The following is a 111,028-nucleotide window of genomic DNA, read 5'->3' as shown; positions in this document are numbered from 1 at the left end:
CCATCTGGCTGTTGATGGCAGCCTGGAAGGACACGGCGATACCGGCACCGAAAGCAATGAAGAACAACAGGAGATTCATGAGGAATTGCAGACGAAAAAGCGCAGAATTGTAGCGAAACCGGACGGGCTTGCGAAGCCGTATGGCTAGTCAGACAATATGTCTGCGCATATACTTCGCGTCGTTACGTTCAAAATGTGCCCCATGACGACACCCAGCAATGCGCGCCTGGCCGATCAGCCGATCCGCTGGCCGGTCCTGTTCCTGATGTTCGCCCTGCTCGCGCTGTCGCTGATGATGTGGCGCTGGGGCGGGACGATCGAGGACTCCCAGGCCTACTTCGACACGGCCCGCTATTTCCGCGGCGAGATCGGCATCGCCCAGCTGCGCCCGCCTTTCCCCTACCGCACCCTGGTGCCCGCCATCGCCGCCGCCCTGCCCGGCGACCTGCGCCAGGCGTTTGCCGGCCTGAACTGGCTGTTCATGGCCGCCAGCGCCTGCCTGATGACCGCGGCGGCCCTGCGTGCAGGCCTCGACAGCAAGCGCGCGACCGGCGCCGGCGTCCTGATGCTGGTGGCGCTGCCGACCTTCTGGTACGCCCCTTATCTGCTGGTCGATCCGGGGTCGATCTGCGCCCGCAGCGCCTTCGTGCTGGCGGTGCTGGCGGGCCAGCCCTGGCTGGCCGCCCTCGCCGGCCTGCTCGGCACCGCGGTGCGCGAAGAGAACATCCTGCTGCTGGTCTGGCTGCTCGCCATGCGCCGCATCCCGCTGGCCGGCGGCCTGGCGGCACTGGCCGCGGCCGGCGCCTGGCTGCTGGCGGTGCGCTTCTGGCTGATCCCCGGCCTGCCCGCCTATACCTGGGCGCCGAGCTGGTGGACCGTCAATCACGCGCTGCGCGACGTCCGCTCGCTGGCCTCGATCGCCGGCGCCTGCCTGCCCATCGTGCCGCTCGCGGTCCTCGGCTGGCGCCAGGCGCCGGCGCCGCTCAAGCCGCTGCGCAGCCTGCTGTTCCTGATGGCCCTGCCGCCGCTGTACGCGGCCCTGTGCGTGCGCGTCGAGGGCCGCATCGTGTGGGGCCTCTATCCCTTCCTGATCCCGTTCGCGGCCTCCTACCTGCGCACCCCGCAGGCGGAACCGCAGGCACCCGCCCAGTGAACGGCCCGCCGCTCTCGCGCCCGCTGCTGGTCATGCTGGACGGCGTCCTGGTCCGCTCCGGCCTGCTGTGGGAATGCCTGCTGGCCTTCCTGAAACAGGACCTGCGCCGGATCTGGATGCTGCCGCTCTGGCTGCTGCGCGACCGCGCCCGCTTCGCGCGGCGCCTGTACGCCGCGGCCGCCATCGATGCCGCCACCCTGCCCTACGACCGCGCCCTGCTGGCGCGCCTCGCCGCCGAACGCGCCTCCGGACGCCGCATCGTCCTCGCGGCCGGCGCCAGTCCGCCCTTCGCGCGCCGCGTGGCGGCCCATCTCGGCCTGTTCGACCTGGTGCTGGCGGAAGCGCCGGACCGGCCGGCCGGCGCCCACGATTACGAAATCGTCGATGCCGCCCACGCAGCCACCGGCCGGCTCGGCGGCGCCCTCGTCCTGCTGCGCGCCCTGCGTCCGCGCCAGTGGTTGAAGAACCTGCTGGTCTTCGTGCCGATGCTGGCCGGCCATGAGCTCGGCCTGCCGGCGCTGGCCGCGTCGGCGGTCGCCTTCGCCGCCTTCTCGCTGTGCGCCTCCAGCGCCTACCTGCTGAACGACAGCCTGGACGCCCACGACGACCGCCTGCACCCGACCAAGCACGCCCGTCCGATCGCCTCCGGCGCCCTCGGCATCCCGCTAGCCCTGTGCGCCAGCCTGGCCCTGGCGCTGGCCGGCCTCGGCCTGGCCCTGCTGTTCCACCCGGTGCTGGCCGCCGTCGCCGGCCTCTATTTCGTCAGCACCCTGGCCTACTCGACCTGGCTGAAGCGCCTGATGATGGTCGATATCATCGCGCTGGCGATCCTGTACAGCCTGCGCGTGCTGGGCGGCAGCGCCGCCACCGGCATCGCACCGTCTTTCTGGCTGATCGCCTTTTCCTTCTTCCTCTTCCTGAGCCTGGCGCTGCTGAAGCGCTACAGCGAACTGTTCAACCTGAAGCGCGCGGGGCGCGAAAAGACGCGAGGGCGCGGCTATACCACTGCCGACAAGGCGGCGGTCGGCATCATGGGCATCAACAGCGCCTTCCTGTCGGTCCTGATCGTCCTGCTCTACTTCAATTCGAGCAACGTGATTGCGCTCTACCCGCACCGCACCTGGCTGCTGGCGATCCTGCCGCTGCTGGTGCTGTGGCTCGGGCGCCTGTGGATCCTGGCCTACCGCGGCAAGGTCAACGAGGATCCGGTCCTCTACGTCAGCACCGACCGGACCAGCCTCGTCGTCTTCGCCCTGTGCCTGGCCTGCGCGGTGGCGGCGGCACGATGAAGCGGCACCTGCATTCGCGCCGCCTGTTCCGCCTATCCGCAATCCGGCCCGCCGGCCGTGCAGTTCGTCGCAAAGCGCCCGCGCTCCCCGGCGGGCTTGTCTAAGATGCACCCATCGATCACCGACAACAATAAGCAAGGAGGAAACATGACCCAGACCCCGACTTCGCCGAACCGCCGCCGCCTGCTGGCTGCCTGCGCCCTCGCCCTCGCCGCCGGTACGGCGAGCGTGCCGGCGCTGGCCGAATGGAGCTTCGGCCGCAGCGAACAGGTGCAGGGCAACGGCAAGATCGTGCGCCAGGCGCGCAATATCGGCCACTTCAACGGCCTGGCGATGGCCTTGCCGGGCAATGTGGAGATCCGTACCGGCAACAGCGAAGGCCTCAGCATCGAAACCGACGAGAACCTGCTGCCGCTGATCGAGACCGTGGTCGAGGACGGCACCCTGAAGATCCGCAGCAAGCGCAAGGTCAACATCAAGACCCGCACCCTGAAGATCGTGGTGCAGGCACGCGAGCTGGACCGCCTGGCGCTGGCCGGCTCCGGCGATATCGACGCCGACCGCGTCGCCGGCAAGCGGGTGCGCTTCGACGTCGGCGGCTCGGGCAGCATCAAGGTCGGCAAGGCCGAGGGAGATGCGATCGACGTCAACCTGGGCGGCAGCGGCGACCTGAAGGTGATCGAGGGCGGCGCGCGCAGCCTGTCGGCCTCGATTGGCGGCTCGGGCACCATCGACATGACGCGGGTGCGCGTCGACAAGGCCAGCGTGACCGTGGCCGGTTCCGGCGACGCGACCCTGTGGGTGCGCGACAGCCTGAGCATGACGGTGGCCGGTTCCGGCGACGTCAATTACTACGGCGACCCGCAGGTCAGCAAGTCGGTGGTCGGCTCGGGCGGCGCGCGCCGCCTCGGCGCGGCGCCTCGCTGATCGTAGGGTGGGCACTCTGTGCCCACCCTACGAATTAATGGGCTGGCGGCGCCGTATAGGCCAGCGGCTTCACCGGCACCGACAGCGCGATATTCTCGCGCTTGCCGGCGGCATCCAGCACGGTCAGGGTCAGCGGTACCTGCTCGCCTTCCTTGAGCTGCTGCTTCAGGTCGAACAGCATCAGGTGGTAGCCGCCCGATGCCAGGTTCACCGTCTGGCCGGCCGGCAGGTCGATGGACTCGACCTGGCGCATGCGCATGGTCTGGCCTTCCATCGCCATCTGGTGCAGCTCGACCCGGCCGGCGACCGGACTCTTCACTTCCACCAGCTTCACCGGCTTCGCGGACTTCAGCTGCATGAAGGCGCCGGCCACCTTGGCCTGGGGCACGGTGGCGCGGATCCACGGGTCGCTGACGCTGACCTGGGCCAGCGCCGGCAGGGACACGAGGCTGGCCAGGGCCAGCGCGAGAAGACGTCGGTTCATATTCCGCCTGTTCGATCAATAATTGCGTTCTGAAAGCAGTGTATCGCGTTCGACCTGCACGGTTTCAAGGCCGTCGGTCAGCCATACCTGGCCGTCCTGGATCGTGCACTGCAGCTGCATATTGCGCTTGCACATGCGCTCCAGCGCTGCGGCGCTCTCGGCCGCGATGTTGACGATGGTGATGTTGCGGGCGCGGTCGATCTGCTTCGCCACCTGCTTGAACCAGATGTGGCTGACGGCGCTGTAGCTGTACACCACCACGTGCTCGGCGCGGCCGCTGGCCTTCAGCAGGCGGCGTTCGTCCGGCTGGCCGACCTCGATCCAGGTCTGGATCGCGCCGGTCAGGTCCTTCAGCCACAGGGCCGGCTCCTCGACGTCGAACAGGTCCTTGCCGAAGGTGAGCGCCTCGTCGGCATGCAGGGCGAAGGCGAGCAGGCGGATCATCACCCGCTCGTCGGTCTCGGACGGATGGCGCGCAATGGTGAGCGCGTGCTCCTGGTAGTAATTGCGGTCCATGTCCGCGATGCTCAGGTCTGCCTTGTAGATCGTTGCTTTCAGGGCCATCTGGTTCTTCTGTCTTTCAGTGTAATCAGCTGAAGACGACGGTCTTGTCGCCGTTCAGCAGGATGCGGTGTTCCACGAACCACTTGACCGCGCGCGCCAGCACCACGCTTTCGACGTCGCGCCCGATCGCCGTCAGGGCCTCGACGCTCATCGCGTGGTCGACCCGCTCGACGTCCTGCTCGATGATCGGCCCTTCGTCGAGGTCGCCCGTGACGAAGTGGGCGGTCGCGCCGATCAGCTTGACGCCGCGCCGGTGCGCCTGGGCATACGGGCGCGCGCCCTTGAAGCTCGGCAGGAAGGAGTGGTGAATATTGATCGCCCTCCCCTTCAAGGCTTCGCACAGTCCCGGCGACAGGATCTGCATGTAGCGCGCCAGCACGACCAGGTCGACCTGGTGCCGGTCCAGCAGCTCGATGATGCGGCTTTCCTGCGCCAGCTTGTCGGCTTCGCTGGCACCGGCCTCGAGCGGCAAGTGGTGAAAGGGGATATTGTAACTGGCCGCGAGCTGGTAGAAGTCCATGTGGTTCGAGACGATCGCCGGAATCTCCACCGGCAGCAGGCCGCTGCGGTAGCGGAACAGCAAATCGTTCAGGCAGTGGCCGATCTTCGAGACCATGATCAGCACGCGCGGCTTGCGCGCGGCGTCGTGCAGCTGGCCGGCGGCGCCCAGGTGGGCGCACAGGGCATCGAAGCCGGCGCGCAGGGTGGCTTCCGCGACGTTCGGCTCTTCCAGCGCGAAGTGGATGCGCATGAAGAACAACTTCGATTCCGGGTCGCCGAACTGGTCGGAATCGATGATGTTGCAGCCGTGCTCGGCCAGGAAGCCGGACACGCGCAGGACGATGCCGCGCTGGTCCAGGCAGGACAGGGTCAGGATGAATTCGGGGTGCTTCATGGTCTTGGAAGGTCGTGGAGGATGAGGACGGTCGGAGCATTGTCGCATGAGTTGCAGGATGGGCATGTACGCGACAGCGGGAACGGCGAGTTGGCGCTATAGTTGACAAGTCCACATGTCAAAACAAAGGAGACCCCATGTCCACCCAAACCAACCAGCAGTTCCGCCTGGCCTCCCGCCCCGTCGGCATGCCGGCCGCGGATAACTGGCAGCTCACCGAAGAAGCCCTGGCGCCGCTGGAAGACGGCCAGGTGCGCGTGAAGGTGCTGTACCTGTCGCTCGATCCGGCCATGCGCGGCTGGATGAACGAAGGGAAGTCGTATATCCGCCCGGTGGCGATCGGCGAAGTGATGCGTGCCGGCGCGGTGGGCGTGGTGACGGAAACGCGTTCGCCGCGCTTTTCCGTGGGTGACCACGTCAGCGGCGCCTTCGGCGTGCAGCGCTTCTGGACCGGAGCGGCCGACGACCAGGGCGGCCTGGCGAAGATCGACCCCGGCCTGGCGCCGCTGCCGGCCTGGCTGAACGTGCTCGGCATGCCGGGCATGACCGCCTACTTCGGCCTGCTCGACATCGGCCAGCCGAAAGCCGGCGAGACGGTGCTGGTGTCGGCCGCCGCCGGCGCGGTCGGGGCCACGGTCGGCCAGATCGCGAAGCGCCTGGGCTGCCGCGTGGTGGGCATCGCCGGCGGCGCCGACAAATGCCGCTTCGTGGTCGAGGAACTCGGCTTCGACGCCTGCATCGACTACAAGGAGGGACCGATCGGACCTGGCCTGAAGCAGCATTGCCCGGACGGCGTGGACGTCTATTTCGACAACGTCGGCGGCGAGATCCTGGACGCCGTCCTCACCCGCATCAAGCTGAAGGCGCGCATCGTGATCTGCGGCGCGATCTCGCAGTACAACAACACCACGCCGGTGCGCGGCCCGGCGAACTACCTGTCGCTGCTGGTGAACCGGGCGCGCATGGAGGGCATGGTGGTGTTCGATTTCGCCCATCGCTATCCGGAAGGCGTGGCGCGCCTGGCACAGTGGCTGCGCGAGGGCAGTATCAAGCACCGCGAGCACGTCGTCGAAGGCCTCGAGAACTTCCCGGCCGCCTTGCTGATGCTGTTCGAAGGGAAGAACTTCGGAAAACTGGTGCTGAAGATCGCCGACGCCTGAAACCTCCATTGCCGTCGCCATCGGCCGGAACTATTGCCTCCCCCGCCTCTCTAAACGCACGAGCGCATCCGTGACGCTCGGGTTTGATTGTTCACCGACAGGCACAAGGAGATCGATATGGCGACAAGCAAGGACGGCGGCAAGAGCGCGAGCTCGGGCGGCAACGAGCAGAAAAGCCAGCCTGCCAAGCGCGGTTTCGCTGCGATGGACCAGAACCAGCAGCGCCAAATCGCCAGCAAGGGCGGCCAGGCCGCCCACCAGAAAGGAACGGCGCACGAGTTCGACTCGGAGGAAGCGCGCCGCGCAGGCCAGAAAGGCGGGGAAGTGGTCAGCCGCAACCGCGCCCATATGGCCGACATCGGCCGCAAGGGCGGGGAAAGCCGGCAATCAGCCAACCGCGCCGCCGCCGCCGCCAAGGGGGGCAACCGCCAGGGCGGCAAGGCGGAATAAGATAAGGAAAGCGGCATCGCCAGGCTCCTTACCTGACCAGGGAATGATTGCATCCGCCACGCCGCCGGCACCGGGCGCGGCGATTCCCTTTACCGGTTGATCTCCACCGGCCCATTCTTCACCGATCACGCAAGCGGCTGCGCACTCCGGCGCTCTCATCCTGTGCTAGAGTGCGTAGTCCATGTCCGACCCGAACACCCTCAAATACCTCAAGGCCTATCCCGCCCACCTGCTCGACCAGGTCCACCGCCTGCTGGCCGAAGGCCGCCTGGGCGAGCACCTGTTGCGCCGCTATCCGCAAGCCCACGCGGTACGCACCGACAAGGCCCTCTACGGCTATGTGCAAGACCTGAAGGATGAATACCTGCGCAACGCCGAACCGGTCGCCAAGGTCGGCTTCGACAGCAAGATCGGCATCGTCCAGCAAGCCCTCGGCCTGCACACCGCCATCTCGCGCGTCCAGGGCAGCAAGCTGAAAGCCAAGCACGAGATCCGCATCGGCAGCGTGTTCCGCGATGCGCCGCCCGAGTTCCTGCGCATGATCGTCGTGCACGAGCTGGCCCACCTGAAGGAAAAGCAGCACGACAAGGCCTTCTACAAGCTGTGCTGCTGGATGGAGCCGGATTACCACCAGTTCGAATTCGACTTGCGCCTTTACCTGACCCAGCTGGAACTGGGCGGCGAGCGGCTGTGGGGATGAGGCCCGTCAGGGCCGCCGGGCCAGGATCAGGATGGCGGCGAGGACGCTGAACGCGGCCCCCGCATGAAAGGTCGCGGCCGCTCCGAACCCCTGCCACAGCATCCCGGCGACCACGCTGGCGAACAGCATGGCGATGCCGGACACCAGGTTGAAGAAGCCGAATGCCGTACCTTTCAGATTCGCCGGCGCCGTATGGGCGACCATCACCGCCAGCAAGCCTTGCGTCATCCCCATGTGCAGGCCCCACAGGCTCACGCCGAGCAGCACCGCCGGCCAATGATTGCTCTGCGCAAGGACCAGGTCGGCCAGGACCAGGAAAGCCAGGCCGACGACCAGCAAACGCATGTGGTTCATCGAGTCCGCCAGCTTCCCGAAGGGATAGGCGGACAGCATGTAGACGATGTTCATGGCGACCATCACCAGCGGCACCAGGGCCGGCGCCAATCCGCCCTGCATGGCGCGCAGCACCAGGAAGGCTTCGCTGAACCTCGCCAGGGTGAACACCGCACCGATCGCGACCACCCACCAGTAGGCGCCGGACAGCTTGCGCAGGCTGGCCCGGTTGAGCGGATTGACGCCTTTTGATAGGGCCGCATGCGGCGGTTCCTTCACGCCGCATGCCAGCAACAGCACCGCCAGCGCGCCCGGGATCACGGCAATCCAGAAGATGCGGCGGTAATCATTTGCCCACAAGAACATCAGACCGACGGCGAGCAATGGGCCCATGAATGCGCCGGCCGTGTCGAGCGATTGCCGCAGGCCGAAGGCGGCGCCGCGCGAATCTGGCGGCGTGATGTCCGCCACCAGCGCATCCCTGGGGGCGCCGCGGATGCCCTTGCCGATGCGGTCGACGAAGCGCGCGCCCAGCACGACGTTGGCGGTGGCGGCGATGGCAAAGAAAGGCTTGCTGGCGGCGCCCAGCGCGTAGCCGGCCACGGCCAGCCATTTGCGGTTTCCGAGATAATCGCTGAGGCTGCCCGAGAAGACCTTGACGATGGGAGATGTCGCCTCGGCAATACCTTCGATCAAGCCGACCGTCGCCACGCTGGCGCCGAGGCCGGCGACCAGGAACATCGGCAGCAGGCTGTGGACGATTTCGGACGAGATGTCCATCAGCATGCTGACGAGGCCGAGGATCCAGATCGGGCGAGGGATCCGGCGCAGGGTGGAGAAGCGGCGCCCGCTCATCTGCTCAGGCGCCAGCATTCGCATCCAGCGCAGCGAACGCGGGCGCTTCACGCTTCCTTTGGAATTATCCATCCCACCCCCTGACAGGCTCGATCATGCCGGTGTCGAGCTTCTTGCGCAAGCCGTCGATCAGGAACGCGATCGCACTGCTTTCCACTTCTTCGTTCCAGCCGTAGATCCGCTGTTCCGGCTCGGCGCGCGAAAGGATCACGCCGCGCAATTCGGTCATGCTGATTTCCCACCGTCGGCCCGTGCTGGCCGATGTCGAAAGGTCAAGGCTGGCGCACAACACTTTTCGCTAATCTATCCGTATGGAAATAATTTCCATGCGGAACGCATGATAGGATGTGCTCATCGGCTGCCCCCGCCCCCGGCGCCGATGACGTTCCGGCCCCTACCCTGCCGTTGTCCATCCGGATTCCTGGAGCGGCCATGCCCTACCCGATCACTTCTTCCGAACAAGACCGACTCAAAGCACTCGACTCGCTGCATGTCCTCGACACGCCGGCGGAGCAGCGCTTCGACCGTTTCACGCGCCTGGCCGCGATGACCTTCGGGGTCCCGGCCGCGGCGATCTCGCTGGTCGACGGCACGCGCCAGTGGTTCAAGGCGCGCTGCGGCATCGAAGCATCCGAGACGCCGCGCTCGGTCGCCTTCTGCAGCCATACGGTGGCGCTGGACCAGATGCTGGTGGTCGAGGACGCCGCCGCCGATCCGCGCTTCGCCGCCAATCCGATGGTGACCGGCGCACCGCATATCCGCTTTTACGCCAGCCACCCGCTGCACAGCAATGGCCAGCCGGTCGGCACCCTGTGCATCGCCGACACCGCGCCGCGCGTGTTGACGGACGAGCAGCGCCAGGCCCTGCGCGACCTCGCCGAGCTGGCCGAGGCCGAACTGAACCACGTGAAGACCGTCACTGCCCGCCTGATGGCCGAGCAGGCCCTGAAGTCCCTCAACACCCAGCTCGAACAGCGGGTGGCCGAGCGCACCGCCGAACTCGAAGGCAAGCTGGCCGAACTGTCGCAGGAGATCGCCCACCGCAAGGCGGTCGAGGTCTCGCTGCAGCACAGCGAGGACTGGAACCGCACCATCGTCGCCGCCTCCTGGAGCGGCTTCGTCGGCGCCGATGCCGAAGGCCGCGTCGTCGAATGGAATGCCTCGGCCGAACGGATCTTCGGCTGGACCCGCGCCGATGCCCTCGGCCGCAGCCTGTCCGAGCTGCTGGTGCCGCCCTCGCTGCGCGCGCTGCACGACACGGGCATGCGGCGCTGGCACGCCACCGGCGAAGCGGCGATGCTGGACCGCAAGCTCGAACTGCCGGCGCTGACCGCGAGCGGCCGCCAGATCATGGTCGAAATGACCATCAGCAGCTACGAGTGGAAGGGCAAGCGCTGCGTCGGCGCCTTCATCAACGATATCTCGGAACGTATCCGCACCCGCCAGCAACTGGAGGAAAAGCAGGAGCTGCTGGACGCCGTGCTGGAATCGATCGACGTCGGCGTGGTGCTGTGCGACGCGGTCGGCAACCTGTCGCTGTTCAACCGCGCGGCGCGCGCCATCCTCGGGCGCGACCTGAAGGCGATCGCGCCGGCCGAGTGGGCGCAGCACTATGCACTGTGCCATGCCGACGGCCGCACCCCGCTGGCGATGGACGAGGTGCCGCTGGCGCGCGCCCTGACCGGCGAGACGGTGCGCGACGAGGCCGTCGTCATCGCGCGCACGGACGGTCCGCCGCACACCGTGCTGGTCAGCGGCCGGCCGCTGCGCAGCGCATCCGGCCGTCCGCTGGGCGCGGTGGTGGCGATGAAGGACGTCACCGAAGCGAATGCCTCGCGCGAGCAGCTCGAGACCAACGAGCGCCGCCTGCGCGCCATCACCGAGAACCTGCCGGCCATGATCGGCAAGCTGAATGCGGCCGGCGAATTCGTGTTCCTGAACGGTTATGCCCTCAAGATGTACGGCAAGCGCGCCGACGAGCTGCTCGGGCGCCACGTGTCCAGCGCCTACCGTCCCGAGGACTACGCGATCCTGGTCCCCTGGATCGAACGGGTGGTGGCCGGCGAGCGGGTGTTCTTCGAATACGTGTCCGCCTGCGATGGGCGGGCCCAGCATTTCCAGTGCTGCTTCGTGCCCCAGCGTACCGCGGGCGGCCAGCCGGACGGCTTTTTCGCGATGGCCTTCGACATCACCGAGCGCAAGACCAGTGAGCTGCGCCTGGCCGAGAGCGAGGAAAGGCTGCGCACCATCACCGACAACGTGCCGGTGCTGATCGCCCACCTCGACAGCGAGCGGCGCTACGTGTTCGCCAATGCCGTGCACCAGTCCTGGCTGGGCAAGCCCGCCGGCGAGATCCTCGGCAAGACCATGGAGGAAGCCTTCGGCGCCGACTACCTCGCACCCCAGGCGGCGGCGCTGGAACAGGCCTGGCGCGGCCAGGCCTCGCAATGCGAACACGAGATCGTGCGCAAGAAGCACACGCGGATCGCCCACACGACCTTCCTGCCGCAGCTGCGCGACGGCGCCGTGGCCGGCGTCTACGTGCTGACCACCGACGCCACCGCCTCGCGCCTGCACGAACGCAGCCTGCACGCTCTGGCCCACACCGACACCCTGACCGGCCTGCCGAACCGGCGCCACTTCCAGGCCGCGCTGCAGAACGCGGAACGCGCGCCGCGCCCGGGCCGCGGCACCGCCCTGCTCTACCTGGACGTCGATCACTTCAAGCAGATCAACGACCGCTACGGCCATGCCGTCGGCGACGCCGTGCTGGTCGAGTTCGCGCGCCGCCTGAGCGACGCGGTGCGCAGTTCCGACCTGGTCTCGCGCCTGGCCGGCGACGAATTCACGGTGCTGCTGAACGAGGTGGCCGGCGAGGCCGACGTCGAGCTGGTGGCCCGCAAGATCCTCACGGCGATGCGCGCGCCCTTCGAAGTAGGCACGCTGATCCTGCAGGTCGGTACCTCGATCGGGGCGGCGCTGGCGGAACAGCCGGAGCTCTCGCCGAGCCGCCTGCTCGACGCCGCCGACCGCGCCCTGTACACCGCCAAGGAAGGCGGACGCGACACCTATGCGATGCTGCGCCTCGGCCGCAGCCAGGCCCCGGCCCACGCCTGATCCGGTTCAGGCGGCTCAGGCGGCGGCCAGCCCTTCCCGCCGGCGGCGCCAGGCCAGTCCCGCCTCCAGCGCCGCCAGCACGGCCGTGCTGAAGGCCAGCAGCGGCATCAGCGCGCACAGGCCGATCGCGAGCGCGACGGCGGCCGGCGGCGCCGCACGCCAGGCGCCGGGCAGCAGTGTCGGCAGGCCCGCCAGGCCGGCGCGGCGCCGCTTGAAGAACATCGTCCAGCCCGACACCAGCGAGAACAGCACCCCGGCCGCGAACACGAACAGCAGCACCTGGTTCCAGATGCCCAGTTCGCCGCGGTGGAAGGGAATGCCGACCGCGGTGGCCTTGCCGAAGGCCGTCTGCCGGTCCCAGCCCGCGTAGTACAGCACCTGGCCGTCATAGCTGTTCAGCACCAGGTCGAAACGGCTGGCCGGATGGCGCCTGTCGGCCGAGGACGCGCGCCAGACCCCGTGCGGGCCGCGCGGCGGCGTGAGCAGCGGCGCGACGCCCGGCACCAGGGCGCGGCTGCGGTCCCAGGCCTGCTGGAAGTTCAGCTGGGGCCGGTCCTGGGGCATCGAATGCAGGCGCTCCGGCACCCGCGGCCCGGCCTGGCCGGCCCAGTCGCGCAGGGCGCGCACGTTTTCGCCGGCGTATCTGCTCCAGGTGATGCCGGTCAGGACCATCGCCAGGCTCAGCACGCTCAGCAGGGTGCCGAGGAAGGCATGCCACTGGCGCCAGCCCGCGCGGCCACGCGCCGCGGCACGCGGCAGGCCCGGCTGGCCGGGACGCGGCCACCACAGGACCACGCCGGTCAGCAGCATCACCAGCATCCAGCTGGCCGCCAGCTCGATCATCCAGCGCAGCGACTCGCCCTGCAGCAGGCGCGAATGCAGGCGCCGCGCCCATTCGCTGAAACGGTCCTGGTCGCGCTGGCTGCCGAGCACGGTGGCGCGGTAGGGATCGACGAATACGGTGACGCGATCGCCGCCTTGCGCCGGCCGCACGACCGCCGGCGCCGGCCGGCCATGGCCCGCATGCTCGCCGCCGCCCGCCGCGGGCTTGCCGAAGCCCACCCGCACCGCGTCGTCCGCGGCCGCGGGCGGGGTCACCGCCTGCACCACGAGCCCGGCCGGCGCCGCCCTGCGTGCCGCGTCCACCGCCGCATCGAGGGACAGCCGCGCGCCCTGCGGCGCCACCCGCTCCAGTCCGCCGTACAGGCGCGCTTCGATCTGCGGCGTGAAGACGTAGAGCAGTCCGGTCAGGGTCGCCACCAAAGCGAACGGCGACGCGATCAGCGCCGCCCAGAAGTGGATGCGCCAGAACAGGCTGCGGCGCCGCGCCGCCAGGCTGGGCAAGCGGTGGACACTGTCCTCCATGGTCACAGATCCCATTTCAGCTCCGCCACCCAGGTGCGCTGGGGATAAGGGTGGAAGTTCCAGTATTTGTAGTTGTTCAGGTTGTCGATGCCGAGGGCGGCGGACCACTGCCGGTCGATCCTGTAGGTGAGGCGCAGGTCGGTCGTGAAGTACTTGCTGGCGCCCTGGTAGGCGAAGCCGTTCGGGTCGGAGTTGTCCAGGGTCGAGTACTGGCGCCCGCTGTAGCGCGCCGCCAGCGTGGCCGCCAGCCTGTCGTCGAAGCGCCAGGTCGCCTGGCCGGCCGCGCGCCATTCCGGAATCCGCGGCTGCCACTTGCCGACGCTGGCCGGGAACTTGTCGTTGCGCTCGATCTTCGAATCGGTCCAGGTCAGGCTGGCGTTCAGGTCGAGGCCGCGCAGGCCGACGTCGCTGGCGGCATAGGCAACTTCCAGTCCTTTGGTGGCGATGCGGTCGACGTTCTGCACGTTGGTGACGTTGGGCACCACCAGCACATTGGTCTGCGAGTACAGGGCGTCGCGGGTGCGCTCGCCGAAGGCCGTCAGGCGCAGCTGGCCGGTCTCGAGCTTGCGCTCGGCCGTCAGTTCGCCGGTCCAGGATTTTTCCGGCTTCAGGTTCGGGTCGTTGTTGATCAGGGTGCCGGCCGCGTTGATGCCGCCCTGGTACAGCTCGGACACGGTCGGCATGCGCACCGCGCGTCCCAGCGAGGCCTTCAGCAGCCAATCCTCGCTCGCCTGGAAGGCCAGCGCGGCCTTCGGCGAAAAGTAATCCTCGCGCCGGCTGCCGTGGCTGACGGTGGTGGTGGCGTTCGAGGTCCTGCCCTCGCGCGCCTCCCAGCGCTCGTAGCGCAGGCCCAGCACCGTCTTCCAGCGCGGCGCGAACTTCCAGGTGTCCTGGGCATACAGGCCGTCGATGCTGGTTCGGCCGCTGAAGGCCTGGTTGCGCGCGCCGGGGGCGCCGTTCAGCCAGTCGGCGGTGGCGTTCTCGATGCTGCGCAGCTTGTAGCTTTCCTCCTGCCAGCCGAATTCGGCCACCTGCGCCCCCGCGGCGCCTTCCGGCCGCCATACGCCCTTGGCTGCGAAGGTGTGCCAGCCGGTGCCGTGCTGGTCGACCATGCGCCCCGCCCCGCCGTTCGCGGCGGCCGGCAGGGCCACCGTCGGTGCGCGCAGGCTGTCCTTGTCGTAGTCGTAGAGGCTGGCGGCGACTTCCCAGTCGAAGCTGCCGCGGCTGCTGCTCTTCACGGTCAGGCCGTGCATCAGGTGGCGCAGGCTTTCGTTGGACTGGTTGAAATCGGCCGCTGCCAGCGCATAGGCGCGGCCGCCGATGTTGACCGTGCCGCTGTAGACCGGCTGGCCGGCGCCGTCGCGCAGATAAGACTCGGGACGTCCCTGGGAATCGTTGTCCCACAGCCCGAACACATAGGTGGCGCGCAGGGTCGGCGAAAAATCGTAGGCCAGCTTGGCCTTCAGGTGGTCCTGCACCGTGTGGTAGCGGGTCGCGGCGCCGAGGATCAGCCAGTCGCGCCCGGTGCGGTCCCGGCCTGGCACGGCGCCGCTCACCGGGATCCCCGCCGCGGACTCGGTGGCGGCCGGATAACGGGTCGGGAAGGTCAAGGGCTGGCCGGAGCTAGCGAGGCGGCTGACATCCAGGTACCAGGACCAGCGGCCGGCGCGGTTGCCGAGCGAGATACTGCCCTGCCGGCCATGGTAGGTATCGTCGGTGCCGTACAGCCTGAAGGGCTGGATGGAGGCCGACAACTTGGCATGGGCCTCGAAGCGGGACGGCATCCGCGTCACGTAGTCGACCACGGCGCCCACCGAGTTGCCGCCGTAGGCCGCCGAGAACGGGCCGTACAGCACGTCGACCCGTTCGATCTCTTCCGGGCCGACCATGCCCCAGCGCGGCGCGAAGGTGGCGCCGTTGCCGAGGTAGTTGGAGAGCAGGATGCCGTCCGCGTACACGGCCGAACGGGCGCTGTTGCCGGTGCCCGAGGCGCGCGTGGACAGCACGGCGTGGTTGTAGTCGCCGATGTAGCGCTTGCGTACCAGCAGGCTGGGCAGGTACTTCAGGGCGTCTTCGGCGTCGCTGGCGTTGATGCCGCGCGCGATCTCGTCGCCGGTGATGGTCTCGATCGTGGTCGGGATCTGGGTCGGCAGCGAGGTCGGGTGCTTGCCGGTGATGATGACGGTTCCGAGCTGGCGTTCCTGGCCGGGCCCGTCCTGGGCAAAGGCCGCGGACATGGCGGCGGCCAGCGCCGTCAGGGCCAGCGCCGTGCTTGCATTTTTCATTGTTGTTCCTGTGCTTGACCTGGGGTTGCTTCGGTCGCCCGATGGGGCGCTCGGCACACGTCAAACCACCCGCCCTGCGCGTGAAGCGGGACCGGGGCGTGACGGTGCGGGTCTGGGCCGGCGGCGCAAGGCCGCCGGGGTCAGGCAAGGAAAGGCGGCGCGCGCGGTTGCGCCAGCGACCACGGGAACAGCGGACGCGAGGCCCGATAGTAGAGCGGCGGATAGACATCCCGGCCGCCAAGCGGGGCGAAAACGACATCCATCGGCGGCGGCAGGCCATGGGCGCCGGCATGGGCTGCGCAATAGCCGCAATGGTTCATGTTCTTGTGCAGCTTGCCCGAGGTGGAGTCGTCGGTGCCGGCTGGCGCAAGCACGACCGGCATGCTGGTCATGCCCATCGCGGTGCAGACTTCCATCTCCATCACCAGGGGCGCGCGGGTGGCAGGTTCCATCGCATGCGATACCAGCGGGGCGAACACGTTGAACAGGATGGCCAGGCAGGCGATCCAGGCGATCCGCGCGCGCGTGCGCCAATGCCGTGTCGGGGTATGCATGCCCGAATTATAAATCACCGGCGGGCAAGGATTCGAAACGATTCTCCAAGGTAGTTTAAATCTTGCCCGACGACGGCGCGGACGAGATTAGCGTTGCCCCACATGATGTTTTATGTCCATCGAAAGCGACAGGCATTCCTCTGTCAACTACCATCGGATCGCCTTCCGCAATTACACAGGAAGCATGACCATTGACCGGACAAACACATGCGTCTCCTTGTCGGGCCACCGCTATGCCGTTGACGAACGAGGAGCCAGAGGCGGCAATCACCTTGCCGCCGTGGCTGGTTGCGTCGCCTAGTCGGATAACACCTTTCATCTTCTGCCTCCTAAGCTGGACCGATTGCTCTCGCGGAATTGTTGGATCATCGGTCGCTTATCCACTGCCAGACCGTGTAGCCGTAAGCGGATTTCAGATCGGCCATCGTTTCTCCAGCTTTGTAGAAGCGCCGCGTCGCGCCGGGATCGGTAGACTGCCAAATACCGGCTTTCGGACAGAGTTGTCCGGCTTTTGCCCGTAGTTCTTCATTCGTGTCGACAGTGACATTACGGCCGGATGGGATGAGTGGGTGCCAGGTAGTAGCGACTGCGACTGTTTCAGGACGCGTGACTATCGCACCGCCGCTTTCGCGCTTAAGTTCTTCTACCGTTTTGTCAACTCGAAATGCTGGTTGCATCCGCAATCCTTTGATGGCAAAGGTTAGGCTGTGCTTCTCTAAACCGGTGGTGGGATACCAAACGCCGGTCCATTGCACCTCATCGCCCGTTCGGCAAGAGATTGACCTATCAATCACATATTCCGGCAGCGAATCGGCCAGCTTCGAAAACAACGTATTTTTATATCGACGAAGGTTTGATTCATACGCTTTGACTATGAGGTCTCCTGGAAACCCATCATCATCGTTACTTCGCTCAGGACAATCCAGATTCGGCTGCAAGAAGTATTGTGCACCGACCAAGCCATTATGAAGTGCCCGTGTAATCTGAGTTGCATAAGTTAGCAACCGACTGATCCTAACTTCCTCGAACTCCTTATACTCGACTTCCGTCATCCAGCCGTGCAGGGGCTGCTCCATCATGCCCCGGACATCGCCCCTGACCCAACGTGCGGTATCCCATACCGGTTTATAGTCACCCAGCTTTGCCAACGCCGCACCACGCTTTAAATCACAAGCCAACGCATTGAAAGTATCGAATATCTGGTTGTTCCTGCCAAAATTTTCAGCCCGTCGTGAGATTGCGAGGGTACCAAACCATGCCATTGTATCTTCGCACTCCCGTGCGGCAGCCTCAAAGAATTCGATCGAGGTAAAGAGATTCCAAATAGCGGCTTCTAATTGCAGATCTCGCATGGACTTTTACTCCGTCATGATTTACTGTTTACGACGACGCTGGAACTGTAAGCAGGATTCGCCGGGCTTCCTGCGGTGTATAATCCGTTGCGCCCCAACCAGTTTCGATCGGACCTTTGATGTGTGGGTCAGTAATACGTGCTCTCAATTTCGCGGGGGCCTTTCCGCCGGTCAAATCGGTATATTCCACCCGCCGATCCTCAATACCCGCGCGGTCCTTGATCGACTGCCCGGTTTCACGATCAACCCTTGGCATCGCCTGAACCATTTCATCCCGCCTGTTAGGGAAGAACACGATCTGTTCGCCGCCCCCTTCCAGATAATAGTTGGTTCCCTTTAGCTCTTGACTAGCAGCGGGCCCACGCCAGACCGGCAAGACTTCGCCCACTTTTACTTCATACTCCACGACCCAGCCATTCTGATTCCATTCCGGTTTGACAGCAAATTTGCTTCGCCATTCATCTCTGCTTTTAATTGCCCTGTATTCCTTCTCCGTCATCGAGAAGATACCGGCACCCTCATTAGAAGGATCGACAATGCGGTAGAGCTTTGCCGGCCCTTTGATTGCATCAGCTCGAATTTTTCCTCTTTCTGAAAACGTTCTAACAAGCCAATCTTGAAGCGCTGGGTGCCTCGGATGTTGCTGCATTAAGGCTTTAATTGCATCATCCTCCATGTCCAAGGGCGGATGCATCAAAGGTCCTGTCGTTTTCTTCGCCCACTTCGGCGGTTTCCCATTGATCAGCTTCGCCGAGCCCGATTCCGAAATCGGCGCGATCCAGCCCCGATTAGTCTGGTAGGTCTGCACATGCCACGCCTGGTCATCCAGCCGTTTGGCAACGATCTTCAATACCGTCCGCACTGGCTGGACGAATTCCTGGATTGCGCTGCTCATGGCGCGTCGTTTCGTATCGATCAGCTTGATGAAGTCATCGATACGTTCGCGAATGGTAGCCGGTACGACAGGCCGGATCTTTTGCAACAAGCTCTTCAAATCGTTGCATTTCGCATTCAGCAGACGCCCGAGCATGGCAGGGTTAAGCTTGTCTGATGCGTCGCGAATGGTGGTCGACACAAAACGGTAAATATCAGGCAGCTTTCCATCGGTCGCCCATTTCACTACCCGATTATGCTGTAGATACTCGGTAATTTTCGGGAGGGCGTTGTCGCACGCCCGATGGGCCGCAGCCAATAACTTCTCGACGTTAACAATATCGTCGGCATGCTGGATGATCGGTCTGAGATATACCCAGACAAGGCGCAGCGTACTTTTGACGACTGTGCCAATTTCCGGAACAAACCCGACGATTGTCGTCACGATGAAGAACAAGGTGACCTTATTCGAAGGTTCCTTGCTGAATTGCCGGATGTTCGCACACAGATCGCGCAGGTCGCATACGGTATCGACTACCGGGATCAACGAGACCACCATATCGAATCCGATCTGTCCGGCGGAGCGATCGGCATTGAAGTCGCCTTGTAGCGCGCCCCATATCCATTCCCCCAAACCGATGTCTTCGGGCTTTTCCTGTCCTCGAACTTCATTCAATGCGCCGAGCGTGTCGTTGGTGGCCGCCATTAGTCGCCTCCGCGTTCTTCGGCCATGAGCGGATCGAGTCCGGACAGGAATTTACTTATTTCGGGCCGTGGTGCATCCTTAGCGCCAGGTGCGTTGTGATAGACAACTTTAGTAATGGTATCCGGCAGATTGCGCTCTTCGGCCACGCCGTTTCCGTCGAGAGTACCGCTCTTCTGCTGGCCGTTTGCGAAATGCAAGGTATAGGGCACGCCAACCATTGGCGCCCCTTGGTAGCCGTCGAGGTCGAGCTTCAGCCAATTTATGTGATCGGCTGCAGGGAAAAACGGCAGGTCAGCGTCTTGCCGGGCAGGGCCATCCCATTTGTGCATCCCGGCTTTCACAATGAAATCACCGCCGCAGCCAAGCTCGATCCTGTCGTCCACGAGCTTGATATACGCGCCGCCGCATAACAACGTGAGGCTCTTTTTGGCGGCGATCACGACGTCGCCTTGGCTGGCGGTGATCTTGACATCACGATCGGCAGCAATTCCGATACTCTCCTGCTGGGCCTGGATGTCGACCCTGCCAGTTCTAGCAATGTGTTTTATCCCATCCTGGTGCGCAAACAGCGAAATACCCCTGCCCGCATTGATATTCACACGCTGGCCGGCAAACGCCTGGATGTTCTGTTGCGCCACAATGTTCTGCTGGCAACCGCTGTAACTGACGGAGGATTTTGGTGTGGCGCTGACGAATCCGCCATGTGAATACTGGGCGATCAGCGGAGCACCGCCATTCTCGGCATTGCTCAAGTCATCCGCCAGCTCGCGGTGTGGCGCGAGATCGACCGGCATGGCCTGATGCTGTTCCGCGAACTCACCTAATTCCTGGAGTAGCGCCTGCGAAGCTTCGAGGAGGGCTTGCAAAGGCTCGCGTTCGAGTTGCTTCCCTGCCGCACCAAGCATGGCTTGGGTAGTCAACAGCATCAACCGGGCGGCGCGCACCACAACGGATTGATCACTGCGTAACTCAGCCCCTTCGCCGCGCGCCCGGCCATCGCCATCGCTTCGAGGATGTGTCAGCCAGCCGAGATTCAACTGGCTATGGCCATGCTCCGAGGCCAGTTGCGCGCTGATCTGTCCAGGGGTGTCATCCAACCGAAGCTGGTTGTAACGCATGCCATCGACTTCCTTGCTTTTGATGCCCGCAAGGAAGCGGTTGCCTGGTAGCCCGCCCGTATGGCTGAAGGCCGGCGGAAGAGCAGTGGCGCCGTGCACGCGGCCCACGACAATTGGCTTGTCCGGATCCCCTCCCAGGAAGTCCACAAGCACTTCATCCCCAACGCGTGGCAAGGTAGTGTTGCCCCAGCGGTTGCTCGCCCAATGACTGGCAACACGGATCCAGGCCGAATCCCGATCAGTATCACTGGCGCCGGCGCCATGCATGTGGTCTTGTTCGCGCGTTCCAGGAAAGCGCAGCTTGACACGTCCAAGTTCATCGCAATGCACTTCTTCGCCCGGCGGTCCGACCACGATCGCTGACTGTAAATGCACGGGCGGCAGATCGGTACGCGGATCGAAACCGGGCACAATCGGTATGCCACGGCGAACGCAGGTAAAACGGTTGGTGTATTTGACGTCCCGTTCATCGCTAGCTCGCTCAAGCCCGAAATTGTCAGCGCTCTGGTGCCAGCCATTAGCAGAAAAAAGGCGTTGCGCGCGTTCGTCGATATCCTTGGGCAGGTTGTTTTCTGCTGCCACCAATAGTTCCGTCAGGATGAATTTACGTTCATCGTTCGGATGTGTATCGATTTCGGGATGTCCATCGAGCCGGAACCACTCACCAACGCACAAATCTCGGACACCGCTCTCGCCACAAAAGCACTTGGCCTCGTACTCGTAGCGCTGCATCCGCAATTCTCCCAGTCTTCGGAAGTCGCTGTTGTCATCCCCAAAGTGCGGTGGGTCGATCCAGTAATCCTCAAGACTGAATGCAAACTGGTCGCCGGCTTCGCCTTGCTGCATGGTGGTCGGGACATGCGCGGACATCATTCGGCCTTGAAGGTAGTCCCAGCTTTGGCGAGTGGCGTTACCGGTTTTCAAGGAGCGAACGGCACTCCAGTTAAAAATCCCATCACGAGTTTCGGTTCCTGCATCGCGATGGAAGCGCACGGCTCCCGCACCGTTTCGTGCCAGCGCCTGCGGCGTATCGAACAGAACCAATGTATGGGCAGGTACAGACGAATCGTGGGGTTGGCTCGACTGGCCAGCCCGAAAGAACCAGGCGATGCCTCGGCGCTTCCATAGCCGACGTAGAAAGGCAGCATCCGATTCGTTGTGCTGCATCGCGAACTCACGCGCCGGATATGTTCCAGAAATGCCAGAAACATCGATTTCAAGAGCATTGGCTAGTATGGGGTTAACGTTGCGCCATTCGCTTACCAAAGCCAGGGAAATATCGACTTCATTTCGACAGCGGAAAACGCGTGTATTGGTTGACTGTTCCATCAAGCTCAATGCATCCCGAACGACCAATTGATAGGTTGCCAGGCCACCGTCGCTCTGCCCCGCCGATGCTTGCACTACGACGCCACAGACCGAACGCAACTCGCCACGATCTGTCACGAATTGCAATTCGACCGGAAGTGCGATGAATTCTTTCAGAGGGAGTGCTGCTTCCATGGAAACGCACAGGAGTCGATATTCGATCCCGCCGCAAAGCGTTTCCTTACCGCTTACATGTTTGACGAGTAAAACGTCCTCGAGAACTGAGCTTGGGTGCGCCAGACGTAGGCGAATCGGACGGTGCGCTTGCGTTGGACTGGGAGACAGCCCAGCTTGGCTCAATGAATTCATGTGCATTCTCCCGGTTAAAAGATTCGCACAAGAACTTGCCATGGTAATCATCTGCGCTGCTTGAGGTTGGTCACTACAAACCTCTGGCGAACGCCGGCGAAAGATGTCGTGGGCTAGTGAGCTTTATCATTGCTCCGATGTCGACCATTTGAACCATGCCATCCATCCCTGAGCTCAAAAACTCATGTTGCCTATACGCAACAGATTAATTGATTCCTATGAGCATTAAAAGTTAGCTATCGACTTTCGGTATCCCTACGTATAAAGTCAATCTCGCTGCCTGCTCCGTCCAATATGTAAGTGATGCCGCAACACTCTCCCGGTCGACTCCAGTTGCTCCCCCCTGCACCGCGGCTTTCCCGCCTGCTCGGTCACGCGCTCGAGACCTATATCGCACTGCCGCTGTTCGCGCTGCTGCCGCTGGTCGCGATCTGGATCGCGGCCTTCCACTTCATCGCCGCCGAGCGCGAATCCGCCGTCGCGGAAGCGCGCGAAGCGACCCGCGAACTGGTCGACACCTACGAAGCCCAGATGGTGTACCGCCTGACCGCGATCGACCAGACCCTGAAGGTGCTGAAGTACGCGGCCGAGCAGCACGGTCCCGCGGCCGCCATCGACGAGCTGCGCCGCAAGGGCCTGCTGCCGCCGGCGCTGGTGTTCGTGGTCGGGATCGCCGACCGCGACGGCCGCATCGTCGCCAGCAACCCGGCCATGCGGCCGCTGGACGTCTCGCACGAAACCTTCTTCACGGCCCATCGCGACGGCGACACGGCGGCGCCCTTCGTCAGCCAGACCGTCGGCGACGCCGCCCGGGTCGAGCCGCACCTGCACTTCTCGCGCCGCATCGACGATGCCGCCGGCCGCTTCGCGGGGGTCGCCATCGTGGCGGTCGCCCCGGCCTATTTCACCAGCACCTACGAGCATTCGCGCGAGGGCGAACTGGGGCTGGTCGGCCTGATCGGCAGCGACGGCGTGGCGCGTGCGCTGCGGGTCGGCGACAAGGTCTCGTGGGGCCAGCAGGTGGCGCTCGACAGCATGGCCAGCGACGCCCTCGACCCGCACCCCACCGCGCCCGACGGCGTGACGCGCTATGTCAGCGTGCGCCGCCTGCACGGCTTCCCGCTGGCCGCCGTGATCGGCCTGGCCGAGAGCGAGGAGATGACGGACTACGAACAGCAGCGCGGCAGCTACCTGGTGGCCGCCGTCGCCGCCAGCGCCCTCCTGATAGCCGTGGTCGCCCTGATCAGCGCCTGGTCCTGGCAGCTGTCCAAGGCGCGCCGGCGCGAACGGCGCGCCCAGGAAACCTATGCGGCGGCCTCGGAGGCCAGCCTGGATGCCTTCTTCGTGCTGCGCAGCGTGCGCGATGCGGACGGCAAGGTGGTCGACTTCGTGGTCGAAGAGACCAACACCCGCGCCGAGCAGGTCACCGGCGTCCCCAAGGAACAGCTGCGCGGCCGCCTGATGGGCGAGCTGCTGCCCTTCTACCGCATGAACGGCATGTTCGAGGAACTGGTCTCGGTGGTGGTCGACGGCAAGGCGGTCGAGACCGAGTGGCAGGCCGCCACCTCGCCGGCCGTCGGCCGCTGGCTGCAGCGCCAGATCGTACCGGTCGAAGGCGGCGCGGTCGCCATGGTGCGCGACATCACCGAGCGCAAGCTGGCCGAAGAACGGATCCGCCACCTGGCCCACCACGATGAACTGACCGGCCTTCCGAACCGCAGCCTGATCCGCGACCGCCTCGACCAGGCGGTGCTGAACGCCCAGCGCAACGGCAAGCACCTGGCGCTGGCCTTCGTCGACCTGGACGGCTTCAAGCTGGTCAACGACGGTCTCGGCCACAGCGCCGGCGACGAACTGCTGAAGGAAGTGGGCCGCCGCATGCAGGGCTGCCTGCGCCGCAACGACACCCTGGGCCGCCTGGGCGGCGACGAATTCGTGATCCTGCTGCCGGACGTCTCCGACAACGCGCTGGCGCTCACGCCGGTGCTGGAAAAGATCCGCCAGGCCGTCACCGAGCCGGTGCCGATCGGTGACCAGGCGGTCCAGGTCACTTGCAGCATGGGCGTGGTGATCTACCCGCGCGACGGCGACGATCCCAAGACGCTCATGATGAACGCCGACGCCGCCATGTACCGCGCCAAGGACCTGGGCAGCAACAACTTCCAGTTCTACGCCCGCGAGATGAATGCGAGCGTGGAAGAAAAGCTGATGCTGCTGGAAGGCCTGCGCAAGGCCTTCGATGCGACCCAGGGCGGCGACTCGCCGTCGGTCCCCGCGCCCGCCGGCCGCTTCTTCCTGATGTACCAGCCCAAGGTCGACCTGCGCACCGGCCGCATCTTCGGCGTGGAAGCCCTGATCCGCTGGCGCCATCCCGAGCACGGGATGGTGCCGCCGCCGCGCTTCATCGGCCTGGCCGAGGAATCCGGCCTGATCGTCGCGATCGGCGAATGGGTGCTGCGCACCGCTTGCCGCCAGGCCCAGCTCTGGCGCGCCGCCGGCCTCGCGCCGCTGACGGTGTCGGTCAACGTCTCGGCCCGCCAGTTCGAGGAAAAGCACCTGGTCGAGCGCATCGCCACGGCCCTGCGCGACACCGGCCTGCCGCCCTCCGCGCTGGAAGTGGAAGTCACCGAGAGCCTGCTGATGCGCGACCTGAACCAGGCCGTCGAGCGCATGCGTGCGCTGAAGGAGATGGGTGTCTCGCTGTCGATCGACGACTTCGGCACCGGCTATTCCAGCCTGTCGGCGCTGAAGTCCTTCCCGATCAGCACCCTGAAGATCGACAAGAGCTTCGTGCGCGACCTGGCCCACAGCACGGACGACCAGGCGATTGCGCTGGCCGTGATCTCGCTCGGCCACCGCCTGCAGCTGCGGGTGATCGCCGAAGGCGTGGAAACCGAGGAGCAGCGCGAATTCCTGGCCGCCAACGAATGCGACGAGATGCAGGGCTATCTGTTCTCGCCGCCGGTGCCGGCCGAACGCATCACGGAGATGCTGCTGGCCCAGGTTCGGACGGAGCGCGCCGCATGAACCCGTCGGGATGGTCCCGCGCCCTGTTCGGCGCCGACCCCAAGCTGCGCCGCATGCTGACCTACTGGGGCGCGACGGCGGCGCTGTACGCGGTCTTCGCGGCCATCCTGATCGCGGCCGGCAGCCGCGGCCTGATCGACCGCGGCGCCGCGCTCGGCCTGTCCGCCTTTTCCGCCGGCTGCATCGTCCTGTCCTACCTGCTGGTACGCTTCAGCGCCGGCATCGGGCTGGCGCCGACCGGCGCCGCCGCGCTGCAGGCCGTGTTCGCGATCATCTGCACCATATGGGCGTATTCGATCTTCGGACCGCTGCGCGGCGCCATCCTGATGGGGCTGATGGTGGTGGTGGTGTTCTGCACCTTCGCCCTGCGCCCGCGCCAGACCCTGCTTCTCACCGCCGCCGCCGTGGCCGCCATGGGCGTCACCATGTGGTGGCACCAGGCCCGCGACCCGGTGAACTATCCGCCGCTGGTGGAAGCCGTGACCTTCATGATCCTGGCGGGCTGCTCGATGTCGGTGACCCTGCTGACGGGCGAGGCCAGCAAGCTGCGCGCCCGCCTGAAGGGCAAGAAGGAAGCGCTGGAGCAGGCGCTGGAGACGATCCGCACCCTGGCCACGGTCGACGAGCTGACCGCCCTGTCGAACCGGCGCCACATGAACGAGGTGCTGGCGCAGGAAGAGCGGCGCCACGGCGCGGGCACCGGCGCGCCGGACCGCGGCACCTGCATCGCCCTGCTCGACATCGACTTCTTCAAGCAGATCAACGACCGCTACGGACATGCCACCGGCGACGCGGTGCTGCGCAGCTTCGCGGCCGCCGCCCGCGGCGCGCTGCGCGCGGGCGACGTGCTGTCGCGCTGGGGCGGCGAGGAATTCCTGCTGATGCTGCCCGATAGCGGCGAGCCGGAAGCCCGGGCCGTGGTCGAGCGCATCCGCGCGCGCGTCGGCGCCCTGGCCGTCGAGGGTATGGCGGACGGTCACCGGATCAGTTTTTCGGCGGGCCTGACGGCGCGCCGCGGCGGCGAAGCGCTGGCCGACACCGTCAACCGCGCCGACAAGGCCCTGTACCAGGCCAAGTCCGCGGGGCGCGACCGCGTCGTACTGGCTTAAACGAGTGGCTCGGCGCGCGGCGGCGCCGCTGCTTGAAGACGCGCCACCAGGGCGTCCGGATCGGCGTCCAGCATGATCAGGCCCGCGTGCGCCGGGCGCACGAAGCCCTGCTCCACCATGTGCCCGACGAAGGCCGACAAGCCGTTCCAGAAACCGTTCGCGTTCAGCAGGCCGATCGGCTTGGCGTGGATGCCCAGCTGGGCCCAGGTGACCATCTCGAACAGCTCTTCCAGCGTGCCCATCCCGCCCGGCATGGCGATGAAGCCGTCCGCCAGGTCCGACATCATCGCCTTCCGCTCGTGCATGTCCTTGACCACGAACTGGCGCGTCAGGCCGGTATGGCCGACTTCGCGCTCGAGCAGGGCGCGCGGGATCACGCCGGTGGCTTCGCCTTTCAATCGGAGCACTTCGTCGGCGATCACGCCCATCAGGCCGACCTTGCCGCCGCCGTAGACCAGGCCGATGTTGCGGCTCACCAGCACGCGGGCCAGGCCGCGCGCGGCGTCGGCATACAGGGGGTCGGCGCCGGGCGAGGCGCCGCAGTAGACGGCAATGGCTTTCATGCTTTTCCTTCGGGGGGCAGCTGCTTCAGGTAGTCGTCGGCGAGGCGCTCGAACAGGTCACGGGTCTCGCCGCGCAGGTAGGGGCCGAGCATCGACAGGACCTGGTAGCAGCCGCGCGCGAGGGCGTCGGCGATCGCCTGCTGTTCGCTGTACTTGCGCGGGTTGCGCACGTATTCGTAGGACAGCCAGTAGGTCGCCACCACCACCATATTGGTGGCCATCGCGCCGATCTGGCTGTCGCCGGCTTCCAGCGAGCCTTCGCTGCGCAGGTCTTCGCAGAGCTGGCGCGCGACCTTGATCTTGTGCGCGAGGATGGCCTTGAAGTGCAGTTCCAGCTTGCGGTTGCGCGACAGCAGGTCGTTCAGGTCGCGGTAGAAGAAACGGTAGCGCCAGATCAGCTCGAACATCATGCGCAGGTAGAGCCAGACGTCCTCCAGGTTCGAACGGCGGCCGGCCGGCACGGTCAGCATGCGTCCGATCTCGGCCTCGAACTGGGCGAAGATCGAATTGACGATGTCGTCCTTGTTCCGGAAGTGGTAATACAGGTTCCCCGGAGAGATGTTCATCTCTTCGGCGATCACGGTGGTCGTGATGTTCGGCTCGCCGAATTCGTTGAACAGCCTGAGCGACAATTCGAGAATCCGTTCGCGGGTCCGGCGGGGCGCTTTTTGTTGCATGGAAGACGGCATGGTTGAACTCACCCGCAAGGATAACACCGACCGTCGGCCTCGACCATATCGGCGGGCCGGCCGGTCTTCGTTTCAGCTGCGTGCGCTGCGCTCCCGGAAGGCGATGCGCAGGTCCTCGCGCAGGGCGGCCGCGGCCCAGGGCTTGGCCAGGTGGCGGTCGACCAGGCCGGCGGCGCAGGCGCGGTCGATCGGCTCGCGCTCGGACAGGCCGGACAGGATCAGGCGCACCGTATGCGGATACAGGCGGCTGACCTGGGCCATCAGCTCGGTGCCCTGCATGCCCGGCATGCACTGGTCGGACAGGATCACGTCGACCGGGTGGCGGACCAGCAGGCCCAGCGCCTCCTCGGCCGAGCAGGCGCTGAGGATGCGCCAGGGCTCGCCCTCGAGGCTGTCGACCAGCACTTCGCGCATGAAGGTATCGTCGTCGACCACCAGCAGGGTCGGCAGCGCCGGCGCCGCCGGTGCCGGCGGCAGGAAGGCCTCGACCTCGGCGACGAAGCTGGCCGGTTCGATCGGCTTGCACACATAGCCGTCGAAGCCGGCCGCCAGCACCCGCTCGCGGTCCTGTTCCGGCCGCAGCGTGCTCACCGCCAGCAGCGGGATCGCCGCGCAGCCGGGCTCGCGCTTCAGGGCGCGCGCCACCGCATAGCCATCCATCGAGGGCAGGCGCAGGTCGCACACCACCAGGCCGGGCCGGCCATCCAGCGCCAGCCGCAGGCCTTCGGCGCCGTCGCCGGCCTCGCTCACCGTGTGCCCGGCCTCGCGCAACAGCCATGCCATCAGCTCGCGGGTGGGCGGGTCGTCTTCGACGATGAGGATACGCGCTGGCATGGTGGGCTCCACGGTTCGGCCTTGTCTTTACACGCCTTACTCTAGCACCGGGGCGCGCCGGAAGCCAGTGCCGCCAGCTCGTCCATGACCGCGGCCAGGACGCGCGGATTGCTGCCGAGGGCGACGTGGCCGACGCCGCCGAATTCGATGTTGCGCGCGCCTTCGAGGCGGCTCGATTCCCGCGGCGACACGATGTTGTCGTGGTGGGTGTAGAGCGAGGTGACGAGGGCGCGGCCGGCGGCGTCTTCGCTGGACGCCAGCGCGCGCAGCCAGGCGCTGCCGGGCCGCATCTGGAAGGCATTTTGGCCCGGGCCGAAGCGCGCCAGCGCGGTGCCGTGGTGCGGCGTGCCGAGGGTGATCACGCGCGCCAGCGCCGCGCTGCCGTGGGCGCGCATCCAGGCCCGCGCCACCAGTCCACCCATGCTGTGGGCGACGATCGTCACCTTGTCCGTGCCGGCGGCCGCGCACAGCTCGCGCACCGCGCGTTCGACCAGCGGCACGTAAGCGTCGATGTCGCCGGCCACCGGCTCCAGGTCCACCGTCGCGTGGCTGATGCGGGCGACATCGAGCAGCGGCAGCAGGTGGGCCCAGTAGCCGCTGTTGCAGCCGTAGCCGTGCAGCAGCAGCACCGGCGGCGGGCGGCTGTCCGGGTAGATGCGGGTGGCGGCGCGCGCGCGGGGCACTAACCAGGACGTCACCAGCATGCTGGCGCGGAATTCCTCGGCCAGCAGGCGCAGGCGGGCCCTGGCGCCGAGCCGGAAGGCCGGCGGCGTGGCGCTGGCGAAGTGCGCCGCCATCACGAAGTTGTTCATGTTGATCAGGAGGCGCACCAGCACCACGCTGCCGGCGCCCAGCAGGGCCGCCTGCCATGGCGCCATCCGAAGATAGGCCACGGCGCTCCAGCCGATCAGGAGCGCCGCCGCCAGCTGCACCAGCAGCAGCGCCCGCAGCAGGCGGCGCGCACTCTTCACGCTACCCTCACGCGGCCGCGGGCTGGATCGGGGCCACCGGCTTGCCCGCTGCCGGCGCCGGCGCGGCGACCGGGCGCGCGGCCGGGCGGCCGGTAAGCGACTGCGCCAGCTGGCTCGCCAGGCGCGCGGTGATGCCGTAGATCGACAGCTGCGGATTGGCGCCGATCGAGGTCGGGAACAGCGAACCGTCGTGCACCGAGAGGTTGACCAGGCCGTGGTAACGCCCGTCCTGGCCGGTGACGCCGGCGCGCGGGTCGCCCGCCATCATGCAGCCGCCCATCACGTGCGCCGAGGCCACCCGCGTCAGCTGCGGGCGGTAAGGCAGCGCGGCGATGCCCTGCTTCGCTGCCTGCCACGAGGCGTAACGCGGCGCGGTCTCGTGGGCCACCTGCACGGCAGTGGCACCGGCCGCGAACTGGATCTCGGCCATCGTCAGCAGCGCGCGGCGGGCGCCGTCCCAGACCACCTCGTTCAGCGGGTAGTCGAGCACCGGCGCCCCGCCCGCGCCCAGCTGGACGCTGCCGCCGCGCGAATCCGGGTGGAAGCCGTCGCGCAGCAGGGCCAGCATGCCCTGCAGGTGGGGGAACTGGCGCATCATCTCCGCATGCTGGACGCCGAAGCCGGTCATGGTGGTCGACAGCAGCACCGGGTGCAGCGGCGGCGCCTCCAGCTTGTAGCCGAGCGGGCCGTCGATCGCCTGGGTGCGCAGGAAGTGGTCCGAATACACGGTCTGCGGCGCGCCCGCATAGCCTTCGACGCGCTGCGGGAACGCCGCGGCCGAGATCAGGGTCGGGTGCAGGAAGGTGCGCTTGCCCAGCAGTCCGTTCGGATCCGGCGCCTTCGAGCGCAGCAGCAGCGCCGGCGAGTTGATCGCGCCGCCCGCCAGCACATAGTGTTTCGCGCGCAGGCGCAGCTGGCGGCCGGTGGGCTGGATGCCGGCGGCGTCCAGCAAGCTGCAGTCGAGTGCCGCGATCCTTTCGCCTTCGATCTGGAAGCGCTCGGCGCGGGCGCGCGTGACCAGGGTGGCGCCGTGGTCGAGGGCCGATGGAATGGTCGACACCAGCATCGACTGCTTGGCATTGGTCGGGCAGCCCATGCCGCAGTAGCCGAGGTTCCAGCAGCCGTTGACGTTGCGGCGAATGAAGCCGGTCGGGATGCCGAGCTTGTCGGCGCCGCGCCGCAGCAGGTCGTTGTTCTCGTTCGGCGCGGCTTGCCAGTCGCCGATGTGCAGGCGCGCTTCCATCAGCTCGAACCAGGGCTTGAGGTCCTGTTCGCTGTAGGTGTCGAGGCGATAGCGCTGCTGCCAGAACTTCAGGGTGTCGGGCGGGGTGCGGAAGCTCGAGGTCCAGTTGACCGTGGTCGAGCCGCCGACCGTGCGGCCTTGCAGGATGGTGATCGCCTTGTCCCTGGTCTTGCGGGCGGCCGATTCCTGGTACAGCGTGGGATAGGCGTCGGCTTCGCGCATCTTGAAGTCGCGCGAGGATTTCAGCGCGCCCTCTTCCACGATGATCACGGACAGCCCGCTGAGTGCAAGGATCTCGGCCGTCACGCCGCCGCCGGCGCCGCTGCCGACGATGACGACGTCGGCGTCGAGCGTGCGGTCGGCATCGGGGCGGGCGCCGTCGACGATCTTCCAGCCGCGCGCCAGGCCGGCTTCGTATGGATCGGGGATGATGGCGGTATTACTCATGCGCGCTCCTCATGCGAGTTCCTTCAGCGGTCCCGGATAGCCGATCGCCGCCCAATTGGCGGCATCGCTGTACCAACTGCCCAGCACCAGGTCGTGCAGGGCCTGGTAGGCGGTGCGGAACAGGGCCAGCCGGTGGGTGCGCCAATCCTGCAGCCAGGCGCTCACCTCATCGTCCTTCGCTTCCAGCCAGCCGTGCGGGATGCCGGTCAACAGGCGCCGCGCCGGCCCCAGTGCGAGCAGGCCGAACAGGTCCTGCACCTCCTGCTGGGTGGCCAGCGGCAGGCCATGGATGGTCTGGTCCAGGCGCTCGGTGGTCGATGCAATGGCCCTGGCGCGCGCCGCCGGTTCGCCGGGCAGCACCCCGGCCAGCACCGCCGGCACGATCGCATGCAGGGCATTGCGCGCCTCGCCGTCGAGCACGAAACTGCGGGGCGCCGGCGGATGCGCATACCGGTAGATGCCGCCACCGGCGGCCAGCACGAGCGCAGCCAGGGCGCCCGCCTTGAGGAAGGATCTGCGGCCAGTCTCCATATCGAACCCTTATCTTGCTTTTTTGCCTAGTGTAAGCGAAAGATCCGACAGCAAAACACCGAAAACTAGAGCGCCGCGTCTAGCCGCCAAAATTCGGGGTCAGAGCACATTTCTGGCCTAGTTCGGGGTCAGAGCGATTTTCGCCTTGCCGGCCCAGGCGAAGCACCTTTGCACGGACGGCCCGAATGGCTGATTTCGTTTGCACTGGATGCCACTATGGCAAACTTCCTTTGCCTGTCATTCCGGAGAGCCATTGTTCAGAAAAGCGCTCTGACCCCGAATTTTCTGACCCCGAATTTTCTGACCCGAATTTCAGTTGCGGTGCTTTTGCATCTGGCGGGCGATGCCGCGCAGGATGTTGACTTCTTCGGTTTCGAGTTGGGTGCGGGCGAACAGGCGTTTCAGGCGCGGCATCAGTTTTTTGGGGTTGTCGGCGTTCAGGAAGCCGATCGCGACCAGGGCTTCTTCGAGGTGGGCGTACATGCCCTCGATCTGCGCCATGCTGGCGGCCTCGCCCTGGAAGCCGATGCCGGCCTGGGTGCGGTTCTCCCCTTCCGCGGCCAGGCGGCATTCGTAGGCCAGCACCTGGGCGGCCTGCGACAGGTTCAGCGAGGAATAGGCAGGATTGGCCGGGATGTTGATCAGCACGTTGCAGCCGGCGACGATGTCGTTCGGCAGGCCGACCCGCTCGTTGCCGAGGATGAGCGCCGGGCGCAGGTCGGTCTTGTCGGCCACGTGGGCGGAAAACACGCGCGGCGACCACACCGGCGGCGAGAATTCGCGCAGCCGGGCCGACACCGCGGCGGCGAAATTGCAGCCTTCCAGCGCGTCCTGCACGCTGCCGACGATACGCGCCCCCTCCAGCACGTCGATGGCGCCGCTGGCAAAGGCGACCGCCTCGGCATCATGCAGCGGATCGTCGCAGCGCGGCGACACCAGCACCAGGTCGGTGAAGCCCATGGTCTTCATGGCGCGCGCGACCGAGCCGACATTGCCCGCGCGGCTGGTTTCCACTAGCACAAAGCGTAGGCGCTTGAAAAGAGATATGTCAGTTTCGGTCGGGTTCATTGTAAAATAGCGCCATCGCGCGGTGACGAGCGGTTGAAATGCAGCCTGGATCAAGTATCCGGCGGCGATTTTAACGGTTTCGGCACCGCTTTGCTCTTTGTCATTCTCGTTCATGGATCGTTCACGGCGCCTGTTGCGCGGTGGGCGTCAGCATTTTTCAGGAAGCCCTCATGCACCCAATGCTCAACACGGCCATCAAGGCCGCCCGCCGCGCCGCCACGGTCATCAACCGCGCCTCGTTCGATCTCGACCGTATCACCATCAGCGAAAAAAGCCATAACAACTTCGTCACCGACATCGACCAGGCCGCGGAACAGGCGATCGTCGAGACCCTGCTGAAGGCCTACCCCGACCACGCGATCCTGGGCGAGGAAACCGGCGCATCGAGCAACCTGAACGACGAGAGCGAATACGTCTGGATCATCGATCCGATCGACGGCACCACCAACTTCCTGCACGGCTACCCGAACTACTGCGTCTCGATCGCGCTGCAGCAGCGCGGCGTGATCACCCAGGCCGTGGTCTACGACCCGGTCCGCAACGACCTGTTCACCGCCACCAAGGGCGCCGGCGCCTACCTGAACGAAAAGCGCATCCGCGTGCGCAACCCGGAACGCATCAACAAGGCCCTGATCGGCTCCGGCCACGGCACCGACCCGCGCGCGCTGGCCGAATACCTGCGCATGTACGAAGTGGTGGCCCAGCGCTGCCACGGCGTGCGCTCGAGCGGCTCGGCCGCGCTGGAACTGGCCAACGTGGCCGCTGGCCGCGTCGACGGCTTCTTCGAGAAGGGCCTGAAGATCTGGGACATCGCCGCCGGCTCCCTGCTGGTGACCGAGGCGGGCGGTATCGTCGGTGAATTCAGCGGCGAATCCGAATACCTGAACAAGGGCGACGTGATCGCCGCCGGCCCGAAGGTCTTCGCCGGCATGGTCGCGGTCCTGAAACCGTTCGCATAAAAACGTCCTTGCGGCCTTTGGCGTAGAATAGAGGCCGTGTAAGTCCGGGCGCTCGCAAGAGCAGGCCCGGCGCGGCCAGAACTTCGGCGCCAGTCACGGCGCCGCCCTGTCCGCTTCCACCGGCGACATCGCCGCGCTAAAATTTCCATAGCGAAACATTTTTAACTATAATGCCGTGTGGCGCCGACCCTCTTTTGCCGGCGCCGCACCTCTCGGTGTGTGCCGGCTCCAGTACCGGCCTCCTCGTGTCGTGTAATCCGATCGGCTGGACTGGCGTCTTCGATGCGAGGACGACGGGCCGATCCCTACAGAAAAACTATGTCATTCAATACTCTCGGTCTGACCGACGCCCTCGTCCGTGCCGTTACTGAAGCGGGTTATACCGCGCCGACCCCGATCCAGGCACAGGCCATCCCGGCCGTGCTCGGCGGCGGCGACCTGCTGGCCGGCGCCCAGACCGGCACCGGCAAGACCGCCGGCTTCACCCTGCCCGTGCTGCACCGCCTGTCGACCGACAAGGCCGGCCTGGCACTGACCAATAAAAGCTCGAAGCGCCCGATCCGCGCCCTGGTGCTGGCCCCGACCCGCGAACTCGCGGCCCAGGTCGAGGAAAACATCCGCACCTACGCCAAGTACACCAACCTGAACTCCGCCGTGATCTTCGGCGGCGTCGGCATCCACCCGCAGATCAAGCTGCTGGCCAACGGTGTCGACATCCTGGTCGCCACCCCGGGCCGCCTGCTCGACCACGTCGGCCAGGGCACCATCAAGCTCGACAAGATCGAGATCCTGGTGCTGGACGAAGCCGACCGCATGCTGGACATGGGCTTCATCCACGACATCAAGAAGGTGCTGGCCGTGCTGCCGCCGAAGCGCCAGAACCTGCTGTTCTCGGCCACCTTCTCGGACGAGATCAAGGCCCTGGCCGACAAGCTGCTGAACAACCCGGCATCGATCGAAGTGGCGCGCCGCAACTCGACCGTCGAAGTGATCGCCCAGACCATCCACCCGGTGGACCGCGACAAGAAGCACCCGATGCTGGCCCACCTGATCAAGACCAACAACTGGAAGCAGGTGCTGGTGTTCACCCGCACCAAGCACGGCGCGAATAAACTGGTCGAGCAGCTCGGCAAGGACGGCATCGGCGCGATGGCGATCCACGGCAACAAGAGCCAGTCGGCGCGCACCAAGGCCCTGGCCGAGTTCAAGGACGGCAGCCTGACCGCCCTGATCGCCACCGACATCGCGGCGCGCGGCATCGACATCGACCAGCTGCCCCACGTGGTCAACTACGACCTGCCGAACGTGCCGGAAGATTACGTGCACCGGATCGGCCGCACCGGCCGCGCCGGCGCCACCGGCGAAGCCGTGTCCCTGGTCTGCGTCGACGAGCACCAGATGCTCAAGGATATCGAGAAGCTCATCAAGCAGACCCTGCCGCGCCAGGTGATCGCGGGCTTCGAGCCGGATCCGAACGCCAAGGCGCAGCCGATCCAGCTGCGCAGCGGCGCGCCCGGCCATGGCGGCCGCGGCGGCCGTCCGGGCGGTGGCCGCCCAGGCGGCGGTGCCCAGCGCGGCGCGGCGCCGGCGGGCAGGAGCGCCGCACCGGCCGGCCAGCGCAGCAGCGCACCGGCAGGCGGCGCGCCGCGTAATGGCGGCCAGCCCGGCGCCAACCGTGGCGGCAATGGTGGTGGCGCACGTGGCAACGGCGGCAATGGCGGCAATGGCGGCAATGGCGGCCGTGGTCCGCGTCCGGCCAATGCACGCAGCGGCGGCGGCCGCTAAGCGGTACGCCCTACGATAGCCTCAGCAAGCCGGGGCCGCGCAACTTCCCTGTTGCGCGGCCCCGGTTTTTTTACGTCCCAGGCAAATAGTTGAGCACTCAAGTACTTTACAAGCGTTGCAAAGCTCTATATATTTGAGTAATCAAGTACTTTTCAAATATTGGAGGACCATCATGAGCGACAGCCTTACCACCGAATTCTGCCTGCGCATGGGACGCGCCTGGGCCACCCTCTCGCGCCGCCTCGACAGCGCCCTCGGCGGCCACTTCGGCATCAGCTTTGCCGACTACCAGATGCTGCTGCACCTGCAGCGCGCGCCCGGCGGACGCCTGCGCCGGGTCGACCTGGCCGAGAAGCTGGGCCTGACCGCTTCCGGCGTGACCCGTTCGCTGCTGCCGCTCGAAAAGATCGGCCTGGTCGACCGCCAGAGCGATCCGCGCGACGCCCGCGTCGGCTACGCCATCATTACGGCCACCGGCAGCGAAATGGTGAGCAATGCCACCGCCGTGGTCGACGACATCAGCCGCGCCATGCTGGGTGCGCCCTCGCGGGACCAGCTGGAAGCGACCTCGGCCCTGCTGGCCCAGCTGGCGGGCGGCAGCCAATAAACCTCCTTTAATACAAGGCCATGGACAACAAGGATATCCACCATCGGCGCGGCGCCCTGCTGCGCGACCCCAACTTCGCCTGGCTGATGAGCGGCGGCGTGATCTCCGCCCTCGGCGACCAGTTCACCATGATCGCCCTGCCCTGGCTGGTGCTGCAGCTGACCCACGATCCGCTCGCGCTCGGCATGATGGTGGCGGTGCTGGGCGTGCCGCGCGCCATCCTGATCCTGTTCGGCGGCGCCCTGGTCGACCGCCATTCGCCCAAGCGGGTCTTGATGCTGACCAAGCACGTCAACACGGTGCTGCTGGGCCTGCTCGCGGCCCTGGTGCTGAGCGGCCGCGCGACCCTGCCGCTGGTGACGGCGCTGGCCGTGGTCCTGAGCATCGCCTCGGCCTTCAGCATCCCGGCCGGCACCTCGATGCTGCCGCAGGCGGTGGCGCCGCAGCACCTGCAGGCGGCCAACGGCATGATGATGGCGGTGCGCCAGGTGACCATGCTGGCCGGGCCGCTGCTGGCCGGCCTGCTGTTCCTGCTGGCCGGCGACGGCAGCGCCGGCGTGGGCGACGGCGGCGCCGCCGGCCTCGGCCTGGCCTTCGGCTTCGACGCCTTCAGCTTCGCGCTGTCGGCCTGGACCCTGGCCAAGGTCAGGCCGCTGGCGCCCAGTGCGCCGGCGCAGGGGCGCGAGCCGGTGCTGCGCGCGGTCGGCGCCGGCCTGGCGACCGTATGGCGCGACACCACCCTGCGCACCGCCTTCTTCTACTGGGGGCTGTGCGCCTGCGTGACCGGTGGCGTGATGCAGGTGGCGATGCCGCTGCTGGCCAGCGAGCGCCTGCACGGCGCTTCCGCCCTCGGCCTGCTGATGGGGGCCCACGGCGCCGGCGCACTGGCGGGCATGGCCTTGTCCGGCATCTTCGGCAGGCGCCGCCTGGGCAGTCTCGGCCTGACCCTGCTGCTGGTCGACGGCCTGGCCGGCTTCCTCCTGATGCCGCTGGGGCTGGTCACGGCGAGCTGGCAGGGCATGCTGATTCTTGCGGCGATCGGGGTACTGGGCGGCTATGTACAAGTGGCCGTGTTCACCTGGATCCAGCAACGCGTGGCGCCGAGCATGCTGGGACGCATGATGAGCATCTTCATGTTCGTCTTCATGGGCCTGGCGCCGCTGGCGGCGGCGGTCGCCGGTTGGCTGGCCAGCGCCGTGACCCTGGCGAGCCTGTTCGTCGGCGCCGGCCTGAGCCTGAGCGTGGCGGCCCTGGCGGCCTGGCTGTTCACGCCGATGGCGAAGATGGCCGACGCCGCGCCGCCCGCGTCCACGGCGTTGGCGCCAACGTCGGCGTCAAGGTCGGCGCCAATCAGCTAAAATTAATCTTATGCCAAAATTCGCCGCCAACCTGAGCCTGATGTTCAACGAGCTCGGCTTCCTCGAACGCTTCGCCGCGGCACGCGCGGCGGGCTTCGACGCGGTCGAGTTCCTGTTCCCCTATGCCTTCGAGCCGGAACAGATCCTCGGCCGCCTGCAGCGCTACCGGCTGCAACTGGTCCTGCACAATTTCCCTCCCGGCGACTGGGTCGCGGGCGAGCGCGGTTTCGCCTGCGACCCGCGCCGGGTCGGCGAATTCCAGGACAGCGTCGAGCTGGCCCTCGACCATGCGACCGAACTCGGCGTGCCGCGCCTGCACTGCATGGCCGGCAAGCTGCCACCGAACGTGGCGCCCGAGCGCGCCCACGCCACCTTCGTGGCCAACCTGCGCTTCGCCGCCGAGGCCTGCGCGCGCCACGGCATCGAGGTCCTGATCGAGCCGATCAACGACCGCGACATCCCCGGCTACTTCCTGACGCACAGCCGCCAGGCCGCCGCCATCATCGAGGAATGCGGCGCCCCCAACCTTTTCCTGCAGTACGACGTCTACCACATGCAGCGCATGGAGGGAGAACTCGCCACCACCCTGCGCGAGCGCCTGCCGCTGATCCGCCACATCCAGATCGCCGACGTACCGGGCCGCCACGAACCCGGCACCGGCGAAATCAATTACCCCTTCCTGTTCCGCCTACTGGACGAGCTCGGCTACGAGGGCTGGATAGGCTGCGAATACATCCCGCAGGGCGATACCGTGGCAGGCCTGGGCTGGCGCGAGGCTTTCGTCCGCTGACTTGATCCGAGGCAAGGTAGCTAGCAGGCAACTTTGAAAGAATGGGTTTTTCGAGCGCGGCCTTTTGCCGGCTAGAAAGGACCCATGGACATCTGTCGCATTCTCACGCGTTACCTGCTGGTCCTTGCCGCCGCCCTGGCGCTGGCCGCCTGCGCCGGTCCCGGCGGCCAGGTCAGCCTGGCCGACGTCCGGCAGTTCGCCGACGCTTCAGCCCGCCTCGGCGGCTATGCCGAGCTGTCCAGGCGCTACCGCGACACCTACGAGCGCGAGCAACCCTACCTGTCGCCGGCCGCCGACCGCATCGCGAAAGAGAACGATGCGCGCCGCAAGGCCGTCTACGACGACTTCATCAGCATCCAGAAGAGCCTGGTGCTGTATATGCAGACCCTGAGCCTGCTGGCCGGCGACGCCCGCTACGACCTGTCTCCCCAGCTAGACGACCTCGGCAACGGCTTGAAGGCGAACGCCGAGTCCGGCCTGCAGCAGCGCCACATCGCCGCCTATACCGGGCTGACCCGCCTGCTGACCCGGGCGATCGCTTCCGGCTACCAGAACCGCAGCGTCGAGACCATGGTGCGCGACGGCGACGCCGACGTCCAGATACTGCTGGACGCGATGATCACCCTGACCCGCCTGTACGCGAAGACCAACGAGAACGAGAAGAAGACCATCCTCGGTATCTTCGACGTCGAGATCCCGTTCTCGACCAAGAACTCGGACCGCATGCTGGTGACCCTGGCCAAGGTGCACTACATGAGCAAAGCCAACGAATACAAGCTGATCGACAAGCGCTACGACGCGGCCATGCAGGGCCTTGCCAAGGTGGCGCAGGGCCATCAAAAGATGCGCGAGAACCTGCACAACCTGACCTCGCCGGAAGTGCGCGCCCTGCTGTCCGCCTATGGGCGCGACCTGATCGCCCTGCGCGACGCCCTGTCCGATTCCCCCTGATTCCCGAGCCCGAGGAAACCCATGGCAAACGACAACCCCATCCCGCCCAAGGCGCCGCCGAGCCCCGTCGAGGCCCTTTCCACCGCGAAGCAGGTCGAGGAACTGGCCGACAAGCTGTCCGCCTGCGCCGACAGCATCCACGAACGGGTGATGCGCGACGTCCGCCAGAGCCAGGATCAGCACCACGGCGAGGTGCCGGAATCCGAGCAGTCCGTGGCCCGCGCCCTGCTCGACGCCGAGATCGAGCTGCGCCAGCGCGCCAACCGCCTCTATGACGACGCCGCCGCCTGCGTGGTCGGCTCGCTCGGCCAGTCCCAGCAGCACCTGGTCGCCCTCACCGCGGATGCCGCCGACAAGATCCGCAAGATCACCCGCATCGGCGACGGCATTACCCTGGTCGCCCGCCTGCTGGGCCTGGCCGCGGCGGCCACGACCGGCCAGGTATTTCCGATCCTGGCCGCGGTCGACCAGCTCAAGAGCCAGCTCGATGTCATTGCCGTACACGAGGCGCCGCCGGCCTAAGTTTGCGCTACACTGGGTTCTCGCGCAGCATCCATCGGAGGGCCCTTTCCATGAGCGTCAATCCAAGCGTCCAGTCCGGTGGCGCGGACCTGGACCGGCTCGCACGCCTGAAATCGATGCTGGAGCAGCGCCTGCGGGCGCTGGAGAGCGCGGCGCCGCCCCAGGCCGCCGAGGGCGAGCTGCCGGTCCCGGAAGTGGAAAGTTCGCCGCTCGACCGCGCCACCGTGCGCCTGCTGAACGACCTTTCGCGCGAAGCGGCGGGCCACCATGCGGCCGAGATGCAGTTGCTGCGCCACGCGCTGGCCAAGTTCGAGGACGGCAGCTATGGGCTGTGCGAAATGTGCGGCCAGGAAATAGGCGAGTCGCGCCTGCTGGCGAAGCCCGAAGCGCGTCTCTGCATCGCCTGCCAGACGCGCGCCGAGCGTTCCCGCTGACGCCCCCGTTGATCAATACATGTGCTGGCCGCCGTTGATGGCGAAATTCGAGCCGGTCATGAAGCCGGCATCCTCGGACACCAGATAGGCCACCAGGCCGGCCACCTCGTCCGGCTCGCCCAGGCGGCCCATCGGAATCTGCGGCAGGATCTTGCCGCTCATCACATCCGGTGGCACCGCCTCCACCATGCGGGTACGCAGGTAGCCGGGCGAGACCGTGTTGACGGTGATGCCGTGGCGCGCCATCTCCAGCGCCAGGGCCTTGGTGAAGCCGTGCATGCCGGCCTTGGCGGCGCTGTAGTTGGTCTGGCCGAAGGCGCCCTGCTGGCCGTTGACCGAGGAGATGTTGACGATGCGGCCCCAGCGGCGCGCCATCATCGGTTCGATGGCCTGCTTGCTCAGGTTGAATACGCTGTCGAGGTTGGCGCGCAGCACGGCATGCCAATCCTCCAGGCTCATCTTGCGCAGGCTGCGGTCGCGCGTGATGCCGGCATTATTCACCAGCACGTCCAGCCGCCCCATCTCGGACAAGAGCTTTTGCATCATCCACTCGCAGTCGCCGTAATCGGTGACGTCGACCTTGTAGGCCTGGAAGCGGTAGCCGTCGTCGCGCTGGGTCGCCAGCCAGGCTTCCGGTGCGGGGTTGTGCGGCGAGAAGGTCGCCGCCACCTGGAATCCCTCGTCGTGCAGGCGCCGGCAGATCGCCGTGCCCAGCCCGCCCATGCCACCCGTTACCAGGGCTACTTTTGCAGCTGCTTTGTCTTCGTGCATGTCTGTCGTCTCCTCGCCGGTAAGGCCGCGCCGTGAGCGCGGCGAAAACACCGAGTCTAGAAGCGCTGCCGTACTCAGCGTTGACAAATCTCAATCAGCCCTGCCCCGGGGGGAATGCCCGGGAAATCCTCAGCGGATGATGTCGGGGGCGCTGCCCGGATCGAAATCGGCCCAGTCGCCGTCAACGATATTACCCCTGGCGCGCTCGATCTGGGTGGCGCCCAGGCCACGCAGCAGTTCCACCGCCTGCGCCTCCATGCCGGGATCGTCGAACGCGACCGCGATCAGCATGCCGGCGTGGCGGTTCTCGACCGGCGCCCGGCCGCCCTCTTCGCGCTCGCCGGCTTCCTTCATCTTCGAAAAGCTGAACAGCGAGCCGACGTGGGCGCCGACCAGGCCGCCGACCACCGGCCCCAGCGGCCCGGTGAGCGGAATCGTGGCCGCGCCCGCCACCGCACCGACCGCCGCGCCCGCGCCGGCGCCTTGCGCCACGCCTTCCGGCGTTTCCCTGGCGCCCGGCGATTGCATGTGGTCGCCGCCGATCGGGGTCTGGTCGTGCTGGCCCGGCTGGCTCAGGTAAAAGCCGCTGATGCGTTCGCCCGCGAAGCCGGCGTCGAGCAGCGCGCGGCGTGCCCGCGCGATGTCGTCCTGAAGCTGGAAGTGCCCTGCAATGATCATGGACATCGGTCAACCCTCCTGGATTCGTTATTACTGCAGAGCATGCGCGAGCGGCTGCCGGCGCTCTGTGCGCAAACGCACGCAGCCTGGCGCACCTGGAAGCGATCCCGGGCTCTCAGCGCCACTGGCCATAGACCATTCCCTGCGGCTCCGGTTCCTGCCACAGCGGCTGCGGGAACCAGTCGCGCGGATCGACGCGGAAATAACGCCTGAATTCGGCATACAGGTCCGGATGGCGCGCCGCCAGCGCGTGCGGCTGCTCGAAGAAGCTCTCGGTGGCGACCGCGAAGAATTCGGCCGGGCTGCTGGCGCCGTAGGGATCGAGCACGTCGCGGTAGCCCCAGTACGTATCGCGGCGCAGCAGCTCGAAGTCGCGCGACAGGATCGCCGACCAGCGCTGGTAGCTTTCCGTGCTGCCGAGGATGGGCGCGCCGTTGGTGCTGCCGGATTCGCTGTCGAGCTGGTGGGCGAACTCGTGCAGCACCACGTTCTGGGCGCCTTCCGGCTGATGGCCGGCGCGCTGCACGTGATCCCAGGACAGGATCACACGGCCATCGCCCCAGGATTCGCCGAGCAGGTCCTGGCGCGTCTCGGTGACCACGCCGCCGGCGTCGACTTCCTTGCGCGGCACCAGGAAGGCGCCCGGATACACCAGCACCGCATGCAGGCCCGGGTAGACGGCGGTAGAGCGGTTGAGCAGCAGCAGGCAGGCCTGGGCCGCGATCGTCACCCGCATCTCCTCGGTGACCTCGAGCCCGGCGCAGCCGACGAAGGTCTTCTCATGCAGGAAACGCTTGACCAGGACCTGCAGCCGTTCGCGCAGCGGCGCCGGCATGCCGCGGTACTGGACCACGTTGCGCTCGATGAAGCCCAGCTGGGCGGCGTCGAGGGGACGCGCGAGCGCCCGTCTCAGGCGCCAGCGCGGCAGGCCCCAGGCCAGCAGCAGCCCGGCCGCGATGGCGGCGCAGGCGATGGCGGCGCCGGTCTCCATCAGGCGGCCTGGGCGCCGGACGCGGCGCCGGATTGCCCGAAATGCGCCTCGACCGCATCGGCGCCGCCGATCCGCGTGCCGCCGACGAAGACCTGCGGCCAGGTCATCTCGCCCGAGACGGCGCGCAGCACGCTGGTGGTGATCTTCTGGTCCTGGGGGATGTCGGTGAAGGCGACGCCGCGCGCCTTCAGCACCGCCTTGGCGCGCGCGCAGAACGGGCAGCCGGGCTTGGAAAACATGACCACCGGCTCGATCGGCTTCGCCGCCGGATTAATATGGCGCAGCATGGTGTCGGCGTCCGATACTTCGAAGGGATCGCCCTCCTTGTCCGGTTCGATGAAGATCTTGTCGATGATGCCGTCCTTCACCAGCATCGAATAGCGCCAGGAGCGCTTGCCGAAGCCGAGCTCGCGCTTGTCGACCAGCAGGCCCATGCCTTCGCTGAAATCGCCGTTGCCGTCCGGGATCATGGTGATGTTGTCCGCTTCCTGGCTGCGCTGCCACTCGTTGACGACGAAGGGATCGTTGACGGTGATGCAGACGATGTCGTCGACGCCATTATCGCGCAACACCGGCGCCAGTTCGTTATAGCGCGGCAGGTGGGCGGACGAACAGGTCGGCGTATAGGCGCCCGGCAAGGCAAACACGACCACCGTCTTGCCCTTGAACAGCTCGTCGGTCGTGATGTCGCGCCACTGCTCGTCGGGCCGCGCCTTGAACGTGACCTGGGGGACGGGCTTTCCTTCCAGCGATTCGGCACTCGGTAACATGGGATCTCCTGTGGTTGACGGGTGCGGCGTCGTGCCGCTTCCCGCCGCATATGGGAACCCTTATCGACTTTTCAATTGGTAAAAAAAAGCCACCGCCCGGAGGCGGTGGCGCGCATCGTGCCGTTTCCCCGCATTGCGGGCTGTCTGGACCGCGTACGGGGTCAGGGCAGATTCGGTGCTGGCCGGCTTATTTGGCCATTTGGCTCGGGGCCGGGCCAAACAGCGCGGCGACCAGCGGATCGCGGGTGACCGGGCTGCGGTTCACGCGGATCGCGTAGTGGGTGTCGTCGGCCAGGATGTGGAAGTGGCGGCCGGTGCCGGCCATGCTCTGTTCGCGCAAGCCCGGGCGCTCCTTGCGCGGGGCGGCGCCTTCGCGCTTCGGCTGGCAGATCGCGGCCAGGAAGGCCTTGACGCGCTCGGGATCCGGAGAGATGCGGTACACGGCCTTGCCCAGGTAGGTGGCGGTACCCTCGATATAGCGGGCCAGTTCGATCACGCCGGCTTCGCGCAGGTCGCGGATGTATTTGCGGGCGCCCGACGGCGAAAATTTCAGGAACCAGGCGATTTCGTCGGCCAGCATTTCGTGTGTCTGCAGCTCGCCAATCAGCTTCTGCATGTTCTCGATGCGGCGCTGGGTGGCCGAGGTCGACCGCACACGCTCGATCGGCGCCAGCGAAATGGGCGCGCGTTCGGTCGGTTGCGGCGGGACACGTTCGATCAGTGCAGAGTTGCTGGAAGTGTGCACTGCGCCGATGTCGCCTTGCACCGCGTTGTGGTGAGTCGCTGCATGCATGTTGGTTTACTCCATGTAATGAGACTGTGTTCTGTGTGGCCCGGACCGGCGTTTTTCCATATGACTCTTAGACAACTCGCCGGGTTCCGCTTAACTGGATACAAGATTGCCTGCGTCAGACCCGGAGTTCTGTGCGCCAGCCAACATTGCCGAAAATTTCTCAAAGTTATTTATTGAGCCAACGTATTGACGCGGCACAGGGGTTTATTTGAGAAAAAGGGAAAGAACAGCGGGTTTTCATGACAGCCACGGCAATAGATGACCGCGAGTCCCGCGCCGCATATCCGGGGAAGAAGATAAAGATCGTTACACCATGACCGAACAATTATTACAAAATGAAACAGTTAGCGATGACACTTTCTCTATTTTTCTTGCGCATAGGGAATTTATCGCCGAACTTAGTAAAAGATGAGCCCATCTTAAGACATGATCCGTGGCTGAGCTGGAAAAATATGGAACTGTCGCGTTGCGAATTTGTCACAAACACAGTTGCCTTGGTGCGGTAGCGCACGGACCTTGGGGAACACGGGCTTGTATTCTTGACCACAACATCACTGTTTAGGCACGCGATGTAAGCACATTTACAACCTATGGGAGTTACCTGTGAATAATATGAAGAAGATCGCTCTGGCTGTCGCCCTGCTCTGCTCGGCTGGTTCCACGCTGGCACAAGAAGTCATCAATCCGTCGTGGTACATTGCGCCGACCGTCGTCGGCATCAAGCCCGACCACGACTTCGGCGTCGGCGACAAGGACTGGGGCGGCGGGTTGAAGTTCGGTAAACCGGTGCACCCGCTGTGGGACATCCAGATCGGCGCGACCCACGCCCGCTCCGACAACAGCCTCACCAATTACCGCCAGACCCTGGTTGGTGTCGACGCGCTGCTGATGCTGTCGCGCAAACAGATCCGCCCCTTCCTGCTGGTCGGCGTCGGTGGCGAGCGTGACCGCGTAAGCCGTGGCAGCTACAACGCCTCCGGCTGGTCGCCGTACTACACCGCCGGCCTGGGCGTCCAGGCCAGCCTGAACGATCGCTGGTCGGTGCAGCTCGACGGCCGCGCCGTGAAGAGCAACCTGCGCCACGACGACGAATTCGGCTTCTCGAAAGCCCTCACCAAGTATGTCGGCTTCAGCCTGATCTACGCCTTCAACCCGCCGCCGGCACCGCCTGCACCGGCCCCGGCTCCGGTCGCGGAAGCCCCGGCACCAGCCCCGGCACCGGTCGTGGAAGCCCCGCCGCCGCCGCCGCCGCCGGCCCGCTTCGAGAAGGTGACCCTGTCGGCAACCGAACTGTTCGCCTTCGACAGCGCCACCCTGTCGATGCCGCAGCCTAAGCTGGACGACATTGCCGCCGCCCTGCAGGCCGATCCGTCGATCACCGACGTCGACATCACCGGCTACACCGACCGCATCGGTTCGCCGAAGTACAACCAGAAGCTGTCGGAGCGCCGCGCCAACGCCGTGCGCGAATACCTGGTCGGCAAGGGCATCGACGCGAACCGCCTGAAGGCCTACGGCAAGGGCGAGAAGAATCCGGTGGTCACCGACTGCCACCAGAAGAAGCGTTCGGAGCTGATCGAGTGCCTGGCACCGAACCGCCGCGTGGAGGTCGAACAGATCACCGTCGAACGCCGCGTGCAGTAAGCGGTACGGTGAGCATGAGCGGGAGCGCACGCGTTCCCGCCGGCCCGGCCATCCGCAGGGCCCGCCCCGTGCTGGTCACTCGACGCGCCTTCGGGCGCGTTCTTTTTTTGGAGAAGCGATATGGATGTAAAAAACTGGACACCTTTTTCGCGCAAGGTCATCCACGTGATGCGCTGCGCCGTCACCGAGTGGATGGAGCACCGCGCATCCAGCAAGGGCGCGGCCCTGGCCTTCTATTCGCTGTTTTCGCTCGCCCCCATCCTGGTGCTGGTGATCGCCGTGGCCGGCTTCTTCTACGGCGCCGACGCCGCCCAGGGCCAGCTGATCGGCGAACTGCGCGGCCTGGTCGGCCCGAAGGGCGCGCAAACCATCGAAGCCATCCTGGCCGGCGCCCAGAACAAGGACAGCGGCCTGTTCGCCACCATCGTCGCCACCGTGCTGCTGGTGATCGGCGCCACCACCGCCTTCGCCGAGCTGAAGGACAGCCTGGACGAGATCTGGGGCGTGCCGCCACCTGAGGACGCCAGCTGGTGGGACACGGTGCGTACCCGCCTGCTGTCCTTCGGCCTGATCCTGACCCTGGCCCTGCTGCTGATGACCTCGCTCGTGGTGTCGGCGGCGCTGACCGTGGCCGAGAAATTCATCGGCGGCTACTGGCATAACGCCACCGTGATCTTCGGCTGGGTCGCCTGGGCCTTCAGCTTCCTGGTGATCGCCATCCTGTTCGGCGTGATCTACAAGCTGCTGCCGCGCATCAAGCTGTCCTGGCACGACGTCACCATCGGCGCGCTCGGCACCGCGGTCCTGTTCACCTTGGGGAAATACGCGATCGGCCTGTACATCGGCAACAGCGGCACCACCAACAGCTTCGGCGCGGCCGGTTCCCTGATTGCCCTGCTGCTGTGGGTCTACTACTCGGCGCAGATCTTCTTCCTGGGCGCCGAATTCGCCCGCCAGTACGCGATCCAGATGGGCAGCCTGAGCAAGAAGGGCAAGGAAGTGTCGCCGCTGGGCGACCTGCCGGATGGCCGGCCGGAACGCCGCATCCGCGAACGCCGTACCTCGGGCTCGCGCGATCGGCGCACGGGCGAAGCGCCGGATCGGCGCCTGGGGGTGGCCGTCGGGCACAATGCCTGAATGGTTTAGCGCCATCCCTGCGTTCCACCCGTCATTCCCGCAAGAGCGGGAATGACGGGTAATTCACTCCCCCAACAACTCCGCCACCACCTCCATCCCCTCCACCCGCTCGGCCACCACCTTCACCACCACCACCACCGGCACGCCGAGCAGCAAGCCCCACATACCCCACAGCCAGCCCCAGAACAGCAGGCTGACGAACACGGCGGCCGGGTTCATCTTGGCGATCTTGCCGGTCATCCAGGTGGTGACGACCATGCCGACCAGGGTCGCGATCGCCAGCGAAGCGCCGGCCACCAGGATCACCATGCGCAGCGATTCGAACTGCAGGAAGGCGACCAGGCCGGTGGCCGAGGTGATCAGGAGCGGCCCGAAGTAAGGCATGATGTGGGCCACGCCGGCGAAGATGGCCCAGGCGCCGGCGTTCTCCAGGCCGATCATCCGCAGGACACCCCACATCAGCAGGGCCAGCAGGGTGTTGGTGACAAGCAGCATGAACATATAGTTCTGGATCGAGGTATTGATGTCCTCGAGGATGTGGACGGTCACCTTCTTGCGCGTCAGCGAAGGCCCGGTCAGCTTGACCAGCTTGCGCTTGAAGGTGTCGCCCGCCAGCAGCAGGAAGAACACCAGGAAGACCACCATGGTGGCCTGGGAGACGAAGCTGGCCAGGCCCACCGAACCGGCCAACAGCCAGTCCATCACGCGGAAATTGCTGGCGCCCGGCACGCCGGACGGCGCCGGATGCTTTTGCTGCTGGGCACGGCGCGCATCGGCGCCGGCGGCATGGGCGGCCGCCTGCTCGATCTCGGCGGCGGCGGCCTGCACCTGCTGGATGGTCGAGGGCTGGCCGTCGGCATTCTGGGTGATCAGCCTGGTGACCTTGTGGGTCAGCGCCGGCAGGCCGTCGACGATATTGAAGAACTCGCCCTGCAGGCGCTGGGCGGTGAGCGCCATGCCGGCCAGGATCGCGGCCGTCACCAGGGTGGCGCCGATGGCGCGCTTGACGTGCCAGCGCTCCAGCCAGCGCACCACCGGACTGAGGGTGTAGGCGAGGAAGATGCCGAGCAGGAGCGGCACGAAGAAATTCTTGGCCCATTGGAGGGCGAAAATGAAGGCGACGGTGGCCAGGATGCCGAGCGACATCCCGCGCGCGTTGACGTGCACCGGCAGGCGCAGGGCGCCGTGCTGGGCGCCCAGCTCTTCGCCGGTAGGGGCGCCTTCGGCGCTCAGCAGCCCGGCTTCGCGCGCCGCCTCTTCCGGCGAGCGCGGCTCCGCGGCGGCAGGCGCCGGGTTTGGGTGGTCCGATTGCTCGGCGGTAGTCTTGGCGGTGGGAGCGAGCTGCATGTCGATACCTGAAAAAAGAAAGGCCAACCCAAGGGCTGGCCGATATGTTGCTGTCCAGCCGACGCGCCCGGGCGGACCACCTGATGCGTCAAACAGGGGTCCCCCGCGCGGCCGGAACACACCATCCGGCGTCAGCTCATTCTACGCGCCGGCTTACTTCACGCGAATGTCGTTCTTGACCGAGGACACGCCTTTCACGCCGCGCGCGATGTCGGCGGCGCGCTGGGCGTCGGCCGGATTGGCCACGAAGCCCGACAGCTGGACGGTGCCCTGGTAGGTCTCGACGTTGATCTCGGTTGCCTTGACGTTCGGATCGGCGGCGAAAGCGGCTTTCACTTTGGTGGTGATGCCGGCATCGTCCAGGTACTGGCCGGTGCTTTCGTGGGTGGCGGTCTGTGCGCAGCCGACGACGGCGAAAGCGACGGTGGCGGTGAAAACGGCGGTGGCGATACGTTTGGTCATGGTCATGATGAGCTCCTTGTTGTCAATGCATCACACGGGTGATACGGGATGGCCGTGAGGCCGGTTATAAATCGGTTGATAAATCGTTGATAAATCGTTTACATCATTTTCCGAACTGGGCCTTGGCGTCCGACATGCACTGGTCGCGGGCGGCGCCGGCAAAGGCGTCGCAGCGTTCCTTGGCGACTTTCCAGGCCGCTTCCAGCTTGTCGTCGCGCGCCTCGTTGCGGGCTTCGATGGTCTTCTGGTCGGCCTTGGCGTCGGCGCGCGCGGCCACCAGCGTGGCCTTGGCCTGGGCCTGGCAGACGTCCCGGTCGTTGCCGGCCAGGCCGGCGCAGCGGGTCTTGTCGCGGTCGTAGTCGGCATCCGCGATCTTGAGGCGGGCCCGGGTGTAAGCCTTCAGCGTGTCTTCGTACCTGGCGCGCGCCTCTTCTTCGGCCCGCACGCGCACCGCCTTGGCTTCGGCCACGCACAGGTCCTTCGGATTGCCGGTCACGGCATCGCACTGGGCGCGCGCGTTCTTGTAGTTGGCCGCTGCCTGTTCGCGCGCCTGCTGGTAGGCGAGCTTGGACTCCGGCGTGGCCGCCCGCGCATGCGCCGCCCACAGCATGGCGGCGCCGAGCAACAAGATCAGATGGGGTGTCCTCATTGTTTTTCTCCTTTTTCAACACTCAGGTGATGTTTTACTCTGCCGTAACGAAGAGTTCTGTTCGGTGCCGAACACATTCAAAAGATGTTGTAAGGACATGGATGAGCTGCAAGTACATGGGTGCGTCATCGCACAGACCTCAGGCATGGCGCTGCTTAATCTGGACTTACATCTTTGCCAGGAGAACAAGTCATGAAAGCTATCCGAACTATCGCCGCCCTGGTCGCGGCCGGCGCAGTCCTTGGCGGTTGCGCCAGCAGCAGCCCTGACCCCTATTACGGCAATAATGGCTACCGCGGTGCCGACACCGGTTACAACAACGGCGGCTACCGCAATGACGGCTACCGCGACAGCGCTTCGGCCGGTTACGGCACCATCGAATCGATCCAGGTGACGAATGCCGAAGCCCGCACCAGCGGCGCCGGCGCCATCGTCGGCGGCCTGGTCGGCGCACTGGCCGGCAACCAGGTCGGCAGCGGCGGCGGACGCACTGCGGCCACCGTGGCCGGCGGCGTGGCCGGCGCGGCGATCGGCAACAATGTCGAGCGCAACCGCGAAGGCGGCGGCCAGCAGGCCTATGCGGTGAATATCCGCATGGACAATGGCGAATACCGCACCGTGGTGCAGGACAATGTCTACGACCTGCGCGTGGGCAACCGCGTGCGCATCGTCGACGGCCGCGTGTATCGTTACTAAGCGTAGTGAGAGTGCCGGCGCGTGTGCGCCGGCTTTCGTTCGTCCAGAAAATGGAGGACCCATGAGACAGCTACGAGCGTTCGCGCTGGCCGCCGCACTTGCCGCCCTGTGCGCGGCCGGCGCCCAGGCGCAGACCCAGGACCAGCCCTTCAACGACAGCACGGTCGACAAGAGCGTCGCCGTCAAGCAGGCCGGCGAGATCCGGAAAGGCGACCCGGCGCGCTGGCACAGCGAAGACACGAGCCGCCAGTCGCGCCTGCGCATTTTGCAGAAGGAGATCGGCGCGGCCTACGAGGAAGCGAAGAATGCCTGCCGCGAGACCGCGGCGTCGGGGCGCAAAGCCTGCCTGAAGGATGCGCGTGCAAGCTACGAGCGGGATATGAAGAATGCGCCGGCGCAGCTCGACAATGCGCCGAAAGGGACGGTCGAGACCACGGTCCAGACCGTCCAGGGCCCGGCGCCGACACCGACGCCAGCGCCGGCTCCGAATACGGTGCCGAACACGCAGTGATCATCACAAGGCAGCGCTGAGCTGGCCTGCAAAAAGACGGCGTCCAATCCGAGGATTACGACGCCGCTCAAGCCCCACCATATCCTGTCATGCGGACCGGCCCTTCATGTCGGAAGGCCGGCCTCGATTCGCCCTCAGTATGCCATTTGTTGCGCGCGTTTGCGCTGCATGTACCAAGCGGCAACACCCACCAGGGCTGCGACGCCCAAGGCTGGTTTGCCGAGACGCCGCTTACGGATGAAGCCTAGCACGGTTAAGGCGTAAGGCGCCAGCACTGATACACTTGTGCCGGTCGGCTTCAGCAGCATGTCGGCGCGCGTGCGCAGGGCCCAGCTCGCGTGATCGATGACCGAGTGGAACATCACTTCGGGCCGCACCGCGTGCTTGACCTGGGCACGCGCATGGGCCACGCCCGCGCGATAGAACTCGGCATCGCGCAGCAGTGCGCGCTTCTTTTCCTCGTGACTGCGATGGTCGTTCTTTTGCATGTTTTCTCCCTTTCGGCTGGCATGCTTACATCAGCATGTCGCGGTCGTTGCGCAGTTCCTTCATCGTCTCCGGGAAAGCAAGCTTGCCCTGCTTCAGCATGGACAAGCCCCTGGCCACCAGGATCCCGGTAATGACGAGGAAGACGATGAACATCACCAGCAGGATCTTCCAGCCCATTTCGTCCCATGCCAGCGCGACGATGGTCGCCGTTCCGTAAGCGAGGGCGAACCAGGTGGCGAGCACGGCCATCGCGAAGATGGCGACGAGCTCGATCAGGTGGTTGCGCACCTCGGTCAGCTCGAGGGCGGCAAGCTCCACACGCGACAATACAAGGCCGAACAGGTTTTTTGCCAGGCCCGTGATCCCACCAATGAGGCCGGGGCTCTGCACGACGGTTTCGTTATTTTCCATGGCTGCCCCCGGCTCGGATTATTTGCGGCCCAGCAGGACACCGAGCAGCAGGCCGACGCCGGCTGCTGCGGCAACGGTGCGCCACGGATTGTCCTTCACATAGACATCGGCATTCTTCGCCAGTTCCTTGCCCTTGACCATGGCTTGATCCTTGTACTCGCTGCCCTTGCCCAGCGCCGCATCCAGCATGCGCATGCCGCGTGCGCGCAGCTCGTCGGCCTTGGTGCCGGTCAGGGAAGCGGCCGCGGTCAGCAGCGACTGGGCATCCTTGACCAGGGTTTTCATGTCGGTGCCGGCATCGTCCAGCTTGTCGTCGATGTCGGCGGCGTTGGCTTTGGCGCGTACGGAATTGGCGTTGGCGCGGATGGAATCGAGCATGTTGTACTCCTTGTTCTTGGTGGGTTATGGAAAGCGTGTCGTATCAGGCTAGCAGGTCGCGCATGTCGTCGGCGTGTTCCTCTTCGGTGGCGAGGATCTCGATCAGCATGTTCTTGGTGGTCGGGTCCTTGTCGCCGATCGCCTGGATCATCTGGCGGTAGGACTCGATCGCCACGCGCTCGGCGATCAGGTCGGCGCGGATCATCGCCTGCACGTCCTCGGAGTCGTCGTACTCGGCGTGGCTGCGCTGGGTCAGCGTGGCCGGGTTGAAGTTCGGCGAGCCGTTCAACTGGACGATGCGCTCGGCGATGCGGTCGGCGTGGTCCTGTTCCTGCTGGGCGTGCTCGAGGAACTCGGCCTTGATGTGGCCGGTGTTCGGACCGCTGACCGTGTAATAGTGGCGCTTGTAGCGCAGCACGCACAGCAGCTCGGTGGCCAGGGCGGCATTCAGCATCGCGATCACCGCCTCGCGGTCGGCGGCGTAGCCTTCGGTGACGGCGCCGTCCTCGAGGTTGGCGGCCGCACGGCGGATCTCCGCGATGTCGAAGCCGTGGGCCAGCTTGGAATTCGTCTCGTTCATGGTCAATCTACCCCTTTATCAATAGAGCTCAAGCAAAAATCAACGCACCGCCGCTCGCGGCGGAATCGGTGCGTTCTCGTTCGACAGCACGATCTCGACGCGGCGGTTCAGCTGGCGGTTGGAGGCGCTGTCGTTGGACGCCACCGGATAGGCTTCGCCGTAGCCGCGCGTGGCGACGCGCTGGCGCTCCACGCCAAGGCTGGTCAGGGCCTGGGCCACGGATTGCGCACGGCGCTCCGACAGGTCCTGGTTGTGGGCGTGGCTACCGGTGCTGTCGGTAAATCCTTCGACCAGCACAGTGCGGTCGGGGTTCTGCATCATGACCTCGGCCAGTTTGCGCACGGTCGCCATGCCGTTCGCGTTCAGTTCGGCGCGGTCGGTGGCGAACAGCACGTCGCCGATCGTGACCACCATGCCACGTTCGGTCTTCTGCGCATGCAGCTCGACCAGGATGGCTTCCAGGCGCGCGGCGCGCTCGGCCAGCTGGGCGTTCTGCTGCTGGGCCGCGGCGGCCTGGGCCTGGGCATCCTGGGCCTGCTGCTGGGCAGCGGCGGCCTGGGCATTGGCGGCGGCGGCTTCGCGCTTGGCACGTTCGGCCTCCGCGGTGCGGGCTTCCAGCTGCACGCGGTCGCGCTCGCGGCCGGCGTTGGCGATGTCGGCTTCCGCACTCTTGGCCTTCGCCACTTCCTGGGCGGTGGCGATGCGCTGCTTGGCCACATAGGCCAGGCGATCGATGGTGTCCAGGCTCTCGCGCTTGGCGGCGGCCTGGTTGGCGCGGTCGAGGGCTTCGCTGGCCTGGCGGAATTCCAGCGGCGCATTGGCCGAGACCTGCGGATTGTTGCTGGCCGCGACGTAGTCGGCGCGCGCCTCGTCGAGGGTCGGGGTGGTGGTCGGAACGGTGCTGCAGCCGGCCAGCAGCACGGCGCCGGCGAAGATCGTCGACTTCAGAAAATGCGATTTCATCGTGGGTCCTTTCTTCTTATGGGCGCCTGCCAGGCGCGGTTGTCATGAAGCTCGGCTTACTGCTGCTGGTCCGAATTGGCGCGGTCGACTTCCTGGCGCAGCACGCGCAGGTCTTCGTTGAGCTGGTTCGAGGCCGCGGTCGCCTTGGCCGAAGTGGCCTTCGCCTGGGCCAGCTTGGCATCGGCCTGGGCCTGCACGGCAAGTTCGCGCGCCAGCTTGTAGTCCTTGGCGGCCAGCGCCTGGTTGGCGCGCATCATCTTGGCGCGCGCCGCGCTGATTTCCTCGGGCGCCAGTTCGGGCGCGCCGGCGCTCACTGCGTTATCGACGGCGTTGTGCGACACCGCGACGGCAGCCGTGGCCGGGGTCTTTTCCGGGCTGGCGCAAGCGGCCAGGCTCAGGACCGCAGCGGCCGCGCCCACCCGCAGCAGCACATTCATCGATTTCATGTCCATCGTGATTCTCCCTTTGAAGAAAGATTGTATTGGTAACGTTATAAGCCTCATGCGTAAAGTCTTCGGTTCGCTGCCGCACATAGGGCGGCCTTGGCGCAAGGGCTATCCCAGTAGGGTGCGGCATCGCACATTGATCGGCAGACCTTTACGTTAATCTGATCTCAACACATCCCACCCGAAGGATTGCCCATGACAACCCAACAGCATGAGGAGAACAAGCCGGCGGACCAGGACAGGCACGGCAAGGCAGCCGGCAAGCAGCACGGCGGGCGCGCCATGTCGCGCACCATGAAGACCGTGCTGTGGATCCTCGGCATCCTCATCGCGATCCCGGTGATCGCCATCATCCTCCTCCTGACCTTCGACTGGAACCGCGCCAAGCCCTGGCTGAACGCCAAGGTCAGCGACGCCATCGACCGCCCCTTCGCCATCGTCGGCGACCTGTCGGTGCACTGGGAGCGGCCGTCGGAAAGCATCATTCCGGGCCAGCGCACCTGGCGCGACCACATTCCCTGGCCCCACCTGTACGCCAATGACGTGCACGTCGGCAATCCGGCAAACATGCCGAAGGGCGATACCGCCAGCGTACGCCAGTTCTCGTTCTCGCTGAATCCTTTTGCCCTGCTCAGCCACACCATCAATATTCCGGTGCTGCGCTTCGACGGCCCGCGGGTCGACCTGCTGCGCACGGACGCCACCCACTACAACTGGGCCTATCAACACGAGGAAAAGAAATCGAAGTGGAAGCTGGACCTCGAGCGCCTGGTGCTGTCGAAGGGCGTGGTCCACATCAAGGATGCGATCACCGATGCCGACATCACGGCCGACGTCGACACCATCGCCAACGACCCGACCTACGGTATCGGCTTCAAGGTGCACGGCACCTATAACAAGGCGCCGGTCACGGGCGGCGGCAAGACGGGCGGCGTCCTGACCCTGAAAGACCAGGACGCGCCCTTCCCGGTCCAGGCCGACGTGCATTCCGGCCCCTACGCGCTGGCGGTCGAAGGCACGGTCACGCGGCCGGCCAAGCTGGCCGGGCTCGACCTGCGCCTGAAGCTGGCCGGCCCCAGCATGGCGCGCCTGTACGCCTTCACCGGCGTGGTGCTGCCGGAAACCCCGTCGTTCTCGACCGAAGGCCACCTGATCGGCTCGCTCGGCGAGGCTGGCGGCGGCAAGGGCGCGCGCTGGAGCTACGAAAAGTTCAAGGGCCGGGTCGGCGAGTCCGACATCGCCGGCAGCCTCACCTTCCAGAGCCAGAAGCCGCGCAACAAGCTGAGCGGCACCGTGCATTCGAACCAGCTGCGCTTTGCCGACCTCGGCCCGCTGATCGGCGCCGACTCGAATGCCAGCAAGCGCGAACGCGGCGTGGCGCCGGTGCAGCCGGCGAACAAGGCTTTGCCGGTCGAGAAATTCCATACCGAAAAATGGAAGGTGCTGGACGCCGACGTGCACTTCTCGGCCGACCGCATCGTGAAGACCGCGCAACTACCGCTCAGCAAGCTGAAGACCCACCTGACCCTGGACAACGGCGTGCTGCGCCTGAAGCCGCTGGACTTCGGCATGGCCGGCGGCAGCGTCACCTCGACCGTCACCCTGGACGGCAGCGGCGGCGCCGGCAAGGATGCGATCAAGGCCACGCTCGAGGCCACCGCGCGCGAGATCGAGGTCAAGCAGCTGTTCCCGCAGATCCAGAAGATCCAGCAGGCCACCGCCGGCGACGTGTATGCCCAGGTCAAGCTGACCGCCACCGGCGATTCGGTCGGCGAGATGCTGGCCAAGTCGAACGGCGAAGTGAAGGGCCTGGTTAGCCAGGGCGTGGTCAGCAAGCTGCTGCTCGAGGAAGCCGGCCTGAACGTCGCCAACGTCATCATCACCAAGGTGTTCGGCGACAAGCAGGTGAAGCTGAACTGCCTGGCCTCCGACCTCGACGTCACCAACGGCGTGGCGAAGACGAATACCTTCGTGCTCGACACCGAGGATGCGATCGTCGACATCAACGGCACCGTCAACCTCAGCAGCGAACAGATGGACCTGCGCGTCAAGCCGGAGACCAAGGCGCTGCGTATCTTTACCCTGCGCACGCCCTTCTACGTGCGCGGCACCTTCAAGCATCCCGACCTGCAGCTCGACAAGAAGGTGCTGGCGCTGAAGGGAGGCGCCGCGGCCGCGCTGGCCATCGTGGCGGCGCCGGCCGCCGCCCTGCTCCCGCTGATCAACACCGGTCCGGGCAAGGACAGCCCCTGCGCCGCGCTGCTGGCCGAGGCCGGCGCCAAGCCGCAGGCGCCGCCGCCGGGCAAGCAGAAACGTTGAGCTCGGTAGTGTGAGATGTCGTACAGACCCTGCAAGTGTGCGGAAGTAATCTGTCATCACTGCATCACGCAACAAGGCAAGGAAGGAAGATGAAGCAATTCGGATGTACCGCGACGCTGCTGGCCGCCTTGGTGCTGGGCCCGGTGACCGTCTCGGGATGTGCCTCGACCGGGGAATATGCCGGCCAGGCCATCGAGGACGCCACCATTACGACCGGAGTCAAGGCAGCCATCAACGGGGATCCGAACCTGAAGGTTTCCGAACTCGAAGTGGAAACCGCACAGGGAGTCGTCCAGCTGAGAGGATTCGTCGGCTCGGCGGACGATGTAGCGGCGGCAGCAGCGGCTGCCCGTACAGTAAAGGGCGTGAAGTCGGTCAGGAATGACCTGCGCTTGAGATAAAAACCCACCGTAAGGAGATCATCATGAAAACCATCAAACAACTCGTCGTGACCGCTTCGCTGGCAACCGTCGCCCTGGGCCTGACCGGCTGCGCCGGCATGTCCAACCAGGACCGTAACACCGCCGTCGGCGCCGGCGTCGGCGCCGTGGCAGGCTCGGTCCTGACCGGCGGCAGCGCCGTCGGCACCGTGGGCGGCGCAGCCGTCGGCGGCGTGATCGGCAACCAGACCAGCAAGACCCACTAAGCCGGTTCGCTGTTCACGCAAGAGCAAACGCCCCGTTTCGACGGGGCGTTTTACTTTGGCGCTGTTCGCGCCAAGTGTGGAATCTTTTCCGTCAGCCTGCGGTCCAATGTCGACCTGAACCGTTGACGGAGTCACCATGCAAGCACGGCAGTTCGAACAGTTCCTGCAACGCCTGTCCAGCCTGACCCGGCGGCAACGCGACCGCCTGCTCGCACTGCTGCAATCGGTAGCCGGCCTCGACCGCGTACTCCAGATCGTCGAGCAGCCCGCCACGCCGCTCTGTTGCCCGCACTGCCAGGCCAGCAAACCCTATCGTCACGGTCACGCACATGGACTGCAGCGTTACCGCTGCCGCAGTTGCCGTCGTACCTTCAACCTGCTCAGCGGCACGCCGCTGGCCCGGCTGCGCCACAAGGCGCATTGGCTCGACTACCTCGGCTGTATGCTCGACTCCCGCAGCGTGCGCCGCGCGGCGCGCGAGATCGGCGTAGCCAGTGCGACCAGTTTTCGATGGCGTCACCGCTTCCTGGCCTTGAGCAAGGATGACCGGCCGCAGCGCTTGAGCGGTATCGCCGAAGCCGACGAGATGTATGTGCGCGAATCGCACAAGGGTTCCAGAAGCCTCGACCGTCCGCCACGAAAGCGCGGCGGGAAGGCGACAAAGCGTGGGATCTCGAACGAGCAGGTGTGCATCCTCGTCGCACGCGATCGCAGCGGCCGGACCATCGACGCCGTGACCGGCAAGGGCAGCGTGAGCAAGCGTCAGCTAGTAGAGCACCTGGGGCCAAGGCTGGAGCGCGACGTGCTGCTGGTTACCGATAGCCATGCGGCCTATCCGGCATTCGCGCGGGAGCTCGGGATCTCACATGAGGCCATCAACGCGAGCGCCGGCGAACGAAGGCGCGGTGCGCTGCACATCCAAAATGTCAACGCGTATCACAGCCGGATGCGCGCCTGGCTGCTGCCTTTCCGCGGCGTCGCCAGCCGTTACCTGGGCCATTACTTCGGCTGGCGCTGGGCGCTGGATGGGCAGCGGATCGGCAGCCCCGACGCCTTTTTGAGAGCGGCGCTCGGCAGGTTCAACACTTAGCGTGAACAGCGCCTTTACGTTTGGAAGCCGCCGCACTGCGCGGACCTCCAAAACGATTTATATGGTTTATACGAATAATGGTGCGGGTATGCCGGCCCCGGCTTCGCGCACGATCTCGTAGCAGGTGCAGGCCGCCTGGGCCAGCCCTTCCGGATCGAGGATTTCGATATTGCCGCGGCTGTAGTTGATCAGCCCCTGCTGCTGCAGGGCGCTGGCGGCCTTGGTGACGCCGACCCGGCGCACGCCCAGCGCGTGGGCGAGGAATTCGTGGGTCAGGTGGAAGCGGTCGGACCGCAGGCGGTCGCGGGTGACCAGCAGCGACCGCGCCAGGCGCGCCTCCAGCACGTGGTAGCGGCTGCAGACGGCGATCTGGATGGCCTGGGCCAGCAGGGTGTCGGTGTAGCGGTACAGCACGCGCTGCAGGGCCGGGCTGCGTGCGAACTCGATGCGGAACAGCTTGGCGTCGATGCGGCTGGCGCTGCCGGCGCGCTGGACCACGGCGCGCACCTGGGTGGTGTCGTGGCCGAGGGCGACGGTGGCGCCCAGCATGCCTTCGCGGCCGACCAGGCCGACCTCCAGGGTCATGCGCACTTCGGCCACCGCCATCATCGAGATCAGGCAGTCGTGCGGGAAGTAGATGTGGCGGATAGTGTCGCCGGGCTCGCACAGCACGGCCCCCACCGCCACCTGGACCTGGTCGATCGCCGGGAGCATGCGGGCCAGGTCTTCCGGAGGAAGCGCGGCCAGCAGCTGGTTGGCGTTATGCTCGGCGACCATAGGTGCAGCAGGAGAATTCATCGGACCCTCGCGGTTGGACGCCAGGGCAATGTTGCGGCTGACGTCGCGGTATCATTTGCTAACAACTTTCGGTCAGCGTACCGGCGCGGCCGGGGGAAGTATGTACGGTGACGCACGGAACCGGGTGTTGTTGACATGGACAATGTTCAAACCGGACTGAAGAAAAAAAGGACCCGCCATGAACACGCACCAGACACCCCCGACACGCGTCGGACAGCATCCTCTCCTGATCCTGGCGGCCCTCGCCGTGATCCTGTTCTGCGCGGTCGGCACCGCTGCCATCATGGGCTGGTTGCCGTCCTCGAAGGGCGGCACCGCGCGCGGGATGGCGCCCGTTAGGAGCGAATTGAGCGACGCCGACCGCGCCGCCCTCAACGCCAGCCTGCAGCAGCCGGGCCAGCCGGGCACCACGGCACCGGGCACGCTGCCGCCGGCCTATCCGGCCCAGGCCGCGGTCGGCAGCTATGTGCCGGCAACGCCCAGCACCACCGCCCCGCTGCCGGCCGCCCCGGCCAACTCGATCGCGCCGACCACCGCCAGCAGCTACCCGCCGGGCTATGCGGCGCCGGCTAACGGCGCCTACGGCAACAGCGCCGCGGGCGGCACCGCCGCCGGCTACGACGAACCGGCGCCGGTGCGCGAAAGCCATCCGAAAGCCAAGGCGCCGGCCCGCGTGGCCCAGGCGGAATCCGCGGGCAACTGGTGCGGCAACTGCGGCAACGTCGAATCGATCCGCCAGATCACGACCCGCGCCCAGGGCAGCGGCGTGGGCGCGGCCGGCGGCGCCATCCTCGGCGGCCTGCTGGGCAACCAGGTCGGCAGCGGCCATGGACGCCAGCTGGCGACGGTGGCCGGCGCGGTCGGCGGCGCCGTGATGGGCAACCAGGTCGAAGGCAATATGAAGGCCAATCACAGCTACGAGATCCGGGTCCGCCTGGACGACGGCAGCCTGCGCACCTTCCACCAGCAGAGCGCGCCGCAATGGCGTACCGGCGACCGCGTCCGCATCGTCAAGGGCTCGCTGCGCGCCGCCTAGCCGGGCCGAAACGCACCAGAACAGTGCCCGGCCATGCAGACCGGGTTCATGAGCGAACGGGGCTGCGGCCCCGTTTTTGTTTTCTTTTTCGCAATGTGCGCTAGCGCACGGAACTCAGCCGTACGGCGGTCAAGAATCGATTCACGCCGGCAGAACGGCGGAGAACATCCACACGAAAGGGAGTCCAATGAACAGCATCGCATGGATCGGGATCATCCTCTGGGGCCTGCTTCTCACCTGCTTCGGCCTCGTCAGCGCCGGTCCGGCGCCCCAGCCCGGCAGCGCCGACATCGCCGCCCACGACCTGTTCTTCGTGATCACCGGCGGCCTGCTGACCTGCCTGATCGGTTTCATCGGCCTGATGGGCTTCATGGGCTGGGTGCCGGGATTGCGAAAAGAACAAAAAAGCGCAGCTTAATGTACGTCAGCGAACGGAGCACAGGAGCGTATCCCGGGATACTGAACTCACGGCAAAGACATCGCCGGTTCACTCGAAGAGGACACTATCATGCTCTACACTATCGCTGTCATTCTCATCATTCTGTGGCTGCTTGGTCTGGTCACTTCCTATACCGTCGGCGGCTTCATCCACATCCTGCTGGTCGTTGCCGTCATCATGATTCTGGTACGCCTGATCAGTGGACGCGGAATATAAGACCCGTCACGCAACACCGCTGCAAGACCGCCCGGTCCGTTTCGCGGTCGTGCCCCGAGTGTCGGGCGCGACTTCGAAACGGATATTTTTTTAAGGAGAACGCCATGCACACTGCTTTCATCCGGTCGACGTTGTGCGCGACCGTATTCGCCGTCGCCGCCAGCGGCTGCGCCGACATGAACGCCACCCAGCGCGGCACCGCCACCGGCGCCGGCGTCGGCGCGGGCCTCGGTGCCATCCTCGGCGCCAGCACGGGCGGAGGCGGCAGCGGCCGCGCCACCCGCGGCGCCGTGCTGGGCGGCCTGGCCGGCGCGGTAGCCGGCAACGTCTGGTCCAAGCACATGGAGCAGCAGCGCCAGGCGATGGAACAGGCGACCCGCGGCACCGGCGTGCAGGTCTCGCAGACCGCCGACAACCGCCTCAAGCTCGAGATCCCGAGCGACATCTCGTTCGACACCAACCGCGCCGACATCAAGCCGAATTTCCGGCCCATCCTCGACCGCTTCGCCACCACCCTGAACGAGAATCCGGGTACCTACGTGACCATCATCGGCCACACCGACAACACCGGCGGCGACCAGATCAACCAGCCGCTCTCGCTCGACCGCGCCGCCCATACGCGCGACTACCTGACCGCACGCGGCATCGATCCGAACCGCATCACGGTCGAGGGCCGCGCCGCCCGCGAGCCGGTCGCGTCCAACGACGATCCGGCCGGCCGCGCGCGCAACCGCCGCGTCGAAATCTTCGTGAACGAGCCGAACCGCGCCGGCTGAACCCACCCGGGCGCCGTGCCGCCAGGACGGCGCCCGCTGTACCCCGAACGCATAAGTTCACATTTTGCGGTGCAGCGCAAGATCATCTCTTCTCCCGCCGCCCCACCTCCCCCGCACAAGCAAAAATCCGGTGTCCGAAGACCTTCTCCGGGCATGTTGAGATATATGCATAAGTTTTTCTTATGCATATACGGAAATATTTCCATCTCTGCATGGCGTCATTACCTGTCTTTATACCTGTTGCAAGATGCACACAGTAAACACTCTCCGATTTGACTTTTTCACATGAGAAATGGTCTTATCGTCCCCCTTGGCTGGTCTTCACCCGCCGAGGTTGATAAGAGAAGCCCCGGCTTCGAGATTAAGTATTGGAGAGATTTTGACTAAGCAACTCGCAGTTAAGCACAGCGTCCTCGCTGTCGCCCTCACCCTGGCAGCGCCAGGCTTCGTGTTCGCGCAAGCCGAACAGGCGTCCGTGCAGAAGGTGTACGTGACCGGTTCGAACATCAAGCGTGCCGACAAGGAAGACTCCTCGCCGATCACCGTGATGACCGCCAAGGAAATCACCGCCACCGGCGCCAACACCGTCGCCGAACTGCTGCACAACATCCCGGCCTTCGGCACGGGTACCGCCAACGACATCCGCGACGACAACGGCTTCTCGAAGGGCGCATCGACCGCGTCCCTGCGCAACCTGGGCACCTCGTCGACCCTGGTGCTGCTGAACGGCCGCCGCATCGCCGCATCGGCTTATGCCGACCCGAATCAGGGCAAGTCGACCATTTATGACCTGAACAGCATTCCGGTGTCGGCCATCGCCCGCGTCGAAGTGTTCAAGGATGGCGCCTCGGCCGTGTATGGCTCGGACGCAATCGCCGGCGTGATCAACTTCATCACCAAGGACGACTACCAGGGCGGCGAGATTTCCGCTTCGGTCTCGGCCAACGATAACGGCCAGTTCAACCGCAACAACATCAACGGCTCGGTCGGCTTCGGCGACCTCGACAAGGACCGCTTCAATGCCCTGCTGAGCTTCGACGTCTCGCAGCGCGGCCGTACCGGCATCAAGGATGTCAAGGACATCGAGCAGGACCAGTACGCGGCGATCAACTACCGTCTGAACGAGTACAGCAGCTACGTCTCGAACACGCCATTCATCTTCCGCCAGTCGGCTCCGGGCGCGAACTTCTCGACCACCGCCGCCGCCGGCCAGTACATCCGTAACAGTACCGCGGGCTGCGTAGGCAACGTCATCACCGGCGGCCCGCAGCATGGCATCGGCGTCACCAATAGCTCGATGCTGACCGGTCGTTCGTTCTGCTCGTTCGACACCAACGAGTACCAGGAAGCGCAGTCCAAGGGCACCGACGTCAACCTGCTGTCGCGCATCACCGTCAAGCTGGGCGAGAACGTGACCTCGTTCACCGAAGTCGGCTTCTCGCGCGTCGAGCGCGAGTACACCGGCGCGCCGAAGGCCATCGCCTCGACCACCCCGACCACCGTGTTCCGCGTCAACGGCCTGCCGACCAGCTACCAGCTGCTGCTGCCGTCGGGCCACCCGGACAATCCGTTCACCGGCTACAGCGCTGCTGCGGCGTTCCGCTTCACCGGCACCAACGCCGGCTCGGAAACCGTCAACAAGACCTACCGTTTCCTGACCGGCCTGAAGGGCACCGCCGGCAACTTCGACTGGGAAACCGGTTTCCTGTACAACCGTGCGGAGCGTGACGACCTGGGCCACGGCTACCTGTACTTCCCGGTCATCAACCGCATCGTGACCGAAGGCCGCACCATCGCCGCTACCATCGCCGATCCGAACGCGGTTCGCGACGTCGACAACACCGGCTTCTCGCAAGTCATGCAGCTCGACGCCAAGGCCTCGACCACCGTCGGCAAGCTGCCGGGCGGCGACATCGGCGTGGCATTCGGTGCTGAAGTCCGCCAGGAAAAACTGGGTCTGACCTCGGATCCGGAACTGGCATCGGGCAACATCATCGGCCTGTCGAACTCTGTCCTGGCCGGCCAGCGTATGGTCAAGTCGGGCTTCGTCGAACTGCGTACGCCGTTCACCAAGACCTTCGAGATGGACTTCGCCGGCCGCGTCGACAAGTATCCGACCGCTCGCAGCTTCGTGCCGAAGGTCGGCGCCAAGTGGGAAGCGACCGACAAGGTGACCTTCCGCGGCTCGTTCGCCAAGGGCTTCCGCGCACCAGCGCTGTCGCAGGTGTCGCCGGGCGGCGTGCAGTCGTTCAACAACAACTTCGCCGACCCGATTCGCTGCCCGGACGGCCGCACCCCGGTCAACGGTGCCGATCCGCTGGATTGCTCGCGCGGCATCTCGTCGGTGTCGGCTCCGAACCCGAACCTGAAGAACGAAACCTCGAAGAGCTACTCGTTCGGCGCGATCATCAACCCGACCAAGAACGTCGACCTGCTGATCGATTACTACCGTATCCGCAAGGAAAACGAGACCGCCCTTCTGTCGTCGACCTTCGTCGCCCAGCACCCGGAGCTGTACCCGGGCCTGGCCGTGCGTGACAACAACAACCTGGTCGATGCAAACGGCAAGGTGATCCCGAATTCGGGCCAGCTGCTGGCAATCAACCGCACCTTCGTCAACCAGGGCAGCACCGACACCTCGGGTATCGACGTCGAAGCAGCACACCGCCTGAACCTGGGCGAGATGGGCCGCATCACCACCCGCGTCAACTACACCTACACGCTGACCTACAAGCGTGCAGAGCGTCCGGGCGAAGTGTCGCACAACCTGGTCGGCACCAACGGTGGCCTGTCCGACTGGGCTACCTCGGTCGGCGACATCCCGCGTCACCGCCTGAACATCGCGTCGACCTGGACCTACGGCAACCACGCCACGACCCTGTCGGCCGACTACGTGTCCGACATCTCGCTGATGCGCCGTTACGACAACGACGTGACCTACCCGCAGCCGTACTGCTACTACGGCAAGGGCCAGCCGTCGACCGCCTACTCGCTGGGCGGCCTGCCGAACTACGGTTACTCGAACCCGGACTGCAACGTCGACGAGTGGCTGACCTTCGGTGCCGCTTACTCGTACACCGGCTTCAAGAACTGGACCCTGTCGGCGAACATCCGCAACCTGTTCGATACCAAGGCCCCGTACGATCCGCGTGAAGCAGTCACCGGCTTCAACAGCCAGCTGCACAATGGCATGGGCCGTTACTTCCGCCTGACCGCTTCGTACAAGTTCAAGTAATCGTTGCTGATCGCTTGATCTTCGTATGATCGAAAGCCGCCCCGCGCAAGCCGGGCGGCTTTTTTCATGGCCGCGGTGTATGCTCGGCCGGCATATCACCAGGAGACGCCATGGCAGAACCACGCATCCGCATCGCCGGCGAGGAGATCCTCTCCGACGACTACTATCCGCTCAAGAAAGTCACCTACGAACAGCTGCGCCGCGACGGCGGCTGGCAGGAGCAGCAGCGCGAAGTCTACGACGCCGCCAGCGGCGCCGCCGTGCTGCTCTACAACCGCGAACGCCGCACCGTGGTGCTGACGCGCCAGTTCCGGCTCGGCGCCCGCCTGAATGGTCACGATGGCTTCCTGCTGGAGGCCGCCGCCGGGGTGCTGGACGACGATGCGCCGCCCGAGGAGCGCGCCAGGATCGAGGCCCGCGAGGAGACCGGCTACGAGGTCGAGCGCCTCGAGCCCGTGATGCAGCTGTTTCCGAGTCCCGGCTCGCTGACCGAGAAGATCCACCTGTTCGTGGCCGAGTACGATCCGGCGCGCCGCTGCGGCGACGGCGGCGGCAAGGCCGAGGAAGGCGAAGACATCGAAGTAATCGAGATGGATTTCGACGACGCGCTGGCGCTGATCGACACCGGTGGCATCAATGACGCCAAGACCGTGCTGCTCCTGCTGCACCTGGAGCGCCGTGTGCTGGGCCGGCACGAAGCCTCCTGACTCCCTTTCCCCCCATTGGTGGTGCTGCCGGGAAACCGGCGCGCCCGCCACAATGCATCCTAGTTACGGAGAACATCCCCATGAAGACCAGACTTGCCCTGATCCTGTCGGCTTGCACGGCCGCGCTGGCGCTGCCGGCCGGCGCCCAGACCCTCACCATGAAACCCGGGCTCTGGGAGCTGAGCAACAAGATCAGCTCCGCCGACGGCCAGATGCAGTCGGCCATGGCCGAGATGCAGAAACAGCTCGCCGACATGTCGCCGGAACAGCGCAAGGCGATGCAGCAGATGATGGAACGCAACGGCGTACAGATGAACGTCGGCACCGGCGGCGCCGTCACCTCGCGCATGTGCATGACGAAGGAAATGATCCAGCGGAAGGAATTTCCCGTGCAGGAAGGCGACTGCAAGCAAAAACTGACGCCGGTCTCCGGCAACAGGATGAAGATCGCCTTCAGCTGCAGCAAGCCGCCGGCCAGCGGCGAAGGAGAGATGACCTTCGACAGCGACACCAGCTACCGCGCGAAGATGCACGTCAGGGGCAACGACGGCGGCCGGCAACAGACAGTGGACATGGACGTCGCCGGCAAATGGCTGGGCGCCGACTGCGGCAAGCTCCGTCCGATCAGCATCCCGCAAGCGCAGTAGCAGCAACGACCCCCACGGGATTTGGCCAGACTGGTTCGCCAGCCTGGCCTTTTTTATTCCCAAATTCGGGGTCAGAGCACATTATTCCGCTAATTCGGGGTCAGAGCACTTTTTTGGGCAATATCTCAGCCGCAAAAATTGACGTCCCGATGCTGGCTCAGGCCTGACCGGCGCCCTGGCCCGCCTGATGGCTTAGCCGCACGGCCATTGATCGAAAAAGTGCTCTGACCCCGAATTGAAGGCGAAATGTGCTCTGACCCCGAATTACCCCGAATTATTGGCTCAAGTGGTTTCGGTGAAGGCCAGGTAGAGGTCGCGGGCCTGCCTGGCGACCGGGCCGGCCGGGAGGTCGCGGGTTTCGTAGCGGATGCAGGGGGTGACTTTGCCGTAGTTGCCGGTGCTGAAGATTTCGCGGGCGGTGTCGAGCTCTTCCGGCTTGACCGTGCGTTCCTCGACCGTCACGCCGGCATCCTTCAGCAGCGCGATCACGCGGGCGCGGGTGATGCCGGCCAGGAAGGTGCCGTTCAGGGCCGGGGTGACGACGGCGCCGTCGGCAGTGACCAGGAACAGGTTCGAGGATGCGAACTCGGCCACGTTACCGGCGGCGTCCAGCATGATGGCGTTGTCGAAGCCGCGCGAACGGGCTTCGCGCAGGGCGCGGGCGGTGTTGGCGTACAGGGCCGAGGCCTTGGCGTCGGTCGGCGCCATGGTCGGCTGCGGGCGGTGCAGTTCCGACAGGCAGGCCGAAAAACCGGTAAACGGCGGCAGCGGCGCGTCGAACAGGGTCAGGGCGAAGCCGGCCTTTTCCGGCACCGGGATCAGGAAGCCTTCGGAGGCGAACACCAGCGGACGGATGTAGAGCTCGGCATCGGCCGGGAATTTGGCCACGCCTTCGCGCACCAGCGCTTCCATCTGATCCACCGACAGCGGGCAGCGCAGGCCCAGCTTCTCGGCCGAGTCGATCACGCGCTGCAGATGCGGACGCAGGTCCGGCAAGCGGCCGCGCAGGGCGCGCGCGCCGTCGAACACGGAGGAACCCAGCCAGACGCTATGGTCCATGGCGCCGAACAGCGGCGTATTTCCTTCGGCCCATTCGCCGTTGTAGTAAGTCAGGTACATTGGTTTTCCCTAGTAAAAAGCGATGTCGTAACGCATCAAGTTTAACCCAGGCGCCGGCGTCCGGTACGGCAAGCCCCGTGGCCGCTCAGTTCGTTGCCGTACACAGCTTTCACATATCCACGAGTACACTACGCTTTCCGGGCAGTCCTTTTGCCCAGCCCTACAAGTACTTCATGCTCGACATCCTAGAACGTATCGACCCGGACAGCGATCACATCGACCTGCTGATCGACCTGGTCGACAAACTGCGTCCACGCCGCGCGTCCGATTATGACTACGCGCGTGCCCAGGTGCGCACGCTGTGCCAGCTCCTCAAGGGCCATCCCGGCCAGGCCTGGGCGTTGCGCCGCTACCTCACCACCCTGCTGGAAACCCGCCGCCACACGAGCCTGTATTCCGATGTCGGTATTCTCTCGAACGACGGCTTCTTCACCGAACTGAAACGCCGCATCGCCTACCGCATGCTGCCGCCCGCCCTCGACGATCACTACCTGTCCGACACCCTCGAACGCCTGCTGTGCCGCGAGGACGATTACCTGTGGATCCGCGCGATCCCGAACGCCGACTGGCTGGAACTCTTCGACACCATCGCCAACGCCCCGCCGCCCGCGGATGCCGCGCCGGACCGCGCCCGCCAGGTGACGGTGCTGGGCCTGCTCGATGCGATCCGCACCCTCTCCTGCCGCGTCTGCGCACTGGGCCTGGAGCCGCGCCTGATCCACGCCCACATGGAGATCGAGGAAGTCGATTCGCCCTTCCTGATGCAGAACATCGAGGCCAACAGCTACCTCGACCAGTACGGCCGCCTGCTGGCCGGCGAGATCGAGCAGATGGAAGATGCGCGCCACCTGCTGGTGATGCTCGACCAGTGCGAAGAAGTGGTATTGAAGGTCCGCCGGCGCGCGCTGGGGGCCGGCACCAGCGTCTCGCTGACCTATCTGCTGGTGGCGGTCACCCAGAGCATCGACCGCCTGCGCAAGCTGCTGTTCCTGGTCGACGTCAGCGGCGAGCTGCCGGGCGCGCCGACCATCGACCTGCACGCCCTCGCCAACGAGGCCACGCCGCCATCCGAGCCGCCGACTTCGCTGCGCCGCGCGGCCGCGCTGTCCCTGGCCCAGGAACTGGCCGAAGCCCACAACACCAAGTACCAGGTGCGCGGCCTGGTGCGCGACAACATCGACCTGCTGGCGCGGAACGTGACGGAGAACGCCAGCCGCACCGGCGAGCATTACGTCGCCGAGGACCGTGGGGCCATGCGCCAGATGTTCAATGCCGCGGCCGGCGCCGGCTTCATCATCAGCGCGATGGCGATCATCAAGATCCTGATGTCCTACCTGCACCAGGCGCCGCTGATCGAGGCCGCGCTGTACTGCATGAACTATTCGTTTGGCTTCATGCTCATCCACGTCCTGCACTTCACGGTCGCCACCAAGCAGCCGGCGATGACGGCTGCACGCATCGCCGCCGCCCTCCACGAAAGCGACCAGAAGGGCAAAGGCTACCGCCAGGCCGACGTCGACAGCATGGCGGCCCTCGTCAACAAGGTGTTCCGCACCCAGGTGGTGGCCGTGCTGGGGAACCTGGCGACGGTGATCCCGATCTCCTTCCTGCTAGCCCTCGGCTACCAATACCTGACCGGCCACCACCTGGTGAACGTGTTCAAGGCACGCCACCTGATCGAGGACAGCCACCCCTGGCATTCGCTGGCCCTGCTGCATGCGGCCATCGCCGGGGTCTGGCTGTTCGTCTCGGGACTGGTGTCCGGCTACTACGACAACAAGGCGCTGTACACCCGCATGGGCCAGCGCGTGCAGCAGCTGCACCGCCTGCGGCGCCTGCTGGGACGCGAGCGCCTGGCGCGCTTCGGCCGCTACGTCGAGGACAACCTGGGCGGCCTGATGGGCAACGCCGTGTTCGGCATCCTGATGGGCACCACGGCCCTGATCGGCTTCCTGCTCGGCCTGCCGCTCGACGTCCGCCATGTGACCTTCTCCTCGGCCAACCTGGCGATCGGCTTCGTCGGCCTCGACTACCAGCTCGACTGGGAAACGGCCGGCATCGCCCTGCTGGGCATCGCCCTGATCGCCATGGCCAACCTGCTGGTCAGCTTCGGGCTCGCACTGTGGGTGGCGCTGCGCGCCCGCAAGATCCGCTTCTACCACGGCTTCCGCCTGCTGCGCGCGCTCGGCCGGCGCCTGCGCGCGGCGCCGCTCGACTTCTTCATCGGGCCCAAGGCAGAACCCCTGGGCCAACCACTGAGAGGTACCGAATGAGATTCCCACGCCCGCCCTCCTGGCTGCTGGTCCTGTGCCTCGGCCTGGTCCTGGCCTCCTGCAAGGCCCTGCCCGAGGTCGACCCCGGCGCCCCCGCCAAGGGCACGCCGACGGTCGCGGGCACGAAGGGCGCGCTGCCGCCGAAGGTGGCGTCGTCGCTGGTGCAGAAGCGCTGGGCGAATGCCTCGACCGACCTGACCTCGCTGGCGCTGCTGGAGGAGCAGGTGACCGGCGTGCCGCTGATCGCCGGCAACCGCGTGGGCCTGCTGTTCGACGGCCCCGCCACCATGCGCGAGATGATGGCCGCGGCGCGCGCCGCCACCAGCTCGATCAATATGGAGACCTATATCTTCGACCAGGACGAGGTCGGCAACGAGTTCGCCGACCTGCTGATCGAGAAGCAGCGCCAGGGCGTGGCGGTGAACATCATGGTCGACGCCGTCGGCGCCATCGCCACCCCGGCCGCCTTCTTCGACCGCATGCGCGCGGCCGGCATCCGGGTCCTGATCTTCAACCCCGTCAACCCGGCCAAGGCCAAGCGCCACTGGGACCTGAACAACCGCAACCACCGCAAGCTGATGGTGGTCGACGGCCGCATCGCCTTCACCGGCGGCATCAACATCAGCTCGACCTATGCCAACAGCTCGCTGTTCCGCTCGCGGAGCAAGCCGGACAATGTCGACGAATCGAAAGTCGGCTGGCGCGACACCCACGTCAAGATCGAGGGTCCGGCGGTGACCGCCCTGCAGTACTCGTTCGTGAAACTATGGGTCCAGCAGGAAGGCGGCGAGCTGCCCAAGGCCGAGTACTTTCCGCGCCTGTCCCGCGAAGGCGACAAGCTGATCCGCGTCCTGGCCGGCAATCCGGAAGGCGACTCCGACATCTACAAGGCGCTGGTGCTGGCGATTACGGAAGCGAAGCAGAGCATCCACATCACCTCCGCCTACTTCGTGCCCGACCAGCAGATCGTCGATGCCCTCGCCGATGCGGCCAGGCGCGGCGTCGACGTCAAGCTGGTGCTGCCGGGCGTGTCCGACCACAGCCTGATCCGCTACGCCGGCCAGGCCTTCTACGACCAGCTCTTGACGGCCGGCGTCAAGATCTACGAACTGCAGATCGCCGTGCTGCACGCGAAGACGGCCGTGATCGACGGCGGCTGGTCGACCATCGGCTCGGCCAACATCGACCGCCGCAGCTTCCTGCACAACTACGAGCTGAACGTGGTGGTGATGGACCCGGCCTTCGGCCGCGACATGGAGAGCGCCTTCAACGAGGATTTGCGGGATTCGAAGGAAGTGACCCTGGAGCGCTGGCGGCACCGGCCTTGGAAGGACCGGTTGCGGGAGTGGGTGGCTCGGTTGGGGGAGTACTGGATCTGATACGTCGTCTCGCGCAATCTGATACGTCGTCTCGCGCAATCTGATACGTCGTCCCCGCGAAGGCGGGGACCCAAGTTCTGCATGCGTTACGTCAGCTCATCCAACTTGGATCCCCGCCTTCGCGGGAATGACGGTTCGACCGTTCGACGGTTCAAACGGCCGCGGCTTAAATCCCCGCCGCCATCAAGCCCTCGTTCACCTCCGCCCACACATTCCCGCTGCGCATGAACTTCTCGGTCGCCAGCAGCTGGAACTGCTTGTGCACGGAATCCCAGCCATAGCGATCGACCTCGATCTTCTGCGGCTCGGTACGGATCACGTTGAAGGAGTTCACCTCGCCGCGGCCGCGCGTCGACGTCGCCGTACCGGCCTGCACCACCAGCGCCGCGTACTCGCTGATCTTGTAGCGCGCCTGGGTGTTGCCGGCGTGACTCTGGTGAAGGTGGCCGGCCATCAGCAGGTCGACGCCGGATTCGGCGAACACGTCCATCGCCATCTTCGCGCGGTCGACCAGGTCGTCTTCCTTGGCCCCCTCCGGCACGTCGAAGGGATGGTGGGTCACCACCACCCGCACGATGTCCTTCGGCAGGCCGGCCAGGGTGGCGCGGATCTTGTCGACCTGTTCCTTGTTGACGCGGCCATCCTTCCAGGTGAGGGAGCGCGCCGTGTTCACGCCCAGCACCGCGATCTCGTCGTCGATGAAGACCGGATCGAGGTCGTCGGTGATGTAGCGCTTGTAGCGTTCGAGCGGCAGCGCGAAGCGGCGGAACACGTTGTACAGCGAGATGTCGTGGTTACCGGGGACGATGATCTGCGGGCCGGGCAAGGTGTCGAGCCAGGCGCGCGCCTCCTCGAACTGCTCGCTTTTCGCCCGCTGCGTCAGGTCGCCCGACACCACGACGACGGTCGGGGCGATGCGGTGGACGAGGTCGCGCAGCGGGTCGAGCAGTTCCGGATCGACGCGGCCGAAATGCAGGTCAGAGAGGTGAACGAGTGTGCGCATGATCTTCCGCTTCCTTTTCCGATGTCGTTGTTCTGCGTGTGCCGTCCATTGTCGCCGCGGGAACCAGCACCGTCAGTGCGCCAGGCCTCACCCGGTAGCGCAGCGGCGCATGCATCTGCGTGACTTCGCCGTCGGTGGCCACATGCAGTTGCGCATGGTGGGTGGCGATCTCGAATTCCGCCGCCTCCAGGATGTCGAAGTCGCGCTCGCTGCCCAGCTTGCCGAGCAGGGCGTCGATGGCGAAGCGCAGCAGGCCCAGGCGGGTCGGACGCTGGGCCACATACAGGCTCAGCACGCCGTCATCGAGATGGTCGCGCTCGCCGATCGCCAGTCCCTGCATGGTGTAGCGGTTGTTGCCGATGAAGACGAAGGGCGTGCGGCGCGCCAGCGTCTGGCCGTTCACCATCAGCCGCATCGACAGGAAAGGATAGCGGCGCAGCGCCGCCAGGGTCGCCCACAAGGCAGCCGGCCATTTGCCGCGCCCCAGGCGGTGCTGCTGCTTCTCGCGGTCGCGCACGATGTCCGGGTAGAGCCCGAGGCTGGAATTGTTGAGGAAAATGCGGCCGTTGACTTCGCCGACGTCGACCTGGCGCGGCACCCCGTTCGCCAGGTTGCGCACGGCATCGTCGAGTTCGAGCGGAACGCCGAGGTCCTTGGCGAAATGGTTCAGGGTCCCGAGCGGCAGCACGCCGAAGCGCACGCCGCTGTCCACCATCACGGAGGCGACCGCGTTGATGGTGCCGTCGCCGCCGCCGGCCGCGACCAGTTCGGCCCCCTGCTCGAGCGCGCGCCTGGCGGTGGCGATCATTTCCTTGCCATCCTTCGCCAGCACCAGTTCGGCGTCCAGGCCGGCTTCGCGCAGCTTGGCGCGCAGTTCCGCGCAGGCCTGGTCGTCGTGGCCGTGGCCGGCGCCGCCGTTGACGATCACGGTCACCGGCTTCATGGCGCCACCTCCCTGCCCTGCGCACGCGCCATGCGGCGGCGGTGCAGGGTCGACACCGCCGTGATGCAGATCGCCAGCCAGGCCGCGCCTTCCGCGCTGGCCGCCAGCACGTCGGACAGGTAGTGCACGCCCAGGTACATGCGCGACAGCGCCACCAGCATCACCATCAGCATGCAGGCGGCGACGATCGCGGCGCGCGCCGGCCAGCGATGCACGCGGCGCACCAGGTAGCAGGCCAGCAGGCCGTAGAACACGGTCGCGGCCGCGGTGTGGCCGCTGGGGAAGCTATAGGTGGCAAGGGTCAGCAAGGGGTCCTCCAGACTGGGCCGCGCGCGGCGGAATAGATGTTTCAGGGCGACGTTGAGCAACATCCCGCCCGGCACCGACACCAATACCACGACCAGCCAGTAATGCGCCTTGCGGTACCAGAACCAGGCCGCCAGCAGCAAACCCATGATGCAGGAGCCGAGGATGCCGTTCCAGTGCGTGATGAAGAGCATGGCATCGGTGAAGCCGGCGGTGGCGTGGGCGCGGAACCAGTGCGCGAGCCGGACGTCGACCAGGGTGATGGTGTCGCCCTCGACCACGTCCTCGGCGATCTCGCCGAAGGCAAACGCGGCGCACAGGATCAGGATCACGCCGATGGTGAGATGCAGGCCCATCTCCTCCTTTGGAGAGAAGCGTCTTGCGATGAATCGATGGACTGAGCGGTGGACGGATGTCAGCATGCGGCCCCAGATGGAGTCAGTTGGTGAAAAAACCACAGTTGCGAAATAGAACTGGATTTTTGTACAGTAACTGTGGATTTATACAGTAGTTGTGATATTCTGAATGCACTTGAACAACACGTTGCCCAGCAACACTCGACAAAGGGATCGTCATGACTACTCTGAACAGCTCTTTTGGCCTTGAATACGCACCGACTCCGTTCCTGGTCCGCCTCGGCCGCCGCGAGATTCTCGTCACCCGTGATTTCCGCAAGCGCTTCTATGCAGTCAACCCGATCATCGAATTCGATACCGGCGTCGTGCCGGGCCACCTCGAAGTGCTGCTGTTCCGCCGCTGGCTGCTGATCCTGTCGAAGGCCAAGTAAAAGCCGGCGCATTAAAAAGCGCCGCATTAAAAAGCGCATAAGGTTCATCGTTTAAATTCGTTTTCTTTCGCTGAGCAGGAACCTAAGCTGAGGCTTCCTCACCTGCCCGAAAGAAAACGATGTTTCATAAAAAAATCGCCGCCACGCTGGCCCTCATTGCTACCCTGGGCCAGTCCGCCGCCTTCGCCGCGGACATCACCCTGCTGAACGTGTCGTACGACCCGACCCGTGAGCTCTACCAGGATTTCAACCAGGCTTTCGCCCGCCAGTGGAAAGCGAAGACCGGTGACAACGTCACCGTCAAGCAGTCGCACGGCGGCTCGGGCAAGCAGGCGCGTTCGGTGATCGACGGCCTGCAGGCCGACGTCGTCACGCTGGCGCTGGCCTATGACATCGATGCTATCAGCGAACGCGGCCTTATCGCGCACAACTGGCAGCAGCGCCTGGCCCACAACAGCACGCCCTACGCCTCGACCATCGTGTTCCTGGTCCGCAAGGGCAATCCGAAGCACATCAAGGACTGGGCCGACCTGATCAAGCCGGGCGTCTCCGTGATCACGCCGAACCCGAAGACCTCGGGCGGCGCGCGCTGGAACCACCTGGCCGCCTACGGCTACGCCCTGCGCCTGCCGGGCGGCACCGATGCCAGCGCCCGCGACTACCTGGCCAAGCTGTACAAGAACGTGCCGGTGCTGGATTCCGGCGCCCGCGGCGCCACCACCACCTTCGTCGAGCGCGGCATCGGCGACGTCCTGCTGGCCTGGGAAAACGAAGCCCTGCTGGCGGTGAAGGAACTGGGCCCGGACAAGTTCGAAGTCGTGGCCCCCTCGGTGAGCGTCCTGGCCCAGCCGCCGGTATCGGTGGTCGACAAGGTCGTCGACAAGCGCGGCACCCGCGCGGTGGCCGAAGCCTACCTGCAATACCTGTACAGCGCCGAAGGCCAGCAGATCGCCGCCAAGCACTATTACCGCCCGGTGGTCGAGCCCTACGCCAAGCAATACGCGGCACAATTCCCGGCCGTCAAGCTGTTCACCATCGACGAGATCGCCGGCGGCTGGACCAAGGCGCAGAAGGCGCACTTTGCGGATGGGGGGATTTTTGATCAGATTTATCAGCCGGGCAAGAAGTAATCCGGCAGATAGCCTGTAGCCGTCGTTCCCGCGAAAGCTCATTACCGTCGTCCGCGCGAAGGCGGGGACGACGTGTTTAGGTTTTTGTAAAAATGCCTTGAAATCCCGGACATGGTCACGATTGTCGTGATCACGAGCCAACCACGGGAGGCATTCATGTCAGTGCAACTACGCAAGATCGAGGAGCAGGTGATGGTGATCACCGGCGCCACCAGCGGCATCGGACTCACCACCGCGCGTATGGCGGCCGAGCAAGGCGCGAAGCTGGTATTGGCCGCACGCAACGGCGAGGCGCTGGACCAGCTCGCCAGCGAGCTGCGCCTCAAGGGCACGCAGGTGGCCACGGTGACGGCCGATGTCGGCAAGCCCGAGGACGTCGAGCGCATCGGCAGCGCCGCGATGGAGCGATTCGGCCGCATCGACACCTGGGTCAACAATGCCGGCATCTCCATCTTCGGCCGCAACGAAGACGTGGCGCTGGAAGACATGCAGCGCCTGTTCCAGACCAATTACTGGGGCGTGGTGCACGGTTCGCTCGAAGCCGTCAAGCACATGAAGACGCGCGGCGGCGGCGCCATCGTCAACCTCGGCAGCGAACTGTCGGACCGCTCGGTCCCGCTGCAGGGCCTGTATTCGGCGTCCAAGCACGCCGTCAAGGCCTTCACCGACGCCCTGCGCATGGAGCTGGAAAAGGAAGGCGCGCCGCTGTCGGTCACCCTGATCAAGCCGGCCGGCATCGACACCATGTTCGCGGTGCACGCCAGGAACTACATGGACAAGGAGCCGGCCCTGCCCCCGCCGATCTACGCGCCGGAAGTCGTCGCCAATGCCATCCTCTATGCGGCCCAGCATCCGAAGCGCGACGTGTTCGTCGGCGGCGCCTCGAAGGCGATCTCCTCCGGCGCGTTCGCGATGCCGCGCGTGCTCGACAAGTTCATGAACGCCTCGATGTTCAAGCAGCAGCAATCCGATGTCGCCAACCCGCCGAACCGGCGCGACGCCCTGCACGAACCCGACCCGCGCAACGAGCTGCGCCAGCGCCAGGGCATGGACAAGCACGTGGCCGAACGCTCCGCGTACACGGCGCTCGCCCTGCGCTCGCACAAGATCATGCCCGCCCTGCTGGGCGCCGGCGCCCTGCTCGCGGCCTGGAAACTGACGCGCCGGCATCACGTGCGCAGCGCCTTCTGAAAGGAACGATCATGTCGGTCAAACTCAAGAAACTGAACGAACAAGTGATGGTCGTGACGGGCGCCACCAGCGGCATCGGCCTGGTGACGGCGCGCCAGGCGGCCGAGGCAGGCGCCAGGCTGGTGCTGGCGGCACGCGACGCCGACGCCCTCGACACCCTTGCACACGAGATGCGCCAGCGCGGCGTCGATGCGATCACGGTGGCGGCCGACGTCGGCAACCCGGCCGATGTCGAACGCATCGGCCAGGCGGCGATCGAGCGCTTCGGCCGCATCGACACCTGGGTCAACAATGCCGGCATCGGCGTCTACGGCAGCCAGGAGCAGACGCCGCTGGACGACATGCACCGCGTGATGCAGACCAACTTCTGGGGCGTCGTGCACGGCAGCCTGACGGCCGTGAAACTGATGAAGCCGCGCGGCGGCGGCGCCATCATCAATGTCGGCAGCGAAGCCTCGGACCGCTCGGTGCCGCTGATGGGCACCTATGCCGCCTCCAAGCACGCGGTGAAGGCGTTTACCGAATCGCTGCGCATGGAGCTGGAAAAGGACAAGGCGCCGATCTCGCTGACCCTGGTGAAGCCGGCCGCCATCGACACCCCGTTTACGGCCCATGCGAAGAACTACATGGCGCACGAGCCCGACCTGCCGCCGCCGATCTACGCGCCGGAACTGGTGGCGAAGACCATCCTGCACGCGGCCGAGACGCCGGAACGCGACCTGTTCGTCGGTGGGCGCGCCAAGCTGATGTCGGTCATGGGCGCCGTCCTGCCGCGTCCGCTCGACGGCCTGATGCGGGCGATGGTGTTCCGCCAGGAACAGCAGCAGGACGTGCCGAACAATCCGGACCGCCGCGACGCCCTGCACGCTCCGGACCCGGCGCGCGAACTGCGCCAGCGTACCGACTTGCCGCACAAGACCAGCGAGCGCAGCTACTACCAGGCTTACCAGTTGCGCTCGGCGCCGGTGAAGGCGGTGATCGTGGGTGGGGCCCTGCTGGCGGCGTGGGGCTTGATCCGGCGGCCGGCGCAGCGGAATGTGTGGCACGCGTGATGCGATAAAGGCGAAAGCCCAGGCCAGCAGCGGGCTGACCAGGGCCTTCGCTTGGATCCAGACTAGTCGAGCGGCCAGAACCAGATCGTCACGGCGGAAAAGAAGCAGCTGCGCGCGCAATCCAGAAAGCCGTGTTCGCCCATTGCAATCAGATCGATATGCCCCTGATGGCTGCGTTCGATCTTGAAGAAGGACACGACACCGTTCCGCCGGCCAATCCCAGCACGTGCAAGCAGCTCATTCTTGTACATCTCCGGCCTCCCCCATAGCCGCTCCAGGATGGCAGACAGCTTGGCCTGGCCGGGTTCGATCCATTTTCCCTTGATCGTCCCAGCCTTCGCCTGCATGCGCGCGCCCGGCAGCATGACGCCAGCGCGTAGCAGGCCAGTACTCATCCGGATTGCACATGTGTCCCAGTATGCCGAATCCTTTACCAGGTCGTCCCACCCGATGTCGGCAAACAAAGCCTCGCGGCTGTCCGTGCGCGGGTAGAACTGGCGCAGTACCTGATAGGCCGGCTTCATGGCGTACCACCAGGGCGGCAAGGATAGAGCCTGGCCAGCACCGCCAGCACCAGGGCGGACGCATCGCCCTCGAGCTGGGCCGTCATCTTCGCGACCTCTTCGACCACGACATAGGGCAGCTCGTGCGGAACCAGCTTGCCGGCCGGGCACCAACGCACCCCTGCCGAGGCGTCCGCCACGCCCTCGATGTATCCCATCGCGCGCTGGCGGCGGATCGAGTTGAGCCCCACGCCCGGCTCGGCCAGCATGTCGCGGACGAGCTGGGTACCCGTCATATGCGCGCGATAGTCCGGCGCCGCACCAGCCCGGGCCGCCAGCAGCGCCAGTATCAATGCCACTGCCAGCCCCTTCATGCCGCCACCCGGTTTGCCGCCAGGTCCCAGCCGCCGGCCGTATTGCCGCCCGCCCCGCCGGCGATCCGCTGCTGGCAGTACTTCCACTTGACCTTGCTGAATTTGAGGCCGATGTGCTCCTGCATGACGTCGCCAGCCGAGACTGCTTGCTGGCACTTCGAGATCAGCACGTTTTCCAGCTCGACCTCGTAGTACTTGACCCGCTTGCCGTCGCCATCGGCCCGCATGAACTCCAGTTTCGCCTTGGGGATCGTTTTGCCCATCGCGCAGTGCTGGGCCAGTATTGGAGATGCAAGGTCGGCGGTTTTGTTGACGCCGATTTCAGTGAACTCGACCCGCTCGGCCGTATGGCCGCCGGCGGTCGAACTGGTCGCGCTCTTTGGCTGGGTCAGGCTCCAGTTGACCGAGCCGCATTCGATCCAGCCCTTGTGCGCCTCGTCCTGCGACTCGCCCTTGATTCCGTCGATCTGCAAATAAACGTCGATTGCCATGATGCCTCCGTCGTGATAACAGTGGAATCATGCTGCGTGGAGCTGGCCGCAATTTGGCAGCCGTCAATGACCAGGTAGAGGGAGGCGTAAACGCAGGGTGGGCACGCCTTGTCCACGAGAACGTCAGCGTCATGCCGGCATCCTCGTGGGCACGGAGTGCCCACCCTACGAACTTCTTGATTATTTATTTGCCCGGCGCCGGCCCCTTCGGCGGCTGGCTGCCGAGGAAGTCCACGTCCTCGTCCGTCAGCGGCAGGTTCGGGATCGATTCGATGTGGTCGGTGTCGATGTCGTTGCCGTCCCGGACGCGCAGGTCGCGGCCGGCGGCGGCACGTTCGCCGGTGCCGCCGAAATCGCTGTCGCTCTCCAGGTTGGGGTCGCCCATGTCGGCGCCGGCGGTATCGTGGGCATAGCTTTCCTCGTTGTCCGAGGTGGTGCCGGTGTCCAGGTCCAGCACCTGGTCGTCGTCCAGGTTGGCCGCGAAGCCCGGACCGCCGACGACGTCGCTGCCGCTGTCGGTCACGTCGCTCGGGCCAAGGGCATCGATGCCGTGACCTTTGCCAAGGCTACGGTCTGGTGCTCCGGGAAAGTTATCCGGATCAAGTGTGCTCGAGCCAGTCATGTATCCTCCGATTCAATGCAATAAGTCATAAAGTCAGGCTACCCCAAATTCAAAACGCATGGCGCATGCCGACGTTCACCGCGGAACTACCGGGGTGCGCCGCGCCGCCGATCAGCACCCCGTTGCCGTTGGTGGTGACCGTGTGGGAGATGGCCGCGTAGAAATCCGTCTTGCGCGAGACGACATAGCTGGCGCCCACCGCGAACTGGTTGGCGTCGCGGTTGGCGAGGTCGCGGTCGTCCTTGTGGATGTAGGAAGCCAGGAAAGTCGTGTTGCGCGTCACCGGCACCGCCACGCCCACCAGGGTGTCGCGGCTGTCGGTCGACGAGGTGCTGGCCACGCCGGCGCCGTAGGGATTGTCCGGGTTGTACAGGGGCGAACTGCCCCAGCCGCGGTTGGCCGCGTAGGCCGCGTAGGCCGTGCCCCAGCGCGTGCGCAGGTTGGCGGCGATCAGCGAGTTCTTCGCATCCATGCTGCCGCCGACCAGGTCGAACAGGCGGATCTGGGCCACGTGGCGGTTCTGGTGGGCGGCGCGCAGCGAGAAGGCGCCCATGTCGACGCCCACCGTCATGCCCCAGGCGCGGTCGGCCAGCGGGTCGCCGCCGAGGGTGTCGACGGTCCAGGAACCGCCGGTGCTCAAGCCGCTCATGCTGCTGCCGTAGTAGCGCACATTCTCGTTCGAGCGCATCCCGTTGCGCCCGACCAGGTTGCTGGCCCGGCCGGCGGTGCCGGTATGGAAGGGATCGCCGACGTCGGCCAGCGACAGGTATTCCAGGTTGTACTGGCGGCCGAGGGTGAAGCCTTCGATGTCGCCGAAGGCCGAGCGGCCGAACTGGCCGTAACCGCGCCGCGGCGGCGTCGCCCAGTCCCCGCTGCGCGTGCGGATGGGAACGCCGGTGAATACCGCGATGTCGTGGGCGCCCGTCGCGCCCCGCGCGGTGCCGGCGGGCGCTGCGGGCGCGGTTCCGGTGCCGGCGTCCTGCGCGAATGCGAGACGGGCGGCTCCGCAAAATACGATGGCGATGATGGGCGGCGTCTTCATGGCGAAATCCTCAGTACGCCTACAGTATTCCCACTCTACTGCTTCGCTCTGTCCAGAATCGCACAATATGCACGATAACTTGGCTCGTGTTTTTGTCGGTGTATTCCGACGTGGCAATCGAGCTCGAGCGTTGCGCTGGTCACTGCCGGGTTTCCGGTTTAGAATCTGTCAACCGCTGTAATTAAACTACATGAAAGCGACCATAATGAGACAGCTTACCCGTACCCTTGCTACAGCCACCCTCGCCCTGAGCGGCGTGTTCGCCGCCTTCCCCGGCCTTGCCGCCGAGCCCGCCGCCGTAGCGCCGATGGCCCACGTGGCCTGGTCGAAGAATGCCAACATCTACGAAGTCAATATTCGCCAGTACACGAAGGAAGGGACCTTCAAGGCCTTCGCCGCCCATCTTCCGCGCCTCAAGAAAATGGGCGTCGACATCCTGTGGCTGATGCCGATCCAGCCGATCGGCGAAAAGAACCGCAAGGGCACGCTGGGCAGCTATTACGCGGTGCGCGACTACACGGCCGTGAATCCGGAGTTCGGTACCCTGACCGACTTCAAGGACCTGGTGAAGCAGGCCCACGGGCTGGGCATGAAGGTGCTGATCGACTGGGTTGCCAACCACACGGCCTTCGACAATCCGTGGACGGTCGAGCACAAGGATTGGTACCTGCTGAACGACAAGGGAGAAATCTTCCCGGTCACCTACACGGACGGCGCGGAGCCGGAATACTGGACCGACGTCACCGGCCTCGACTACAGCAAGCCGGCGCTGTGGAAAGGCATGACCGACGCCATGGCGTACTGGGTGCGCGAAACCGACATCGACGGCTTCCGCTGCGACGTCGCCGGCAAGGTGCCGACCCCATTCTGGAACCAGGCGCGCGATGCACTCGACCGCATCAAGCCGGTCTTCATGCTGGCCGAGGCGGACACGCCCGAGCTGCACGAACACGCCTTCGACATGACCTACGGCTGGGATACCAAGGACCTGTTCAAGGACCTCGCCAAGGGCAAGAAGGATGCGCGCGCGCTGAAGGACTTCCTGGAGCATCCGCCCAGGGCCTATCCGCCGGGCGCCTACCGCATGCGCTTCACCTCGAACCACGACGAGAATTCCTGGGCCGGCAGCGACGTCGAACTCTACGGCCCGGCCTTCAAGGCGATGGCCGTGCTGGCCGCCACCCTGCCCGGCATGCCGCTCATCTACGGCGGCCAGGAAGCCGGCCTCGACAAGCGCATCGAGTTCTTCGAGAAGGACCCCGTCGACTGGAAGAACTACCGGTACGCCCCCTTCTACGCCAGCCTGCTCAAGCTCAAGCACGACAATCCGGCGCTGTGGAACGGCCAGTACGGCGGCGCCACCGAGGTGCTGGCGACCGGCAACGACAAGGTCTTCGCCTTCCAGCGCAAGCGCGACGGCAACACGGTGACGGTCAGCGTCAACCTGTCGAATGCGGTGCAGAAGTTCACGCTGCCCGGTGGCAAGCCGCAGTCGCTGGCGGCCTGGGATTACCGCATCGAGGCGCCGCGCCCGGCGCGCTGAGAACGCCACGGGTCGCCCGCTTTGTTCACATAGTGGGCGACCAGGTAGCGCCAGGCCGGCAGCGCGACCGCCAGCAGCCATACCATCTTCCACACGAATTCCCACAACAGCACGGGCAGCATCTGCAGCGGATAACGCAGCCCCAGGATGGCCAGCATCCAGAAGGCGACCAGCATGCAGTTGAGCACGCCCTGGGCCAGCCCCCACGGGCCCTGGTGGTGCAGGATGCCGGGCAATATGAAGGTCCCGAAACCGACCGCGATGAACAGGTACATTGCGCGCAACAGGTACAGCCGGAACAGGGATACCTCGACCATGATTGCCTCCGTTGGATGACGTTCGGACGAAAAGCGCTCTTATTCGACTTGCTTCAGGATCTGCTCGACGCTGGCCGTGCGCGACTCCAGCCGCGCCAGCGTGGCGCTCATGGCGGCAAGCTGGGCGGCCGTGTCGGCCTGCGCCTGGGCCACCTGGGCCGCCAGCTGGCGCCAGGCCTCGTCGTGGGCCAGCCGGCTCCGCGCTTGCTGCACGGACGCAAAATACTTCATGCCGAAAACCAGCAGCACCGTGACGAGCGGCAGGCACAAAGTCAGCAGATAAACGCTAGTGGACATGGCAACCTCTACTCTTCCTTGTTGTTCAGGGTCTTCACAGCTTCGGCAATGAGGCCGGGCGCCAGCGGCACCGCGAACTCCGCCACCTCGAAATAATTCAGCGCCTTGCCGTCCGCCGACAACTCCATCCGGCTGGTGACCAGGCCGGCCTCCGCCAGCTTCTGCAGGTGCAGGTGCAGCAGCGGCCGGCTCAGGCCGATGTCCCGCGCGAGCTGGCTGACATAGTTGCGTCCGCCCGTCGCGAGCGCCGCGACGATGCGCAGCCGGTGCGGATTCGCGAGCGCCGCCAGCATCAGCAGCAGGCGGTCGCCATCGATTATTTTAGTTTCGTCTTTCACATGTCAATAATTCCTTACACGTGAAAACAAGTCAAGCGAAATCATGCCGTCACCTGCAAGCGGGCATTCGTCCCACCGCGCTTGCCGGGCGCCGTAAGCGGATCGCATACTTTTTTCATCCAGAAACTACGCGATCCGATGAAGACCCTACGAACCGGCACTCCGGCGGCGCTCCTGCTCGCCGTCCACGCCTGCGCCAGCGCGCAGGCTGAATCTCCAGCAGCAGTGCAGCAGGTAATGGTCAGCGCCAGCGCCCTCCAGCAGCGCGCGCAATCGACCACCACCGCCCTCGTCGTCACCCGCGACGAGATCGTGCGCCAGGGCGACCCCAGCCTCATCGAGGTGCTGAAGCGCCAGCCCGGCATCACCATCGACGGCGCCCCGGGCAAGCCGGCGATTCGCATGCGCGGACTCGGCAGCGGCTATGTGGCCATCCTCCTCAACGGCACGCCCGCGCCCGGCGGCTTTTCGCTGGAAGAGATCGATCCCGAGCTGGTCGAGCGCATCGAGATCCTGCGCGCGCCCACCGCCGAGACCAGTGGCCAGGCGGTGGCCGGCGCCATCAACATCGTCCTGCGCAAGGCCGGCAAGCTTGCCGCGCCGCAGACCGAGCTGAAGGCCGGCGCTTCGATGACCGACGGCCACCCGGCGCCCAGCCTCAGCGTCCAGCATGCCGGCCGCGTGAACGCATTGGCCTACACGCTCGCAGCCACCCTCAAGCGACGCGACGAGACCTATACCGGCGTGACGACCGACGAGCGCCGCGCGCATCCGCTGCTGCGGCATACGGCCTGGGAAGACCGGCAAATTAACGACCAGCTGGAACTGGCGCCGCGCCTGGACTGGCAGCCGACGGCGAACGACACCCTGTCTTCGCAAAGCTGGGTGCGCTGGAAGCGCATCGACAACGCCAAGTCCGAGCTGGAGAGCACGGAGATCGGCTCGCCGAGCAGTTTCCCGCACGGCGCCAGCAGCTACCGCGCCCACTCGCCGCCGCAAGCCTATGCGGACCTGTCCTGGACCCGCAAGCTGGACCAGGGCGCGCGCCTCTCCGCCAAGCTGTCCGGCTATACGAAGTCGATCGGCGCCGGCTTCCTCTACCGCGGCATGGACCTCGCCGATACCCTGCTCGAAACCCACCACGTGGACTCCGGCCAGTCCGAGCGCGGGCTGACGTTCAACGGCAGCTACCGCCGGCCGCTCCTGAAGACCCACGCGCTGGCCCTGGGCTGGGAAGCGGGCCGCACGCGGCGCGAGGAATTCCGGCGCGAGCACCAGCTAGACGCCGCCGGCCGGCCGCTGCTGGACAGCGACGAGGACTACCGTGCCAAGGTGGTCCGCACCGCCTTCTGGATCCAGGACGAGTGGGACATCGGTGAAGCCTGGTCGGCCTACGTCGGCCTGCGCCGCGAAGACTTGCGCACCACCGGCGAAGGCAGCGCGCACGCGCCGGTGGACGTCGATTCAGGCGTCTGGAGCCCGATCTTCCAGACCCTGTTCAAGCCCGGCGGCCAGGATAACAAGGGCGACCAGTTCCGCTTCGCCCTCAGCCGCACCTACAAGGCGCCGCAGATCGTCCAGCTCATGCCGCGCCGCTACACGGTGGACAACAACAACAGCGCCACCAACCCCGACCAGCAGGGCAATCCGAAGCTGCGTCCGGAACTGTCGCTCGGCGCCGACCTGGCCTGGGAACACTATGTGGGCAAGGACGACATGCTCAGCATCAGCGCCTTCGCCAAGCGCATCCGCGACATCACGCTGGACCGCGTGATCCTGCAGAACGGCGTCTGGATCGTCACCCCTGACAATGCCGGCAGCGCCATCGTGCGGGGACTGGAATTCGAAGCCAGGACCCGGCGCGGCGCCCTGGCGGCACGGCTGAACGTGGCGCGCAACTGGTCGCGCCTGGAGACGGTGGCGGGGCCGGACAATCGCATCGCCGGCCAGCCGGCATGGAGCGGCAACCTGGGACTCGACTACGGCGCGTCGACGTTGCCGCTCGATCTGGGCGGGACGATGAGCTACCGGGGGCGTGTCGCCTCGCGCCAGAGTCCCCTGCTGGCCGACTATGGCGGCCCCAAGCGCCAGCTCGACCTCTACGCGGTGTGGAAGCGCGACCGGAAAAGCAAGCTGCGGCTGTCGGTGTCCGACCTGCTGCATCGGGATTCCTACGGCCGCAGCGTTTACGCGGGAGCGGACGACCTGGCGACCAGCTACGTCTACCACCCCCGCACCACCTGGCGGCTGATGTGGGAGCAGAACCTCTAAGCCGGCCTAACGGCGAAGCGCCGTGAACGCCGCCGGCTCCCACTCGCGCAAGGCCAGCAGCAGCGCGCTGCCGCGGCGCTTGGGCAGCGGCGAAGCCAGGCTCTCTTCGTGCAACTCGGCGAAGCGGGCGCGCAGCTGGCGCAGCTCGGCCTGCATGCGGGCAAGCGCGCTCTCGGTCAGCATGCCGTGGGTGAAGGCCAGCGACTGCTCGGGCTTGTCGAAGCCGCTGTCGAGGAAATCGTCCAGGCCTTCGGTGCGGAAGTACTGGCGGATCGGCCCGTCCGGCAGCCAGTCGAAATCGCGCGCCACGTTCAGGCGTATCCGGTTGCCGGGCATTAGCGCAATGAGGTGCAGGCGGTCCAGGTGCAGCAGCTTCTGCAGGCACTCCGGCTCGCTCAGCTTGTAGACGGCCAGGATGTCCTGCAGGGTCCAATGGTTCAGCGCGCACACTGCCACCAGCAGCAGCCGCGTGTCCGACACCAGCTCCTTTTCCTGGGCCGGCGTGAGGGTGCGCACGCGGCTTTCCGTCACCGCCGCTTCCTGGGCCAGTTCGGCCAGGGTGAAGCCGAGCATATTGCTGATCTCGACCACGCGGTCGACGCCCAGGTTATCCGAGGTCAGCAGGCGCTTGACGCTGGCTTCCGACAGCTTCAGCGCCACGGCGACGTCGCGGTAAGTCTTGCCCTGCAGCTTGAGCTGGCGTTTGATGGTCGTGATGAGTTGGGAGACTTCGGACATTGCGGCGAGATTTCTTCTATGACAATATGTGGTGTCAGATTACACCATAACAACATAGGGGATGCCAATGCAGCTCGACGATTATCTTGCCCAGGACGCCACAGCCCTCGCCCAACAGGTGGCGCGCGGCGACGTCCGACCCGGAGAACTGCTGGACCTGGCCCTCGCCCAGCACCGGCGCGTGCACGGCAGCGTGAACGCCGTCGTGCGGCTGATGGAAGACCAGGCGCGCGGCCAGCTCGGCGGTCCGCTGGGCGGACCCTTCGCCGGCGTGCCCTTCCTGATCAAGGACGGCCGGCAGGACTACGCCGGCCTGCCCACCAGCTACGGCAGCCGCTCGATGCAGGGCATCATCCCCGCCCGCCATTCCCATGTGGTCGAACGCTTCCTGAAATCCGGCCTGGTCATCTTCGGCAAGACCAACCTGCCGGAATTCGCGATCCGCGCCGTCACCGATCCCGAACTCTACGGCCGCACCAGCAATCCCTGGGACCTGACCCGCACCCCGGGCGGCTCCAGCGGCGGCGCGGCGGCGGCGGTGGCCGCGGGCATCGTGCCGATGGCGGCCGGGAACGACGGCGGCGGCTCGATCCGCATTCCCGCCGCCTGCTGCGGCCTGTTCGGCCTGCGGCCCTCGCGCGGCCGGGTCTCGTCCGGCCCCGGCGCCGCCGAAGGCTGGTTCGGCGCCTCCAGCGAAGGCGTGATCTCGCGCAGCGTGCGCGATTCGGCGCTGGCGCTGGACGTCCTGCAGGGTGCGGAACCGGGCGATCCCTTCGTGATCGCACCGCCCACCGAACCCTATGCAAAGGCGATGCTGCGCGAACCGGGCCGGCTGCGCATCGGCTTCACGACGGCATCGCCGATCGGCACCGAGGTGCATCCGGAAGCGGTGATGGCGGTCGAGCATGCGGCCCGGCTGCTGGAAAGCCTGGGCCATCATGTCGAAGAAGCGGCCCCAAGCATCGACGGCGCCGCACTGGCCCAGAGCTACCTGCACATCTATTTCGGCCAGATCCCGGCCGCCGTCACGCAGGCGAAAAAGCTGGGCGCGAAAGAGAGCGACCTGGAGCTCACCAACCGCCTGCTGGTCACGCTCGGCAACAGCATCTCGGCCACCTCGCTGACCGCACAGCTGAACCGCTGGAACGAGTACGCGCGCGCCCTCGCCGCCTTCCACCAGCGCTATGACCTGCTGCTGACACCGACCCTGGCCGCGCCGCCCGTCAAGCACGGCACCGGCGACCAGTCGGGCGTGGAAAAGGCGCTGCTGGGCTTCCTGCACGGCACCGGCGTGCTGGGCGTGCTCGCCCGCCTCGGCCTGCTCGACGGCACCATCCAGAAGATCGCGACCGACAACCTGCGCTACGTGCCCTTCACCCAGCTCTCGAACCTGACCGGCACGCCGTCGATGAGCGTGCCGCTGCACTGGACGGACGAGGGCCTGCCGCTGGGCGTGCAATTCGTCGGCCCCTTCGGCAGCGAAGACCGGCTGCTGCAGCTGGCCCGCCAGCTCGAACAGGCCCAGCCCTGGTTCGACCGCCTGCCGGCGCTGGCGCGAGGCTGAGTGCGCTAACTCAAAATCGATGAGTTCCAATTGATCAGTATCAAACGGTCACTCGGGAAATCATCGAGATTAGGTCTCTCCTACTACTGAATGACTCAGACAAGGAGAGATCATGGCAACCAGAGCCTCATTTGCCGCTTCATGTGCCGCCGCTGCAGCCGCAATCGCGCTCAGTCCGGCGGCGCAGGCGCAGAGCCTGACCGGTTCACAGGTCACCGTCGCCGGCTACTGCTGCACGGCCGTCACCCCATCCGACCTGGTGACGAATACGCTCACCGCGACCGTCGGCCCGACGGTGGAGTTCCCGGAAGGGAGCTTCATGTCCACCGCGGTGGGCTTCGACGTGCTGCCCGTGACCGTCGATGTCGGCGCCTCGACGATCCGGATCAGCTATACGGCGGGCGGGCCGGTGGCGCCGGGCGGATTCAATGGCTTCGCGTTTTCGTTTGCGGATGCGCCCAGGATCACCGGGGCGACGGTCGATCCCTCGAGTACCTATGAGCCGGTGGTGAGCTTCGGTCCCGATACCATTTATGTGAACGAGGCGGGACAGACGCTGACGTCGACGTCCAGTGTGCTGGTGAATATTTCGGCGGTGCCGGAGCCTGGGGCGTATGCCCTGATGTTGGGTGGATTGGGATTGCTGGGGGTGATGGCTCGGCGGCGCTGGGGTTGATGCTGGAGGGCTGGGCCGATGAGGTCCAGCCTTTCGAGCGATTTCGATCAGGTTCGGCTGCTGCGTTTGCCCTGCCGGATAACTGCCAGGCTAATAAAGCCTGTCCCCAGCAGAATAATGCTCATAGGTTCCGGCACGTTGCCACTCGGTACTGGATCGGCATATTCCACAACGAAACCATTTACCGGTACGGTGGCTATCGTTTGAGAGAGATCATTCCATACACCAAAGCTCGGCCAATTTAAGGTCAAATAATCTTCCGCACCACATTCAACGCAATCGTCAGGTATCCCCAGGTTATTCGGTTCGCCTGGCGACCAGTTGGAATAAGTGAACGCCTGACCAGCTTCCGGACCGGCGCGCCAGGTCCAATGATTGACTGGCGCGCCGTTATCGGATCCGCCCAGCCACAGCGTTGCCTGAGGCGCCAGACTCGCGATGAAGTTGTTTTCGCCCGCAGACGTTACCGTCGCCAGATAGCCATGCTCGCCCGAATAATTCTTCGCGGCCGCGTTAGCCAATGCCTGTGACCAAGTGAAATTACCAAGGATTACTTCGTACCAGTGCCCATTGCCGGCATATTGGATTGGCGCCGCCTGGCTGGAAAAGGTGCAAAACAATATCGTAAGGAATGCCACAAAGCTCTTCTTCATCTTATTCTCCCTATGTAAAGGTGCGGGAAAACAAGAAGCAAAATGCAAGCCAGTTCCATTATCTCTTTGATCGAAAAAGACTGTTTTATTGCTGCGTCCTTTTTTGGAAAGACTTCTGTAAAAGAGCTCGACAGTAGACGCAGATATTGAAAAAAATGTCGAGATACAGAACGGTTCCAGACTACAATGGCCATTGATGCACGTAATACAAGATGTCGATGACCTCCATTTCCTACTACGATGAACATGCGCCCCGACTCGTCCAGCAATACGAGTCGCTGCCCTTCGAAGAAGTACATGCAGGACTACTCGATATGCTGCCGGCACAAGGAGGAACGGTGCTCGACGTCGGCGCAGGGTCCGGCCGCGATGCGGCCTGGTTCGCCGCAAGCGGCTGCGACGTGGTTGCCGTCGAACCATCGGATGCCATGCTCGCCCATGCGCGAGCGCTGCACCCTTCGAACCGTATCCATTGGATATCCGACAGCCTGCCGGACCTTGCAAACGTCCGGCGCCTTGGTCTGAGCTTCGATCTCATCCTGCTGTCCGCAGTCTGGATGCATATTCCTCCGCCAGCCCGTCAGCGCTCTTTGAGAAAGCTCGCAACGCTGCTGGCGCCGAAAGGACGCATTGCGATCAGTCTCCGCCTCGGGACACCCGATACCGAGCGAGCAATGTATGCGGTGTCATTGGCGGAACTAGCGAGTCTCGCCCAACAATTCGGATTGCGGGTCGTTCGCACCAGCGATAGCCAGGACAGGTTGGGACGAGCCGAAGTCTCGTGGACGAATGTCGTACTGGGGCTGCCGGACGATGGACTTGGTGCCCTGCCCTTGCTGCGGCATCTGATCCTGACCGACAGGAAATATTCAACTTACAAAATAGGGCTTTTACGTGTCCTTGCGCGCATCGCCGACACTGCGGCAGGCTTGTGTCGTTATGAAGGTGATTCTGTGGTCGTCCCGCTTGGGCTGGTATCGCTCTTCTGGATGCGCATGTACAAGCCGTTGATTGACAACGCGCTGCCGCAAATGTCGCCCTCGCGCCTGGAAACTGGACCAAGCTTTATCAACGATGATTTCAATGCACTCAGGCCTGTTACAGCAGTCGAGCTACGGACAGGCTCTGTATTCAATGGGCAAGCTGCGAAGCACCTCCATCGCAGTCTTTCAAAGATTGCGGAAGTGATCCGTGATATGCCGGTGAAGCACCTACGCTGGCCATCTAGCGACAATCTGATCTTCGATGTCACGCGCCGCCGCATGATCTCCACGCCCTCCCCACTCCAAATCGACGAAGCTTTTCTGTGGAGCCTCGGCGACTTCCGCATTCCCTTCGAGATCTGGCAGGCCCTGACGCATTACAACGTATGGATCGAGCCGGTGCTGGTGTCGGAATGGGTCAGGCTGATCGAGTCTTACTGCAATGACGGACGCCCGGATATTCGCACGCTCGCGTACTCCCTGCTCACCTGGGTAGACCCTGCGCGTGACACCAGCTTCGCCAGGGCGGCCGTCGATCGCATCCGCGCGGCCGGCAAGCCGGTGTACTGCGTATGGTCAGGCGCCAGCCTACGAGACGAGTACGATGTGGACCACTGCTTCCCGTTCGCCGCATGGCCTTGCGGGGACGCATGGAACCTGATGCCGTCGTCACGGCAGATCAATATCCAGAAATCGAACCGCCTGGTCACCCAGACGGCGCTGGACCGCGCCAGCGATACCATCAGCGAGTGGTGGAGCGATGCCTTCCTGAGCCAGGGCGACGGCATGCGCCGCCAGTTCTTCCTCGAGGCATCGCAGACCTTACCGATCCTGATAACGAATCCCGGACCGGTGGACGTTATCGACGCGATGAAGGTCCATCGCATCAGATTGAGCAAGGATCAGGGATTGCGGCCTTGGGAACCATCCTGCACCGCCGGCGTTTCGATCCCTGTACATCGTTAATCAACGACCATGCAAGCGCGGCTCATGGGCCGACAAGCTTGCAGTGCAGGACGACGTCCGGATCGATCCGGTAGGCCGCACACACGCGGTGAAATCCGTCCGCAATGATCACCTTCTTCAGCGCACTCGCGCGCATCAGCAGCACCGGTGAAATCGCTTCGCCATTCTTGATCTTCTTGATCTGCTCGCGGGTCGGACGATCGTCCGCTTTCGGCACCGTGAGCTGAGCGGCACGGAGCAGGTCCGCCGCCTTGAACTCGGTGATCGTCGCGGATCGCATCTCTGCGACGGCTTTATCGATGTTTTTCTGGACGTCGAGCAGGGACAGGTAGTGCGCTGCCGCGGAATAGTCATCGTCGATCGCATCGTCGAGCCATTGGACCTGGCGGGGCTGCGGCTTGGGCTGCTTTGGCATTTGGTCGCTCCAGTTATCGTTTCGATATCACATTGTATTGCCAGAGTCGAAAACATTTGGACACATTTGAATGCACGCTGCGGTCAACCGTCGCAGCCGGGCTACGTTATTTGAACACGCACGTATGTTCGTGTCCGCTCGAAGGAAGACATCATGAAACAACTCTCACTGCTGGCCGGCCTGGTCATGTTTGCGGCAAGCGCCGCATTTGCCCAGACCACCGTACCGAATCCGGTTGCACCGTCGAGCACGAGCAGCCAGGCGGCGCCTGCCAAGATGCACGAGACGCATGAGAAGGCCACCAAGGCTGCTGAAAAAACTACCAAGCCCAAAGCCGCGCCGATGGAACAGGAGCCGGGTGGTGGTGGTGGGAAGGTTTGGGTGAATACTTCCAGCAAGGTGTATCACTGCGAGGGTGATAAGTACTATGGCAAGACCAAGAAAGGCGAGTATATGACTGAGGCGGATGCCAAGGCCAAGGGCTTTCATGGGGAGCATGGAAAGGCTTGTGCTGCCAAGTCCTGATTGTTGCCTGGCGCTGATGGACAAAAGCCCCGGTTAATGGGGCTTTTGTTTGTATGCTTGGCGGAAGCGGTGAGATTCGAACTCACGAACGGGTTCCCCCGTCGGCAGTTTTCAAGACTGCTGCCTTCAACCACTCGGCCACGCTTCCTTGGGGAACCGGCATTATACATAAATCGTTGCCTTAGAGGCAGGCTGAAACGGGCCAAGTGTGGGCTAACGTAGGGCAGGCAAACTTGGATCCCCGCCTTCGCGGGGACGACGGGCTGGGACCTCACGCCACCAGCAACCAATTCTCCCGCAAAGCCTTCTCGAACTCATACGCCGGCAGCGGCTTCCCATACAAATACCCCTGCACCTCGTCGCACCCCGCCTGCCGCAGGAACTCGGTCTGCTCCACCGTCTCGACACCCTCCGCGATCACGCGGTGCCCCAGCTTGCGGCCCATGCTGATGATGGTGCTGGCGATCGCGCAGTCGCTCACGTCGGCCGGGATCCCGGTCGTGAACGAGCGGTCGATCTTCAGGGTGTCGATCGGGAAGCGCTTCAGGTAGGACAGGCTGGAATAGCCGGTGCCGAAGTCGTCGAGCGACAGGGCCACGCCCAGTGCGCTGATGCGGTCCATGATGCCGATGACGTAGTCGATGTCGTGCATCAGCGTGCTCTCGGTGATCTCCAGTTCCAGCCAGGAGGGGTCGATGCGGTAGCGGTTCAGCGTGCCCTCTACCCTGCCCGGCAGCGAGGACGTGAACTCCCGCGCGGAGACGTTCACCGCCAGGCGGAACGGCGGCAGGCCGGCGCGCTGCCAGACCGCGGCCTGGGCGCAGGCCTGTTCCAGCACCCACTCGCCCACCTGCACGATCAGGCCCGTGGTTTCGGCCAGCGGGATGAATTCGTCCGGCGCCACCATGCCGCGCTGCGGATGCATCCAGCGCACCAGGGCTTCGGCGCCCACCAGGCGTCCGCTGCCGATCTCGAATTTCGGCTGGTAGTGCAGCAGCAGTTCGCCGTTGCCGAGGGCGTGGCGCAGGCCGGACTCGATGTGCATGCGCTGCTGCATGCCTTGGTTCATGTCGAGGCGGTAGAAGGCCACGCTCTGGTCGGGGTTCTCGACTCTCTCCTTGACGCGCTGCATCGCGATGTCGGCCATGCGCAGCAGGGTCTCGGCGTCCGTGCCGTCCTGCGGATAGACGCTGATGCCGACGCTGGCGCCGACGCGCAGGTCGTGGCCGCCGATCGGGAACGGGGCTTCGAGCACCGCCTGCAGCTTCTGCGCCACCGTGGTGGCTTCGAAGTGCTGGCGTACGTCGAACAGGCCGATCGCAAATTCGTCGGCGGCCAGGTGGGCGACGACGTCCTCGTCGCGCAGGGCGCCGCGGAAGCGCTGGGCGACCTGGCGCAGCAGCTCGTCGCCGACGGTGCGGCCCAGGGTGCCGTTAATCAGCTTGAAGCGGTTCAGGTCCACGTACAGCACGCAGGCCGTGCCTTCGTTGCGCTGGGCGGACATCAGGCCCTGGTCGACCAGGCGCGCGAACAGGGTGCGGTTCGGCAGGCCGCTCAGTTCCTGGTAGTAGGCCAGGTGGTGCAGGCGTTCCTCGGCCAGCTTGCGCTCGGTGATGTCGGTCAGGTAGGCGATCAGGCCGATCGGGTTGTCCTCGAGGTCGCGCAGCGGCGACAGCGACAGGCTGGCCCAGAACACCTCGCCGGACTTTTTTCGGCGCCGCACCTCCATCATGCGGCCGCCCTGTTCGGCGAAGGCGTCCGGGAAGTCGGCGCCCTCGTCCTCCATCTCGTCGACGTACAGGAACAGGATGTGCCGTCCCACCGCTTCCACCGAGGTGTAGCCGAACAGCTGCTCGGCGCCGCGGTTCCAGCTGGTGATGTAGCCCATGCGGTCCATGGTCAGCACCGATTCGTGGATCTGGTCCAGGATCTGCGACTGGTGCGCCAGCTGGGCCTCGACCTGGGCGTAGGCGTGGGTGGTGCGCTGGGCCAGGCCGTGCATCTGCATCAGGGTCGCGGTCAGGGTGGCGAGGGCGTCGAGCTGGCGGCGGTCGTCATCGATGAAGGGCCGGCCCTGGATCCGGTAGCGGCCCAGGCAATCGCCGTTCAAGGTCACCGGCGCGGCCAGGCCGCCGTCCGGTGCATCGGCTGATCCAATCCCTGGAATGAACTCGGCCTGCGGACAGGCCAGCAGGCCGGCGGCGATGCGTCCCAGCTCTTGGTGGAGGGCGTCGCCGCGCAGCTGGAGTACGGCCTGGCAGAGGGCAGCGCTGCTGCCGATGAGATCCTGTGGCGCAGCGGCTGGCAGCTCAGACATTGCGTGCTACCTGGATGGCCCAGTGATAGGCGTGGAGTTGGGCCTGCCACCAGTCCAGGCCGTCGACGCCGGCGGCTTCCAGCACGGCGCGGCTCGGGCCCGGCATCTCGCACAGGCGCAGGCGCTGGCCCAGCCGGCCTTCGCGGGCCAGCAGGGCTGCTTCGACCTCCTCCGGCAGGTTCAGGTCGACCAGCAGCTCGGCCATCGGCATGTGGAACAGGCGGTCGAGCAGGGAGAACACGCCGGCCATGAAAGCCATATCCTGTTCGTCGCGGTCGCCGCCGTCGCGCTTGCAGAGTTCTTCCAGCACCGCGCCGCGCCGTGCGGCGATCGGCAGCAGCAGGTTCGGCGGGCCGTCCGGATGCTGGCGCGCGTACAGCAGCAGTTGCAGCCAGCGCTGCAGCTGGCGCCGGCCGATGCGGCTGATGGCCTGGCCGAAGCTGGTGATCTGGGCGCCAATCGAGAAGGCGGCCGAATTCACCAGCTTGAGCAGGTGGAAAGACAGGCCCGGATCCTGTTTCAGCTGGGCTTCGAGCTCGCGCGAATCGGCGTCGCGGGCCAGCAGCGCCAGCATGGTCAGCAGGCGGCGGCGGGTGGTGCCGTCGTCCTGGTGGGCGGCGTCGCGGGCAGCGGCATCGTCGAGCGCATAGCGGCCGGAAAACCAGCCGAAGCCGGCGTTCTCGCAGTCGCGCATGGCATCCAGGGTGTCGACGCCGCGCGCCAGGTGGGGACCGAACAGGGCCGGCAGCGAACCCGGAGGCAGGGGCTCGGCATCGCGGGAGACGTCGCGCGCGACGCTGCGCAGTGCCGCCGGGCGGCTCATCCCGTCCGGCAGGTCGCCGTCCAGCAGCACGCGGTAGCCGTCCATCTGCAGCTCGGCCAGGCGTTTGGCCGCGCCCTCGCCCGCCATCGAGCCCGCGTCGACCGCCAGCACGACGCGGTTCGGCGGCAGAAGGTTCAGGACCGGGGGTGTCAGCAGCGCCGGTGAATCCAGCAGCACGATGCAATCCAGGGGCGCCACCGCGGCCAGCAGGTCCGGCTCGCCGAACACGGCCTGCAAGGTCGGGTCGTCGAGTCCGCCCTCGGCCGCACGTAGCAGCAGCGCGACCCACTCGTTCTGCGCGTTGGCTACCGAGCGTATTTCAACCAACGGAAACGAAGCTGCAGACATTAGTGATTATGCATGATTAGTGTGTCGCTAATAGTAGTGCAGGCATTATCGGAAAGCAACTGGAATGTTTCCTTGTGGATACACTTTCATCAAGACAATTCAGCCGGCATGCTGGACCGCGAATCGGATCAGTTCGGCCTGCCCTTCGATGCCCAGTTTGCGCTTGATATTCAGGCGGTGGGTCTCGACGGTGCGCACCGATAAATCGAGCTGGCGCGCAATCTGCTTGTTCGATTCGCCGTTGGCGATATGGCGCAGCACTTCCTGCTCGCGCGAAGTCAACTGGTTGTCCGGCATCGCGGGCCGCGCCAGCTGGCGGGCCACCGGGGCGCTGTAGTACACGCCGCCGGCCATCACGGCGTCGATCGCCAGCACGATCTCCTTGCCGGGCGAATCCTTCAGCACATAGCCGCGCGCGCCGGCCTGCATCGCCTGGCTGACGTATTCCAGCTTGTCGTGCATCGACAGGATCAGCACGGCGATGCCGGGATGGCTGCGGCTCAGCTGGGCGGTGGCCTCGATGCCGCTGCCGTCGCGCATGGTGATGTCCATCAGCACCAGGTCGACCTGGGCCGCGCCGGCCTTGGCCAGTGCCTCGGCGCCGGATCCGGCCTCGGCGACGACGCGGAAATGCGGCACCGCTTCCAGGCGCGCGCGCAGGCCGTCGCGTACCAGGGGGTGGTCGTCCACCAGCATGATGTGGACGGGCTTGTCGTTAGGTTCAGTCGTCATGGTTCCAGTGGCTCAAGTCGACGATCGCGCGCACCACGGTGCCCGCCTTCGACGAGGTGATCTGGAGCGTGCCGCCGATCGCGTCCAGGCGCTCCATCATGTTGCGCAGGCCGATGCCGCGCTGCGGGTGCACGGCCACGTCCTCGGTGTCGAAGCCGGCGCCGTCGTCCTCGATGGCGAGGGTCAGCAGGCCGCGGCGGCGGGCCAGGCCCAGCCCGATGTTGCGGGCGCCGGCATGCCGCTCGATATTCGTCAGTGCTTCCTGGGCGATACGGAACAGGACCGTGCCCACCACCTGCGGCAGGCGTTCGACCTTGCCCTGGGACCTGAACGCGACCGGCATGCCGCTGTGCTGGCTGAATTCCTCGGCCAGGTGTTCGAGGGCGGCGGCCAGGCCCATGTCGTCCAGCAGGGTCGGACGCAGGTCGTGCGAGATGCGCCGCACCTCGCCCAGCACCTTGTTGAGTTCCTCGGCGGTGCGCTCGAAGCTGGCGCGCGCCTGCTGCTGCTGTTCTGGACTGCCCGCCAGGCGGATCACGCCGGCCTCGATCTGCAGCTTGATCGACACCAGCCACTGGCTGATGCCGTCGTGCAGGTCGCGCGACAGGCGCGCCCGCTCCGTCTCCTGCGAATCGACGACGCGCTGGGCCAGCACCTTCAGCTTGGCGTCGGCGACCCGCGATTCGCTGACGTTGAGCACCAGCCCGGAGCTGGCGACCACCAGCGCCGACAGGATCGCCAGGCCGGCGATCCACCACATCGTGGTCTCGATATTCCGCTTCTGCTGGGCGTCGACCTTCTCGAGGGCGGCGTCGACGTCGTCCAGGTAGAGGCCGCTGCCCATCATCCAGCCCCAGTCGGCAATCGGCACCACATAGCCGAGCTTGGGCGCGGCCACGCCGGTCGAAGGCTTGGCCCAGTTGTAGCGTATCAGTCCGCCGCCCTGCTTCGCCCTGGCGATCAGGTTCTGGATGGTCGGCGCGCCGAACTGGTCGTGCAGGTTCCACAGGTCGCGCCCGACCAGCTCGGGCTGGCGCGGATGCATCAGGTTGCGGCCGTTCATGTCGTAGACGAAGAAATAGCCGTCGTTGCCGAAGCTGAGCGAGGCCAGCACGCGCTTGGCTTCTTCCAGCGTGGCCGGGTCCTTGCGGCCCGAGGACGTCAGGTGGGCGATCGCGTGCGAGGCCAGCTCCACGTAGTGTTCGAGCTCGGCCTGCTTGGTGGCCAGGTAGGCCTGCTGGATGGTGGCGCGCTGCTGCTGGGCCAGCGTGACCGCCTGCTGCCGGATGAAAAGCGCAATCGCGCACAAGGCCACGATCAGCGGGGCGATCGCGAGAAAAATCAGCTTCTGCCGTAACTTCATTCCGTGCGCATGGTTTTCGTCGTAACATGAGATTGTACGCCCGACCAGCTGGACAGGCCAGAAACCGGTCCGGCACGACCGGAGTTTTGCCAGCGCGACAACTACGTAGTACTACGCAGGCGACTGCGTATTCATGCGCTTGTTGATTGTAAAGAGGTGCAAGATACTGACAGATAGCTTGCCACGAATGTAAGCCGGCTTCGTCCCGGCTTCGCTGTAGCACACAGAAAAGCATTCGCAGAATAAGCAATCACCTCTGGAGGAGTCACCATGAATCGTCTTACAAGCCGGCTCGGTTGGGCTGCGCTTTCGCTAGTGGGCGCCATTGCGCTCGCCTACGTCGCGTTGAATCGCGGCGAATCCATCAACGCGGTCTGGGTCGTCGTCGCCGCTGTCTGCGTCTACCTGATCGCCTACCGCTTCTACAGCCTGTACATCGCCGACAAGGTGATGAGCCTGGACCCGCGCCGCCAGACCCCGGCCTACAAATACAATGACGGCCTGGACTTCGTGCCGACCAACCGCTACGTGCTGTTCGGCCACCACTTCGCCGCGATCGCCGGCGCCGGCCCGCTCGTCGGTCCCGTGCTGGCGGCCCAGATGGGCTACCTGCCGGGCATGCTGTGGATCCTTGCCGGCGTCGTGTTCGCCGGCGCCGTGCAGGACTTCATGGTGCTGTTCCTGTCGATGCGCCGCGACGGCCGCTCGCTGGGCGACCTGATCAAGTCCGAAATGGGCGAGATCCCGGGCGTCATCGCGCTGTTCGGCACCTTCATGATCATGGTGATCATCCTGGCCGTGCTGGCGCTGATCGTCGTGAAGGCGCTGACCAACTCGCCGTGGGGCTCGTTCACCGTGATGGCCACCATCCCGATCGCGCTGTTCATGGGCGTCTACTCGCGCTACATCCGCGTCGGCCGTATCGGCGAAGTCTCGCTGATCGGTTTCGTGCTGCTGATGCTCGCCATCGTCGGCGGCCAGTGGGTGCATGATTCGCCGACCTGGGGCCCGATGTTCACCTTCACCGGCGTGCAGCTGACCTGGATGCTGATCGGCTACGGCTTCGTCGCTTCCGTGATCCCCGTGTGGCTGCTGCTGGCGCCGCGCGACTACCTGTCGACCTTCCTGAAGATCGGCACCATCGCCGCGCTGGCGCTGGGCATCGTGTTCGTGGCGCCGCACATGCAGATGCCGTCGGTCACCCGCTTCATCGACGGTACCGGCCCGGCCTGGTCGGGCAGCCTGTTCCCCTTCCTGTTCATCACCATCGCCTGCGGCGCCGTGTCCGGCTTCCACGCGCTGATCTCGTCCGGCACCACGCCGAAGATGATCGAGAACGAAAGCCATGCCCGCTTCATCGGCTACGGCGGCATGCTGATGGAATCCTTCGTCGCCATCATGGCTCTGGTCGCCGCCTCGACCATCGATCCGGGCGTCTACTTCGCGATGAACAGCCCGGCCGCCGTGCTCGGCACCACCGCGCAGAGCGCCGCCGCGGCCGTGTCGAACTGGGGCTTCGTGATCACCCCCGACCAGCTGACCCAGCTCGCCAAGGACGTCGGCGAGAACACCATCATCTCGCGCGCCGGCGGCGCCCCGACCCTGGCGGTCGGCATGGCCCACATCCTGTCGAACGTGGTCGGCGGCAAGGCCATGATGGCCTTCTGGTACCACTTCGCGATCCTGTTCGAAGCCCTGTTCATCCTGACCGCCGTCGACGCCGGTACCCGCGCCGGCCGCTTCATGCTGCAGGACCTGCTGGGCGCCTTCGCCCCGGCCTTCAAGAAAACCGAGTCGCTGCCGGCCAACCTGATCGCCACCGGCCTGTGCGTGGCTGCCTGGGGCTACTTCCTGTACCAGGGCGTGGTCGATCCGCTGGGCGGCATCAACACCCTGTGGCCGCTGTTCGGCATCGCCAACCAGATGCTGGCCGGTATCGCGCTGACCCTGGGCACCGTCGTGCTGTTCAAGATGAAGCGCGCCCAGTACGCCTGGGTCACCATCGTGCCGACCATCTGGCTGCTGATCTGCACCCTGACCGCCGGCTGGCAGAAGATCTTCCATGAGAACGTCAAGATCGGTTTCATCTCGCATGCGAAGAAATTCCAGGCCGCCCTCGACCAGGGCCAGGTGCTGGCGCCGGCCAAGAGCCTGGACCAGATGAGCCGCGTGATCTTCAACGACTATGTCGACGCCACCCTGTGCGGCTTCTTCATGTTCGTGGTGATCGCCGTGCTGGTGTTCGGCATCCGTACCGCCCTGCGCGCGAACAGGGAAGCGCGTCCGACGGTCAAGGAAACCCCGTTTGTGCCGGTCGAGCCGGCGGTCGAGGCTTAAATCATGTTCAGCACGCTCGCACAGGCGGGACGCTACCTCGGGCAAAGCATGCGCCTGATGGTCGGCCTGCCGGAATACGATACCTATGTGGCGCACATGGAAAAGACCCACCCGGGTCAGCCCATCATGAGCTACGAAGAGTTTTTCCGCGAGCGCCAGCAGGCCCGCTACGGCAACGGCAAGCGCGGCGGCTGTTGCTGATGCCTTGCTGACACCCGTGTAATGCCAAGGAAGGGACGCCATGTGCGTCCCTTTTTGTTTTGATACGCGACAAAAGCGGCGCACACCTGCTCCCCTATAGTCCCTTCTTGCGGGAAAGCTCTTTCCCTGAAGACTAGGCCCGACTATGCCGACATTCGAGCGTTCCAGCCTGAGCCAGAAACTGACGACCATGTGCCTGCTGTCGGCCGGCTGCGCATTGCTGGTCGCCTACGCCGCCTTCGCGACGACCACGGTGACCGAGCATCGACGCAACGAAGCCGCGGAACTGAGCGCCCTGGCCCAGGTGCTGGCGCGCAGCAGCCAGGATGCCCTGCAGTTCAACGACCGCAAGCTGGCCACCCAGATCCTGTCCGCGGCCCAGGAAAGGCCCGCGCTCGTGGCCGCCGTGCTGTACGACCGCAAGGGCCGCCCCTTCGCCGCCTGGCGCGCGGACGGCAGCCGCAGCGTCCAGCTGGACAGCCTGCCCGAGCTGGGCCGCGAGGCGCTGGAGGAAGCCACGCACGCCGCCAGCCGTCCGTGGCTGGCGAGCATGCGCGTCTACCGCCAGGTAGCCGCCGGCCCCGCCGGCGAGGCGGCCGGCGCCGTCATGGTCGAGGCCGACCAGCTGCCGGTATGGCTGGGCATGGCGCGCGGCATGGGCGTGATGGCGGCGGCGCTGGCCAGTGCCATGCTGGTGGCCTGGGTGCTGGCGCGGCGGATCCGGCGCAGCATCGCCGACCCGATCGCCAAGCTGATCAACACGGCGCAGAAGGTCGCCGCCAGCCAGAACTACACGCTGCGCATCGCCCACCAGCGCAACGACGAGCTGGGCACCTTGATCGACAGCTTCAACAATATGCTGGCCCAGGTCGAGGGCCGCGGCCAGGCCCTGACCCACCACCGCGACGAGCTCGAGCGCCAGGTCTCGGTGCGCACCGAGCAGCTGGAAAAGGCCAAGAACGCGGCCGAGGCGGCCAGCCGCGCGAAGAGCGCCTTCCTGGCCACCATGAGCCACGAGATCCGCACCCCGATGAACGGCGTGCTGGGGATGGCCGAGATGCTGCTCGGCACCGAGCTGACCGAGACCCAGCGCAACTATACCCAGCTGGTCAAGCAGTCCGGCGAGCACCTGCTGGTGATCATCAACGACATCCTCGACTTCTCGAAGATCGAGGCCGGCAAGCTCACCGTCGAATACATCAACTTCAACCTGTGGGACCTGCTGGACGACATCCACACGGTCTATACGCCGCAAGCCGAGGGCAAGGGCATCGCCATGTACTTCGACATCGCCAACGACATCCCGGTGGCGATCTGCGGCGATCCGAACCGCCTGCGCCAGATCATGGCCAACCTGCTGGGCAATGCGATCAAGTTCACCAACGAGGGGCGGATCCTGGCCAGGGTACGCATCGCCAGCGAGGACAACCAGGCCGTGATGCTGCGCTTCGAGGTGCACGACACCGGCATCGGCATCTCGCGCGAAGCCCGTGGGCGCCTGTTCGAGGCCTTCGCCCAGGCCGACGATTCGACCACCCGCAAGTTCGGCGGCACCGGGCTCGGGCTGGCGATCTCGAAGCAGCTGGTCGAGCTGATGGGCGGCTCGATCGGCGTCGAGCACGCGCGCCCGCAGGGCTCGGTGTTCTGGTTCACGGTGGCCTTCGACAAGCGTCGCGTCGATCCGGATGCGCCGGGCGACCACCAGCACACCATCGACGGCCTGCGGGTGCTGGTGGTCGACGAAAACGAGAGCAGCCGCGTGGGCCTGGAGCGCCACCTGGCCGCCTGGCGCGTCGAATGCGACGGCGCCGACAGCGCCGACGAAGCGCTCGAGCGCCTTCACGACGCCGCGCGCGCCGGCCAGCCCTACGATGCCGCCATCCTCGACATGGAGCTGGAACAGGCCAGCGGCCTGCTGCTGGCGGCCGGCATCAAGCTCGATCCCTTGACCCGCGCCACGCGCGTGATCCTGCTGTCTCCCGAAAAGCTGGCGGCCGATCCGGTCCAGCGGCGCGAGGCCGGGGTGGCCTACCAGCTGATCAAGCCGGCGCGCGCCGCCGACCTGTTCGCCTGTCTTGCGAAGAGTCCGCGCGGCCAGGTGGCGCCGGCGGCGCGCTTCGTGCCTTCGCGGCCGCTGCGCCAGGATAGCGAGCGGCCGCGCGCCCGCCGCGTGCTGCTGGCCGAGGACAACCCGGTCAACGTCGAAGTGGCGCGCGCCATGCTGGAGAGCCTGGAGCTGAACGTCGATTGCGCGCGCAACGGCGAAGAGGCCCTGCACATGCTCCGCGAGGGCAAGTACGACTGCGTGCTGATGGATTGCCAGATGCCGGTGATGGACGGTTTTGCCGCCACCGCCGCGATGCGCCGCGAGGAGCGCGAAGCCGGGCGCGGGCGGGTGCTGCCCATCATCGCGATCACCGCCAACGCGCTGCAGGGCGACCGCGAAGCCTGCCTGGCGGCCGGCATGGACGATTACCTGTCCAAGCCCTTCGCCCAGCAGGAACTGGCCGCCGTGATCGGCCGCTGGATGGCGCTGCCGCTGGCCGCCACCGTGCACCACGACGACGAGCCGCCGCGCCTGCCGCGCGCCTCGGTCGAGGTGATCCAGCGCGACGTCATCAACCGCGTGGCGCTGGAAAAGATCCGCATGCTGTCGCGCGAGCGCGGCGACGCCCTGGTGCAGAAGGTCATCAACGCCTACGTCGACGACACCCCGCAGCAGCTGAGTACCCTGCGCCGCGCGATCGACGGCATGGACACCGGCAACGTGCGGCGCATCGCCCACACCCTCAAATCCGCCAGTGCGAACGTCGGCGCCGAAGCCCTTGCCGCCCTGTGCAGGGAGATGGAGCATCTCGGCCGCGCCGACACCACCGAAGGCGCGGATTCCCTGCTGAATAACATGGAACAGGAGTTCCAGGCCGTCCGCGACTCGCTCAACGCCATCCTTGAGAAGGAAACCTGACATGGCAGCCCCCTGCTCCAAACAACGTGCGAACGGCCGCGGCGTCGTGCTGGTCGCCGACGACGATCCGGTGATGCGCCTCCTGATGCTCGAGATGCTGGAAGGCGTCAACCTCGACGCCATCGAGGCCGAGGACGGCGCCCAGGCCCTGAAGATCGCGCGCGACTGCTCGCCCGACCTGATCCTGATGGACGTCGAGATGCCGCGCATGGACGGCTTCGCGGCCTGCCGCGCGATCCGCGACCTCGAAAACGGCGCCGGCGTGCCGATCGTGATGGTCACCGGCGGCGACGACCTGGAAGCCGTCACCAACGCCTACGAGGCCGGCGCCACCGACTTCGTCTCCAAGCCGATCAACTGGCCGATCCTCGGCCACCGCGTGCTGTACGTGCTGCGCGCCAGCGACGCCATCGTCCGCCTGCGCATCGCCGACGCCCAGAACCGCGCGGTGCTGGCGGCGATCCCGGACACCTTCTTCCGCATGAACGGCGGCGGTATCTACCTCGACTACGAGCCGGGCAGGGAAAATCCGGGCCCCGAGCGGCGCGGCGCGCGCGACGTCTTGCCGGCCGACGAATGCGTGGGAAAGCACATCAGCGAGGTGCTGCCGCGCGAGATCGCCGAGCGCATGCTGGAACAGGTCGAGGTGGCGCTGCGGATCCGGCAGGTGCGCTCGATCGAGTATGAGCTGATCCGCTTCGGCCAGGTCCAGCACTTCGAAGCGCGCCTGGTCGCCACCGGGCCGAGCGAGGTGCTGGGACTGGTGCGCGACATCAGCGAACGCAAGCGCGCCGAAGAGCAGATCCGCCGCCTGGCTTATTGCGACAGCCTGACCGGCATCCCGAACCGCCAGGCTTTCCTCGAGATGCTGGAGCGCGAGCTGCAGCGCTCGAAGATCGGCAACAAGAAGTTCGCCGTGCTTTTCATGGACCTGGACGCCTTCAAGCGCATCAACGACACCCTCGGCCACAACGTCGGCGACCAGCTGCTGCAGCAGGTCTCGGACCGCCTGCGCGACACCATCCGCCCGAGCGACCTGCTGTCGCGCGGCGACTCCCTCACCCGCGACGGCGAGCCGCGCCAGGACACCAACCTGGCCCGCCTGGGCGGCGACGAATTCACGATCCTGATCCCGGACCTCGACCGCGTCGAGCACGCGCTGAACGTGGCCCACCGCGTGAAGGATGCGATGCGCCGCCCCTTCATCATCGAGGGCAACGAGATCTTCGTGACCGCTTCGATCGGCATCTCGCTGTTCCCGGAAGACGGCGACGACTGCACCTCGCTGCTGAAGTACGCCGACACCGCGATGTACCACGCCAAGAACTGCGGCAAGAACAACGCCAAGCTGTACTCGTCCTCGCTGACCATGCAGATCATGAGCCACGTGAAGCTGGAAGTCGGCCTGCGCAAGGCGCTGCAGAACGACGAGCTGTATCTGCTTTACCAGCCGCAGCTCGACGTGCGCTCGTCCGAGATCGTCGGCGTCGAGGCCCTGGTGCGCTGGCGCCATGCCGAGCGCGGCGTGGTCTCGCCCACCGAATTCATCCCGCTGGCCGAGGAGACCGGCCTGATCGTCCCGATCGGCGAATGGGTGCTGCGCACCGCCTGCAGCCAGGCCCGGGCCTGGCAGAAGCTGGCCCGGCGTTCGGTGCGCATGGCGGTGAACCTGTCGGCCAAGCAGTTCAAGGACGAGAACCTGAGCCAGATCGTGCTGTCGGCCCTGCACGATACGGGACTCGATCCGCGCCTGCTGGAACTCGAGCTGACCGAGGGCACCTTGATGGACGACGCCAAGGCGACCATGGCCACCCTGGAACAGCTGCGCGGCATCGGCGTCTACCTGTCGATCGACGACTTCGGCACCGGCTACTCGTCGATGAACTACCTGAAGCGCTTCGACGTGCGGGCGCTGAAGATCGACCGCAGCTTCATCAGCGGCCTGCCCCAGGATTCCGAGAACGCGGCCATCACGCGCGCCATCATCGCGATGGCGCACGGGCTCAAGATGGTGGTGGTGGCCGAAGGCGTCGAGACCGGCGAGCAGCTGGTGCTGCTGGAGGAATACGGCTGCGACCTGGTGCAGGGCTTCTACCTAGGGCGGCCGGCGCCGGCGGATACCGTTACCGGGATGCTGCAGTCGCTTTGGGTGCCGGTGGGCGCGAAATAACGTAGGGTGGGCGCGGCCGGCATAGGCTCTCCGAGCCCACGCGTGGGCACAGAGTGCCCACCCTACCTCGAAAACAGCAAGGTATGCTCAACAGGCCCCGGCAACAACGGGGTCGGCCGTCCCTTCACCCAATCCTCATGCCCGCGCAGGAACCAGGGCGACAGCGGGTGCCCGCTCTGCCCGCCCGGCATGTCGTACAGGCCCTCTTCCTCGCGTCCCGGGGACACCGTCAGCCGCTCCGACTGGCCGAACTTCGGTCCCGCCACGCGCGGCATGTTGGCGTCGCCCGGCAGCTGGTCGGGCGGCACGGCCAGCCAGCGTTTCAGGAAAGGCAGGGCCATGCTGATCGGATGCGCGATCGCGGCCGTGTTGCGCTGGCCCCAGGTGGCCCGCGCCAGCGGCGTGCCGTCCTTGGTCACTTCGAGGATGGCGCGGTCGACGGCGGCCAGCTGCAGGTCTTGCCAGCTGGCGTAGCCCGGCGGCAGCCAGGCCGCCGGACGCTCGTCCAGCAGGCGCTCGAGTACCGCCGGCCAGCGTGAGGTGGCGGCCACCATGCTGGCCTTCGGGTCGAGCTTTTCCATCTCGGCGTTGGCGCCGGCGAACACCAGCTCATACAGGGACCAGCGGAACTGCTGCGCCAGCCGGTAGCCGACCGACGCCGTGCCGGCATGTCCGTCCCAGCTATCCTTCAGCAGGCGGCGGAACTCGGCCCGCCCGGCATGGCCGGCGACGGCATGGTCGTCGAGCGCCGCCAGCAGGCGGTCGCGCCAGCCGGCCACGTAGAGGGCGCGGTCGTCGAGCGCGGCGCGGAAGACGGCCGCGACGTCGGTCTTGTCGCCGAGCCGGCGCACCCCGTCGCGCAACTGGCTGGCGCGGGCGCCGAGGTCGAAGCCGCCGTCGCCGAGCAGTTGGGCGTCCGGGCCGGACAGCTGGCGGCTGTTGGCCGTCACCAGCTGGCCGCCGGGCGGATTCACCACGCGCGGATGCGCGGCCGGCGCCAGCAGCTCGCGCCAGGTCGGCGCGGCGCCCTCCCCGCCCAGCGGGAACGACACCGCCAGCCCGCGGCCCGCCTCGTCGCGGCGCGGCAGCGCGCCGGCCACGGTCCAGCCGATATTGCCGCGGTCGTCGCCGGCCACGATGTTCTGGGCCGGGATGCCGTCGGCGGCGCCGGCGGCCAGGGCTTCGTCCAGCGTGGTCGCGGATTCCAGCTTCAGGTGCTCCAGGTTCAGCGCCTGCGGCGAATGCGCGACCCAGTGGACGGCGTACAGCGTGCCGCCGGCTTCGCGGATCGGGCCCAGGCTGGTCTCGCGCACGCTCAGGCGTTCCGGCGCCTGGCCTTTGACGAGGATGGTTTCGACGTGCTCCGTCGGCGTCTCCCAGCCGGAAGGCAGGCGCACCTGGCCGGCATGTCCGGCGTCGGTGTCGAGGCGGACCAGGTCGAGCGTGTCGGCATAGCTGTTGGTGAAGGCCCAGGCCACGTGGCCGTTGCTGCCGACGATGACCAGCGGCGGCGCGCCCGGCAGGCTGACGCCGACCACGCGCCGCTGGGCGCCTTGCGCGTCGGGGAAGCGCAGCGCCAGCCGGTACCAGATGTTCGGCAGCTGCAGGCCGAGATGCATGTCGTCGGAGACGATGGCCGCACCGCTGCCGCTGCGCGAGCCGGCCACTGCGTAATTGTTGCTGCCGACCGCATCGACGAAGCCGACGCCGGCCAGCTGGCGCGGCGGCACCGTCTCCTTGCGGCCCCACCAGGCCGGCGCGCTGGCCGGAATCGCGGCCGGCGCCAGCATTAGTGCGGGCGCGTCCAGCGGCGCATCCCACTGGCTGGCCTCGGGCAGCAGGAAGGCGCGCTGGGCCGGATCGAGATTGCGGGCCAGCCAGCCGCGCGCCAGCTCGCGCGCTTCCTGGTTGCCCTGCAGGTCGAAGTACATGGCCCACACCACCAGCAGGGAATCGGCCGCCGTCCACGGCCGTGGCGCGGCGCCGGTCAGCGCATATTCGAAGGGCCGTGCGCCGAGCGCGTTCACGCCGTCGTTGACGCCGGCCGCGTAGCGGTTGAGGAAGGCGCGCTCCTGCGGGCCCAGGCGCGCCAGCACCTCGGCGGCGCGGGCGCGGAAGCGATGCAGGCGGTGGGAACGGTCGAGCGGCAGGGCTTTCGGTCCGAACAGTTCAGCCAGTTCGCCGGCGGCGCTGCGGCGCAGCAGGTCCATCTGGAACAAGCGTTCCTGGGCATGCACGAAGCCGGTCGCATAGGCCAGGTCGAGGCGGTTGGCGCCGCTGATGGTCGGCACGCCGTTGGCATCGCGCGCCACCGTCACCGAGCCGGACAGGAGCGGCGAGGTGCGCTTGCCGTCGAGCTGGGCCAGGCTGGCGCGCAGGAACAGCCAGCCCCCGAGCACGGCCAGCGCCAGCAGCGCCGCGAGCAGCAGCGCAAGCCGCCGCGTCCAGATCAGCCATGCCCGTCGTGCCATCCCCGTCCCCCTCGCAAAAACGAGCATCTTGCCAGAAAATCACTACCGCTGCGAGTGAAGGACGCATTCGACAAGCATTGGCGCTGTCCGCCGGCCTGCGCTATTCTGATGCAAGGCGCATGGCGCCGTCGACATGGAGGTCCTATGTCATCAATTTCAGTGGCTGGCGTGCTTTGCCTCGCCGTCGCCGTCTCGTCCTGCGCGACGCCGCAGGAACGCGCCGCGCAGAAACAGGCCGAGGCTGCGAACATGATCACCATCTACGGCCCCGCCTGCGCGCGGCTGGGTTATGCCCCCGATTCCGATCCCTGGCGCAACTGCATCGTGAATCTCAGCACGAAGGACGATCTGCAGCGCTATGGACCGTCCCCGGGCTATTACGCGGGCTGGGGTCCCGGCTATTGGCGTGGAGGCGGCTATTGGGGTCCGTACTGGTAAGCGGCAGCTCGCCGGCCAGGCGCTTCGCGCACTCGGCCTTGGTGACGGCGCTGCGCCGCGCCAGCAGGCGTTCCAGCGCACGCTGGGTGTGCCGCACCAGCTCGGGATAGCGCGCGTCCGGCGGATGCAGGCTGAAGCGCACCAGCGGCCCGTCCGCCAGCAGCGCGGCGGTGGCGTCGGCCACCCGCGGCGACAGCCAGCGGCCGCTGCGGTTGCGCGCCGCGTACACCATCGACGGCGATTTCACGACCGGGCCACCCTGCAGGCAGTGGAAGTGGCTGAAGGTGGTGGTATAGGCGAACGGCGATTCGCGCAGCGCCTGCCAGGCACCCTCGCCCAGCAGCCAGGCCGGCGGCACGAAGCCGGCCGGGTTCCAGCCGCGCTCGCGGAACCAGTCCAGGCCGAGCTCGAGCCGGCGGCGCGCCTCGTCGTAGTCGAGGGCCGCGAATTCGCCTTCGCGCCGCGTGTACACGTTGCGCAGGAAACGCGCGCGCAGGCCGCCGCGCTTGGCTTCGGTGTCGAGGTGGCTGTAGCCGTGCAGCGCCAGCTCGTCGCCGCGCGCCAGCGCCGCATCCAGGCAGGCCTCCATCGCGGGCGAGCGCTCGGGGCGGAAGTGATAGTGCGGCACCACCAGCCAGGTCAGCGGGATGTCGGCCACCGCGCGGATCGCCTGCACCAGGCGCAGGCAGTCGGGCCAGGTGGCCGGCGCGACGTCGTGGATCGACACGCACAGCATGCCTGGCTTCGTATTTTCCGAAGGCTCAGTCGGTGACACAGATACGCTCCGGTTCGCGCGGGACCGGCTGGTAGCCGCCCAGCAGGACGTCGTAGCGGCCCAGCACCTGGGGCAGGATCTGGTCCCAGTCGTAGCGCTCGGCGGCCTTGCGGCGCGCCGCCTGCCCCATGCGGACCATGTCGCGCCAGTAGATGGCTTCGATCGCTTCGGCCAGGCTGTCGACGCTGTCCGGCTTGGCCAGGATGCCCGTCTCGCGGTCGACCAGCTCGGCCACGCCGCCGCGGTTGGTGCCGACGACCGGCAGGCCGCAAGCCATGGCTTCGAGCACGATCAGGCCGAAGGTCTCGCTGTCGCCCGGATGGACCAGCAGGTCGCAGCCGGCCAGCAGGCGGGCGAGCTGGCGCTGGTCGCGCTGGAAAGGAATGATGGTGACGTTGTTCGCGTGCGGCAACTCGTCGCCGCTGCCGACCAGCACCAGGTGGTAGCGCTCGCCCAGCTTGCGCACCGCCTCGATCAGCACATGCAGCTTCTTTTCCGGCGTGAAGCGGCCGGCGTACACCAGCAGGCGGGTGTCGGGATCCAGGCCGAGGCGTTCGCGCAGGCTCTCGGTTTGGGGCTCGTCCTCGCGCAAGGGTTGGAAGACGCGCGAATCGATGCCCAGCGGCTGCTGGACGGCGCCATGCACGCCGATGGATTCGAGATGCTCGACCATCACGCGGCTGGGCGCCAGCACCAGGTCGAACTGGCGATAAAGGTTGGCGAGGTAGCGGCAGGTGCCGTGCGCGGCCAGGCGGCCCAGGCGCGGACGCACCAGGCGCGGCAGGTCCGAGTGGTAGAAGGCGACCGCCGGCACGTCATGGCGCTTGCGCATGCGCAGCGCGGCCCAGGCGCAGTGGCCGGCATCGCCCGCCTCGACCAGGTCGGGCTTGACCGCTTCCAGCAGGCGCGCGGCGCGCGATACCGACAGCGGCATGCGGAAACCGTGAAAGCCCGGCAAGTTGGCGGCGGGAATACGCACCAGCGGCGGCACCGAATCGGCGCAAGTCTCGACGTTGGAACTGAGGATGGTGTGCTGGACGCGGCCGCGGCGCGCCAGCCAGCGCGCCTTGGCATTCAGGTAGGTGCTGACGCCGCCTCCTTCAGCCGCGTAAAACATCGTGATGTCGACGAGGTGCATGCTCGATTCCGGTCAAACTGCGATCAAATGAGCTCCCCAGCCCGCTAGCCCAAGGGTGCCGGCGGCCTCATGCATTGGCTCTGGCAGTCCCTTGTGGGAGGCTCATTATGCACTTCGCCTGTCGAGCATGGCGCGCGCAATCGTGCCCGCGTCCACATACTCGAGTTCGCCTCCTACGGGAACCCCGCGCGCCAGGCGGCTGACCTTCAGCCCACGCGCCTTCAGCATTTCGCTGATGTAATGGGCGGTAGCCTCGCCCTCATTGGTGAAATTGGTGGCCAGCACGACTTCGTTGACGATGCCGTCGGTGGCGCGGCCGACCAGCTTTTCGAGGTGCAGGTCGCGCGGGCCGATGCCGTCCAGCGGCGACAGCCGGCCCATCAGCACGAAGTACAGCCCCTTGTAGGTCAGCGTCTGCTCGATCATCAGCTGGTCGGCCGGGGTCTCGACCACGCACAGCAGCGCATGGTCGCGCTCGGGGTCGGCGCACAGCTCGCAGACCTCGAGCTCGGAAAAGGTATTGCACATGGCGCAGTGGTGCACCGCCTCGACCGCCTGGTAGAGGGCGCGCGACAGCATCGCGGCGCCCTCGCGGTCGTGCTGCAGCAGGTGGAAGGCCATGCGCTGCGCCGACTTCGGCCCGACGCCCGGCAGGCGGCGCAGGGCCTCGGTCAGGAAGTCGAGCGATTTGGACATGATGGTGATCCGGTTTGCCCGCGCTCAGGCGGCGCGGTAGGCGGCCAGCGGCTCCGCCGTCATGACGGGAACGAACTCGGTGATCTCGTAGTGCGCCACCCCGGCCTGCTGGAAGGGATCCTCGCGCAGCACGTCCTCGAGTTCGGCGCGGCTGGCGGCCTGGGCCACGATGACGCCGCCGTCGCGCGGCACCTTGCGGCCCGACATCAGGAACAGGCCGCGCGCATACTGCTTGTCGAGGAAGGCGCGGTGCGCCGCCAGGAGTTCGTCGATGCGCGCCAGCGGCGCCGTGTAGTGCAGCGAGACGATGAACATCAGAACGGCATCTTGAAGCCCGGCGGGATCGGCAGGCCGGCGGTCAGGCCGCTCATCTTTTCCTGGGTGGTGGTTTCGGCCTTGCGGATCGCGTCGTTGAAGGCGGCCGCGACCAGGTCTTCCAGCATGTCGCGGTCGTCGCCCAGCAGCGAAGGATCGATCGTGACGCGCTTGACGTCGTTCTTGCAGGTCATGACCACCTTGACCATGCCGGCGCCCGACTGGCCTTCGACTTCGATCAGAGCCAGCTGGTCCTGCGCCTTCTTCATATTGTCCTGCATGGCCTGGACCTGCTTCATCATGCCTGCGAGCTGGTTTTTCATCATGGTGGTGTTCTCCAAAAAAGTCGGGTGAAACGAAAAAGTGGTGAAGACCCGATCAGGTGCCGATCGGGCGTACCGAGCCCGGCACCACGAAGGCGTCGAAGGTCTGCTCGAGGGCCTGGATGAAGGGATCGGCGCCGACGGTTTCCTCGGCCTCGCGCTGCAGCTGCTCGCGGCGGGCACGGGCTTCGACGCTGGCGGTGTACCAGACCGGACCGATCTCGGTATCGATGTTCACGCGCACCGCCGGGAAGCGTTCCTGCAGGGCCGCGCACAGCTTCTCGCTGTTGCCGCTGGCGCGCAGGGTATCGACCGGCACGCGCAGGTGGAAATGGGCGGACGAGCCGTCCGAGGTGCAGCTGACCAACTCGGTCTGGAAGGCCAGCTGCTGGGCCACGCCGCGCAGCGGCAGCGAGGCGGCCAGCGCCGGCCAGTTGCCGTCCCAGCCGATCTCCGGCACCGGCGTGATCACGTAGGGATGCGGCGGGCTGCTGGGCGCCTGGACCCGTGCGGCAGGCGGCGCGCTTACCGCGGCCGGGGCCTCGGCGGCGACCGCGGTATCGTCGGAAAATTCGGTGACCCAGGACGGCGGCTCGTCGTCGGCCACCGCCTGTCCATAGCCCTGCGATGCCGGTGCCGGCGCCTGGGCGGCCGGCTGCGGCTGGGCCTGGCGCATGGCCGGTTGCGGCTGGGCGACGGCCTGCGGCTGCGGGCGCGCGGCCGGCTGGTCCCAGGGTGCCGGGGG

At 66.0% G+C, this 111,028-nt stretch carries 107 protein-coding genes, 1 tRNA gene and 2 pseudogenes (1 of these 110 cut by a window edge); 48 read left to right on the top strand and 62 right to left on the bottom strand.

Going from position 1 to position 111,028, the window contains the following annotated elements:
* Nucleotides 1-79, bottom strand: the 5' end (the start) of a protein-coding gene (locus tag AC1DOQ_RS20475; RefSeq protein WP_477368471.1) for a DMT family transporter. 395 nt of this gene lie to the left of the window's left edge; only the first 79 of its 474 coding nucleotides appear in the window; it begins with the start codon at nt 77-79; its stop codon lies beyond the left edge, outside the window.
* 123 nt (nt 80-202) lie between these two features.
* Between AC1DOQ_RS20475 and AC1DOQ_RS20470 the strand changes: the two genes are divergently transcribed.
* From AC1DOQ_RS20470 to AC1DOQ_RS20460, 3 genes are all read left to right on the top strand, one after another.
* Nucleotides 203-1,153 carry a hypothetical protein gene (locus tag AC1DOQ_RS20470; RefSeq protein ID WP_477368468.1) on the top strand — a complete coding sequence of 317 codons (951 nt, stop codon included), beginning with the start codon at nt 203-205 and terminating at the stop codon, nt 1,151-1,153.
* Entirely contained in the window at nt 1,150-2,442 is a 1,293-nt protein-coding gene (locus AC1DOQ_RS20465; protein WP_477368465.1) for a UbiA family prenyltransferase, read from the top strand. Before AC1DOQ_RS20470 ends, AC1DOQ_RS20465 begins: the two co-directional genes overlap by 4 nt.
* A gap of 147 nt (nt 2,443-2,589) precedes the next feature.
* Nucleotides 2,590-3,369, top strand: coding sequence for a head GIN domain-containing protein (locus AC1DOQ_RS20460; RefSeq protein ID WP_477368462.1), 780 nt, complete (start codon nt 2,590-2,592; stop codon nt 3,367-3,369).
* Between the two features lie 34 nt (nt 3,370-3,403).
* Here the strand turns inward: AC1DOQ_RS20460 and AC1DOQ_RS20455 are convergent, their stop codons facing one another.
* The 3 genes from AC1DOQ_RS20455 to purU are packed head-to-tail and all read right to left on the bottom strand — an operon-like array spanning nt 3,404 to nt 5,312.
* The gene (locus AC1DOQ_RS20455) at nt 3,404-3,853 is read right to left on the bottom strand and encodes a copper chaperone PCu(A)C (protein WP_477368459.1); all 450 of its coding nucleotides are present in this window, start codon (nt 3,851-3,853) and stop codon (nt 3,404-3,406) included.
* A 15-nt stretch (nt 3,854-3,868) separates the two neighbouring features.
* Nucleotides 3,869-4,417, bottom strand: coding sequence for a YaeQ family protein (locus AC1DOQ_RS20450; RefSeq protein ID WP_477368456.1), 549 nt, complete (start codon nt 4,415-4,417; stop codon nt 3,869-3,871).
* Nucleotides 4,418-4,442: 25 nt separating this feature from the next.
* Complete coding sequence (gene purU / locus AC1DOQ_RS20445) at nt 4,443-5,312, bottom strand: formyltetrahydrofolate deformylase (RefSeq protein ID WP_477368453.1); 870 nt, start codon at nt 5,310-5,312, stop codon at nt 4,443-4,445.
* Between the two features lie 137 nt (nt 5,313-5,449).
* On the opposite strand from purU, the gene AC1DOQ_RS20440 reads away from it, so the two are divergent.
* The 3 genes from AC1DOQ_RS20440 to AC1DOQ_RS20430 all read left to right on the top strand — a co-directional run bounded on the left by AC1DOQ_RS20440 (nt 5,450) and on the right by AC1DOQ_RS20430 (nt 7,622).
* Nucleotides 5,450-6,472: an NADP-dependent oxidoreductase gene (locus AC1DOQ_RS20440; protein WP_477368450.1), complete on the top strand. Its 1,023-nt coding sequence runs from the start codon at nt 5,450-5,452 to the stop codon at nt 6,470-6,472.
* A gap of 117 nt (nt 6,473-6,589) precedes the next feature.
* Nucleotides 6,590-6,922 carry a KGG domain-containing protein gene (locus AC1DOQ_RS20435; RefSeq protein WP_442123114.1) on the top strand — a complete coding sequence of 111 codons (333 nt, stop codon included), beginning with the start codon at nt 6,590-6,592 and terminating at the stop codon, nt 6,920-6,922.
* A 181-nt stretch (nt 6,923-7,103) separates the two neighbouring features.
* Nucleotides 7,104-7,622: a M48 metallopeptidase family protein gene (locus AC1DOQ_RS20430; protein ID WP_442123115.1), complete on the top strand. Its 519-nt coding sequence runs from the start codon at nt 7,104-7,106 to the stop codon at nt 7,620-7,622.
* 6 nt (nt 7,623-7,628) lie between these two features.
* On the opposite strand, the gene AC1DOQ_RS20425 is transcribed toward AC1DOQ_RS20430, so the two are convergent.
* Both AC1DOQ_RS20425 and AC1DOQ_RS20420 read right to left on the bottom strand, forming a co-directional pair.
* Nucleotides 7,629-8,810 (bottom strand): MFS transporter, encoded by a 1,182-nt coding sequence (locus tag AC1DOQ_RS20425; protein WP_477368500.1) that lies wholly within the window; start codon nt 8,808-8,810, stop codon nt 7,629-7,631.
* Between the two features lie 47 nt (nt 8,811-8,857).
* Nucleotides 8,858-9,024: pseudogene (locus AC1DOQ_RS20420) on the bottom strand (DNA-binding response regulator); the annotation flags it as partial.
* A gap of 218 nt (nt 9,025-9,242) precedes the next feature.
* Between AC1DOQ_RS20420 and AC1DOQ_RS20415 the strand changes: the two are divergent.
* Nucleotides 9,243-11,927, top strand: a complete 2,685-nt coding sequence (locus AC1DOQ_RS20415; protein ID WP_477368447.1) for a sensor domain-containing diguanylate cyclase — start codon at nt 9,243-9,245, stop codon at nt 11,925-11,927.
* A gap of 15 nt (nt 11,928-11,942) precedes the next feature.
* Here the strand turns inward: AC1DOQ_RS20415 and AC1DOQ_RS20410 are convergent, their stop codons facing one another.
* The 7 genes from AC1DOQ_RS20410 to AC1DOQ_RS20380 all read right to left on the bottom strand — a co-directional run bounded on the left by AC1DOQ_RS20410 (nt 11,943) and on the right by AC1DOQ_RS20380 (nt 21,857).
* The gene (locus AC1DOQ_RS20410; RefSeq protein ID WP_477368444.1) at nt 11,943-13,307 is read right to left on the bottom strand and encodes a PepSY-associated TM helix domain-containing protein; all 1,365 of its coding nucleotides are present in this window, start codon (nt 13,305-13,307) and stop codon (nt 11,943-11,945) included.
* Nucleotides 13,295-15,577, bottom strand: a complete 2,283-nt coding sequence (locus tag AC1DOQ_RS20405) for a TonB-dependent receptor (RefSeq protein WP_477368441.1) — start codon at nt 15,575-15,577, stop codon at nt 13,295-13,297. Before AC1DOQ_RS20405 ends, AC1DOQ_RS20410 begins: the two co-directional genes overlap by 13 nt.
* Nucleotides 15,578-15,717: 140 nt before the next feature.
* Nucleotides 15,718-16,131, bottom strand: coding sequence for a DUF2946 domain-containing protein (locus AC1DOQ_RS20400; RefSeq protein ID WP_477368438.1), 414 nt, complete (start codon nt 16,129-16,131; stop codon nt 15,718-15,720).
* Between the two features lie 55 nt (nt 16,132-16,186).
* Nucleotides 16,187-16,450 (bottom strand): PAAR domain-containing protein, encoded by a 264-nt coding sequence (locus AC1DOQ_RS20395; protein WP_477368436.1) that lies wholly within the window; start codon nt 16,448-16,450, stop codon nt 16,187-16,189.
* Nucleotides 16,451-16,496: 46 nt separating this feature from the next.
* The gene (locus AC1DOQ_RS20390) at nt 16,497-17,483 is read right to left on the bottom strand and encodes a hypothetical protein (RefSeq protein WP_477368433.1); all 987 of its coding nucleotides are present in this window, start codon (nt 17,481-17,483) and stop codon (nt 16,497-16,499) included.
* Nucleotides 17,484-17,511: 28 nt separating this feature from the next.
* Nucleotides 17,512-19,062, bottom strand: a complete 1,551-nt coding sequence (locus AC1DOQ_RS20385) for a hypothetical protein (RefSeq protein WP_477368430.1) — start codon at nt 19,060-19,062, stop codon at nt 17,512-17,514.
* Nucleotides 19,062-21,857: a type VI secretion system Vgr family protein gene (locus AC1DOQ_RS20380; protein ID WP_477368427.1), complete on the bottom strand. Its 2,796-nt coding sequence runs from the start codon at nt 21,855-21,857 to the stop codon at nt 19,062-19,064. The genes AC1DOQ_RS20385 and AC1DOQ_RS20380 overlap by 1 nt, the downstream gene beginning before the upstream one ends.
* Before the next feature lie 333 nt (nt 21,858-22,190).
* Between AC1DOQ_RS20380 and AC1DOQ_RS20375 the strand changes: the two genes are divergently transcribed.
* Entirely contained in the window at nt 22,191-24,884 is a 2,694-nt protein-coding gene (locus AC1DOQ_RS20375; protein ID WP_477368424.1) for a bifunctional diguanylate cyclase/phosphodiesterase, read from the top strand.
* Entirely contained in the window at nt 24,881-25,993 is a 1,113-nt protein-coding gene (locus AC1DOQ_RS20370; RefSeq protein ID WP_477368421.1) for a diguanylate cyclase, read from the top strand. Before AC1DOQ_RS20375 ends, AC1DOQ_RS20370 begins: the two co-directional genes overlap by 4 nt.
* Here AC1DOQ_RS20370 and AC1DOQ_RS20365 read toward each other — a convergent pair.
* From AC1DOQ_RS20365 to AC1DOQ_RS20335, 7 genes are all read right to left on the bottom strand, one after another.
* Nucleotides 25,990-26,556 carry an LOG family protein gene (locus AC1DOQ_RS20365; RefSeq protein WP_477368418.1) on the bottom strand — a complete coding sequence of 189 codons (567 nt, stop codon included), beginning with the start codon at nt 26,554-26,556 and terminating at the stop codon, nt 25,990-25,992. The two genes, AC1DOQ_RS20370 and AC1DOQ_RS20365, sit on opposite strands and share 4 nt — an antisense overlap.
* Nucleotides 26,553-27,233, bottom strand: coding sequence for a TetR/AcrR family transcriptional regulator (locus AC1DOQ_RS20360; RefSeq protein ID WP_442124122.1), 681 nt, complete (start codon nt 27,231-27,233; stop codon nt 26,553-26,555). The genes AC1DOQ_RS20365 and AC1DOQ_RS20360 overlap by 4 nt, the downstream gene beginning before the upstream one ends.
* A gap of 84 nt (nt 27,234-27,317) precedes the next feature.
* Nucleotides 27,318-28,079: a response regulator gene (locus AC1DOQ_RS20355; protein WP_477368415.1), complete on the bottom strand. Its 762-nt coding sequence runs from the start codon at nt 28,077-28,079 to the stop codon at nt 27,318-27,320.
* Nucleotides 28,080-28,120: 41 nt separating this feature from the next.
* Nucleotides 28,121-29,050, bottom strand: coding sequence for a lipase family alpha/beta hydrolase (locus AC1DOQ_RS20350; protein WP_477368412.1), 930 nt, complete (start codon nt 29,048-29,050; stop codon nt 28,121-28,123).
* A 7-nt stretch (nt 29,051-29,057) separates the two neighbouring features.
* Nucleotides 29,058-30,740, bottom strand: coding sequence for a GMC family oxidoreductase (locus AC1DOQ_RS20345; protein ID WP_477368409.1), 1,683 nt, complete (start codon nt 30,738-30,740; stop codon nt 29,058-29,060).
* 9 nt (nt 30,741-30,749) lie between these two features.
* Nucleotides 30,750-31,271 (bottom strand): twin-arginine translocation signal domain-containing protein, encoded by a 522-nt coding sequence (locus AC1DOQ_RS20340; RefSeq protein WP_477368406.1) that lies wholly within the window; start codon nt 31,269-31,271, stop codon nt 30,750-30,752.
* Between the two features lie 312 nt (nt 31,272-31,583).
* Entirely contained in the window at nt 31,584-32,339 is a 756-nt protein-coding gene (locus tag AC1DOQ_RS20335) for an RNA methyltransferase (protein ID WP_477368403.1), read from the bottom strand.
* 179 nt (nt 32,340-32,518) lie between these two features.
* Between AC1DOQ_RS20335 and AC1DOQ_RS20330 the strand changes: the two genes are divergently transcribed.
* The 8 genes from AC1DOQ_RS20330 to AC1DOQ_RS20295 all read left to right on the top strand — a co-directional run bounded on the left by AC1DOQ_RS20330 (nt 32,519) and on the right by AC1DOQ_RS20295 (nt 39,745).
* Complete coding sequence (locus AC1DOQ_RS20330) at nt 32,519-33,298, top strand: inositol monophosphatase family protein (RefSeq protein WP_477368497.1); 780 nt, start codon at nt 32,519-32,521, stop codon at nt 33,296-33,298.
* Between the two features lie 318 nt (nt 33,299-33,616).
* The gene (locus AC1DOQ_RS20325; protein WP_477368400.1) at nt 33,617-35,083 is read left to right on the top strand and encodes a DEAD/DEAH box helicase; all 1,467 of its coding nucleotides are present in this window, start codon (nt 33,617-33,619) and stop codon (nt 35,081-35,083) included.
* Nucleotides 35,084-35,255: 172 nt separating this feature from the next.
* Complete coding sequence (locus AC1DOQ_RS20320) at nt 35,256-35,690, top strand: MarR family winged helix-turn-helix transcriptional regulator (RefSeq protein WP_477368397.1); 435 nt, start codon at nt 35,256-35,258, stop codon at nt 35,688-35,690.
* A 20-nt stretch (nt 35,691-35,710) separates the two neighbouring features.
* Nucleotides 35,711-37,048, top strand: coding sequence for an MFS transporter (locus AC1DOQ_RS20315; RefSeq protein ID WP_477368394.1), 1,338 nt, complete (start codon nt 35,711-35,713; stop codon nt 37,046-37,048).
* A 10-nt stretch (nt 37,049-37,058) separates the two neighbouring features.
* On the top strand, nt 37,059-37,838 hold the full coding sequence (otnI, locus tag AC1DOQ_RS20310) for a 2-oxo-tetronate isomerase (protein ID WP_477368390.1): 780 nt from the start codon (nt 37,059-37,061) through the stop codon (nt 37,836-37,838).
* A gap of 84 nt (nt 37,839-37,922) precedes the next feature.
* Nucleotides 37,923-38,789 (top strand): hypothetical protein, encoded by an 867-nt coding sequence (locus AC1DOQ_RS20305; protein ID WP_477368386.1) that lies wholly within the window; start codon nt 37,923-37,925, stop codon nt 38,787-38,789.
* A 21-nt stretch (nt 38,790-38,810) separates the two neighbouring features.
* Entirely contained in the window at nt 38,811-39,311 is a 501-nt protein-coding gene (locus tag AC1DOQ_RS20300) for a hypothetical protein (RefSeq protein ID WP_477368383.1), read from the top strand.
* Nucleotides 39,312-39,361: 50 nt separating this feature from the next.
* Nucleotides 39,362-39,745, top strand: coding sequence for a TraR/DksA family transcriptional regulator (locus tag AC1DOQ_RS20295; protein WP_477368380.1), 384 nt, complete (start codon nt 39,362-39,364; stop codon nt 39,743-39,745).
* Nucleotides 39,746-39,757: 12 nt separating this feature from the next.
* Here AC1DOQ_RS20295 and phbB read toward each other — a convergent pair whose 3' ends face one another.
* From phbB to AC1DOQ_RS20270, 5 genes are all read right to left on the bottom strand, one after another.
* Entirely contained in the window at nt 39,758-40,516 is a 759-nt protein-coding gene (gene phbB / locus AC1DOQ_RS20290) for an acetoacetyl-CoA reductase (RefSeq protein WP_477368377.1), read from the bottom strand.
* A gap of 129 nt (nt 40,517-40,645) precedes the next feature.
* A complete protein-coding gene (locus AC1DOQ_RS20285) occupies nt 40,646-41,200 on the bottom strand; it encodes a hypothetical protein (RefSeq protein WP_477368374.1) in 555 nt (184 codons plus the stop codon).
* 109 nt (nt 41,201-41,309) lie between these two features.
* A complete protein-coding gene (locus AC1DOQ_RS20280; protein WP_477368370.1) occupies nt 41,310-42,185 on the bottom strand; it encodes a M90 family metallopeptidase in 876 nt (291 codons plus the stop codon).
* Nucleotides 42,185-42,955 (bottom strand): glutathione peroxidase, encoded by a 771-nt coding sequence (locus AC1DOQ_RS20275; protein WP_477368367.1) that lies wholly within the window; start codon nt 42,953-42,955, stop codon nt 42,185-42,187. The genes AC1DOQ_RS20280 and AC1DOQ_RS20275 overlap by 1 nt, the downstream gene beginning before the upstream one ends.
* Before the next feature lie 187 nt (nt 42,956-43,142).
* Complete coding sequence (locus AC1DOQ_RS20270) at nt 43,143-43,748, bottom strand: winged helix-turn-helix domain-containing protein (RefSeq protein ID WP_379773059.1); 606 nt, start codon at nt 43,746-43,748, stop codon at nt 43,143-43,145.
* Between the two features lie 612 nt (nt 43,749-44,360).
* Here AC1DOQ_RS20270 and AC1DOQ_RS20265 point away from each other — a divergent pair.
* Both AC1DOQ_RS20265 and AC1DOQ_RS20260 read left to right on the top strand, forming a co-directional pair.
* Nucleotides 44,361-45,392: an OmpA family protein gene (locus tag AC1DOQ_RS20265; RefSeq protein ID WP_477368364.1), complete on the top strand. Its 1,032-nt coding sequence runs from the start codon at nt 44,361-44,363 to the stop codon at nt 45,390-45,392.
* Nucleotides 45,393-45,512: 120 nt separating this feature from the next.
* A complete protein-coding gene (locus tag AC1DOQ_RS20260) occupies nt 45,513-46,529 on the top strand; it encodes a YihY/virulence factor BrkB family protein (protein WP_477368361.1) in 1,017 nt (338 codons plus the stop codon).
* A gap of 63 nt (nt 46,530-46,592) precedes the next feature.
* On the opposite strand, the gene AC1DOQ_RS20255 is transcribed toward AC1DOQ_RS20260, so the two are convergent.
* The 3 genes from AC1DOQ_RS20255 to AC1DOQ_RS20245 form a co-directional block, all read right to left on the bottom strand.
* A complete protein-coding gene (locus AC1DOQ_RS20255; protein WP_477368358.1) occupies nt 46,593-47,876 on the bottom strand; it encodes an AI-2E family transporter in 1,284 nt (427 codons plus the stop codon).
* Nucleotides 47,877-48,029: 153 nt separating this feature from the next.
* A complete protein-coding gene (locus AC1DOQ_RS20250) occupies nt 48,030-48,344 on the bottom strand; it encodes a BON domain-containing protein (protein ID WP_442124102.1) in 315 nt (104 codons plus the stop codon).
* 97 nt (nt 48,345-48,441) lie between these two features.
* Nucleotides 48,442-48,987, bottom strand: a complete 546-nt coding sequence (locus AC1DOQ_RS20245) for a hypothetical protein (protein ID WP_477368355.1) — start codon at nt 48,985-48,987, stop codon at nt 48,442-48,444.
* A gap of 192 nt (nt 48,988-49,179) precedes the next feature.
* On the opposite strand from AC1DOQ_RS20245, the gene AC1DOQ_RS20240 reads away from it, so the two are divergent.
* Nucleotides 49,180-49,683 carry an outer membrane lipoprotein gene (locus tag AC1DOQ_RS20240; protein WP_477368352.1) on the top strand — a complete coding sequence of 168 codons (504 nt, stop codon included), beginning with the start codon at nt 49,180-49,182 and terminating at the stop codon, nt 49,681-49,683.
* 61 nt (nt 49,684-49,744) lie between these two features.
* On the top strand, nt 49,745-50,194 hold the full coding sequence (locus tag AC1DOQ_RS20235) for a hypothetical protein (protein WP_477368349.1): 450 nt from the start codon (nt 49,745-49,747) through the stop codon (nt 50,192-50,194).
* Between the two features lie 134 nt (nt 50,195-50,328).
* On the opposite strand, the gene AC1DOQ_RS20230 is transcribed toward AC1DOQ_RS20235, so the two are convergent.
* From AC1DOQ_RS20230 to AC1DOQ_RS20205, 6 genes are all read right to left on the bottom strand, one after another.
* Nucleotides 50,329-50,682, bottom strand: coding sequence for a hypothetical protein (locus AC1DOQ_RS20230; protein ID WP_477368346.1), 354 nt, complete (start codon nt 50,680-50,682; stop codon nt 50,329-50,331).
* 25 nt (nt 50,683-50,707) lie between these two features.
* Nucleotides 50,708-51,094: a phage holin family protein gene (locus AC1DOQ_RS20225; RefSeq protein ID WP_477368343.1), complete on the bottom strand. Its 387-nt coding sequence runs from the start codon at nt 51,092-51,094 to the stop codon at nt 50,708-50,710.
* Nucleotides 51,095-51,112: 18 nt separating this feature from the next.
* A complete protein-coding gene (locus AC1DOQ_RS20220; protein ID WP_477368494.1) occupies nt 51,113-51,379 on the bottom strand; it encodes an ElaB/YgaM/YqjD family protein in 267 nt (88 codons plus the stop codon).
* Nucleotides 51,380-51,515: 136 nt separating this feature from the next.
* Nucleotides 51,516-52,052: a ferritin-like domain-containing protein gene (locus tag AC1DOQ_RS20215; RefSeq protein WP_477368340.1), complete on the bottom strand. Its 537-nt coding sequence runs from the start codon at nt 52,050-52,052 to the stop codon at nt 51,516-51,518.
* Between the two features lie 39 nt (nt 52,053-52,091).
* Entirely contained in the window at nt 52,092-53,015 is a 924-nt protein-coding gene (locus tag AC1DOQ_RS20210; RefSeq protein ID WP_477368337.1) for an OmpA family protein, read from the bottom strand.
* Between the two features lie 56 nt (nt 53,016-53,071).
* Complete coding sequence (locus AC1DOQ_RS20205; protein ID WP_477368491.1) at nt 53,072-53,452, bottom strand: DUF4398 domain-containing protein; 381 nt, start codon at nt 53,450-53,452, stop codon at nt 53,072-53,074.
* Nucleotides 53,453-53,656: 204 nt separating this feature from the next.
* Here AC1DOQ_RS20205 and AC1DOQ_RS20200 point away from each other — a divergent pair, with 204 nt between their 5' ends.
* The 4 genes from AC1DOQ_RS20200 (at nt 53,657) to AC1DOQ_RS20185 (ending at nt 57,516) form a co-directional block, all read left to right on the top strand.
* On the top strand, nt 53,657-55,780 hold the full coding sequence (locus AC1DOQ_RS20200) for an AsmA family protein (protein ID WP_477368334.1): 2,124 nt from the start codon (nt 53,657-53,659) through the stop codon (nt 55,778-55,780).
* Nucleotides 55,781-55,869: 89 nt separating this feature from the next.
* Nucleotides 55,870-56,181, top strand: coding sequence for a BON domain-containing protein (locus AC1DOQ_RS20195; protein ID WP_477368330.1), 312 nt, complete (start codon nt 55,870-55,872; stop codon nt 56,179-56,181).
* A 23-nt stretch (nt 56,182-56,204) separates the two neighbouring features.
* Entirely contained in the window at nt 56,205-56,426 is a 222-nt protein-coding gene (locus AC1DOQ_RS20190) for a glycine zipper 2TM domain-containing protein (protein WP_442124092.1), read from the top strand.
* A gap of 136 nt (nt 56,427-56,562) precedes the next feature.
* Nucleotides 56,563-57,516, top strand: coding sequence for an IS1595 family transposase (locus tag AC1DOQ_RS20185; protein ID WP_477368327.1), 954 nt, complete (start codon nt 56,563-56,565; stop codon nt 57,514-57,516).
* 66 nt (nt 57,517-57,582) lie between these two features.
* Here AC1DOQ_RS20185 and AC1DOQ_RS20180 read toward each other — a convergent pair whose 3' ends face one another.
* Entirely contained in the window at nt 57,583-58,314 is a 732-nt protein-coding gene (locus tag AC1DOQ_RS20180; protein WP_477368323.1) for a Crp/Fnr family transcriptional regulator, read from the bottom strand.
* A 178-nt stretch (nt 58,315-58,492) separates the two neighbouring features.
* On the opposite strand from AC1DOQ_RS20180, the gene AC1DOQ_RS20175 reads away from it, so the two are divergent.
* From AC1DOQ_RS20175 to AC1DOQ_RS20145, 7 genes are all read left to right on the top strand, one after another.
* A complete protein-coding gene (locus AC1DOQ_RS20175; protein ID WP_477368320.1) occupies nt 58,493-59,350 on the top strand; it encodes an outer membrane lipoprotein in 858 nt (285 codons plus the stop codon).
* Nucleotides 59,351-59,537: 187 nt separating this feature from the next.
* Entirely contained in the window at nt 59,538-59,768 is a 231-nt protein-coding gene (locus AC1DOQ_RS20170) for a hypothetical protein (RefSeq protein ID WP_477368317.1), read from the top strand.
* Nucleotides 59,769-59,858: 90 nt separating this feature from the next.
* A complete protein-coding gene (locus AC1DOQ_RS20165; RefSeq protein ID WP_105378160.1) occupies nt 59,859-60,005 on the top strand; it encodes a lmo0937 family membrane protein in 147 nt (48 codons plus the stop codon).
* Between the two features lie 104 nt (nt 60,006-60,109).
* Nucleotides 60,110-60,781: a YiaD family glycine zipper/OmpA-like lipoprotein gene (locus AC1DOQ_RS20160; protein WP_477368314.1), complete on the top strand. Its 672-nt coding sequence runs from the start codon at nt 60,110-60,112 to the stop codon at nt 60,779-60,781.
* Nucleotides 60,782-61,160: 379 nt separating this feature from the next.
* A complete protein-coding gene (locus AC1DOQ_RS20155) occupies nt 61,161-64,016 on the top strand; it encodes a TonB-dependent receptor domain-containing protein (protein WP_477368311.1) in 2,856 nt (951 codons plus the stop codon).
* Nucleotides 64,017-64,126: 110 nt separating this feature from the next.
* The gene (locus AC1DOQ_RS20150) at nt 64,127-64,723 is read left to right on the top strand and encodes an NUDIX domain-containing protein (RefSeq protein ID WP_477368307.1); all 597 of its coding nucleotides are present in this window, start codon (nt 64,127-64,129) and stop codon (nt 64,721-64,723) included.
* A gap of 80 nt (nt 64,724-64,803) precedes the next feature.
* Entirely contained in the window at nt 64,804-65,370 is a 567-nt protein-coding gene (locus AC1DOQ_RS20145) for a DUF3617 domain-containing protein (protein ID WP_477368305.1), read from the top strand.
* A 282-nt stretch (nt 65,371-65,652) separates the two neighbouring features.
* Here the strand turns inward: AC1DOQ_RS20145 and AC1DOQ_RS20140 are convergent, their stop codons facing one another.
* Nucleotides 65,653-66,489 carry a branched-chain amino acid aminotransferase gene (locus tag AC1DOQ_RS20140; protein ID WP_477368302.1) on the bottom strand — a complete coding sequence of 279 codons (837 nt, stop codon included), beginning with the start codon at nt 66,487-66,489 and terminating at the stop codon, nt 65,653-65,655.
* A gap of 173 nt (nt 66,490-66,662) precedes the next feature.
* Here AC1DOQ_RS20140 and AC1DOQ_RS20135 point away from each other — a divergent pair, with 173 nt between their 5' ends.
* Nucleotides 66,663-68,762, top strand: coding sequence for a site-specific recombinase (locus tag AC1DOQ_RS20135; protein ID WP_477368299.1), 2,100 nt, complete (start codon nt 66,663-66,665; stop codon nt 68,760-68,762).
* Nucleotides 68,759-70,141 (top strand): cardiolipin synthase, encoded by a 1,383-nt coding sequence (gene cls / locus AC1DOQ_RS20130; RefSeq protein ID WP_477368296.1) that lies wholly within the window; start codon nt 68,759-68,761, stop codon nt 70,139-70,141. Before AC1DOQ_RS20135 ends, cls begins: the two co-directional genes overlap by 4 nt.
* 166 nt (nt 70,142-70,307) lie before the next feature.
* Here the strand turns inward: cls and AC1DOQ_RS20125 are convergent, their stop codons facing one another.
* The 3 genes from AC1DOQ_RS20125 to AC1DOQ_RS20115 are packed head-to-tail and all read right to left on the bottom strand — an operon-like array spanning nt 70,308 to nt 72,749.
* Nucleotides 70,308-71,144, bottom strand: a complete 837-nt coding sequence (locus AC1DOQ_RS20125) for a metallophosphoesterase family protein (protein ID WP_477368293.1) — start codon at nt 71,142-71,144, stop codon at nt 70,308-70,310.
* Nucleotides 71,119-72,087: a diacylglycerol/lipid kinase family protein gene (locus AC1DOQ_RS20120; RefSeq protein WP_477368290.1), complete on the bottom strand. Its 969-nt coding sequence runs from the start codon at nt 72,085-72,087 to the stop codon at nt 71,119-71,121. The genes AC1DOQ_RS20125 and AC1DOQ_RS20120 overlap by 26 nt, the downstream gene beginning before the upstream one ends.
* The gene (locus AC1DOQ_RS20115; protein ID WP_477368287.1) at nt 72,084-72,749 is read right to left on the bottom strand and encodes a phosphatase PAP2 family protein; all 666 of its coding nucleotides are present in this window, start codon (nt 72,747-72,749) and stop codon (nt 72,084-72,086) included. The genes AC1DOQ_RS20120 and AC1DOQ_RS20115 overlap by 4 nt, the downstream gene beginning before the upstream one ends.
* 218 nt (nt 72,750-72,967) lie before the next feature.
* Here AC1DOQ_RS20115 and AC1DOQ_RS20110 point away from each other — a divergent pair, with 218 nt between their 5' ends.
* The 4 genes from AC1DOQ_RS20110 to AC1DOQ_RS20095 all read left to right on the top strand — a co-directional run bounded on the left by AC1DOQ_RS20110 (nt 72,968) and on the right by AC1DOQ_RS20095 (nt 76,553).
* On the top strand, nt 72,968-73,180 hold the full coding sequence (locus tag AC1DOQ_RS20110; RefSeq protein ID WP_477368284.1) for a hypothetical protein: 213 nt from the start codon (nt 72,968-72,970) through the stop codon (nt 73,178-73,180).
* A 119-nt stretch (nt 73,181-73,299) separates the two neighbouring features.
* Entirely contained in the window at nt 73,300-74,310 is a 1,011-nt protein-coding gene (locus AC1DOQ_RS20105) for a sulfate ABC transporter substrate-binding protein (protein WP_477368281.1), read from the top strand.
* A gap of 156 nt (nt 74,311-74,466) precedes the next feature.
* Nucleotides 74,467-75,501 (top strand): SDR family oxidoreductase, encoded by a 1,035-nt coding sequence (locus tag AC1DOQ_RS20100; RefSeq protein ID WP_477368279.1) that lies wholly within the window; start codon nt 74,467-74,469, stop codon nt 75,499-75,501.
* A gap of 11 nt (nt 75,502-75,512) precedes the next feature.
* Nucleotides 75,513-76,553 carry an SDR family oxidoreductase gene (locus AC1DOQ_RS20095; protein ID WP_477368276.1) on the top strand — a complete coding sequence of 347 codons (1,041 nt, stop codon included), beginning with the start codon at nt 75,513-75,515 and terminating at the stop codon, nt 76,551-76,553.
* Between the two features lie 62 nt (nt 76,554-76,615).
* On the opposite strand, the gene AC1DOQ_RS20090 is transcribed toward AC1DOQ_RS20095, so the two are convergent.
* The 5 genes from AC1DOQ_RS20090 to AC1DOQ_RS20070 all read right to left on the bottom strand — a co-directional run bounded on the left by AC1DOQ_RS20090 (nt 76,616) and on the right by AC1DOQ_RS20070 (nt 79,585).
* Nucleotides 76,616-77,077, bottom strand: coding sequence for a T6SS effector amidase Tae4 family protein (locus AC1DOQ_RS20090; protein WP_477368273.1), 462 nt, complete (start codon nt 77,075-77,077; stop codon nt 76,616-76,618).
* Nucleotides 77,074-77,415 (bottom strand): Rap1a/Tai family immunity protein, encoded by a 342-nt coding sequence (locus AC1DOQ_RS20085; protein WP_477368270.1) that lies wholly within the window; start codon nt 77,413-77,415, stop codon nt 77,074-77,076. Before AC1DOQ_RS20085 ends, AC1DOQ_RS20090 begins: the two co-directional genes overlap by 4 nt.
* 11 nt (nt 77,416-77,426) lie before the next feature.
* Nucleotides 77,427-77,921 carry an Hcp family type VI secretion system effector gene (locus AC1DOQ_RS20080; RefSeq protein WP_477368267.1) on the bottom strand — a complete coding sequence of 165 codons (495 nt, stop codon included), beginning with the start codon at nt 77,919-77,921 and terminating at the stop codon, nt 77,427-77,429.
* 184 nt (nt 77,922-78,105) lie between these two features.
* Nucleotides 78,106-78,543, bottom strand: a complete 438-nt coding sequence (locus AC1DOQ_RS20075; RefSeq protein WP_477368264.1) for a hypothetical protein — start codon at nt 78,541-78,543, stop codon at nt 78,106-78,108.
* Nucleotides 78,544-78,592: 49 nt separating this feature from the next.
* Nucleotides 78,593-79,585, bottom strand: a complete 993-nt coding sequence (locus AC1DOQ_RS20070; RefSeq protein WP_477368261.1) for a porin — start codon at nt 79,583-79,585, stop codon at nt 78,593-78,595.
* Between the two features lie 205 nt (nt 79,586-79,790).
* Here AC1DOQ_RS20070 and AC1DOQ_RS20065 point away from each other — a divergent pair, with 205 nt between their 5' ends.
* Complete coding sequence (locus AC1DOQ_RS20065; protein ID WP_477368258.1) at nt 79,791-81,128, top strand: alpha-amylase family glycosyl hydrolase; 1,338 nt, start codon at nt 79,791-79,793, stop codon at nt 81,126-81,128.
* Here AC1DOQ_RS20065 and AC1DOQ_RS20060 read toward each other — a convergent pair.
* The 3 genes from AC1DOQ_RS20060 to AC1DOQ_RS20050 are packed head-to-tail and all read right to left on the bottom strand — an operon-like array spanning nt 81,095 to nt 82,080.
* Entirely contained in the window at nt 81,095-81,445 is a 351-nt protein-coding gene (locus tag AC1DOQ_RS20060) for a hypothetical protein (protein ID WP_477368255.1), read from the bottom strand. The genes AC1DOQ_RS20065 and AC1DOQ_RS20060 overlap by 34 nt on opposite strands.
* Nucleotides 81,446-81,484: 39 nt before the next feature.
* Nucleotides 81,485-81,742, bottom strand: a complete 258-nt coding sequence (locus tag AC1DOQ_RS20055) for a hypothetical protein (protein WP_477368252.1) — start codon at nt 81,740-81,742, stop codon at nt 81,485-81,487.
* An 8-nt stretch (nt 81,743-81,750) separates the two neighbouring features.
* On the bottom strand, nt 81,751-82,080 hold the full coding sequence (locus AC1DOQ_RS20050) for an ArsR/SmtB family transcription factor (RefSeq protein WP_477368249.1): 330 nt from the start codon (nt 82,078-82,080) through the stop codon (nt 81,751-81,753).
* A 138-nt stretch (nt 82,081-82,218) separates the two neighbouring features.
* Between AC1DOQ_RS20050 and AC1DOQ_RS20045 the strand changes: the two genes are divergently transcribed.
* Nucleotides 82,219-84,351: a TonB-dependent receptor plug domain-containing protein gene (locus AC1DOQ_RS20045; RefSeq protein WP_477368246.1), complete on the top strand. Its 2,133-nt coding sequence runs from the start codon at nt 82,219-82,221 to the stop codon at nt 84,349-84,351.
* Nucleotides 84,352-84,357: 6 nt separating this feature from the next.
* Here AC1DOQ_RS20045 and AC1DOQ_RS20040 read toward each other — a convergent pair whose 3' ends face one another.
* A complete protein-coding gene (locus AC1DOQ_RS20040; protein WP_477368243.1) occupies nt 84,358-85,089 on the bottom strand; it encodes a transcriptional regulator in 732 nt (243 codons plus the stop codon).
* Between the two features lie 67 nt (nt 85,090-85,156).
* Here AC1DOQ_RS20040 and AC1DOQ_RS20035 point away from each other — a divergent pair, with 67 nt between their 5' ends.
* Nucleotides 85,157-86,653 (top strand): amidase, encoded by a 1,497-nt coding sequence (locus tag AC1DOQ_RS20035; RefSeq protein WP_477368240.1) that lies wholly within the window; start codon nt 85,157-85,159, stop codon nt 86,651-86,653.
* A gap of 112 nt (nt 86,654-86,765) precedes the next feature.
* The gene (locus AC1DOQ_RS20030) at nt 86,766-87,329 is read left to right on the top strand and encodes a PEP-CTERM sorting domain-containing protein (protein WP_477368237.1); all 564 of its coding nucleotides are present in this window, start codon (nt 86,766-86,768) and stop codon (nt 87,327-87,329) included.
* Nucleotides 87,330-87,376: 47 nt separating this feature from the next.
* Here the strand turns inward: AC1DOQ_RS20030 and AC1DOQ_RS20025 are convergent, their stop codons facing one another.
* Nucleotides 87,377-87,982, bottom strand: a complete 606-nt coding sequence (locus tag AC1DOQ_RS20025) for a lectin-like protein (protein WP_477368234.1) — start codon at nt 87,980-87,982, stop codon at nt 87,377-87,379.
* 218 nt (nt 87,983-88,200) lie between these two features.
* Here AC1DOQ_RS20025 and AC1DOQ_RS20020 point away from each other — a divergent pair, with 218 nt between their 5' ends.
* Nucleotides 88,201-89,931 carry a class I SAM-dependent methyltransferase gene (locus AC1DOQ_RS20020; protein WP_477368231.1) on the top strand — a complete coding sequence of 577 codons (1,731 nt, stop codon included), beginning with the start codon at nt 88,201-88,203 and terminating at the stop codon, nt 89,929-89,931.
* A gap of 22 nt (nt 89,932-89,953) precedes the next feature.
* Here AC1DOQ_RS20020 and AC1DOQ_RS20015 read toward each other — a convergent pair whose 3' ends face one another.
* Entirely contained in the window at nt 89,954-90,346 is a 393-nt protein-coding gene (locus tag AC1DOQ_RS20015; RefSeq protein ID WP_477368228.1) for a hypothetical protein, read from the bottom strand.
* A gap of 153 nt (nt 90,347-90,499) precedes the next feature.
* Here AC1DOQ_RS20015 and AC1DOQ_RS20010 point away from each other — a divergent pair, with 153 nt between their 5' ends.
* A complete protein-coding gene (locus tag AC1DOQ_RS20010) occupies nt 90,500-90,871 on the top strand; it encodes a hypothetical protein (protein ID WP_477368226.1) in 372 nt (123 codons plus the stop codon).
* A 58-nt stretch (nt 90,872-90,929) separates the two neighbouring features.
* Here the strand turns inward: AC1DOQ_RS20010 and AC1DOQ_RS20005 are convergent.
* The 5 genes from AC1DOQ_RS20005 to AC1DOQ_RS19985 form a co-directional block, all read right to left on the bottom strand.
* A tRNA-Ser gene (locus tag AC1DOQ_RS20005) sits at nt 90,930-91,019 on the bottom strand.
* Nucleotides 91,020-91,142: 123 nt separating this feature from the next.
* Entirely contained in the window at nt 91,143-93,188 is a 2,046-nt protein-coding gene (locus tag AC1DOQ_RS20000; RefSeq protein WP_477368223.1) for a putative bifunctional diguanylate cyclase/phosphodiesterase, read from the bottom strand.
* Nucleotides 93,181-94,338, bottom strand: coding sequence for an EAL and HDOD domain-containing protein (locus tag AC1DOQ_RS19995; RefSeq protein WP_477368220.1), 1,158 nt, complete (start codon nt 94,336-94,338; stop codon nt 93,181-93,183). Before AC1DOQ_RS19995 ends, AC1DOQ_RS20000 begins: the two co-directional genes overlap by 8 nt.
* Nucleotides 94,339-94,458: 120 nt before the next feature.
* Nucleotides 94,459-95,091: a response regulator transcription factor gene (locus AC1DOQ_RS19990; RefSeq protein WP_477368218.1), complete on the bottom strand. Its 633-nt coding sequence runs from the start codon at nt 95,089-95,091 to the stop codon at nt 94,459-94,461.
* Nucleotides 95,081-96,454 carry a cache domain-containing protein gene (locus AC1DOQ_RS19985; protein WP_477368215.1) on the bottom strand — a complete coding sequence of 458 codons (1,374 nt, stop codon included), beginning with the start codon at nt 96,452-96,454 and terminating at the stop codon, nt 95,081-95,083. Before AC1DOQ_RS19985 ends, AC1DOQ_RS19990 begins: the two co-directional genes overlap by 11 nt.
* Before the next feature lie 270 nt (nt 96,455-96,724).
* On the opposite strand from AC1DOQ_RS19985, the gene AC1DOQ_RS19980 reads away from it, so the two are divergent.
* The 4 genes from AC1DOQ_RS19980 (at nt 96,725) to AC1DOQ_RS19965 (ending at nt 104,127) form a co-directional block, all read left to right on the top strand.
* The gene (locus AC1DOQ_RS19980; protein ID WP_477368212.1) at nt 96,725-98,791 is read left to right on the top strand and encodes a carbon starvation CstA family protein; all 2,067 of its coding nucleotides are present in this window, start codon (nt 96,725-96,727) and stop codon (nt 98,789-98,791) included.
* A gap of 3 nt (nt 98,792-98,794) precedes the next feature.
* Entirely contained in the window at nt 98,795-98,992 is a 198-nt protein-coding gene (locus tag AC1DOQ_RS19975) for a YbdD/YjiX family protein (protein WP_435574093.1), read from the top strand.
* Nucleotides 98,993-99,137: 145 nt separating this feature from the next.
* On the top strand, nt 99,138-101,957 hold the full coding sequence (locus tag AC1DOQ_RS19970) for a hybrid sensor histidine kinase/response regulator (RefSeq protein WP_477368209.1): 2,820 nt from the start codon (nt 99,138-99,140) through the stop codon (nt 101,955-101,957).
* Between the two features lies 1 nt (nt 101,958).
* Complete coding sequence (locus AC1DOQ_RS19965) at nt 101,959-104,127, top strand: putative bifunctional diguanylate cyclase/phosphodiesterase (RefSeq protein ID WP_477368206.1); 2,169 nt, start codon at nt 101,959-101,961, stop codon at nt 104,125-104,127.
* A 62-nt stretch (nt 104,128-104,189) separates the two neighbouring features.
* Here the strand turns inward: AC1DOQ_RS19965 and AC1DOQ_RS19960 are convergent, their stop codons facing one another.
* The 7 genes and pseudogenes from AC1DOQ_RS19960 to AC1DOQ_RS19930 all read right to left on the bottom strand — a co-directional run.
* Nucleotides 104,190-106,598 (bottom strand): penicillin acylase family protein, encoded by a 2,409-nt coding sequence (locus tag AC1DOQ_RS19960; RefSeq protein WP_477368203.1) that lies wholly within the window; start codon nt 106,596-106,598, stop codon nt 104,190-104,192.
* A 331-nt stretch (nt 106,599-106,929) separates the two neighbouring features.
* The gene (locus tag AC1DOQ_RS19955; RefSeq protein WP_477368200.1) at nt 106,930-107,772 is read right to left on the bottom strand and encodes a DUF2334 domain-containing protein; all 843 of its coding nucleotides are present in this window, start codon (nt 107,770-107,772) and stop codon (nt 106,930-106,932) included.
* A gap of 25 nt (nt 107,773-107,797) precedes the next feature.
* The gene (locus tag AC1DOQ_RS19950; RefSeq protein WP_477368197.1) at nt 107,798-108,949 is read right to left on the bottom strand and encodes a glycosyltransferase; all 1,152 of its coding nucleotides are present in this window, start codon (nt 108,947-108,949) and stop codon (nt 107,798-107,800) included.
* A gap of 105 nt (nt 108,950-109,054) precedes the next feature.
* Complete coding sequence (gene recR, locus AC1DOQ_RS19945; RefSeq protein ID WP_442124704.1) at nt 109,055-109,645, bottom strand: recombination mediator RecR; 591 nt, start codon at nt 109,643-109,645, stop codon at nt 109,055-109,057.
* Nucleotides 109,646-109,669: 24 nt separating this feature from the next.
* On the bottom strand, nt 109,670-109,960 hold the full coding sequence (locus tag AC1DOQ_RS19940) for a YciI family protein (protein WP_477368194.1): 291 nt from the start codon (nt 109,958-109,960) through the stop codon (nt 109,670-109,672).
* Nucleotides 109,960-110,286, bottom strand: coding sequence for a YbaB/EbfC family nucleoid-associated protein (locus AC1DOQ_RS19935; RefSeq protein WP_477368191.1), 327 nt, complete (start codon nt 110,284-110,286; stop codon nt 109,960-109,962). Before AC1DOQ_RS19935 ends, AC1DOQ_RS19940 begins: the two co-directional genes overlap by 1 nt.
* A 52-nt stretch (nt 110,287-110,338) precedes the next feature.
* A pseudogene (locus AC1DOQ_RS19930) lies at nt 110,339-111,028 on the bottom strand (DNA polymerase III subunit gamma/tau); the annotation flags it as partial.

This window comes from Massilia sp. 01N417, from assembly GCF_056399645.1.
This window is presented reverse-complemented; position numbering and strand designations above follow the sequence as displayed.

Coding starts and splice junctions, on each gene's coding strand:
- recR (WP_442124704.1), bottom strand. CDS start 109,645: ATGTCCAAATCGCTCGACTTCCTGACCGAGGCCCTGCGCCGCCTGCCG.
- AC1DOQ_RS20220 (WP_477368494.1), bottom strand. CDS start 51,379: ATGAAAACCCTGGTCAAGGATGCCCAGTCGCTGCTGACCGCGGCCGCT.
- AC1DOQ_RS20245 (WP_477368355.1), bottom strand. CDS start 48,987: ATGAGGACACCCCATCTGATCTTGTTGCTCGGCGCCGCCATGCTGTGG.
- AC1DOQ_RS20135 (WP_477368299.1), top strand. CDS start 66,663: ATGCTCGACATCCTAGAACGTATCGACCCGGACAGCGATCACATCGAC.
- AC1DOQ_RS20345 (WP_477368409.1), bottom strand. CDS start 30,740: ATGAGTAATACCGCCATCATCCCCGATCCATACGAAGCCGGCCTGGCG.
- AC1DOQ_RS20455 (WP_477368459.1), bottom strand. CDS start 3,853: ATGAACCGACGTCTTCTCGCGCTGGCCCTGGCCAGCCTCGTGTCCCTG.
- AC1DOQ_RS20030 (WP_477368237.1), top strand. CDS start 86,766: ATGGCAACCAGAGCCTCATTTGCCGCTTCATGTGCCGCCGCTGCAGCC.
- otnI (WP_477368390.1), top strand. CDS start 37,059: ATGCCAAAATTCGCCGCCAACCTGAGCCTGATGTTCAACGAGCTCGGC.
- AC1DOQ_RS20400 (WP_477368438.1), bottom strand. CDS start 16,131: ATGCATACCCCGACACGGCATTGGCGCACGCGCGCGCGGATCGCCTGG.
- AC1DOQ_RS20100 (WP_477368279.1), top strand. CDS start 74,467: ATGTCAGTGCAACTACGCAAGATCGAGGAGCAGGTGATGGTGATCACC.
- AC1DOQ_RS20205 (WP_477368491.1), bottom strand. CDS start 53,452: ATGAATGTGCTGCTGCGGGTGGGCGCGGCCGCTGCGGTCCTGAGCCTG.
- AC1DOQ_RS20355 (WP_477368415.1), bottom strand. CDS start 28,079: ATGCCAGCGCGTATCCTCATCGTCGAAGACGACCCGCCCACCCGCGAG.
- AC1DOQ_RS20410 (WP_477368444.1), bottom strand. CDS start 13,307: ATGGGATCTGTGACCATGGAGGACAGTGTCCACCGCTTGCCCAGCCTG.
- AC1DOQ_RS20280 (WP_477368370.1), bottom strand. CDS start 42,185: ATGGAGACCGGCGCCGCCATCGCCTGCGCCGCCATCGCGGCCGGGCTG.
- AC1DOQ_RS20170 (WP_477368317.1), top strand. CDS start 59,538: ATGAACAGCATCGCATGGATCGGGATCATCCTCTGGGGCCTGCTTCTC.
- AC1DOQ_RS20150 (WP_477368307.1), top strand. CDS start 64,127: ATGGCAGAACCACGCATCCGCATCGCCGGCGAGGAGATCCTCTCCGAC.
- AC1DOQ_RS20325 (WP_477368400.1), top strand. CDS start 33,617: ATGTCATTCAATACTCTCGGTCTGACCGACGCCCTCGTCCGTGCCGTT.
- AC1DOQ_RS20105 (WP_477368281.1), top strand. CDS start 73,300: ATGTTTCATAAAAAAATCGCCGCCACGCTGGCCCTCATTGCTACCCTG.
- AC1DOQ_RS20335 (WP_477368403.1), bottom strand. CDS start 32,339: ATGAACCCGACCGAAACTGACATATCTCTTTTCAAGCGCCTACGCTTT.
- AC1DOQ_RS20195 (WP_477368330.1), top strand. CDS start 55,870: ATGAAGCAATTCGGATGTACCGCGACGCTGCTGGCCGCCTTGGTGCTG.
- AC1DOQ_RS19950 (WP_477368197.1), bottom strand. CDS start 108,949: ATGCACCTCGTCGACATCACGATGTTTTACGCGGCTGAAGGAGGCGGC.
- AC1DOQ_RS20060 (WP_477368255.1), bottom strand. CDS start 81,445: ATGGTCGAGGTATCCCTGTTCCGGCTGTACCTGTTGCGCGCAATGTAC.
- AC1DOQ_RS20450 (WP_477368456.1), bottom strand. CDS start 4,417: ATGGCCCTGAAAGCAACGATCTACAAGGCAGACCTGAGCATCGCGGAC.
- cls (WP_477368296.1), top strand. CDS start 68,759: ATGAGATTCCCACGCCCGCCCTCCTGGCTGCTGGTCCTGTGCCTCGGC.
- AC1DOQ_RS20320 (WP_477368397.1), top strand. CDS start 35,256: ATGAGCGACAGCCTTACCACCGAATTCTGCCTGCGCATGGGACGCGCC.
- AC1DOQ_RS20175 (WP_477368320.1), top strand. CDS start 58,493: ATGAACACGCACCAGACACCCCCGACACGCGTCGGACAGCATCCTCTC.
- AC1DOQ_RS20470 (WP_477368468.1), top strand. CDS start 203: ATGACGACACCCAGCAATGCGCGCCTGGCCGATCAGCCGATCCGCTGG.
- AC1DOQ_RS20430 (WP_442123115.1), top strand. CDS start 7,104: ATGTCCGACCCGAACACCCTCAAATACCTCAAGGCCTATCCCGCCCAC.
- AC1DOQ_RS19975 (WP_435574093.1), top strand. CDS start 98,795: ATGTTCAGCACGCTCGCACAGGCGGGACGCTACCTCGGGCAAAGCATG.
- AC1DOQ_RS19985 (WP_477368215.1), bottom strand. CDS start 96,454: ATGAAGTTACGGCAGAAGCTGATTTTTCTCGCGATCGCCCCGCTGATC.
- AC1DOQ_RS20000 (WP_477368223.1), bottom strand. CDS start 93,188: ATGTCTGAGCTGCCAGCCGCTGCGCCACAGGATCTCATCGGCAGCAGC.
- AC1DOQ_RS19935 (WP_477368191.1), bottom strand. CDS start 110,286: ATGATGAAAAACCAGCTCGCAGGCATGATGAAGCAGGTCCAGGCCATG.
- AC1DOQ_RS20395 (WP_477368436.1), bottom strand. CDS start 16,450: ATGAAAGGTGTTATCCGACTAGGCGACGCAACCAGCCACGGCGGCAAG.
- AC1DOQ_RS20185 (WP_477368327.1), top strand. CDS start 56,563: ATGCAAGCACGGCAGTTCGAACAGTTCCTGCAACGCCTGTCCAGCCTG.
- AC1DOQ_RS19970 (WP_477368209.1), top strand. CDS start 99,138: ATGCCGACATTCGAGCGTTCCAGCCTGAGCCAGAAACTGACGACCATG.
- AC1DOQ_RS20065 (WP_477368258.1), top strand. CDS start 79,791: ATGAGACAGCTTACCCGTACCCTTGCTACAGCCACCCTCGCCCTGAGC.
- AC1DOQ_RS20055 (WP_477368252.1), bottom strand. CDS start 81,742: ATGTCCACTAGCGTTTATCTGCTGACTTTGTGCCTGCCGCTCGTCACG.
- AC1DOQ_RS20440 (WP_477368450.1), top strand. CDS start 5,450: ATGTCCACCCAAACCAACCAGCAGTTCCGCCTGGCCTCCCGCCCCGTC.
- AC1DOQ_RS20365 (WP_477368418.1), bottom strand. CDS start 26,556: ATGAAAGCCATTGCCGTCTACTGCGGCGCCTCGCCCGGCGCCGACCCC.
- AC1DOQ_RS20160 (WP_477368314.1), top strand. CDS start 60,110: ATGCACACTGCTTTCATCCGGTCGACGTTGTGCGCGACCGTATTCGCC.
- AC1DOQ_RS20075 (WP_477368264.1), bottom strand. CDS start 78,543: ATGACTGGCTCGAGCACACTTGATCCGGATAACTTTCCCGGAGCACCA.
- AC1DOQ_RS20140 (WP_477368302.1), bottom strand. CDS start 66,489: ATGTACCTGACTTACTACAACGGCGAATGGGCCGAAGGAAATACGCCG.
- AC1DOQ_RS20300 (WP_477368383.1), top strand. CDS start 38,811: ATGGCAAACGACAACCCCATCCCGCCCAAGGCGCCGCCGAGCCCCGTC.
- AC1DOQ_RS19980 (WP_477368212.1), top strand. CDS start 96,725: ATGAATCGTCTTACAAGCCGGCTCGGTTGGGCTGCGCTTTCGCTAGTG.
- AC1DOQ_RS20230 (WP_477368346.1), bottom strand. CDS start 50,682: ATGCAAAAGAACGACCATCGCAGTCACGAGGAAAAGAAGCGCGCACTG.
- AC1DOQ_RS20240 (WP_477368352.1), top strand. CDS start 49,180: ATGAAAGCTATCCGAACTATCGCCGCCCTGGTCGCGGCCGGCGCAGTC.
- AC1DOQ_RS20255 (WP_477368358.1), bottom strand. CDS start 47,876: ATGCAGCTCGCTCCCACCGCCAAGACTACCGCCGAGCAATCGGACCAC.
- AC1DOQ_RS20305 (WP_477368386.1), top strand. CDS start 37,923: ATGGACATCTGTCGCATTCTCACGCGTTACCTGCTGGTCCTTGCCGCC.
- AC1DOQ_RS20260 (WP_477368361.1), top strand. CDS start 45,513: ATGGATGTAAAAAACTGGACACCTTTTTCGCGCAAGGTCATCCACGTG.
- AC1DOQ_RS20415 (WP_477368447.1), top strand. CDS start 9,243: ATGCCCTACCCGATCACTTCTTCCGAACAAGACCGACTCAAAGCACTC.
- AC1DOQ_RS20190 (WP_442124092.1), top strand. CDS start 56,205: ATGAAAACCATCAAACAACTCGTCGTGACCGCTTCGCTGGCAACCGTC.
- AC1DOQ_RS20330 (WP_477368497.1), top strand. CDS start 32,519: ATGCTCAACACGGCCATCAAGGCCGCCCGCCGCGCCGCCACGGTCATC.
- AC1DOQ_RS20250 (WP_442124102.1), bottom strand. CDS start 48,344: ATGACCATGACCAAACGTATCGCCACCGCCGTTTTCACCGCCACCGTC.
- AC1DOQ_RS20095 (WP_477368276.1), top strand. CDS start 75,513: ATGTCGGTCAAACTCAAGAAACTGAACGAACAAGTGATGGTCGTGACG.
- AC1DOQ_RS19990 (WP_477368218.1), bottom strand. CDS start 95,091: ATGACGACTGAACCTAACGACAAGCCCGTCCACATCATGCTGGTGGAC.
- AC1DOQ_RS20040 (WP_477368243.1), bottom strand. CDS start 85,089: ATGTCCGAAGTCTCCCAACTCATCACGACCATCAAACGCCAGCTCAAG.
- AC1DOQ_RS20380 (WP_477368427.1), bottom strand. CDS start 21,857: ATGAATTCATTGAGCCAAGCTGGGCTGTCTCCCAGTCCAACGCAAGCG.
- AC1DOQ_RS20090 (WP_477368273.1), bottom strand. CDS start 77,077: ATGAAGCCGGCCTATCAGGTACTGCGCCAGTTCTACCCGCGCACGGAC.
- AC1DOQ_RS20015 (WP_477368228.1), bottom strand. CDS start 90,346: ATGCCAAAGCAGCCCAAGCCGCAGCCCCGCCAGGTCCAATGGCTCGAC.
- AC1DOQ_RS20110 (WP_477368284.1), top strand. CDS start 72,968: ATGACTACTCTGAACAGCTCTTTTGGCCTTGAATACGCACCGACTCCG.
- AC1DOQ_RS20315 (WP_477368394.1), top strand. CDS start 35,711: ATGGACAACAAGGATATCCACCATCGGCGCGGCGCCCTGCTGCGCGAC.
- AC1DOQ_RS20270 (WP_379773059.1), bottom strand. CDS start 43,748: ATGCATGCAGCGACTCACCACAACGCGGTGCAAGGCGACATCGGCGCA.
- AC1DOQ_RS20385 (WP_477368430.1), bottom strand. CDS start 19,062: ATGGCGGCCACCAACGACACGCTCGGCGCATTGAATGAAGTTCGAGGA.
- AC1DOQ_RS20295 (WP_477368380.1), top strand. CDS start 39,362: ATGAGCGTCAATCCAAGCGTCCAGTCCGGTGGCGCGGACCTGGACCGG.
- AC1DOQ_RS20285 (WP_477368374.1), bottom strand. CDS start 41,200: ATGTCCATGATCATTGCAGGGCACTTCCAGCTTCAGGACGACATCGCG.
- AC1DOQ_RS20425 (WP_477368500.1), bottom strand. CDS start 8,810: ATGAGCGGGCGCCGCTTCTCCACCCTGCGCCGGATCCCTCGCCCGATC.
- AC1DOQ_RS20010 (WP_477368226.1), top strand. CDS start 90,500: ATGAAACAACTCTCACTGCTGGCCGGCCTGGTCATGTTTGCGGCAAGC.
- AC1DOQ_RS20405 (WP_477368441.1), bottom strand. CDS start 15,577: ATGAAAAATGCAAGCACGGCGCTGGCCCTGACGGCGCTGGCCGCCGCC.
- AC1DOQ_RS20180 (WP_477368323.1), bottom strand. CDS start 58,314: ATGAATTCTCCTGCTGCACCTATGGTCGCCGAGCATAACGCCAACCAG.
- AC1DOQ_RS20370 (WP_477368421.1), top strand. CDS start 24,881: ATGAACCCGTCGGGATGGTCCCGCGCCCTGTTCGGCGCCGACCCCAAG.
- AC1DOQ_RS20165 (WP_105378160.1), top strand. CDS start 59,859: ATGCTCTACACTATCGCTGTCATTCTCATCATTCTGTGGCTGCTTGGT.
- AC1DOQ_RS20340 (WP_477368406.1), bottom strand. CDS start 31,271: ATGGAGACTGGCCGCAGATCCTTCCTCAAGGCGGGCGCCCTGGCTGCG.
- AC1DOQ_RS20215 (WP_477368340.1), bottom strand. CDS start 52,052: ATGAACGAGACGAATTCCAAGCTGGCCCACGGCTTCGACATCGCGGAG.
- AC1DOQ_RS20070 (WP_477368261.1), bottom strand. CDS start 79,585: ATGAAGACGCCGCCCATCATCGCCATCGTATTTTGCGGAGCCGCCCGT.
- AC1DOQ_RS20025 (WP_477368234.1), bottom strand. CDS start 87,982: ATGAAGAAGAGCTTTGTGGCATTCCTTACGATATTGTTTTGCACCTTT.
- AC1DOQ_RS20265 (WP_477368364.1), top strand. CDS start 44,361: ATGAAGAAGATCGCTCTGGCTGTCGCCCTGCTCTGCTCGGCTGGTTCC.
- AC1DOQ_RS20045 (WP_477368246.1), top strand. CDS start 82,219: ATGAAGACCCTACGAACCGGCACTCCGGCGGCGCTCCTGCTCGCCGTC.
- AC1DOQ_RS20200 (WP_477368334.1), top strand. CDS start 53,657: ATGACAACCCAACAGCATGAGGAGAACAAGCCGGCGGACCAGGACAGG.
- AC1DOQ_RS19965 (WP_477368206.1), top strand. CDS start 101,959: ATGGCAGCCCCCTGCTCCAAACAACGTGCGAACGGCCGCGGCGTCGTG.
- AC1DOQ_RS20120 (WP_477368290.1), bottom strand. CDS start 72,087: ATGAAGCCGGTGACCGTGATCGTCAACGGCGGCGCCGGCCACGGCCAC.
- purU (WP_477368453.1), bottom strand. CDS start 5,312: ATGAAGCACCCCGAATTCATCCTGACCCTGTCCTGCCTGGACCAGCGC.
- AC1DOQ_RS19960 (WP_477368203.1), bottom strand. CDS start 106,598: ATGGCACGACGGGCATGGCTGATCTGGACGCGGCGGCTTGCGCTGCTG.
- AC1DOQ_RS19940 (WP_477368194.1), bottom strand. CDS start 109,960: ATGTTCATCGTCTCGCTGCACTACACGGCGCCGCTGGCGCGCATCGAC.
- AC1DOQ_RS20390 (WP_477368433.1), bottom strand. CDS start 17,483: ATGCGAGATCTGCAATTAGAAGCCGCTATTTGGAATCTCTTTACCTCG.
- phbB (WP_477368377.1), bottom strand. CDS start 40,516: ATGCACGAAGACAAAGCAGCTGCAAAAGTAGCCCTGGTAACGGGTGGC.
- AC1DOQ_RS20210 (WP_477368337.1), bottom strand. CDS start 53,015: ATGAAATCGCATTTTCTGAAGTCGACGATCTTCGCCGGCGCCGTGCTG.
- AC1DOQ_RS20435 (WP_442123114.1), top strand. CDS start 6,590: ATGGCGACAAGCAAGGACGGCGGCAAGAGCGCGAGCTCGGGCGGCAAC.
- AC1DOQ_RS20080 (WP_477368267.1), bottom strand. CDS start 77,921: ATGGCAATCGACGTTTATTTGCAGATCGACGGAATCAAGGGCGAGTCG.
- AC1DOQ_RS20115 (WP_477368287.1), bottom strand. CDS start 72,749: ATGGGCCTGCATCTCACCATCGGCGTGATCCTGATCCTGTGCGCCGCG.
- AC1DOQ_RS20035 (WP_477368240.1), top strand. CDS start 85,157: ATGCAGCTCGACGATTATCTTGCCCAGGACGCCACAGCCCTCGCCCAA.
- AC1DOQ_RS20360 (WP_442124122.1), bottom strand. CDS start 27,233: ATGCAACAAAAAGCGCCCCGCCGGACCCGCGAACGGATTCTCGAATTG.
- AC1DOQ_RS20225 (WP_477368343.1), bottom strand. CDS start 51,094: ATGGAAAATAACGAAACCGTCGTGCAGAGCCCCGGCCTCATTGGTGGG.
- AC1DOQ_RS20125 (WP_477368293.1), bottom strand. CDS start 71,144: ATGCGCACACTCGTTCACCTCTCTGACCTGCATTTCGGCCGCGTCGAT.
- AC1DOQ_RS20145 (WP_477368305.1), top strand. CDS start 64,804: ATGAAGACCAGACTTGCCCTGATCCTGTCGGCTTGCACGGCCGCGCTG.
- AC1DOQ_RS20020 (WP_477368231.1), top strand. CDS start 88,201: ATGACCTCCATTTCCTACTACGATGAACATGCGCCCCGACTCGTCCAG.
- AC1DOQ_RS20275 (WP_477368367.1), bottom strand. CDS start 42,955: ATGTTACCGAGTGCCGAATCGCTGGAAGGAAAGCCCGTCCCCCAGGTC.
- AC1DOQ_RS20235 (WP_477368349.1), top strand. CDS start 49,745: ATGAGACAGCTACGAGCGTTCGCGCTGGCCGCCGCACTTGCCGCCCTG.
- AC1DOQ_RS19955 (WP_477368200.1), bottom strand. CDS start 107,772: ATGCTGTGCGTGTCGATCCACGACGTCGCGCCGGCCACCTGGCCCGAC.
- AC1DOQ_RS20460 (WP_477368462.1), top strand. CDS start 2,590: ATGACCCAGACCCCGACTTCGCCGAACCGCCGCCGCCTGCTGGCTGCC.